Consider the following 114,915-nt stretch of genomic DNA (forward strand, 5'->3'; position numbering starts at 1 on the left):
ATCCGCCAATCCGCTTGAGTTTCTTAAGAACGAAAGACTTCGTCGCCAGCAGCGCCGCCGCCCTCGTTCAGTGAGTGGGCTTATAGAACTAACCCCTTTTCCAAGTCAACACACCAAACCAAAGTTTTTTGACAATTTTGTAACAGGTTGAAAATGAAGGGCTTTTAGCGCTCATCTCTCAAAACAAAGAAATCCACCGCCCAATCGAGCGGTTTTTGAGATTCGTTTTCGCCAAATCCCCAGAGAAAGGCTTCGGCGAGGGAGCAAGGCTTATATGGGAAGCCCGAAGCGGAATTCCAGGTGCTTGCCTATAGCGCGCCTCACTCGCTAGTCTCGGAGGAAAGACCGATCCGGCGGAGTGAGGGATGCTTGTTCTCGACGAAGAACAGCTGGCCGGCGCCATCCTTGCCTATAAGACGATGACAGGACGAAAGTGACAATCAGTGCATCATTGCCGGAGCTTCCGGTTTCACATGTCCTGCCGGCCGTCGGCGCCGCCCTGGCTGAGCAGAAACGCGCCGTTCTTTCGGCCCCACCCGGCGCCGGCAAGACGACGCTGGTGCCGCTTTACCTGCTCGACCAGGCCTGGCGCGGCGGCGGCAAGATCATTCTGCTCGAGCCGCGGCGGCTGGCAGCGCGGGCGGCGGCAAACCGAATGGCATCATTGCTCGGTGAACAGGTTGGCGGCACGGTCGGCTACCGCATGCGCCTCGACAACAGGATATCGGCGGCGACGCGGGTCGAGGTGGTGACCGAAGGGGTTTTTGCCCGGATGATTCTCGACGATCCGGAACTCGCCGGGGTCTCGGTCGTAATCTTCGACGAATTCCACGAGCGTTCGCTGGATGCCGATTTCGGGCTGGCGCTGGCGCTCGACGTCCAATCGGCGCTGCGCGAGGATTTGCGTATCCTCGTCATGTCGGCGACCCTCGACGTCGAGCGTGTGGCGGCCCTGCTCTCCCATCCGCCTGTCATCGAAAGCCTGGGGCGCAGCTTTCCGATCGATACGCGTTACCAGGATCGGCCGGGCGGCGAGCGTATCGAGGATGCGGTCACGCGGGCGATACTTGACGCCTATGCCGATGAAACCGGCTCGATCCTCGCTTTCCTGCCCGGACAGGCGGAAATTACCCGAACCGCGGAACGGCTGCAGGGACGATTCGGAAGCGAAACAGTGATTGCGCCGCTCTATGGCAATCTTGGCCAGAAGGAGCAGGACGCGGCGATCCGACCGGTGCCCAAAGGAATGCGTAAGATCGTGCTGGCGACGTCGATTGCCGAAACCTCGATCACCATCGACGGCGTCAGGATCGTGATCGACAGCGGGCTGCAGCGTCTGCCGGTATTCGAGGCATCGACCGGGATCACGAGGCTGGAAACGGTGCGCGTGTCGCGGGCGTCGGCCGATCAGCGGGCGGGCCGTGCCGGCCGAACGGAACCGGGCATCGCCGTCAGGCTGTGGCACCAGGGACAGACGGCGGCCCTGCCGGCCTTCACACCGCCGCAGATCCTTTCCAGCGATCTTTCCGGGCTGGTGCTCGATCTCGCCCATTGGGGCGTTCAGGATCCTGGATCGCTTGCCTTTGTCGACCAGCCGCCGGAGACGACGCTCAGGGAAGCGCGCGTGCTGCTCGGCCAGCTCGGTGCGCTCGACAAGGATGGAGCGCTGACGGCGCGCGGCAAGGTCATGCGCGATCTCGCTTTGCCGCCGCGGCTTGCCGCCATGGTCGTTTCAGCGGGCGAATCGGGGCATGCGCGGGAGGCGGCATTGATCGCCGTGCTTCTGACCGAACAGGGACTGGGCGGGACGAACATCGATATCGAGGAGCGGCTGCGACGCTTCAAAGCCGAGCGCGGCGAAAGAGCGGAGGCTTCGCGGCGGCTGGCAGGACGGCTGGCGAGCGGCCTCGACAGAGTGACCTCCACGGCGCCGGCGCTTGCGGGCCAGCTGCTGCTGCATGCGTTCCCGGATCGAATCGCCCTTCAGCGCGGCGGCCGCGGCCGGTTCGTCATGGCGAACGGGCGCGGCGCGGAACTGCCGGAAACCGAGAGGCTGGCCGGCAGCCAGATGCTTGTCATCGCCGATCTCACCGGGCGGGCGGCGCAGGCGCGGGTTCTGGCGGCGGCCGAGGTCACACGCGGCGACATCGAAGCCGAGCTGCCCGGTGAGATCAAAACCGGCGATCAGATCTTTTTCGACCGGCAAAGCCGGCAGATACGGGCGCGGCGGGCAACCCGGCTGGGCGCGATCGTCTTCGAAGAGACGCCCTTGCCGCGACCTTCCGGAGCCGCGGTCACCCAGGCGCTGGTGGAGGGGGTGCGCGAGCTCGGGCTCGATCACCTCGCCTTCTCGAAGGACGCCGTGCAACTTCGCGAGCGGATCGGATTTCTTCACCGGACGATCGGCGATCCCTGGCCCGATGTCAGCGACGATGCCCTGCTTTCCCGGCTGGACGACTGGTTCGGCCCGTTTCAGACGGAGGCCCGCGGCCTTTCCGAGATCTCCGCAGCCGGGCTTTCGAACGGGCTGATGTCCCTGGTGCCGCACGCGTTGCAGCGCGACCTTAGCCGACTTGCGCCGACCCATTTCGAAGCGCCGACCGGTCACAGGCATCCGATCCAATATGAGGGCGAGGAGCCGGTGCTGACGATCCGCGTGCAGGAGCTGTTCGGGCTGAAGCAGCACCCGGCGATAGCCGGAGGCCGCCTGCCGCTGCTGCTCGAACTGACCTCACCGGCGCATCGGCCGATCCAGACGACCCGCGACCTGCCGGGCTTCTGGGCCGGCTCATGGAAGGATGTGCGCGCCGATATGCGCGGCCGTTATCCCAGGCATCCCTGGCCGGAGCGGCCGGAAGAGGCGTTGCCGACGACACGGGCAAAACCGCGTGGTACATGAGGGCCATTTGAGGAGCCCTCGGCATGATTGACAAGACGGAAAGCCATACGCTGGAAGACCGGCACAGCAGCCGCAGGCTGCGGCTGCAGACGCTGGTGCGGCTGCGTTGGCTTGCGGTCTGCGGACAGGCGCTGACGGTGTTCATCGTGGCCTTCTGGCTGAAATTTCCCTTGCCGCTGATCGCCAGCTCTTCGCTGATCGCCGCGCTTGCCTGGGTGAATTTCTACCTGACGATCCGCTATCCGCCGACACATCGGCTGGGACCGCCGGCCGCCTTTGCACTGCTCGGCTTCGATCTTCTGCAGCTCTGCGCGCTACTCTTCATCACCGGCGGCCTAGCCAATCCTTTCGCAGCCCTCGTCTGCGTGCCGGTCATCATCTCCTTTGCCTCGCAGCCGATCCGTTACAGCACGGCGCTGATCGGCTTTGCGATGGTCTGCATCACGGTGCTTGCCTTTTCGCCCTTTCCGCTACCGTGGTTCGACGGCGTCGAGATCAATGTCCACAACGTCATGCAGTTCGGCGTCTGGTGTTCGATCGCCTCGACGATGGCGTTTGCCGCCTTCTATGCCTACCGGGTGTCGATGGAAGCGAGCCAGCTCGCCGATGCGCTGGCGGCGACCGAACTGGTGCTGCAGCGGGAAAAGCATCTTTCCCAGCTCGACGGACTGGCGGCCGCCGCTGCCCATGAACTCGGCACGCCGCTTGCGACAATCAGCGTCGTCGCCAAGGAAATGGAGCGGGAGCTCAAGGACGACGATCGTTTCCGCGAGGACGTGATGCTGCTGCGCAGCCAAAGCGAGCGCTGCCGTGACATCCTGCGGCGGCTGACGACGCTTTCCTCCGAAGGCGAAGCGCATATGCGACGGCTGCCGCTTTCCTCGATGATCGAAGAGATCGTCGCGCCCCACCGGGAATTCGGCATTGCGCTGGAGCTGATCGAAAAGAGCCCGCGCAAGGACGAGCCGGTGACCGACCGCAACGCCGGCATCATGTACGGGCTCGGCAATCTGATCGAAAACGCCGTCGATTATGCCCGGGAGAAAGTGAGGATCACTGTCGAGCATGATCACGATAAAGTGCTGATCATCATCGAGGACGACGGCAACGGTTACGCCCCCGATATTCTGACACGGATCGGCGAGCCTTACATGACCAAACGGCAGAAAGAGGATACGGCGGGCGGCCTTGGGCTCGGGCTTTTCATCGCCAAGACGCTGCTGGAGCGCTCGGGCGCATCGCTGATTTTCGAGAATCGCGACCCGGAAAGTGCGGGCGCGCGGATCCGGATCGAATGGCCGCGCATGCTGATCGACGCAAATTCGACAAAGTGACTTTGTCGGCATAAGTAGGATATAAGCGGTTGACGCAGATCGGGCGTTCGAGCGCCAGGGCCAAGACGATGACAGAACATAATCACGAAAATTTCGCCACTGGGGATGAAGACCATATCGGTCCCGACGCCAGTCTGCTGATCGTCGACGACGACGGGCCGTTCCTGCGCCGGCTGGCCCGGGCGATGGAGACACGCGGTTTCCAGGTGGAAACGGCCGAATCAGTGGCGGAAGGCGTTGCGAAATCGAAGGCCAGGCCGCCGAAATATGCGGTGGTCGACCTTCGGCTCGGCGACGGCAATGGGCTCGATGTCATCGAAGCGATCCGCCAGCGGCGCGACGACACCAGGATCATCGTGCTGACCGGCTACGGCAATATCGCAACCGCGGTGACCGCCGTAAAACTCGGCGCCGTCGATTACCTGGCAAAGCCCGCGGATGCCGACGACGTCTTTTCGGCGCTGACGCAGCGGCCGGGCGAAAAGGCCGAGCTTCCCGAGAACCCGATGTCGGCCGACCGGGTGCGCTGGGAACATATCCAGCGGGTCTATGAAATGTGCGAGCGCAACGTGTCGGAAACGGCGCGCCGGCTCAATATGCACCGGCGCACGCTGCAGCGCATCCTCGCCAAACGCGCGCCGAAATAGCCAAGACATCCGTCAAACGTCATCGACGGTGAAGGGCTTTCCGTTCGCCCATTCGGCCATCATCAGCCTTTGGGCGGCGGCGCGCGAGAAATTGAGCGTGACGGATTTTCGCGTGGCCGGGGCCAAACGGTGTTCCGGCGCTTCGCGAATCATGTGGGCGCCATAACCGTCCGAGAGGAAAAGCCCGCACTCCTCGGGAAAGATGTCGAGCGGCACACCTTCGTGAGTCGCAAAGAACAGCCGGTCGCAGTGCAGCCGGTATTCCGGCCATTTGCGATCTACTCTGAAATCCTCGATCGACGTCTTGATTTCGATGATCCAGACCTCGCCCTTTTCCGAAACGGTGATCAAATCAGCACGGCGGCCGCTGGCCAGCGGCAGTTCGGGCAGCACGGCATGGCGCATTTCATGCAGCAAAATCTGCGTTCCGCGCCGCACCATCATGGCTCTGTCCGATTGCCGGCCATCGATTAACGGATTGTTATTGTAAACGCTCAAAATCGTCATGGATAACCACAGTAGGGGCTGGCGTGTTGTTGCAAAAAAACCATGCGCTTCTAATTTGCGCCGCAGACGGATTTGTCGCGCTGCAGTAGCCTTGCAAAGCGCAAGTTAATCGAAAATAAACCATAATCAACGATGGTCGAAAGACTGTTCTCCCTTGCCCTAAAACTTCAAGAGTCATCTATGCGCATCCGCAATGCATTCCCGGTATTTGGCCTGCTGACAACGCTCGCACTGGCCGGTTGCTCCTCGACATCAGACAGCGCATCCGTCGACGACAAGGGCGCAGGCCCGACCGTACAGACAGCCCAGATCTTCAACGACGCCTATGGCGTGACGAAGGATGCCGGATACTCTCTGCCGGCGATCCCGATCGACCGGGTCAAGCCGCAGTTCCGCCGCCAGGTCGTCAGCTACCAGACCACCGAGCGCCCGGGTACGATCATCGTCAACACGCGCGAGCGCTTCCTCTATTACATCCTCGCCAACGGCAAGGCGATGCGTTACGGCATCGGCGTCGGCAAGCAGGGCTTCGCATGGGCCGGCACCGCCTACGTCGCCTGGAAGCAGGAATGGCCGACCTGGCACCCGCCGAAGGAAATGGCCGTTCGCCGCCCTGACGTCGCCAAATATGTCGAGGACGGCATGGGGCCGGGCCTCAGCAATCCGCTCGGTGCGCGCGCCATGTATCTCTTCAACGAAGATGGCAAGGACACGCTGTTCCGCCTGCACGGCACGCCGGAATGGGCCTCGATCGGCACCGCCGCTTCCTCGGGCTGCATTCGCCTGATGAACCAGGACGTGATCGATCTTTATAGCCGCGTCCGTCCCGGCAAGGGCACGTCCAAGGTCGTCGTCATCCAGTAAAGTAGATAGCGAATTCGGTATAAAAAAGGCCGCCGGACTGTCGTCTCGGCGGCCTTTTCATATTCAAAACGATGCTCTCAACCGGCCTGCTTCGCCTTTAACTCGAGGCGGCGGCGATGAAGCACCGGCTCGGTATAGCCGTTCGGCTGTTCCCTGCCCTTCAGCACGAGGTCGAGGGCGGCCTGGAAGGCGATCGAGCTGTCGAAATTACCGGCCATCGGCTGGTAGAGAGGATCCGCCTCGTTCTGCCGGTCGACGACGGCGGCCATGCGCTTCATGGTTTCGACGATCTGAGCCTCGGTGACGACCTGGTGATGCAGCCAGTTCGCCATGTGCTGGGCCGAGATGCGCAATGTGGCGCGATCCTCCATCAGGCCGACATTGTTGATATCGGGCACCTTCGAGCAGCCGACGCCCTGATCGACCCAGCGTACGACGTAGCCGAGGATGCCCTGGGCATTGTTATCAAGCTCGCGCTGGATTTCCTCCGGCGTCCAGTTCGGCCGTACCGCGACCGGCACGGAGAGAATGTCGGAGAGCTTGGCGCGGGCGCGGTCCTTCAGCCCCTGCTGAACCCTGGCGACATTGACCCGGTGATAATGGGTGGCGTGCAGGGTCGCGGCGGTCGGCGACGGGACCCAGGCGGTGTTGGCGCCGGCCTTCGGATGGGCGATCTTCTGCTCCAGCATCGCCGCCATCAGATCCGGCATTGCCCACATGCCCTTGCCGATCTGGGCGTGGCCGGCGAGGCCGCATTCCAGGCCGATGTCGACGTTCCAGTTCTCATAGGCCGATATCCAGGCTGCCTGGCGCATGTCGCCCTTGCGAATCATCGGGCCGGCCTCCATCGAGGTGTGGATCTCGTCGCCGGTGCGGTCGAGGAAGCCGGTATTGATGAAGACGACCCGCTCGCGGGCAGCACGGATGCATTCCTTGAGATTGACCGTCGTGCGGCGCTCCTCATCCATGATGCCCATCTTGATGGTGTTGCGCGCCATGCCAAGCGCATCTTCGACCCGCGAAAAGATCTCGACGGCGAAGGCCACCTCTTCCGGTCCATGCATCTTCGGCTTGACCACATACATGGAACCGGTGCGGGAATTCTTCCTCCGGCCGGCCGGGCCGATATCGTAAAGCGCGATCAGGCCGGTGATGACGGCATCCATGATGCCCTCCGGCACTTCGGCACCGTCGCGGTCGAGGATCGCCGGGTTGGTCATCAGGTGGCCGACATTGCGCACCAGCATCAGGGAACGGCGATGCAGTTCGAAGGCAGCGCCATCAGGACCGGTATAGTCCAGATCCGGGTTGAGCTTGCGGACGAAGCTCGTTCCGCCCTTTACAACCTCTTCCTGCAGGTCGCCCTTCATCAGGCCGAGCCAGTTGCTGTAGACGACAGTCTTGTCCTCGGCATCGACGGCGGCAATCGAATCCTCGCAGTCCATGATGGTGGTGATCGCCGATTCCAGCCAGACATCGGAAATATGGGCCGGATCGGTCTTGCCGATCGCCGTTGTCGCATCGATGACGATCTCGATATGGATGCCGTTGTTCTTCAGGAGAAGATGCGTCGGGGCGGCAGCATCGCCGCGATAGCCGGCAAAATGCCTGCCATCGACAAGCATGACCTGCTCGCCATCGACCGATCTGATGACAAGCATCCCATCCTTGACGGCGAAGTTGCCGACATTCTTCCAGCTGCTGTCTTGCAAAGGCACCGACATATCGAGGAAATCGCGTACCCAGGCGATGACCTTCTCGCCGCGCTTCGGATTGTACCCTTTGCCCCTTTCCGCGCCGTCGCTCTCCGGAATGGCGTCCGTGCCATAGAGCGCATCATAAAGCGAGCCCCAGCGGGCGTTGGCGGCGTTGAGTGCATAACGGGCATTCATGACGGGAACGACGAGCTGCGGGCCGGCGATCGAGGCGATCTCGGGGTCGACATTTTGGGTCGAAACCTGGAAGTCCGATCCTTCCGGCAGGAGATAACCGATCCCGCGCAGGAAGGATTGGTAGTCGTCCATATCCGCAGGCGCGCCGTGCTGGCGATACCAGTCGTCGATCTTGACCTGCAGCTCGTCGCGTCTTGCCAGCAGGGCGCGATTCCTCGGGGCGAGATCGTGGACGATCGCCGAAAAGTCGGCAAAGAACTTGTCCACATCGATCGCCAGACCCGGCAGAACCTCCTGGACGAGGAAATCATGAAGGACGGCTTCGATGGCAAGACCGTTCTTATCAATGCGGCTCATGCGACATACTCCCTGGCAACGACTTTGATTGCTGCCACTTTGCCCGGCTTTCATTCACAGTCAATTCCGCAATAATTCGAAAGATTTATGCTTATCGGGAAATTATGCGCGGTGTTACCCGCATCGGCAGGCCGTTCTGCGGCTGCGTCGTCAGCTTCTGCACCGGCCAGGGATTGGTCTCATCGGTGGAATCGAAGCGATAGCGATGCATCAGCACGGCAAGCGCGATCACCGCCTCCTGAAGCGCAAAGGTTGCGCCGATGCAGACGCGCGGGCCGGCGCCGAAAGGCAGGAACTGGAAGCGGCCGATAGAGCCGCGATTTTCCGGCAGGAAGCGCTCGGGCATGTAGGCGCGCGGCCTGTCCCAATAAAGTTCATGGCGATGCAGCGTCCAGGGCATGATGAGCACCGTGATCCCGGCCTCGAGCTCGACCCGCTCGCCCTTGGGGCTTGTCCAGGAATCATCCGAGATGGCGGCGCGATTGATCGATGGCGCCGGCGGATAGAGGCGTAAGGTCTCTTCGAAGGCGGCGCGCGTCTGCGGCATCATATCCAGCCATTCCACCGGTTCGGCCCCGGTGGCGAGCACCGCATCGATTTCTGTTTCCATCGCATCGCGGATATGCGGGCTGTTCGAGACGCAATAGAGCGTCCAAGCCAATGCCCGTGCCGTGGTCTCATGCCCCGCGCCGATAAAGGTCAGAATATTGTCTTCGATTTCTTCCTTCGTCAGCCCGTCGGGGCCGGCCTGTTCCAGCAGCAGGGTGAGGAAATCTTCGGGGGCCGTGGCGCGATCGGCCTTCATCTTTGCGGTTCGCATATCCATCGTGTCGCGCACGATGGCACGGAATTTCTCCAGCACTTTCTGACCGCCGATGCGTGTCACACGTGGAACCCAGGAGGGAGCGCGCATCAGATCCATCGGGTCGACGCGGCCCATACGATGCAGGAGAGCATTGACGTCATCGGCGAAATGGCCGCTCGAGGTGACGATTTCACCCGAAAATAACGTGTCGGCGAGAATCGCGAAGGTCAGCTCCGTCATGTCCGTGCTGATATCGAAAATTGCCCCCGTCTCGCCCGCGCTCTGATATTTGCCGGCATAGTCTTCCGACTGGCGCAGCATCTGCCCGGCGAATCCTTGGGCATGGCGGGGCGTGAAAACAGGCGCCACCGCCTTGCGTGATCTTTTCCAGACGGAGCCTTCTGCCGTCAGCAGGCCGTCCCGCAAGATCGGGCGCAGCACCAGCTGGCGTATATCGGACATGCGGTAATTGCCAGCATTGTCGACCAGCACATGCTTGATCAAGCCGGGATCGTTGACGATCAGCGTGTGCTGACCGAAGAAGCTCGTCTTGATCCAGGGCAGCGTATAGGACGGCTCACCCCAGAGTTCGAGCGGATTGCGCAGGATGGTGCGGATGATTTCCAGCCGGCTCGGCGGCACGGTGCGCGGCAATGGTGCCGGCGGAACGAAGGGTTCAGGACGCATGTCCATCGGAAAAGCCTTTTGGGGAAGATCAACGCTTCCCGTCAGGCTCTGAAGCTAGAGCAGGCCCTTCAGTTCGTCCAGCTTGTCGTTGATCAGCCAGCCGTAATAATTCTCCTCCGGCCAGACGGTCGCACCCGAAGAGCGGTTCTTCGCAGCGAGTGCGGCGGCGCGCTGACGCGAGTTGCCGACATTATAAAGCGTTGCCGTCAGGCCGGGATTGCCGGAGATATCCATGCCGGCAATCTCCTTGTAATCGTCGATCGACCGGCGGATCGAGGCGGCGACGAAGGCGAGCGAGACATCGGGATCCATGATTGACTTGTAGACGGCGCCGGCATTCTTCTCGTTCAATTTCGGATAACCGGAGACGCGGGCCACGAGATCGGAGAGCATCAGCGCCGTCAGCGGATTGACCTGGCCGAGGCCGAAGGTTTGTCCGGCGTAGAAGGGCTGAAAGAAGACCGCGCTGAAGCGGTTGTTGGGGAAGCTCTTGCCACCCACGGTCTTGCCTCGGAAATCACTTTCCCAGACATCCTCGCGGCAGGACCACAGCGTGTAGGAATCACTCTTGCCTTTGCATTCGGCAAATTGCGGCCGCGCCACGAATTCATCGACGTTTTCGCCGTCATAGGCGAAGCGGAAGCTTTCTCCGGCGTAGGAAGCAGCCTTGACATAGTAGGATTGCAGCCGGTCGTAAGCGTCGACATTATAGGTGTGTTCGCCGACGATTGCGCCGACGACATGGATGGGATTGATGCCGTAAGCGCTGGAGACCTTGCGGATCTTGCCCATCAGCTCGTGATCGGTCGCCAGCAGCTCGTGAACCTTTTCATATTTCAGATCGAAGCTGCTCTTGGTTCCCTTGGTACGCCTGACGGAAGCGCCCGGTATATCAGGCTGCTCGGCATGACGATTGCCGGCCGGCACCGTCTGCATGGCGAAGGCAGGCGCCGAATTCACCAGGGCAGCGGCAATCAAAAGGCTTGTCAAAAGGCGTCGCACGATCCGCTATCCCGTCCCGTTCCATCGTCCTGTTTGCGATGCGGCTGACTGGACCAGAATCTTGGCCGAATAAAGCCGGAGCGGAAAACAAAACGGGCCTTCACTAAAAAGTAAAAGGCCCGCTGTCGAGAGAGAGTTCGTGACAATCCGGCATTCACATCGGGAAAGACATGGACCGGTGCGTCGATATCACAGAATGAAGCGCGAGAGATCGGTATTCTGCGCGAGATCGCCGACATGTTCACGTACATAGGCGGCATCGATGGTCACGGCCGTCCCGCCGCGATCGGGGGCGTTATAGGAAATGTCGTCCAGGACCCGCTCCATTACCGTCTGCAGCCTGCGGGCGCCGATATTCTCGACGGAGGAGTTCAGATGGACGGCGACATCGGCGAGCGCATCGATCGCGTCGTCGGTGAATTCGAGGTTCAGGCTTTCGGTCTCCATCAGCGCGCGGTACTGGCGGATGAGGCTTGCTTCCGTCTCGGTCAGGATCCGGCGGAAATCCTCCTTGTTCAGCGGGCGCAATTCGACGCGGATCGGCAATCGGCCCTGCAGCTCCGGCAGAAGATCGGAGGGTTTGGAGACATGGAAGGCGCCTGAGGCGATGAAGAGGATATGATCCGTCTTCACCGGCCCGTATTTGGTCGAAACCGTCGTGCCTTCGACGAGCGGCAGAAGGTCGCGCTGCACGCCTTCGCGCGAAACGCCGGCGCCCATGCCGCCGTCGCGGGCGGCGATCTTGTCGATTTCGTCGAGGAAGACGATCCCGTCATTCTCGGTGGAGCGAACGGCCTCGCGCTGGATCACCTCATTGTCGATCAGCTTGTCGGATTCATCGCGGATCAGGTCGGTATAGGAGGCCTTGACCGTCGTGCGGACCTTCTTGGTGCGTCCGCCCATCGCCTTGCCGAACATTTCCGACAGATTGAGCACGCCGATATTGGCGCCCGGCATGCCGGGTATCTCGAAGCCGCCCATGCCGGAACCGGCATCGGCCACCTCAATATCGATTTCCTTGTCGTCGAGCTCACCGTCCCGCAGCTTCTTGCGGAAGTTTTCACGGGTGGCGGGTGATGCGGTGGTGCCGACCAGCGCATCGAGAACACGCTCCTCGGCGCTGACATGCGCCTTGGCCTGAACCTCGGTCCGCTTCTTCTCACGCACGAGACCGATGCCGACTTCGACCAGATCGCGGATGATCTGCTCGACATCGCGGCCGACATATCCGACTTCGGTGAATTTGGTGGCCTCAACCTTGATGAAGGGCGCGCCGGCGAGTTTTGCCAGACGGCGGGAGATCTCGGTCTTGCCGACACCGGTGGGGCCGATCATCAGGATGTTCTTCGGCATGACTTCGTCGCGCAGGCTGGGGTCGAGCTGCTGCCGGCGCCAGCGGTTGCGCAGCGCGATCGCGACGGCGCGTTTGGCATCATGCTGGCCGATAATGTAGCGATCGAGTTCGGAAACGATCTCGCGGGGGGAAAAGGTCGTCATTGCGTGTCATTCTCCTGGCGGTCCAGGGCCATCAGCGCCCGGCCGCAATTCGTCTTTGTTCGCCGCGGCAGCGGCCGGAAGGCACTGAGATTCAGCCTTCGACATCCAGCGTTTCCACCACGATATTGTGGTTGGTGTAGACGCAGATGTCGGCGGCGATTTCGAGGGCGCGGCGTGCGATCTCTTCGGCCGATTTATCGGTATCCATCAGCGCGCGGGCGGCGGCGAAGGCAAAATTGCCGCCCGAACCGATCGCCGTCGTGCCATGCTCGGGCTCCAGGACGTCGCCATTGCCGGTGATGGCCAGCGTGATCGACTTGTCGGCGACGAGCATCATGGCTTCGAGATTACGCAGGTATTTGTCGGTGCGCCAGTCCTTGGCGAGCTCGACGGCGGCGCGCATCAGCTGACCGGGATATTGCTCCAGCTTCTTCTCAAGCCTTTCGAGCAGGGTGAAGGCATCGGCGGTGGCGCCGGCGAAACCGGCGATCACTTCGCCCTTGCCGATGCGGCGCACCTTGCGGGCATTGCCCTTCATGACGGTCTGGCCGAGGCTCACCTGGCCGTCGCCAGCCATTACGACCTTGCCGCCTTTTCGAACTGTAATGATCGTTGTCATCAAACACCTGTCTGCCCACGACGCGGGCTACTATGCTGGGCCGCACACCGGCCCTGTTGAGCCCTATGTAAGCAGGCCGGCGCCGTTTGCAAATGGGCGGGCTTTTCTCTTGCCCGGCTTCTGGATATTTGCCGATCCGCCTGATAAGGAACGGCCTTATTCCGATGGAGGGCCATATGGCCGAGACCGCAGCAAGCCGCACGGGCAGCGTTTCCCGCAAGACCAACGAAACCTCGATTTCCGTCTCCGTCAATCTCGACGGCACCGGCAAATCGAAGATTTCGACCGGCGTCGGCTTCTTCGATCATATGCTCGACCAGCTTTCGCGGCATTCCCTGATCGACATGGAGATCGAATCCCAGGGCGACCTGCACATCGACGACCACCACACGGTCGAGGATACGGGCATCGCCATCGGCCAGGCGATCTCCAAGGCGCTCGGCGACCGGCGCGGCATCACGCGGTATGCCTCGATCGATCTTGCCATGGACGAGACGATGACCAAGGCCGCGGTCGATCTTTCCGGCCGGCCGTTCCTCGTCTGGAACGTCGCCTTCAGCGCGCCGAAGATCGGCACGTTCGATACCGAACTCGTTCGCGAATTCTTCCAGGCGCTCGCCCAGAATGCCGGCATCACCTTGCATATTCTCAACCATTATGGCGCCAACAACCACCATATTGCCGAGACATGCTTCAAGGCCGTTGCCCGCGCATTGCGCACGGCGACAGAGATCGATCCGAGACAGACCGGCCGTGTCCCTTCGACGAAGGGCACGCTCGTCTGAGCCCCTCAAGGGAGCGGCGACAATGACATCCAGCTATATTTTCCTGACGCCGCCCGGCGGCACGAGCGCCACGGTCGAAGAGACTCGGACCATCCGTGACGGCTTCACGCTGCTCGGCTTTCTGTTTCCATGCGTTTGGCTGCTCGCACATCGGCTGTGGCCGCATGCGGCCGCAGCCTTTCTGCTGCAGGCCATTGGCGGTGCGCTGATGGAGGAGCGGGGTCTCGGGCTGGCGGGAGCGGCCCTCATGCTGGGCGTGAATGTGCTGGTCGGCCTCGAGGGCCAGAATTTCCGCATCCGCAGCCTCGCCGCCAAGGGCTGGACCGAAGATGGGCTCGTTGCAGCCGATACGATCGGCATTGCCGAGGACGTCTATTTCTCGGACAAGGCGGCTGTTGCCGACAGCAACAAGGACACCACACCGGACTGGGAGAACAAGACCCGTCCGAACAATCCGCCTGGCCAGGCCACCTCGCTTGGTCTCTTTGGTTTTGATGGAGGACGCTGACGATGCGCGTCGCGATTATCGATTATGGTTCCGGCAATCTGCGCTCGGCGACCAAGGCTTTCGAACGGGCCGCCCGTGAAGCGGGCATCGATGCGCATATCGATCTCACCGACAAGGCCGAAAATGTTGCCGCCGCCGATCGCATCGTGCTTCCCGGCGTCGGCGCCTATGCCGATTGCCGGCGCGGTCTTGATGCCGTGCCCGATATGGCCGAGGTGCTGATCGAAGCTGTCGAGAAGAAGGCCCGGCCGTTCCTCGGAATCTGCGTCGGCATGCAGCTGATGTCCTCGCGCGGGCTCGAGAAGACCGTGACGCACGGTTTTAACTGGATCCCCGGCGATGTTGTCGAGATGACGCCGGACGATCCCGCGCTGAAGATCCCGCAGATCGGCTGGAACACGCTCGACCTGCAGCGCGAACATCCGTTGTTCGACGGCATTCCGACGGGGTCCGAGGGGCTGCATGCCTATTTCGTGCATTCCTATCATCTTGCCGCCGAGAACGCCGGCGATGTCATCGCGACCGTCGACTATGGCGGTGCGATGACGGCTCTGGTCGGGCGCGACAACATGGTCGGCGCCCAGTTTCACCCGGAGAAGAGCCAGAAGCTCGGCCTGGCGCTGATTGCCAATTTCCTGCGCTGGAACCCGTAATACCGCCGCCTTATTTCCCCTTTATGGAAACGGCGGAACAGGAGTGCGCTCGATGCCGGCTTCGCGGAAATCAGGCAAGGTGTTCTATATGCTGAGTCCCTCTAGAGAAGGTCTGCCGCCCTTCTCGGATATCCGGCTTCCCGACGGAACAATCATCCGCCGTGTCGATGAGGCCATTCACAAGAGAGCGCTTTCCAATGCAGCCAAGGCGTTGAAAGAAAGGCTGGACCGATGATCCACGAATTTCTTGCCGGCAACGAGAATTCGCAGCTGCGCGGCAACGGCATCAACGCTGACGATATCGCCGAGGCCGTGCTGGAATTTTATATCGAAGGCGAGGACGATCTGATCGGCCTGCTGGCCTATGCCCTTTACGAGCGGCAGAAGCGCGATTTCGTCCTCAGCTACCGCAAGCGCAATGTCGGCCGTTCTCCCAACGAGGCCGAGCTTGCCGCGGTCGCCGGCAACTACCTCTCCACCGATCTGCGCAATACGCTGCGCGACCGCGCCTCGCAGATCCTTTCGAGTTATGCCGAAACCTATGTGGAGGCGATGGAGCCGGAAATCCGCCTCGCCGCCGTCAACAGCCAGGCGCTGCGAGAGGTGCGCGACATCGAGAAATCGATGAAGCGGCGTCTCGGCTTCTGGCGCCAGGTTCGGGCCGGCTTCACCGTCACCCTGCTCCTTCTTCTGCTTTTCGGCGCGGCCACCATTGCCGCTGTCTTTTTTCACTCGGATATCGTAGATGCGTGGAATGCGCTGATGGTACCGACCACTCTACGGACGTAAGACGACATGATCCTTTTTCCCGCGATCGATCTGAAGGGCGGCCAATGCGTCCGCCTGAAGCTCGGCGACATGCAACAGGCGACGGTCTACAACACCGATCCGGCCGCCCAGGCGAAATCCTTCGAAGACCAGGGTTTCGAATGGCTGCATGTGGTCGATCTCGACGGTGCCTTTGCGGGACATTCGGCCAATGGCGATGCCGTGGAAGCGATCCTCAAGGCAACGAAAAATCCGGTGCAGCTCGGCGGCGGCATTCGTACGCTCGATCATATCGAAGCATGGCTGTCGCGCGGGCTGCGGCGCGTCATTCTCGGCACCGTCGCGGTCAGAAATCCTGATCTGGTCATCGAAGCCTGCCGGAAGTTTCCTGGTCACGTCGCCGTCGGCATCGATGCCAAGGGCGGCAAGGTGGCCGTCGAGGGCTGGGCTGAAGCTTCCGAGCTCGGTGTCATCGAGCTCGCCCGGAAATTCGAAGGCGCCGGCGTTGCCGCGATCATCTACACCGATATCGACCGCGACGGCATCCTTGCCGGCATCAACTGGGCCTCGACGCTGGAACTTGCCGAGGCCGTTTCCATTCCGGTCATCGCTTCCGGCGGCCTTGCCTCTCTCGATGACGTCAGGCGCATGCTGGAGCCGGATGCGCAGAAGCTCGAAGGGGCAATTTCAGGCCGCGCGCTTTACGACGGCCGCATCGACCCCGCGGAAGCACTGGCGCTGATCAAGGCCAGCAGGGCAAAGGAGACTGCGTAATGACCCTCAAGGCCCGTGTCATCCCCTGCCTCGACGTCAAGGACGGCCGCGTCGTCAAGGGCGTCAACTTTCTCAATCTCGTCGATGCCGGCGATCCCGTCGAGGCGGCGAAGGCCTATGATGCGGCCGGCGCCGACGAACTCTGCTTCCTCGACATCACCGCTTCCTCGGACAATCGCGAGACGATCTTCGATGTCGTGTCGCGCACGGCCGACCAATGCTTCATGCCGCTGACGGTCGGCGGCGGGGTGCGCACCATCGCCGATATCCGCAAGCTCCTGCTGTGCGGCGCCGACAAGGTCTCGATCAATTCGGCGGCGGTCAGCAATCCCGACTTCGTCACTGAGGCGGCCGACAAGTTCGGCGACCAGTGCATCGTCGTCTCGATCGACGCCAAGCGCAGACGCACGCAGGCGGTCGGCGGCGACAATCTCAGCGCCTGGGAAATCTATACGCATGGCGGCCGCAATGCGACCGGCATCGACGCCGTCGAATTCGCCCAGAAGATGGTGGAACGCGGCGCCGGCGAGCTGCTGGTGACCTCGATGGACCGCGACGGCACCAAGGTCGGCTACGACCTGGAGCTGACGCGGGCGATTGCCGATGCGGTGCGTGTGCCCGTCATCGCCTCAGGCGGCGTCGGCCACCTCGACGATCTCGTCGCCGGAGTGAAAGAGGGCCATGCCAATGCCGTTCTCGCTGCGTCGATCTTCCATTTCGGCACCTATTCCGTCGGAGAAGCGAAGCACTATATGTCGAAGTGCGGCATCGACATGCGTCTCGACTGAACCTTGAAAGCGGACATATGAGCGGATTTTCCCTTTCCGATCTCGAAAGCATCGTCGCAGAGCGCTCGACAGCTTCGCCGGAGAAATCCTGGACAGCCAAGCTCGTCGCCGCCGGCCAGCCGAAAGCGGCAAAGAAGCTCGGTGAAGAGGCGATCGAAGCGGTGATGGCGGCGGTGACCGGTGACCGCGACAATCTGACTTATGAAGCCGCCGATGTGCTCTATCACCTATTGGTCGTATTGAAGATTGCTGAAATACCGTTAGAGAATGTCATGGCCGAGCTCGAGCGCAGAACCGCGCAGTCCGGCCTCAAGGAAAAGGCCGGCCGGCAGAGTTCATGAGTATCGCGACTGAGATTATCGGGGTGCCGGAAACGTTGGATCACTTCCAGTCGGACTCCTATTCGCCCTACCACTTCTTCTCTTCCGAACAATGGGCGAAGTTCCGCGCCGACACGCCGCTGACGCTGACCAGCGACGAGGTCAAGCGGCTGCGTTCGATGGGCGACCCGATCGATCTCGACGAGGTCAGGCGCATCTATCTGTCGCTGTCGCGGCTGCTTTCGGCGCATGTCGAATCCTCGCAGATGCTGTTCGAACAGCGAAACCGCTTCCTCAGCCTCTCCGATGTGACCAAGACGCCTTTCGTCATCGGCATCGCCGGCTCGGTCGCCGTCGGAAAATCGACCACGGCCCGCGTTCTCAAGGAACTGCTGGGGCGCTGGCCTTCCAGCCCGAAGGTCGATCTCGTCACCACCGACGGCTTCCTTCATCCGAATGCCGTGCTGCAGCGGGAAAAGCTGATGCAGCGCAAGGGTTTTCCGGAGAGTTACGACACGGCCGCGATCCTGCGCTTTCTCTCGGCGATCAAGGCCGGGCAGCCGGATGTCAAGGCGCCCAGCTATTCGCACCTCGTCTATGACGTGCTGCCGGACGAATACAAGATCGTCGACCGGCCGGACATACTAATCTTCGAGGGCATCAACGTGCTGCAATCGCGCGACCTGCCGGCCGGCGGCAAGATCGTGCCGATGGTCTCCGACTTCTTCGACTTCTCGATCTATATCGATGCCGCCGAAGACCTGATTCACAACTGGTACGTCGCACGTTTTATGCGGCTGCGCGAAACCGCCTTCCGCGATCCGAATTCCTATTTCCATCGCTACGCTTCGATCAGCGACGCGGAAGCGCTCGAAATCGCCGGGGATCTCTGGGCGAACATCAACCTGAAAAACCTGCGACAGAACATCCTGCCGACGCGCCCGCGTGCCGATCTCATCCTCAAAAAGGGCAAGGACCATCTGATCGAGCAGGTCGCGCTGCGGAAACTATAGCAGGCGATCCTTGCTGGCCATCAGCCTGGAGGATTGACGCGGCGCAGCGTCAGATTGATGCGGCCACCATTCTTCAAGAGCGTCGACGTCGCCGGATGAATGCGGTCGACGCCGTGGAAACACAGTCTCCCCTCGCCGCCCAGCACGACCAGATCGCCGCTCGAAAGCTTGAAGGATAGCGTGCGATCATTGCGGCTGAGGCCACCGACGCGGAAGAGGCAGCTATTGCCGAGCGAGATCGAGACGACCGGCGCCTGCAAATCTTTCTCGTCCTTGTCCTGATGCAGGCCCATGCGGGCTTCATCGGAGTAGAAATTGATCAAGCAGGCTTCCGGCGGCTTGTCGTAGCCGGCAACGTCATTCCAGATTTCGAGCAATTCCTGCGGCAGATCGGGCCAGCGCCTGCCGGTTGCCGGATGCGTCGGCTGGTAGCGATAGCCGCGCTCCTTGTCGGTCACCCAGCCGAGTGGCCCGCAATTGGTCATCCGCACCGACATCGGCTTGCCGGTCCCGGGCATGACGGGCACATAAAGCGGCGCCTCGGCGACAATCGTGCGGATCACCTCGACCAGGGCCTCCTGACGCGCCCGGTCGAGATAGCCGGGGAGATGGCGAATGCCGCTCAAGAGCTCCGGCATGTCATTCACTGCCGCCACCAGGGCGGCCCCGCATCTTCTTGACTTCCGAGCGGCCGGATTTTTCCTTCAGGCGGCGCTCCACCGAACCTTTGGTCGGCTTGGTCTTCTTGCGCGGCGGCGGCGGCGGCTTGGCAGCCTCCAATATCAATTCCTTCAACCGCTCGCGCGCATCCTCGCGGTTGCGGTCCTGGCTGCGAAACCGGCTCGCCTCGATCATCAGCACGCCGTCCTTCGACATGCGCCGGCCGGCGAGCTTGACCGCATTGGTTTTGACACGGTCATTCAGCGACGGTGAATTCGGAATGTTGAAAAACAGCTGGACCGCGGTCGAGACCTTGTTGACATTCTGCCCGCCGGGGCCGCCCGCCAGAACGAACTGTTCCGTCAGCTCCCATCCGGCGATGGTGATCCTGTCGTTGATATAGAGTGCTTCGCTGGCCATGCGCCGTTCTATCTCACATCGGCAGCCCGTTGAAAATATCGGCCGTCAATCGAAAAACCCGGCAATCCTGCGATGCCGGGTTTCACGTGAGTCAAAGAATTTTTTAGGCGGGCTTAGCTTATTCGGCCGCAACCTTCACGCCCGGGGCTGCGTCGCGGACGCCGCCATCGACGTGACCTTCGAATTTCGCGAAGTTGGCGATGAACATTGAGACCAGCTTTTCGGCCTGTGCGTCATAGGCTGCCTTGTCGGCCCAGGTCGAGCGCGGGTCGAGAATGCTGCTGTCGACGCCGTTGACGGAGACCGGCACGGCGAAGCCGAAATTGGTATCCGCACGGAATTCGACCTGGCCGAGTTCGCCGGTCAGGGCGGCGGCGAGCAACGCGCGCGTCGCCTTGATCGGCATGCGCTTGCCGGTGCCGTAGGCGCCGCCGGTCCAGCCGGTATTCACCAGCCAGCATTCGACGCCGTGGCGGCTGATCAGTTCCTTGAGCAGATTGCCGTATTCAGCCGGATGCCGCGGCATGAAAGGCGCGCCGAAGCAGGTGGAGAAAGTTGCTTCCGGCTCGACCACACCCTTTTCGGTGCCGGCCACCTTGGCGGTGTAGCCGGAGAGGAAGTGATACATCGCCTGATCGGGCGTCAAACGGGCGATCGGCGGCATGACGCCGAAGGCATCGGCGGTCAGCATGATGATCGTCTTCGGATGCCCGGCCCGGCCGGTTTCCGAAGCGTTCGGGATGAAATCCATCGGATAGGCGCAGCGGGTGTTCTCGGTCAGCGAGCCGTCATCGAAATTCGGCTCGCGACGCTCGTTCAGCACGACGTTTTCGAGCACGGTGCCGAAGCGCTGGGTCGTCGCATAGATTTCCGGCTCGGCTTCGGCCGACAGGCGGATGGTCTTGGCGTAGCAGCCGCCTTCGAAGTTGAAGATGCCGTTTTCGCTCCAGCCGTGTTCGTCATCGCCGATCAGCGTGCGGGCCGGGTCGGCCGACAGCGTCGTCTTGCCGGTGCCGGAAAGGCCGAAGAATACTGCGGCATCACCATTCGGGCCGACATTGGCCGAGCAGTGCATCGGCATCACGCCCTTGGCGGGCAGCAGGTAATTGAGGACGGTGAAGACCGACTTTTTCATTTCACCGGCATAGGAGGTGCCGCCGATGAGGACGAGACCATTGGTCAGGTCGCAGGCGATCACCGTTTCCGAACGGCAGCCGTGGCGGGCCGGATCGGCCTTGAAGCTCGGCAGATCGATGATCGTCAGCTTCGGTGCAAAGCTCGGCAGCGCTGCGGCGTCCGGGCGAATCAGCAGATTGCGGATGAACAGCGAATGCCAGGCAAATTCGGTGACGACACGGGTCGGCAGAGCATGGCCTTCCTCGGCACCGCCAATGAGATCCTGAACGAACAGGTCCTTGCCCGCGGCATGCGCCAGCATATCCGCGCGCAGCAGCGCGAAATGTTCCGGCGAAAGCGGCTTATTGTTGTCCCACCAGATTTCGCCATCGGTATTGCTGTCGCGTACGACGAACTTGTCACGCGGCGAACGGCCGGTGTGCTGGCCGGTGATAGCCCGCAGCGCACCCTGAGCGGTCAGTTCGGCTTCGCCCCGGCGGATCGATTCTTCATAGAGCGCGGCGGCGGAAAAGTTGTAGCGAACGCTGGTTGCGCCGCCCAATCCAACCGTTGCCAGCTCTGTTGCCGGGTTATGAACTCCGAACATTTCCATGGCTAGTTCCCTTCGCTCAGGCTCGTTGCCGTTAAAACTAATCGCGAAAATACGGGGAGAAATTTTAAAACACAAGAGATAAAACTCGAAAAAATATAGTAATATCAATTATTTAATCGATTTAAATTTAACGCCATAATTTTAAATCGTTTTAGATGGGCGCGTTGAAACATTTTACCGCACCACTCAGGATTGCCTTCGAATTAGACGACAATCTTTCCCTTTATCTTTGCCACAATTTGTTCCACCTTTATCCTCCATAAGCGCATCCGGTCACTGAGACCGCCTGGGGAAAGCAAATCCGGGAGATTGCGCACTGATGACGGAGACGAACACCATGCCGACAATCGCGCTCGTTGATGACGACCGCAACATCCTCACCTCGGTGTCGATCGCACTGGAGGCCGAAGGATATAAGGTCGAGACCTATACGGACGGTGCTTCGGCCCTCGACGGCCTTCTGGCGCGCCCGCCGCAGCTGGCGATCTTCGACATCAAGATGCCGCGCATGGACGGCATGGAATTGCTGCGCCGCCTGCGGCAGAAGTCGGATATTCCCGTCATCTTCCTCACCTCCAAGGATGAGGAGATCGATGAGCTGTTCGGCCTGAAGATGGGCGCCGACGATTTCATCACCAAGCCTTTTTCGCAGCGCCTGCTGGTCGAGCGTGTCCGCGCCGTGCTGCGCCGCGCCTCGAGCCGTGAAGCCGCCGCCGCCGGCGCCAGCCCTGTCGGCGCGCCGAAGAACGGCGCTGTGCAGCAGGCCCGCTCGCTGGAACGCGGGCAGCTGGTCATGGATCAGGAACGCCATACCTGCACCTGGAAGGGTGAGGCCGTGACGCTGACGGTCACCGAATTCCTGATCCTGCATTCGCTGGCGCAGCGCCCCGGCGTCGTCAAAAGCCGCGACGCGCTGATGGACGCAGCCTATGACGAACAGGTCTATGTCGACGACCGGACCATCGACAGCCACATCAAGCGGCTGCGCAAGAAATTCAAGATGGTCGACACCGACTTTGATATGATTGAAACACTCTACGGAGTGGGATACCGCTTCCGCGAAGCAGCCTGAGCCCAAACGGCGCAGCGCGAGACATTGTTGAGGGCTGCGGGCCGGTTTATCCGGCCCCGCCCTTCGAAAGGGCCAGTCGTTGGCACAGTTGGTGCAGGAAAGGGATCTCGACGATGCGGAGGGCGTGAGCACCCGTCGCGTCCGAGGCCGCCGTTGGTCGCATCCCTTCACGCTGATCCGCCGCATCTTCGGCAATGCCGTCTTTTCGAGCCTGACGCGGCGCATCGTCTTCTTCAATCTCGTCGCACTGCTGGTGCTCGTCGGCGGTATCCTCTACCTCAACCAGTTTCGCGAGGGACTGATCGACGCCCGCGCCGAGAGCCTTTTGACGCAAGGCGAGATCATCGCCGGCGCCATTTCGGCGTCCGCGTCGGTCGATACCAACTCGATCACCATCGATCCGCAGAAGCTGCTCGAGCTGCAGGCCGGCCAGAGCATCACCCCGGTACCGAACGATGAAGACCTCGAATTCCCGATCGATCCCGAGAAGGTCGCGCCGGTGCTGCGCCGGCTGATCTCTCCGACGCGCACGCGCGCCCGCATCTTCGACGCCGATGCCAATCTGCTGCTGGATTCCCGCCACCTTTATTCGCGCGGCCAGGTGTTGCGCTTCGACCTGCCGCCGGTCGAGGAGGAGAAGCAGACCTGGAGCGAATGGTTCGCCACCCTGTTCAACAAGGCGCTGCAGCCCGGCAACCTGCCGCTCTACAAGGAAGCGCCGGGCGGCGACGGCTCGATCTATCCCGAGGTGATGAACGCGCTCACCGGCGTGCGCGGCGCCGTCGTGCGCACGACCGAAAAAGGCGAGCTCATCGTTTCGGTCGCCGTGCCGATCCAGCGTTTCCGCGCCGTACTCGGGGTGCTGTTGCTGTCGACGCAGGCAGGCGACATCGACAATATCGTGCATGCCGAGCGGCTTGCGATCATGCGCGTCTTCGGCGTCGCGACGCTCGTCAACGTATTGCTTTCGCTGGTGCTCTCGTCGACGATCGCCAATCCGCTGCGCCGCCTTTCGGCCGCCGCCATCCGGGTGCGCCGCGGGGCCAAGACACGTGAGCAGATTCCTGACTTTTCCGCCCGCCAGGATGAAATCGGCAATCTTTCCATTGCATTGCGCGAAATGACGACGGCGCTCTACGACCGCATCGATGCGATCGAGAGTTTCGCCGCCGACGTCAGCCACGAACTCAAGAATCCGCTGACGTCGCTGCGCAGCGCTGTCGAAACGCTGCCGCTTGCCCGATCCGACGATTCCAAGAAGCGGCTGATGGACGTCATCCAGCACGATGTCCGCCGCCTCGACCGGCTGATCAGCGATATCTCCGACGCCTCGCGCCTCGATGCCGAGCTTGCTCGTGTCGATGCCGGTTCCGTCGACATGGAGGTGCTGTTGCGCGACCTCATCGAGGTTTCGCGCCAGGTCAGGAGCACCAAGAAGCAGGTGGAGATCGAATATGCGATCGACCGCAAGCCGAACGTCAAGACCCGCTTCGTCGTTACCGGCCACGACCTGCGCATCGGCCAGATCATCGCCAACCTAATCGAGAACGCCCGCTCCTTCGTGCCGGAAAAGGGTGGCAAGATTACCGTGCGGCTGGTGCGGACAAGGTCGCGCTGCGTCACCACGATCGAAGACAACGGCCCCGGCATCCAGGCGGAAAATATCGACCGCATCTTCGAGCGCTTCTATACCGACCGGCCGGAATCGGAAGGCTTCGGCCAGAATTCCGGCCTCGGCCTGTCGATCAGCCGCCAGATCGCCGAGGCCCATGGCGGCTCGCTGAGAGCGGAGAACATCACCGACGCTGAAGGCGGACAGGTACTCGGTGCCCGCTTTATCCTCGCTTTACCAGTCGATGCCGCCGCATGACCGCGGTCCGGAACATCCATGCGACGGCGATCGTCGTTGGCAGAACGGGCCTCCTGTTCAGTGGCCCCTCCGGCTGGGGAAAATCGATGCTCGCCTTCACCTGCATGACCGAGGCGCGCCGGCTCGGGCTGTTTACGGCACTGGTCGCCGACGACCAGGTTCTTCTCTCCGAAGAGACCGGCACCGTGGTGGCCACATGCCCGCCGTCGATCGCCGGGCTGATCGAACTTCGCGGCACCGGCATCGTCCGGCAGGAGCATGTGCCCCAGGCGGCGATGCATTATGCCGTGCTTCCGGGCAGTGCGTCCGGGGAAAACCGCGTGCCGCCGGAAGGTGAAATCGTCAGCCTCGCGCCCGGTCTTTCGCTTCCCGCATTGCGGCTGCTCACAGGCGTCACTTCGCCGCTGGCAATGCTGATGGCGAAAGCGCCCGATATCGGACATTGAAGCCTTCCGGATTGATCAATCTGCCTTATATATTCGCATTTTTATCTTGCACTTCGGCTTTTCATGGCCAAGATGTGCCCCCACCGGTGGACGTAATTGCTGCATTGCGATATTGGGGCCACCGTTGGCGTATATGGGAGCAGTAATATCATGATCGGACTTGTGCTTGTCACTCATGGCAAGCTGGCTGAAGAGTTTCGTCATGCTGTCGAGCACGTCGTCGGTCCTCAGAAATTTATCGAGACGGTCTGCATTGGCCCCGAAGACGACATGGATCAAAGACGGCAGGACATTCTGGAAGCCGTATCCGGTGCCGATGACGGCCATGGCGTCGTCATTCTGACCGACATGTTCGGCGGAACGCCGTCCAACCTCGCCATTTCAGTCATGAGCAGCGGCCATACCGAAGTCATTGCCGGCGTCAACCTGCCGATGCTGATTAAGCTCGCCGGCGTGCGTGGCGAGAACAACATGGAGAAGGCGCTGGTGGAGGCTTCCGAAGCCGGGCGGAAATATATCAATGTCGCGAGCCGCGTGCTCAGCGGAAAATAACGGCCCTTCATGACATCGCTCTCCCGGGAACTCCTCATCATCAACAAGCGCGGCCTTCACGCACGCGCCTCCGCCAAATTCGTGCAGATGGTCGAGACTTTCGATGCCGCCATCACCGTTTCCAAGGACGGAATGACAGTCGGCGGCACCTCCATCATGGGCTTGATGATGCTGGCGGCAAGCCCCGGATCGAGCGTCGTCGTCTCGGCAAGCGGCAGCCAGGCCGCCGAAGCGCTCGAGGCCCTGGACCAGCTGATCCAGAACCGGTTCGGCGAAGAGATGTGAGCTGTCTGAGCTCATATAAACATATAAAGACTTCTTTATATCCTTATTGCCTTCCCACCCGAAGCCTGCTAAACGGCGGATATGCCGTGCGCTAAAGCATGTTGCATCGAACTTGCTTCATGCGACACGCTTCAGCTCTCTTTTTTGTGCATGTCGTCATCCCGGACCCGCTGCACACGTCCGGGCGGCCTGTATCAGGACACGGCCCATCCATCGCGCGGTCATTTTCGCGCCTGCGCCAATTTTGAGACGTTTTTCAGCCTGGAGGCCTCTATGAGCACTGAAAAAGATTATGTCGTCGCCGATATCGGGCTTGCGGATTTCGGCCGCAAGGAAATTACGATCGCCGAAACCGAAATGCCGGGGCTGATGTCCTGCCGCACCGAATTCGGCCAGGCAAAGCCGCTGAAGGGCGCGCGCATCACCGGCTCGCTGCATATGACCATCCAGACGGCCGTGCTCATCGAAACGCTGGTTGCTCTCGGCGCCGAAGTTCGCTGGGCCTCGTGCAACATCTTCTCGACGCAGGATCACGCCGCTGCCGCGATCGCTGCCGCCGGCGTTCCTGTTTTCGCCATCAAGGGCGAGTCGCTCGAAGATTACTGGGTCTATACCGACAAGATCTTCCAGTGGGCCGATGGCGGCCTTTCCAACATGATCCTCGATGACGGCGGCGACGCCACCATGTACATCCTGCTCGGCGCCCGCGCCGAAGCCGGCGAAGACGTGCTGTCGCATCCGCATTCCGAGGAAGAGGAAATCCTCTTCGCGCAGATCAAGAAGCGCCTCGCCGCTTCGCCTGGCTGGTTCACCAAGCAGCGCAACGCGATCAAGGGCGTCACCGAGGAAACGACGACCGGCGTCAACCGCCTCTACCAGCTCAGCCAGAAGGGTCTGCTGCCTTTCCCTGCGATCAACGTCAACGATTCCGTCACCAAGTCGAAGTTCGACAACAAGTACGGCTGCAAGGAATCGCTGGTCGACGGCATCCGCCGCGGCACCGATGTGATGATGGCCGGCAAGGTTGCCGTCGTCTGCGGCTACGGCGACGTCGGCAAGGGTTCTGCCGCTTCGCTCTCCGGCGCCGGCGCCCGCGTCAAGGTAACCGAAGCCGATCCGATCTGCGCCCTGCAGGCTGCTATGGACGGTTATGAAGTCGTGCTGCTCGAGGACGTCGTTTCCTCCGCCGATATCTTCATCACCACCACCGGCAACAAGGACGTCATCCGCATCGACCACATGCGTCAGATGAAGGATATGGCGATCGTCGGCAATATCGGCCACTTCGACAACGAAATCGAAGTTGCAGCACTTCGCAATCTCAAGTGGACCAACGTCAAGCCGCAGGTCGACCTGATCGAATTCCCCAAGGGCAACCGCATCATCCTTCTTTCCGAAGGCCGCCTGCTCAACCTCGGCAACGCCACCGGCCATCCGTCCTTCGTGATGTCGGCCTCTTTCACCAACCAGACGCTGGCGCAGATCGAGCTCTTCACCAAGCCCGATCAATATTCCAACCAGGTCTACATCCTGCCGAAGCATCTCGATGAAAAGGTCGCGCGCCTGCATCTCGACAAGCTGGGCGTGAAGCTGACGCAGCTTTCCGAAGAGCAGGCTGCCTATATCGGCGTCTCGCCGAAGGGCCCGTTCAAGTCAGACCACTACAGATATTGATCTGATCGTTAATATCCACAAGATGTAGAAGCCGCGGCATTGACAAATGCCGCGGCTTATTTTTTGGGCGCTCCCTTCCCGCCGATTCCCATCCGAAGTATTGTTTTAAGACTTGATTCGTGGCGTCGGACCCTGTCCGGCCGCTCCGGAAATGGGATGTCTTGTCGTAATGCGGCACATTGAAGGACGGAGACATACCGCGGATGTCGGAACTGAAACACAGCCTGCCCGGTCAGGCGGATGATGGCGCTCGCGCCGGTCGCCGCCCGCTGATGGCAGGCCAAGAACAGCAATCTGCAACGGCACACGAGGCCGCAAAGCAAGAGCATGGATCATTGGCGCGCTTTCTGAAAGCCTGCGCGGCCGGCACGGCGCTTGCCGCGCTGGCGCGGCCGGTTCTGGCACAGACGGAGCAGCAGGCAGCGGCAGCGGCTCACCTCTTCACATCCTCGCAGGTCGTCGGCGTTTCCGTCGTCATCGGCGTGATATCGGCAGCACTGCTTTCGACATTGTGGCTGGTGCGCCAGCGCGGCAATCTGGAAAGCGAGAGCCGGGAAATCCGCTCGGCGCTGTCCGATGCCCAGCAGCGCATTTCGCAATACCAGGCGCTGATCGCCGACAAGAACCGGCGCATCGTCATCTGGGACGGCAATGCCCGTCCCGAACTGCTCGGCCAGCTTCCGCCCGAGACCGGCGCGCCGCAGGACGGCGAATTCCTGGCCTTCGGCCTCTGGCTGAAGTCACGTTCGGCCGCCGATCTGGAAAAGGCCATCGATCGGCTGCGCGACGGCGCACAGAGCTTCGACATGGTGGTCGAAACCATCCGCGATGAAATCCTCGAGGCGCAGGGCCGAGTTTCCGGCGGCCGCGCCTTCGTCCGTTTCGTGGCGCTCAACAATCTGCGCGCCGAGCTTGCGGAACTGAGGATCGAGCGCGACCGGCTGATGACCTCGATCTCGGCCTTCCAGACCATGCTGGACGCGATCGACATGCCGGCCTGGCAGCGCGATCCCGCCGGCCGCCTCACCTGGGTCAACCAGGCTTATGGCGAGGCCGTCGAAGCGCGCTCGCCGCAGCAGGCGATCAATGAAGGCCGCGAGATGCTGACCACCGTGGCGCGCGAACGCATTCGCGCGACGGTGACGCCGGAATCGCCCTTCCACGACACGATCTCGACGGTCGTGCACGGCAACCGCACCTTCTTCGATGTCGTCGACGTCAGGCTTCCCGGCGGCTCGGCCGGCATCGCAATCGATGTGTCCGACATCGAGGCGGTGCGCGCCGAGCTGGAAAGGACGCTGAAGAGCCATGCCGAAACGCTCGACCATCTCGCCACGCCGGTCGCGATCTTCGACGGCGACCGCCGGCTGCAATTCTACAACCAGGCCTTCGTCGCCCTCTGGGAGCTGGATATCGCCTTTCTCGAAGGCCGGCCGGACAATAGCGAGTTGCTCGAGCGGCTGCGGGCAGCCAAGAAGCTGCCGGATCAGCTCAACTGGAAGAGCTGGAAGGAAGCGGCCCTTTCCGTCTATCGCGCGCTCGACACGCAATCCGACCTCTGGCACCTGCCGAACGGGCAGACATTGCGCGTCTTTGCGACCGCCCATCCGCAGGGCGGCGCCACCTGGGTGTTCGAAAACCTGACCGAGCAGGTCGATCTCGAAACGCGCTACAACACGCTGGTCAAGGTGCAGGGCGAAACGATCGACCATCTTTCCGAAGGTGTGGCGGTGTTCGGCCCGGATGGACGCATCCGTCTGTCGAACCCGGCCTTCCGCGCGCTGTGGGGGATTACCGAAACCGAAGCCAAGCCCGGCACCCATATCCGCGCGCTGGGCGAGGCTTGTGCGCCATCCTACGACCGGCCGGACGGCTGGAAGGCGTTCGCGGAACTGATCACCAGCTTCGACGATGAACGCCGCTCGGGCCAGGGAACGCTGGAACTCTTCTCCGGCCTCGTGCTCGACTACGCCATCATCCCGCTGCCGAATGCGCAAACCATGCTGACCTTCGTCAACATGACGGACAGCGTGCGTGCTGAGCGGGCGCTGACCGAGAAGAACGAAGCGCTGCGCAAGGCCGACGAGCTGAAGAACGACTTCGTCCAGCACGTCTCCTACGAGCTGCGCTCGCCGCTGACGAATATCATCGGCTTCACCGACCTGCTGCGCACCCAGGGCGTCGGACCGCTGAACGAACGGCAGGCCGAATATATCGACCATATCTCGACCTCGTCCTCGGTTCTCTTGACGCTCGTCAATGACATTCTCGACCTTGCGACCGTCGATGCCGGCATCATGCGGCTGAACTATGCAGATATCGATCTCAACGACCTGCTCGACGACGTCTCGATGCAGATCGCCGATCGCCTGCACGAGAGCGGCGTGGCGCTCGAAATCACCGCGCCGGCCTATCTCGGCTCGATCGTCGCCGATCCGCAGCGGCTGAAGCAGATCCTGCTGAAGCTGCTTTCCAATGCGGCGAATTTCTCGCCCGAGGGCACCTCGATCTCGCTGGAATGCCATCGCGAAGGCACGGATTTCGTCTTCTCCGTCAGCGATCGCGGCCCCGGCATCTCACCCGATATGATCGCCACCGTCTTCGATCGTTTTGCGACCGGAGCAAAAAGCGGTAAACGCGGCGGTGCCGGCCTCGGCCTCTCGATCGTCGACAGCTTCGTCAGCCTGCATCATGGCGACGTGACGATCGATAGCGAGCCGGGCAAGGGCACGACCGTCGTCTGCCGCATTCCCTCGGTCGATATCCCGCATTCCGCTGCCGCCGAATGACGACCGGCGACACGATCTCGCTTTTCCTGAAGGACGAAGCCGCGACCATCCGCTTCGGCGAAGACCTGGCGCTCGCCCTGAAAGCCGGCGATTGCCTTGCCCTTTCCGGCGATCTCGGTGCGGGTAAATCCTCGCTCGCCCGGGCGATCCTGCGCGCCATGGCCGATGACGAGGGGCTCGAGGTCCCAAGCCCGACCTTCACGCTGGTGCAATCCTACGATCTGCGCTTGCCCGTTTCGCACTTCGATCTCTATCGGCTCGGCGATCCGGCCGAACTGACGGAGCTTGGATTCGACGAAGCCCTGGAGAACGGCATCTGTCTCGTCGAATGGCCCGAGATGGCTGAGGGCGAACTGCCGGCCGATCGTATCGCACTGAGGCTGGACCATGACGGCAGCGGCCGCCGGGCAACGATCAAAGCCGCAGAGCCGCAGGCCTCACGCATCCGCAGGGTCCTGGCGATCCGCGCCTTCCTCGACGAAGCCGGCTATCCCGAGGTCAAACGCCGCTTCCTGACCGGCGATGCTTCGCTGCGCGCCTATGAAGCGATCTATCCGGACGGTGGGCCGCGAAAAATACTGATGGATTGGCGCCCGCATCCCGAGGGACCGCCGGTCTATGACGGCAAGCCCTATCCCAAGGTCGCGCATCTGGCACAAAACGCCTATCCTTTCGTTGCGATTGCCGATGCCTTGCGCGAGCGGGGTTTTGCGGCGCCGGAGATTTATAAGGTCGATTATGAGCAGGGGATCCTGCTGATCGAGGATCTCGGCAGCGAAGGCGTGCTCGATGAGGACGAAAGGCCCATCGCCGAACGTTACCGGCAAAGCGTCGCCTGCCTTGCCCATCTTCATTCCATGCAGATCCCGCAGCATATCCCGGTTTCCCAGACGCACACGCATCACATTCCGGACTTCGACCGCACGGCAATGAGGATGGAAGTGCAGCTTGTGCTCGATTGGCATATTGCCTGGAAGCGCGGCACACCTCCCACCGATATCGAACGGGCGGAGTATCTGGCGATCTGGGACGCGCTCATCGACGAGCTCGCGACAGCCGAGAAGAACTTGCTGCTGCGCGACTTCCATTCGCCTAATATCATCTGGCGCGACGAGAAAAGCGGTGTTGGCAAAATCGGCCTGATCGACTTCCAGGATGCGATGATCGGCCCGACTGCCTATGACCTCGCCTCCATCGTCCAGGATGCGCGGGTCACGATCGAACCGGCGCTCTTCCGGCAGCTGATGGATGATTATCTCACTCTTCGCCGCGCCCAGGGCGGCTTTGACGAAGCCGGATTCATGAAAGCCTGGGCGATCATGTCGGCGCAGCGCAATTGCAAGCTGGCCGGTCTCTGGGTGCGGCTGTTGCAGCGCGACGGGAAGCCCGGCTATCTCAAACATATGCCGCGAACGCTCGCCTATCTCCAGGTCGCGTTCGAGCACGAAGCGCTTGCCCCCTTGCGCGATTGGTGCGCAAGGGCTGGAATAGGCCAAAGCGAATCATAAATTCCGGATCAGCATGACCATCAGACAAGCCATGGTACTGGCCGCGGGTCTTGGGACCCGCATGCGCCCAATCACCGACACGATCCCGAAGCCGCTGGTGAAAATCGACGGCAAGCCGATGATCGACTATACGCTGGATATGCTGGTTGCGGCCGGCGTCGAACGGACCGTCGTCAATGTTCACCACTTTGCCGGCCAGATGCTCGACCATCTCGAGGCCTATCGCGGCCTCGAGATCATCATCTCGGACGAGCGGGAAGCGCTGATGAATTCCGGCGGCGGGCTGGCGAAGGGTCTGACCCTGCTCGATCGCGACAACGTTTTCGTCATGAATGCCGATCTCTTCTGGATCGGAGAACAGCCGGGACGGCCGACGAACCTGCAGCGCTTAGCCGGATTCTTCGATGCCGAGCGCATGGACATGGCGCTGCTCTGTGTAAGGATCGAGGATACGACGGGTCACAACGGCAAGAACGATTTCGGCATGGCGGCTGATGGCCGGCTGACTCGGTATCGCGACGATCCATCCAATCCCGTCGTCTATGCCGGCGCGATCGTCATGAACCCGTTGCTGCTCGACGACGCGCCGCAGGATGCGTTCAACCTCAATATTTATTTCGACAAGGCGATCGCGCGCGGGCGGCTTTTCGGTATGGTGCTCGAAGGCCACTGGCTGACGGTGGGAACGCCGGAGGCGATCGGCGAAGCGGAGGAAACGATCCGCAGGTTGCGGACGTTCGCGTGAGATATGGCGGAGCGGCACCAGCCACGCATTCTGACGATCCCCGCGGGCCTCTCCTTCCTGAAAACGCTGGCGACGACGCTTTGCGACGGCCGGCTGACGCCGCTCTTCCGGCATGAGGCCGATGATCCGCTGTCGCTTTCCAGGGTAACGATCTACCTGCCGACGCGGCGCGCCGTGCGCGTGCTGCGTTCGGAATTCGTCGACCTGCTCGGCGGCCGCTCGGCGATCCTGCCGGTTATTCGTCCCCTCGGCGAAACCGACGACGACAGCGGCTATTTCGACGAGGCGCTGCCGGCAACGATCGATCTCGCCCAGCCGCTGTCGAATACCGCCCGCCTGCTGGAGCTTGCGCGCCTCATTCTCGCCTGGCGAAACAAACTGCCGGAGATCGTCCGCCACATTCATTCGGATTCGCCGCTCGTTGCGCCGGCAAGCCCGGCGGATGCGATCTGGCTCGCCCGCAACCTCGCCGAACTGATCGATTCGATCGAGACCGAAGACCTCGACTGGTCGGAACTGTCGAAACTCGACACCGGCGATTACGCCGCCTGGTGGCAGCTGACGGCGGAATTCCTGCAGATCGCCAGCGCCTTCTGGCCGGAGCGGCTTTCCGAACTCGGCAAATCCTCGCCGGCGCGGCACCGAAACGCCATTCTGCGGTCCGAAGCAAAAAGGCTTTCGGCGACGAAGCCCACCGGGCCGATCATCATCGCCGGTTCGACGGGTTCCGTTCCTGCCACCGCCGACCTGATCGCCGCGGTCGCCAATTTGCCCGAGGGCGTGATCGTGCTTCCGGGCCTCGATCTTGCCATGCCTGAAAGGCACTGGCTGATGGTGGCGCCGGAGCTTTCCCCCGGCCAACATGCCAATCCCGCAAGCCGAAGCCACCCGCAATATGGCCTGTCATCGCTGCTCAAGCGGCTGAAGCTCACGCGTGCCGACGTCACCCTGCTCGACAGGCCGGAAGCCGATCTTGACCGGCGCGCCGAAATCCTGTCCCGCGCCCTCGTGCCGGCGGAGGCGACCAGCGATTGGGGCGCCTGGAAGAGCGAGCTGCCGGAGGGCGCGTTTTCTTCAGCTTTCGCCGATGTTTCGCTGATCGAAGCCGCCAACGAGCGCGAAGAAGCAACCGCGATTGCCATTGCGCTTCGGCTGGCACTGGAAAGACCGGGGCAGGACGGCGAAAGCCGGGCGGCGCTGATCACGCCGGACCGCAATCTCGCCCGCCGGGTGATGGCCGAGCTTTCCCGCTTCGGCATCCTCGCCGACGATTCGGCCGGTACACCGCTTGCGGCCACGCCGCAGGGCACGCTTCTGCAATTGCTGCTGGAGGCGGCGCTGCGCCCGGGCGATCCGGTGGCGATCGTCTCGCTGCTCAAACATCCGCTGGCCCGTTTCGGCCTCGACCGCGCGGCATTGATTTCCGCCACCGAGACGCTCGAGCTGCTGGCGCTGCGCGGCGGTGTGGCGGAGGTGGATATCAGCAGGCTCGAACCGCTGCTCACCCATCAGCTTGCCGAACAGGCTGGGGACAGGCACGCGCCGCAATGGCGAAAGGCACTTGCGCCCGACGCTGCCGAGGCCACTTACGACCTTGCCCGCCGGGTCACACAAGCGACCGAGCCGCTGGCTTCGGCCCTGATGCGGCACCGGCCGGAAGATCGCGGGAGGACGACAAGTTTTACCTTGTCCGAATGGGCGGAGCGCACCGGCCGCTCGCTTGAAGCGGTGGCGGCCGATCCGCATGGCAATCTCGCCGATCTCTGGTCGGGTGAAGCCGGCGATGCGCTCGCCGCGCTGCTCGGCGAAGTGATCGACACCAACGGCCAGATGGAGGCCGACGGGCCGCAATGGATCGACATCATGGCAGCCCTTGCCGCCGGGCATGCGGTGAAGCCGCGGGCGCTCAGCCATCCCCGCCTCTTCATCTTCGGCACGCTGGAAGCCCGCCTGCAGAGCGTCGATACGATGATCCTCGGCGGCCTGAACGAGGGCACCTGGCCGGGGCAGACCGCCAACAATCCCTTCATTCCGCGCATGATGAAGACGGAGATCGGCCTCGAGCCGCCGGAACGGCGCATCGGTCAGCTGGCGCATGACTTCGAGATGGCGAACGGCACGCGCCATCTGATCTATTCGCGCGCGCTGCGCCAGGGCTCGACGCCGACGGTCGCCTCGCGCTGGCTGCAGCGGCTGCTGGCGCTTGCCGGAGAGGCCTTCGAAGCGGAATTGAAGGGACGCGGCAACCGCTTCCTCCAATGGGTCGGCCTGATCGACCGGGGCGAGGCCCAGGCCCCGGCGCAGCGGCCCTCGCCGAAACCGCCGCTGACCCTGCAGCCGACATCCTATTCTTTCAGCGAAGTCGGACGGCTGCGCCGCGACCCTTACGCCATCTATGCCCGTCGCATTCTGCGGCTCGATCCCGTCGATGCGTTCAACCGCGATCCAGGAGCGGCCGAACGCGGCACGCTCTACCACACGATCATCGACCGGTTCATTCGCGAAGCCCATGTCGCCGGCACGCCGGATGCGGCAGCGGCGATGGAGCGCATTCTTTCCGAGCTCTTCGACATGGAGCAGCTGCCGCCGCATATCGATGCCGTATGGCGGCCGCGCTTTCGTGCTGTGGCCGGCGCCTTCCTCGACTGGGAGGCCGGACGGCGGCCCGGCATCCGCAAGACGCTGACGGAGGTGCGGGGCGGCGTCGAACTGGAAACGATCAATATCCGGCTCAACGGCGTTGCCGACCGGATCGACGTCACCGGACCGCATGCCGCCGATATCATCGACTACAAGACCGGCTACAATCCCTCGCCGGCGCAGGCACGGGTGCTTCTCGATCCGCAGCTTGCGCTCGAAGCGGCAGCCTTGCGCGACGGCGCCTTCCGCGATGTCGGCAGCCTCATTCCGCAGGACCTGCTCTATGTACGCCTACGTCCGGGGCGCCGCTTTCAGGTCGACACCGTCAACAATGAGAGTTCGGCGCGCAGCGACAAGGCGAAATCGGCGATGGATCTCGCCGAAGAATCGATCGATCAACTGGTCAAGTTCGTTAGCTTGCTGCAATCCGGCGAGAAGGGCTTCACCTCGCGGCTGATCCCGGCACAGCAATTCGATTTCGGCGGCGATTATGATCACCTCGCCCGCGTCTCCGAATGGTCGACGGCAGAAACCGAGGAAGGCGGCGGCGATGAGTGACGTGACCGCGCTTCCCAATGACGATGATCCGGGTGCGTGGATCGGCTGGACGACGATCCAGCAGGCGATCGCATCCGATCCCGAGCGGTCCGCATGGGTCTCGGCCAATGCCGGCTCCGGCAAGACGCATGTGCTGACCCAGCGCGTCATCCGTCTACTGCTTGCGGGTGCGCGGCCTTCCGCCATTTTATGCCTCACCTATACCAAGGCCGCCGCCTCCGAAATGTCGAACCGTGTCTTCGAACGGCTGGCGGACTGGGTGGTGCTCGACGATGAAGACCTTAGCCGGCGGATCACCCAGATCGAGGGGGCGGCACCCGACGGAATAAAGCTTGCCGAGGCCCGCCGGCTGTTTGCGAAGGCGCTGGAGACACCGGGCGGACTGAAGATCCAGACGATCCATGCCTTTTGCGAGGCCTTGCTGCATCAGTTCCCGCTGGAGGCCAATGTCGCCGGGCATTTCTCGGTTCTCGACGACCGCGCGGCGGAAGCACTGCTGTCCGATGCGCGCCGGGCACTGCTGACGGCGACCGCGCCGGCGGGAGACAGCGGCCTTGCCGAGGCATTCGCCTATGTGCTCGATCTCGGCGACGAATCCGGCCTGGAAAACCTGCTCGGCGACATCGTCGCCAACCGCAACGCCATCCGTCATTTCACGGCAACGGCCGCACGACAGGGCGGCATAGAGGCGGCTCTGCGCGAAAGACTGGGCCTTGCCCCGGATGACACGGAGAGCCGAATCGCGGCGCAATATTGGCCGTTGCCGGAGCTTTCCGGCGCGATGCTGGAGCTTTATCTGTCGCTTGCCGATCAGAAGGGCGGCGCGAAGGCGCAGGAAGTTGCCTACGGTCTCAGGCTTGCCGGGCGGGAACGCGATGACGCAAAGCGCGCCGAGTTTCTCGAGAAAATCTTTCTGACGGTGAAGGGCGAGCCGAAGGCGGATTCACAATTCACCGTCAAGGCCATGCTAGCCGAAGCGCCACAGCTGGCGGGCGCCATCGCCGCTGCCCGCGCCCATGTCGCTGCAAGCCGCGACCGGCTGAAACTGATGCGGATGTATGGCGCGACCTATGCCGCGCTGGTGCTGGCAGAGCGGCTCAATCACGACTATGAGGAGCTGAAGAAGCAGCGCAGCCAACTCGATTTCGAGGATCTGATCACCCGCACCGCCGACCTGCTGACGAAAAGCGGCGTCGGCCCCTGGATCCACTACAAGCTCGATCGCGGCATCGATCATATCCTCGTCGACGAAGCGCAGGATACCAGCCCGATCCAGTGGAGCGTCATCCAGTCGCTCGCCGAGGATTTCTTCTCCGGCGAAAGCGCCCGGCCGGTGGTGCGCACGCTCTTTGCCGTCGGCGACGAGAAACAATCGATCTATTCCTTTCAAGGCGCCCGGCCCGAGCGTTTTTCCGAGGAGAGCGACCGGACGCGGCGGCGCGTCTCAGACAGCGGGCAGAGTTTTTCCTCTGTGCGGCTGCCGCTTTCCTTCCGCTCGACCGCCGATGTGCTTGAGGCCGTCGACCATATTTTCAGGGAACCCGACAATTCGCGCGGCCTCAGCGCGCTCGGCGAACCGGTCGTGCATCGCTCCAGCCGCATCGGACATCCCGGCGCCGTCGATCTCTGGGAGATGGTCGCGCCTGAGGCGGCGGTCAAGGAAGAGGACTGGACGGCGCCCTTCGACGCAACGCCCGAAAGCGCGCCGGCCGCAATCCTGGCGCGGCGGATCGCCCATTCGATCGGCGCGCTTGTCGGCCGCGAGACGATCGTCGACAAAGGCCGGGAGCGTCTGATCGAAGCCGGCGACATCCTGGTGCTGGTGCGCAAGCGCGACGCCTTCGTCAATGCCTTGACGCGCGCCTTGAAACGCCGCGGCGACATTCCGGTCGCCGGTGCCGACAGGCTGGTGCTGACCAGCCATATCGCCGTGCAGGATCTGCTGGCGCTCGGGCGCTTCCTGCTGCTGCCGGAGGACGATCTCTCGCTCGCCGCCGTGCTCAAGAGCCCGCTTTTCGATCTTTCCGAGGACGACATCTTTGCGATCGCCGCGCTACGCGGTGACAATGAGAGCGTCTGGAACCATCTCAAACGCTTCGCCGCCGACGGCACCGAGCGTTTCCGAGTGGCCGTGGAGAGGCTGGAGCTGTTCCTTCGTCAATCCAGAAGCCTGTCGGTTCATGATTTCTATGCGCGGGTGCTGGGCAGCCATGGCGGGCGGCGGCAATTCCTTGCCAGGCTCGGCACCGAGGTCAGCGATATCCTCGACGAATTCCTGACCTTTACCCTCGACCACGAGAGCTCCGGCCTTCCCGGGCTGCAATCCTTCATCTCGACGCTGGAACTCGAAGCCCCGGTGGTCAAGCGCGAGCAGGACAAGGGGCGCAATGAAGTTCGGATCATGACGGTGCATGCCTCCAAGGGTCTCGAAGCACCGATCGTCTTCCTCGTCGACGGCGGTTCCAAGGCCTTTACCCATACCCATCTGCCGAAGCTTCGCCTGATCGAGACCGATGCCGACGAGCCGCCGATGCCCGTCTGGGTTCCCGTCTCCGATCTCGCCAATTCGCTGACCCAGAACGACGCCGTCCGCATCCAGATGCTGGCGGAGGAAGAATATCGCCGATTGCTCTACGTCGCCATGACGCGTGCCGCCGACCGGCTGGTGGTCTGCGGCTATCGCGGCGTGCGTCTCAACAACGACACCTGGCATATGATGATTTCGACGGCACTGCGCGACGACCATCCGCATGTGGAAGCGACGACATTCTCCAGTCCCGATGGGGAATGGCCGGGCATCAAATGGCGTGTGCCGCGGGTGGAGCGAAGCTTCGAGCGCATCGACCGCAGCCAGGAGCGCGACAGCGAGGAGAGGCTGCCGGACGGCCTGTTGCGGCCATTGCCGCCGCAGGCCGAGCTGCCCCGGCCGCTCAGCCCCTCCGGCGCCGGGACGATCATCGACGAAGACGAGGGCGGCTTGCTTGTCGTTTCGCCGCTGTTTGCCGAGAAGGAGCGGAGCGATCGGTCGCTGGAGAAGGGCCGGCTGATCCATCGCATGCTGCAGGCGCTTCCCGAAATTCCGCCTGCCGAACGGGCCGATGCCGCAAGTCGCTATGCCGAACGGGCGGCGCGGTTCTGGCCGGAAACCGAACGCCGCAAGCTGGTCGATTCGGTTCTGAAACTATTGGACGAGGAGGGTCTGCAGGCCGTCCTCAGTAACGAGGCCCAACCCGAAGTCTCGATCATGGGAACATTGACGCTTGAGGACAGGCGCTATGCCGTCTCCGGCCGCATCGACCGGCTTGCCGTCCTTGCCGATCGGGTCGTCATCCTCGATTACAAGACCAATCGGGTGCCGCCGGTGACAGAGGCAGCTATTCCCTTGGCGCACCGGGCGCAGCTGGCGATCTATCGCGAGATACTGGCGCCGCTCTATCCCGACAAGCCTATCGAGTGCATGCTTGTCTATACCGAGAACGCCTCGCTCTACACGCTGAGCGAAAAGGCGCTCGGTTTGGCGCTTGCAGCGGTCAAGACAAAGTGAAATACCGGACATTGAAAATTCGGCACCGCACCATCACATGTGGTTCAACACCCGAGGTAAAGGAGCAGCCCATGGCTACCGTGAAAGTCGATATCAACAATTTCCAGTCGGAAGTTCTGGAATCCGCAGAGCCTGTCGTCGTCGATTTCTGGGCTGAATGGTGCGGCCCGTGCAAGATGATTGCGCCGAGCCTTGAAGAAATCTCCGTCGAGATGGAAGGCAAGGTCAAGGTCGCTAAGCTGAATATCGATGAGAACCCGGAACTCGCCGCACAGTTCGGTGTGCGCTCCATTCCGACGCTCGCAATTTTCAAGGGCGGCGAAGTCGCCGATATTTCTGTCGGCGCTAAGGCGAAGACCGCGCTTTCGAACTGGATTTCCAGCGCCGCCTGATATCGCCCAATTCACATCGACGAAAAAGCCCGGCTTCGACCGGGCTTTTTTCATTTCGTATTGTTCATTTCACCGATCACTTCGGAGGCGTGCCGTTGTCGGAAAGCACATCGCCGACGAGATAGAGAGAACCGCCGACGAGGATGCGCGGGGGTACCCCCTCCGGATCGAGGACTGCTTTTATGGCTTCCAGCGCATCGCCGACCGTCGACATCGGTTCGGCAACCAGGCCGGCATCATAGGCGGCGTTCGACAAGATCACCGGGTCGATCATCGCATCGCTGTTGCGGATCGGCACGCAGAAAACCTTCTCGACCAAGCCGGCAAAGGCCTTGAAATAGCCGACCGGGTCCTTGGTGTTGATCATGCCGATGATCAGGAAAAGCGGCCGGGACTGGCGCTCTTCGAAATTGGCCATGGCTTCGGCAATCACTTCGCCGGCCCCGGGATTGTGCCCGCCATCGATCCAGATCTCGGCGCCGGCGGGTGCGTGTTGCAGCAGCCGGCCTTCGCCGAGGCGCTGCAGCCGGCCCGGCCATTCCACCGAATTCATCGCCTTTTCCATCATCGTCTCGGTAACGGTGAAGCCCGCCGCCTTGACGGCGCGGATGGCAGCGGCGGCATTGGCATATTGATGGCGGCCGGGAAGGCGCGGCAGCGGCAGGTCGGCCAGACCGAATTCGTCCTGATAGACGAGCCGGCCATATTCCTCATGCGCCATGAAATCCTGCCCGAAGACGGCGCTCGGGCAATGCAGCCGTTCGGCCGTCGACATCAGCACGTCGAGTGCGGCGTCATATTCCTGGTGGCCGATGACGACGGGAAGTCCCGGCTTCATGATGCCGGCTTTTTCGGCGGCGATCAGCTCGACCCTGTCGCCGAGATAGGGCTGGTGATCCAGCGAGATCGGCATGATCACCGAGACCGCCGGATCGGAAATGACATTGGTGGCATCGAACCGGCCGCCGAGGCCGACTTCGATGATCGCGGCATCGGCCGGCTGTTCGGAAAACAGGATGAAGGTGACCGCCGTCAGGATTTCGAAGACGGTGATGTGCTGTCCGGCATTGGCATCGGCCACACGGCGCAAGGCCTCGGCAAAGACGGCGTCATCGACAAGCTGCCCGCGGCCGCCCGCCACACCGATGCGATAACGCTCGTGCCAATTGACGAGATGCGGCGAGGTGTGAACATGGGCGCTGTAGCCGCCGGCTTCGAGCAGAGCGCGGCAGAAGGCGGTGACCGAGCCCTTGCCGTTGGTGCCGGCGACATGGATCACCGGCGGCAGTTTCCGGTGCGGATTGCCGAGTTGATCGAGAAGACGGGTGATGCGATCGAGAGACAGATCAAAACCCTTGGGATGCAATCCCATGAGCTTGTCGATCTCCTGTGCTGCCTCACTCACCGCGGTTTGGCCTCTGGGTATCAATTCGGCACCCCGCCTGCTTATCGGTTATCAGGCGCTCGCTGCCAGAGCGATCGCGCCGCTATTCATGTCGTTCGCCGCTGACACCGGCTTCTTCGTCAGGATCTTCAGCACACGCGCCAGCGTTTCCGGAATATCGTGACGTTTGACGACCATATCGACCATACCATGCTCCAGCAGATATTCGGAGGTCTGGAAGCCTTCGGGCAGTTTTTCGCGCAAGGTTTGCTCGATGACGCGCTTGCCGGCAAAGCCGATTTCGGCGCCCGGCTCAGCCAGATGAATATCGCCGAGCATGGCATAGGAGGCCGTGACGCCGCCTGTGGTCGGATTGGTCAGGACGACAATATAGGGCTGACCGGATTCCTTCAGCAGGTCGACGGCAACCGTCGTGCGCGGCAGCTGCATCAGCGACAGGATGCCTTCCTGCATGCGCGCGCCGCCGGAAGCGGGGAACATTACCAGCGGGCACTTTTCAGACGTCGCACGCTCGAACGCCTTGACGATGGCCTCGCCGGCAGCCATGCCGAGCGAACCGCCGATGAAGTTGAATTCGTGCACGACCGCCACGAGTTTCAGTCCCTGCACCTTCCCGAGGCCGGCGAGGATGGTATCCTCCTGTTCGGTCTTCAGGCGGCTGTCGCGCAGCCGATCGCTATATTTCTTCGAATCGCGGAATTTCAGCGGGTCCTGGGCGACCTTCGGCTGCGGCAGCGATTCATAGTCGCCGTTGTCGAACAGATCGGCCAGGCGGGCCTTGGCGGGCATCTTCATATGATAGCCGGAGGCCGGAATAACCCATTTGTTGCCTTCCAGATCCTTGTGGAAGACCATTTCGCCGGTTTCCGGGCACTTGATCCAGAGGTTCTCCGGCACTTCGCGACGGCCCAGCATGGAATTGATCCGCGGGCGAACGTAGTTGGTGATCCAGTTCAACTCGAATACTCCTGATTGACTAAAGCGCGTCACGATCTTTCAAGATCGCTTGCCAGCTTTGGGTCTTTGTGTTCCCGCTAAACCGCTGCACAGTTTTGCGCGACATGCTTTGACACCAATGTGGGCAAACTATTCGGCAGCAACAAGGCGCGCCGAACGTGTTCCCGTGGAAAGGCCGCGCACCAGCGTGGCAACGGCCTGAACCGTGTCCGCCGTCGCCTTGCCGTCACTCGTCAGGCTGGTCGCGACCTGATTGACAATGGCGGTGCCGACGACGACGCCATCGGCCGAAGCGCCGATGACCTTTGCATGTTCCGCCGTCTTGACGCCGAAGCCGACGCAGACGGGCAGTTGCGTGTGCTGCTTGATGCGTTCGACCGCGCCCGAAACCAACGACGGATCCGGCAGCGCCGAACCGGTGATGCCGTTCATCGAGACGTAATAGACGAAGCCGGACGTGTTTTTCAAAACCTTCGGCAGGCGCTTCTCATCCGTCGTCGGCGTCGCCAGGCGGATGAAATTGATGCCTTTGCGGATCGCCGGAATGCAGAGCTCGTCGTCCATCTCAGGCGGCAGATCGACGACGATCAGGCCGTCGATGCCGGCAGCAATCGCATCGTCGAGGAATTTCTCGACGCCGTAAATATAGATCGGATTGTAGTAGCCCATCATCACGATCGGCGTCGCGTCATCGGATTTGCGGAAATCGGCCGCCAGCTGCAACGTCTTCTTCAGCGTCTGGCCGCCTTTCAGCGCACGCTGGCCGGCGAGCTGAATCGCCGGGCCGTCAGCCATCGGATCGGAAAAGGGCATGCCGAGCTCGATGATGTCGGAGCCTGCTTCCGGCAGCGCCTTCATGATACCGAGCGAGGTATCGTAATCAGGATCGCCGCCCATGAAATAGGTCACAAGCGCCGGACGGCCCTCGGCCTTCAGCTCGGCAAAGCGTTTGTCCATGCGTGCGGTCATGTCTTACAGTCCCATTCCCAGAATCTTGCCGACGGTGAAGATATCCTTGTCGCCGCGGCCGGAGAGGTTCATCAGGATGATCTCGTCCTTGCCCATCTTCGGCGCGCGCTTGATCACCTCGGCAATCGCGTGCGAGGGCTCGAGCGCCGGGATGATGCCTTCGAGGCGGGTCAGGGTCTGGAAAGCTTCCAGCGCTTCGTGATCCATGATCGGCACATAGTCGACGCGGCCGATATCGCTGAGCCAGGAATGCTCCGGGCCGATGCCGGGATAATCGAGACCGGCCGAAATCGAATGGCCTTCCTTGATCTGGCCGTCGCCATCCTGCAGCAGATAGGTGCGGTTGCCGTGCAACACGCCCGGCGAACCGGCGGTGATCGACGCGCAATGTTCGTCGCCCTGCAGGCCCTTGCCGCCGGCTTCGACGCCGACGATCTTGACGGAGGAATCGTCAAGGAAGGGGTGGAAGATGCCGATCGCGTTCGAACCGCCGCCGACGGCAGCGATGACGAGATCCGGCAGGCGGCCTTCGGCTGCCAGCATCTGCTCTTTCGCTTCGGTGCCGATCACCGACTGGAAATCGCGGACCATCTCCGGATAGGGATGCGGACCGGCCGCCGTTCCGATCAGGTAGTAGGTATCCTCGACATTGGTGACCCAATCGCGAAGCGCCTCGTTCATCGCGTCCTTCAGCGTGCCGCTGCCGGCCGTCACCGGCTTGACCTCGGCGCCGAGCAGCTTCATGCGGAAAACATTCGGCGCCTGACGCTCGACGTCGGTGGCGCCCATATAGACGACGCAGGGCAGGCCGAAGCGGGCGGCAACGGTGGCGGAGGCAACACCATGCTGGCCGGCGCCGGTTTCGGCGATGATCCGGGTTTTCCCCATGCGCTTGGCAAGCAGGATCTGGCCGATGCAGTTGTTGATCTTGTGCGAGCCGGTATGGTTCAGCTCCTCGCGCTTGAAATAGATCTTCGCGCCACCGAGCTCGGCCGTCAGCCGCTCGGCGAAATAGAGCGGGCTCGGGCGGCCGATATAATGGGCGCCGAGATGCTTCAATTCGGCCTGGAATGCCGGATCGTTCTTCGCCTTGTTCCACTCGTCCTGCAGATCGAGAATCAAAGGCATCAATGTTTCGGCAACGAAACGACCGCCATAGATGCCGAAGCGGCCGTCTTCATCAGGCCCGGAACGGAAGGAATTCGGTTTAGGCGTTTCGTTCACTCTCAACTCCCTGAGGCCATGACAGGCGTATCCGCCTCTTCGACCGCATCGAAAAATTCATCGATCATTGCGACGCTCTTCACGCCAGGCGCAGTTTCGACGCCCGAGGAGACGTCGATACCACGTGCCTTGGTCTTCACAAGCGCATCCGCGACATTGTCCTTGTTCAACCCGCCTGAGAGCATGTAGTCGATGCTGCCGTCGAGCCAGCTCAAAAGGCTCCAGTCGAAGGAAATGCCGTTGCCGCCCGGCAGTTCCGAACCCTTCGGCGCTTTCGCGTCGAACAGGAAACGATCGGCGATGCCGATATAGGCTTCGACGCGCTTCAGATCGTCGGCCGTGCGCACGGAAAAGACTTTCATGACCGGCAGGCCATAGAGCGCCTTGATCGTCAGCACATGTTCGGGGCTCTCATTGCCGTGTAGCTGCAGAATATCCGGCTTCAACAGCGAGACGATCTCATCAAGCTCGTCGTTGGTGGGATCGACGACGACGGCGACGATCTTCGCCTTGCCACGCGCAGGCTCGGCCAGTTTACCCGCCAGGTCCGGCTCGATGTAACGAGGGCTCTTTTCGAAGAAGATAAAACCGATATGGGTCGCGCCGCGTTTCAGCGCACGATCGATCGCTTCTGGCGTCTTCAAGCCACAGATCTTGATATCGGGTTTCATGGCAGCGAAGTGACACGAAATGCAGCAAGAGTCGAGCCAATTTGCGTGCTAGGCTGCATTTAGCGCCAACGTCGATCAGTCGAAATCAATGGCGTGCAGCTGGCTTCCGTGCCGCTTCAGCCAGGATTTCGCTTCCTCCATGCCGGGGCAAAGCTTCTTGCAAAGCGCCCAGAAGTGAGGCCCGTGGTTCATCTCCTTGAGATGGGCAACTTCGTGGGCGGCGAGATAGTCGATCACCGAGGGCGGCGCCATGACGATGCGCCAGGAAAAGCTCAGATTTCCTTCCGACGAGCAGGAGCCCCAGCGGCTGCGCGTATCCTTCATCGAGATCGAGCGGATCGGCGCCCGGATCGTTGCGGCGTGCATGGTCGCCAGCTTCACCAGTTCGGCGCGCGCCTCCTTCTTGAGAAAGGCTGCGATGCGCCGTCCGACATGTTCCTCCATTCCGCTGACCCGCAGCACCGGTCTGCCGTCCACCAAAACCGCCTCCGTCAGGCCGCGCAAGCTGCCGGTATGCTGGATGCGATGGGACACGCCGCGAAAGAGAATTTCGCCGCCGTCGCGCAGACCGGCATCGGTCGAAAATTTGGCAAGTTTGGTGAGCAGCCAACCCTGATGCCGATCGAGAAAGGCATTGACCTCGCGCGCCGCAAGACCTTTCGGCACCGTCATCTTCAAGGCCCGGCCGCCCGGCTCAATGCGCAAGGTGATGCGCGTCGCCCGGTCATGCTGCTTGATGGTCAACGGCATCAGCCGGCCGGCCACCTCAAGCGTCCGGGTTTCGGGCGGCGCCGGTTTCCGCGCTTTCGGCCTTGTCTTCAGAAGCGAGAACATGGGTGTTTTCTATCCGATTCGCGGGGGGAGCGGACATAGAAAAACCGGCATCGGAAGATGCCGGTCATCAATTCAGCGTTCAGCCCTTCAAGGCGTCTGGTATTCGGCGACCGGGCCGTTGTCGTCACGCTTGGCGTTCTTGCGGTCACGCATGAAGCGATCGAACTCTTCCTGGTCCTTGGCGCGGCGAAGTTCGCGCATGTAGGCGTCGAATTCCTCGCGCATTTCATCGAGCTTGCGGCGCTCTTCCTCGATCCGGTCGATCTCGGCCTTGCGCCAGTCGTCGAAGGCGACGTTGCCGGTCGAGAAATGCGGGCGGTGACGGCCGTTCGAGCGGCGGCAGGAGGCAAAGAAGCCATCGGTCGCCTGGTTGACGTCACGCTTGAAGCCGCGCAGGCGGTCGCCGAAGATGATGTAGGCAAGCATGGCAAGACCCAGAGGCCAGAAAACCATGAAGCCGAGAATCATCAGGGCAATGGTAGCCGGAGTCCAATCCGGTCGAAGCAATGCTGACTGGTTCATCGTGCGGGTATCCCTCGCTTTCCACGCCCGGCAGGATACCGAACGCTGAAATCGATGTGGTTACCGCAATAACGACCTTCAAGACGATTGCCCATAAAATCGGACAAGGCCTTGAATACGTTTTGCTAATTCAGCTATGCCTGATTTAGGCTGTCCGCCCGCCCTTGATGACACGCGGGACCGGAGGCTTGACGGCAGAACGGGAATGCTGACGGACGAAATCGAGGATGCGCGGCGCGATCTCGCGGCGGAACCGCGAGCCGTTGAATACACCATAATGGCCGACATCCGGCTGCAGGTAATGCATGCGCATATCTTCGGGAATGTTGACGCAGATCGTCTGCGCCGCCTTGGTCTGGCCGACCCCCGAGATATCGTCATTCTCGCCTTCGACGGTCAGAAGCGCCACCTTGCGGATCGCTGCCGGATTGACGCGTTTGCCGCGATGCATCAATTCGCCCTTCGGCAGCGAATGCTTGATGAAGACCTGCTCGACCGTCTGCAGGTAGAATTCGGCGGTCAGATCCATGACGGCGAGATATTCGTCGTAGAAATCGCGATGTTTTTCCGGTTCGCCGTCGTTCTTCACGAGATGCATGAAGAATTCCTTGTGCGCGACGAGATGCCGGTCAAGATTCATCGACATGAATCCCGAAAGCTGCAGGAATCCCGGATAAACCGGGCGCATGAAGCCCGGCTGCGGCCAGGGCACGTTCATGATGACATTGTCGGAGAACCACTGCAGCGACCGCTCCTGGGCGAGCTTGTTGACCGCCGTCGGGTTGATGCGGGTGTCGATCGGGCCGCCCATCAGCGTCATCGACGCCGGCGACAGCGGATCATTGGCTTCCTCCATCACCGCAGCCGCAGCCAGCACCGGAACGGAAGGCTGACAGACGGCGATCACATGGGTGTCGTGACCGAGGAAATGCAGCATCTCGATGACATAATCGACATAATCGTCGAAATCGAAGGTGCCTTCCGTCATCGGCACCATGCGGGCGTCGATCCAGTCGGTGATGTAGACATCGGCGCTCGGTAGCAGCGCCTCCACCGTGCCGCGCAGCAGCGTCGCATAATGGCCGGACATCGGCGCAACAATCAGAATACGCGGATCGTTGCCGCGGGCGGCTGGAGCATTGCGGGCAAAATGCAGGAGATTGCAGAAGGGCCGCGACCAGACGATCTCTTCGCGGACGGAAACCATCCGATCGCCGATCGTCGTCTGCTTCAGTCCGAATTCCGGCTTGCCGTAACGGCGCGTCGTGCGTTCGAACATTTCGAGGCTTGCCGCCATCGTCCGGCCGAGCGGCGTATGGGAAAACGGGTTCAGCGGATTGGCATAGGCAAATCGCATGATATCAGCCGCGGCGCGAAACGGCGCCATGGCGGCATGGTTCAATTCATAAAGCTGATAAAACAAAGGCGCCACCTTTCTCTATCGAAAAGATGAGGCCGATTGAGCGGCATCGACTCTTTCCGTTACGCGGGCACGTAACGCAGACTAACAGTTTTTTGTTGCACAGCAACATGGACGAACCAGACCCACACAAGAAATGCCGGAGATTTGATCCCCGGCATCATAATCGCCCTGAAAACTTAAGTTTCTCAGCAGGAAGCGTCGTTAACGGTCCGCTACGAAGGTCTGCTTCTGTGTGCCCAGACCTTCGATGCCGAGTTCGACCACGTCGCCGGCCTTGAGATAACGCGGCGGCTTGAGGCCCATGCCGACGCCCGGAGGCGTGCCGGTCGAGATCACGTCGCCGGGATGCAGCGACATGAACTGGCTGAGGTAGGAGACCAGGAAAGCCACGCCGTAAACCATGGTCTTCGACGAGCCGTTCTGCATCTTCTGGCCGTTGACCGTCAGCCACATGCCGAGGTTCTGCGGTTCCGGAACCTCGTCCTTGGTCACGAGCCATGGGCCGATCGGGCCGAAGGTGTCGCAGGATTTGCCCTTCGTCCATTGCCCGGACCGCTCGGTCTGGAAAGCGCGCTCGGAGACATCGTTGGAGACGCAATAACCGGCGACGTAATCCAGCGCTTCGGCTTCCGTTACATATTTGGCAGTCTTGCCGATGACGACGCCAAGTTCGACTTCCCAATCGGTCTTTTCCGAACCACGGGGGATGATGACATCGTCGTTCGGGCCGACGATTGCCGATGTTGCTTTCATGAAGATGATCGGCTCGGGCGGAACGGTTGCGCCGGTTTCGGCAGCATGATCCGAATAATTCAAGCCGATGCAGATGAATTTGCCAGTGCCGGCGACGCAGGCGCCGATACGGCCGGGCATAAGTTCCGGAAGGCTCTTCGGATCGATCGCCGCTATTTTTGCCAGGCCTGCCGGCGTGATCGCCTCGCCGGCGATATCGGCAACATGGCCGGAGAGATCGCGGATCTTGCCATCGGCGTCGAGAAGCGCGGGTTTTTCATTGCCTGCTTGGCCAACACGCATCAGCTTCATGGAATTTCCTCCTCATCGAAAAAACGGATTTGCAGCCACCTATGAACGAATTATTCACCGGTGTCATTACGGCTTTGGCGCGAAGCGGTACGGCTTTCCTGAAATTCAGTCGGATTTCGGCGATGTTCTACGCCCATGGCATGGGCGGCATAAAACACCAGGACATCATGAAGAGCTTCGGCATCCCCGAGGGTTATCGGGTGGAAGCCGGCGTTGCCGTCGGCCGTCTGGCCGACAAGAGCGTTCTTTCCGAACGTAACCAGGCGCGCGAATTCCCCAGTCAGCGCAAACCGCTCGCCGAGGTGGCGTTCAACGGCCGTTTCGTCGCGGATTAAGCGCCCGACACAAGCAAAAGCCCCGCCGTCTGGGGACAGCGGGGCTTTTGCTTGTAAAAATAACAATCAGATATCGAGGTTTGCGACGCTCAGCGCGTTGTCCTGGATAAATTCGCGCCGCGGTTCGACTTCGTCACCCATCAACCGGGCGAAGAGACCGTCGGCATCGGTGGCGTCGGGGACCTTGACCTGCAGCAGCGAACGGACGTTCGGATCGAGCGTGGTTTCCCAGAGCTGCTCGGCATTCATCTCGCCAAGACCCTTATAGCGCTGCATCGTCAGGCCCTTGCGGCCGGTCGCGAAGATTGCATCGAGCAAGGCGCGCGGGCCCGAAATCTCGAGGTCGCCTTCGCGGCGATGCAGCGACGGCGGCGTCTGATAGATTTCCTTGAGCCGTGACGTCAGCTGGTCGATATGCCGAGCATCCGAGGAGCCGATCAGCGCCATGTCGAGCACGACGATTTCCTTGACGCCGCGGACCATGCGTTCGAGACGCAGACCGCCATCGCTGGTCAGATCGCCCTGCCAGCCACGTTCGGTTTCCTCGGCGATGATGTCGAGGCGGCTTGCTACCTCGCTCGTCAATGCCTGGGCTCTTGCCCGGTCGCTGACGCGTTCGGCATTGAGAGCGCCGGCGATCGCCGCCTGTTCGATGGCCGCACGATTGTAACGCGAATGGAGATTGTCGAGCAAAGCGCGCATGCGCAACGCATCGAGGATAACCTCACGCAGATCCTGGCCGGTGCGGACTTCGCCGCTGCCGAGCTTCAGCGCCGCATCTTCCAGGCCCTGGCTGATGAGGTATTCCTCCAGCGCCTTTTCGTCCTTCAGATACTGCACCGACTTGCCGCGCGAGACCTTATAGAGCGGCGGCTGGGCGATATAGAGATGGCCGCGCTCGATCAGTTCCGGCATCTGGCGGAAGAAAAAGGTCAGCAGCAAGGTGCGGATATGGGCGCCGTCGACGTCAGCATCCGTCATGATGATGATCTTGTGATAGCGCAGCTTTTCGACGTTGAACTCGTCCTTGCCGATGCCGGTGCCGAGTGCTGTGATCAGCGTGCCGATTTCCTGGCTCGACAGCATCTTGTCGAAACGGGCACGCTCGACATTGAGGATCTTGCCGCGCAACGGCAGGATCGCCTGGTTTTCGCGCGAGCGGCCCTGCTTGGCCGAGCCGCCGGCGGAATCGCCCTCGACGAGGAAGACTTCCGATTTTGTCGGATCACGCTCTGAGCAGTCGGCGAGCTTGCCGGGCAGCGAGGCGATATCGAGGGCGCCCTTGCGACGGGTCAATTCGCGGGCCTTGCGGGCCGCTTCGCGCGCGGCCGCTGCTTCGACGACTTTTCCGACGAGAATCTTGGCTTCGCTCGGATGCTCTTCGAACCAGGTGTTCAGCGCCTCGTTGACGAGACTTTCAACAACCGGACGGACTTCCGAGGAGACAAGCTTATCCTTGGTCTGCGAGGAAAATTTCGGATCGGGCACCTTGACCGAGAGCACCGCCGTCAGGCCTTCGCGGCAATCCTCGCCCTGCAGCGTCACCTTTTCCCTTTTGGTGATGCCGGAACTGTCGGCGTAGGATACGACCTGGCGTGTCAAGGCCGCGCGGAAGCCGGCCATATGCGTGCCGCCGTCGCGCTGCGGGATGTTGTTGGTGAAGCAGAGCACGTTCTCGTGGTAGCTGTCGTTCCACCACATCGCCACTTCGACGGTAATGCCGTCCTTTTCGCCGCGGATGGCGACCGGCTTGTCGACGAGCGACTTCTTGGCCCGGTCGAGATAGGCGACGAAAGCCTCGAGGCCGCCGTCATAACGCAGCTCTTCCTGCTTGATATCGGAATGGCGCTTGTCGGTCAGCAGGATGCGCACGCCCGAGTTCAGGAAGGCAAGTTCGCGCAGGCGATGCTCGAGCGTGCCGTAGTCGAACTCCGTCATGGTAAAGGTGTCGGTGCTCGGCATGAAGCTCACTTCCGTGCCGGTCTCGTTGGGCGCTTCGCCGGTGACCTTGAGCGGAGCATCGGCCACGCCATGGGTGAAGCTCATTTCATGGATCTTGTCGTGGCGGCGGATCTTCAGCTTCAGCCAGACAGACAATGCGTTGACGACGGAGACGCCGACGCCGTGCAGGCCGCCGGAGACCTTGTAGGAATTCTGGTCGAACTTGCCGCCGGCGTGCAGCTGCGTCATGATGACTTCGGCCGCCGACACACCTTCGCCGGTATGAATGTCCGTCGGGATGCCGCGGCCGTTGTCGGTGACGGTCACCGAGCCATCCGGATTGAGCGTGACGGTGACGATGTCGGCATGGCCGGCAAGCGCTTCGTCGATCGCGTTGTCGACGACTTCATAGACCATGTGATGAAGGCCGGAGCCATCGTCGGTATCGCCGATATACATGCCGGGACGCTTGCGCACGGCATCAAGGCCCTTCAGAACCTTGATGGAATCTGCGCCATATTCGGTGCTTACGCCGTTTTCCGTCGCGGATGTATCGCTCATTCTGTCGAGATTTTCCCTGTTGTCGTAAAGCTGCGGCGCGCCTTGCGAATCACCGGCTTTCTTCACTCTCGTATATAGGTTTTTTGGACACACTTCCCAATGGCAAGTCCCCTGAACAAGCCATAAAACAGGGGATTATGACGCTTTTCCGTCGCCTTTGACGCCATTTTCGAGAAGAGCGGATAGCCGGCCTATCTCTGCACTGTCAAGGCTGCGGATCCGCCGCGCCAATCGGTTGGCAAATTCGGTATATTCCGGCGGCAGGCCTGATGTGTCGATGACGACGCGCGGGTCGGAGGAGCGGGCGAGCAGAAACAGTTCCTCGGCCTCATCCCAGATGATGTTGAAATAACCGGCGATGCGCTGCAGCAGATCGAATGTCGGCAAACCACGCTTGCCATGTTCCAGCGCCGAGAGATAGGCGGGAGAGACATTCAGCGCTTCCGCCATCTCCTTCTGCGAGACACCCTTACGCGCTCTCAACTTGCGAATCGCCTCACCGAAAGGGGTCATGGCTTTTCCCCATGCCGCCGCGACAGGCGAATGTAGAGAGCGCCCTCCCCGCCGTGATGCTGTGCGGCCGGCTCATAAGACGAGATCAGGTAGCGGAATTCCGGCTTCGAGAACCAGAGCGGCACGGCCCGCTTCAGCGCGCCGTCGCTGCCCATCGAGCTGCCCTTGCCGGTGATGACCAGGACGTGGCGCATGCCGCGCTCGTGGGCGCGGATCAGGAAATCGAGCAGGATGACATGAGCCTCGCTCTGCACCAGCCCATGCAGGTCGATCCGCGCTTCGAGCGCCAGCCGGCCCTTGGCGATCTTGCGCTTGACCGGCTTTTCCAGCGGATGATGCACGCCTGCCGGCGGTTTCGGCGCCGAGGGTGCTGCCGGCTGCGGCGGCAGAGGCGCGGCGGAGGTCTGCTTTCCTGCCTTCTCCTGTTCGGCCGCCGCTTCGGTTTCGACAAGAAAAGCATCGAGTTCGGTCAACGCACCCCCCTTGCCGGGCATCGGCCGCGTGCTGCGGGCAACCTTGCCCCAGAGGATCCTCTCGTCCGCGCTGAGTTTTCGATCCCTGGCCATCAGGCGAACCGTCCGGCGGCGCCCCGGGGAATAAGGATGGCGAAATCGGCGTCGTTGCGGACGGTGCCGGCCCTTTCTCCCGCCATGTCTCCCGAGCCGGTGAAGATATCGCCGCGCGCCGGTCCGACGATCGCCGAGCCGGTATCGAGCGCCAGCATCAGCCGGCGGAAGGGCCGGCCGTCATCGAGATGGGTGAGGCTTTCGGAGCGGATGAAAAAGGGAAAGCCGAAGGTATGGATCATCCGGTCGACGGCAAGCGAACGGCCGGCGAGAAGCGGCACCTTGGCGGCGGCAATCGGACCGGCCTCGGGATCGGCCACCATCGCCTCCCGAAAGAAGATATAGGAGCGGTTATGCCACAGCACCTCGTCGACGTGCTCGGGATTGCGCGCCAGCCAGGCGCGGATCGTCTGCATCGAAATGTCGGCGCGAGCGATCTCGCCTCGGTCGATCAGCAGCTTGCCGACCGCCGAGAAAGGATGGCCGGCCTTCGCCGCATAGGTGATGCGGCCGATGCGGCCATCGCTGTAACGCAAACGGGCCGCACCCTGCACATGCACGAAGAACACATCGACCTTCGACTTCGCCCAGGCGATTTCGAGACCGCGGCCTTCGAGAAAACCCTGGTCGATGGCGCGGCGATCCGGATAGGCAGCGATATGGCCATCATGCAGGCGGCCGAAAGCATAGGAATTGTCGAGCTCGGCGGGGCGATTGGCATCGTCGAGATCGATCAGATCGTCCGGGCGCCGGTAGAAAGGAAAACGGAAAACTTTGTCCGGCCGCTCCGACACCTCGATATCAGGTTCGTAAAAGGCGGTGACGAAACCGGGATTGCCATCCTTGCGGCGAATCAGGAAGGGCCGACAATGCCTCTCGAAAAAGGCGCGCGCCGCTGATGGCGATGACGGCGTGAAATCTTCGGCGGCGTGCAGAAGCGGCAGCAGGTCTTCCGAACTCAGGCCAAGCGATCCGGTGCGGTAGGCTTTGACATCGCTGATCTGGCGGCGGCAGCGGCGCATGACTTCAAAAAGGCCGGAGGGATCGTCATCCTTCCAGCCTTCCAGGGTGTCGAAGCTTATGGCCTGCAGGACGAAGTCCGATGCGTGGTCACTCATGTTCCGATTCGGTCGCCACGAGTTTCCAGTTCGGATCGCGCGAGCGGGTGTCGCGGGCGAAGGTCCAGAGATCGTTGACCTCGGCGACGTTTTCGGCGTCGCCTTCGATCAGCACATCCGCTTTGTCGTAAGTGGCCGATATCAGCTGGCTGATGATGCGAACGGTGATCTGCGCTTCGCTGCCCTTCGTCTCCGCATGGGTGATTTCGGCCTTGTCGATGCCGACGAAGGTGGACTTCACTTTCTCGCCCCGGGTTTCGCGCTCGCCGATCGCAGCATCGAAGCCGTCGTAGACCTCGCGCGACAGCAGGTTCTTCAGGGTTTTCCGGTCACCATCGGCATAGGCCATGACGATCATCTCGTAAGCCATGCGGGCGCCGTTCAGAAACTCCTTCGGGCTGAAGGCCGGATCGGCCTTGTTCAGCGCGCGCAGTGATTCGTTGAGCGGCGTTCCGGGTGCGGCGAAGGCGTCGATGGCGGCGAAACGATCCTCATCCTCCGTCGTCGCGTCGCGGCGCGGCAGCGTCACGACCTTGCCGGCATCGGCGGCTTCGGCCGGAGCCGCATCGCGCGGCGTATAGAGATCGCGCGGCGGCTTCTCATTTCCGGTGCGGCGCCCGAGCACGGAGCGGAGCTGAAAGAAAATCAGCACAGCCGCCACCAGGAAGAATAATGTGATGAAGTCGTTCGAACTCATATCGTATCGCAGCCGCCGTTAACATCTCTGATTTGTACTCCCATATAGTCTGCCTATACAGATGATTCAAATGATGGCTGGCATCTTCGCCGGCGCCAAGAGGAGACCGGCAAGCCCGGGACATCACGACCATGCGTTTTTCCATCCTGCCGGCTTTCATTCTGCTGCTGCCGCTCGCCGAAATTGCCGGTTTCGTCGTCGTCGGCCGCGCAATCGGATTGTGGCTGACGCTGGCGCTCGTCATGCTGGGCTTCGTTCTCGGGATGGTTCTGCTGCGCCGGCAGGGCATCGGTATTTTGCGCCGCATGTCGAGCGAAGGACGAAACGGGGTAATGCCGGGCCGCGAGTTGCTGCGGCCGGCGATGAACGTCATCGCCTCGCTGCTGCTCATCATTCCCGGTTTCATCACGGATGTCATCGCCATCCTGATTCTCATTCCGCCGGTGCGTGATTTCGTCTGGCGGTGGGTCGCCAAACGCTTCGTCACCGTCAACGCCAGGAGCGGCTTTTCCGCTGGCCCGAAGCCGGATTTCCGCGACCGCAACCAGAATTCGAAGGTGGTCGATCTCGACGACGAGGACTATCATAGGGAGCCGGACCGCAACTCGCCATGGTCGGGCAAACATCTCGGGGATTGAGGCGCTTCGACCGATCAACGGCGGCAAGCGCTCAGGGTTGTAAGCCCTTCCCTGAAATGTTAGATGGCGGCACCATTCCCATGCCCCTCGAGGAAAAGCCAATGGCAGACGATAACAACACCAACGGTGCGGCCAGCCCCACCCTTTCGATCCTTGCGCAGTATACCAAGGACCTCTCCTTCGAAAATCCGGGTGCGCCGCGTTCGCTGCAGGCCCGCGACAAGGCGCCGACGATCAACATCAATGTGAACGTCAACGCCAACCCGCTTTCGGATACGGATTTCGATGTCGTGCTGTCGCTGAATGCGGAAGCCAAGGACGGCGACAAGACGGTGTTCCATACCGAACTGGCTTATGGCGGCGTCTTCCGCGTTGCCGGTTTCCCGCAGGAACATATGCTGCCGGTTCTCTTCATCGAGTGCCCGCGCATGCTCTTCCCCTTCGCCCGTCAGATCATCGCCGACGTCACCCGCAACGGCGGTTTCCCGCCGCTGATGATCGACCCGATCGACTTCACGCAGATGTTCGCCCAGCGCGTTGCCGAGGAACAGGCCCGCGCCAAGGTTGAGGCCGTTCCGAACTGATCGGATTTTTCGGTTTTGAGATGCGGATGCCCGGGCAAGTCCCGGGCATTTTCAATTGCGGCCGGTTTAGTTCAGGCTGGCGTATTTCGCCCAGATGCCTTTCTCGCCGAGCTTGGCGACGAGCGCCTCATGCGCCTGCGCCTCGGACTGGCTGAGGCGGGGGGCAAGCGGGCGGGGCCGCTCGAGCACGGATGCAATCATCACATCGTCTTGCTCAGTCGCATTGCCGCGACCGTTCTGACCTGATGTAGCGGTCATGCTCAGGCCGAAAGCTGCCTGCCTGCCGCCGATCATCTCGATATAGACTTCGGCGAGCAGTTCGGAGTCGAGCAGCGCGCCGTGTTTGGTGCGGTGCGAATTGTCGATGCCGTAACGCCGGCAGAGCGCGTCGAGCGAATTCGGGCCCATCGGATGTTTGCGCCGCGCCATCGACAGAGTATCGAGCACCCGCTCCGGCAGAATCGGCGGCAAACCGATCCGCGCCAATTCGGCGTTGATGAAGCCCATATCGAAGGTGGCGTTGTGGGCAATCCACTTGGCGTCGCCGAAGAAGGTCAGGATTTCCTCGGCGACCTCGGCGAAGGGTTTCTTGTCCTTCAGGAATTCGTCGGTGATGCCGTGCACGGCGAGTGCATCCGGATGAACCTTCTGATCGCCGGGATTGATGTAGATATGGATCACATTGCCGGTCGGGAAATGATTGAATAGCTCGATGCCGCCGATTTCGATGATGCGGTCGGCGCGGTTGTCGAGGCCGGTGGTTTCCGTATCGAAGATGATCTCACGCATTCCGGAAATCTCCCTTGGCAATCCGCGTTTTCAGGTCGGCGATAATCTCCAGCACCCGTTCCTTCGTCTCCGCGATACTGCGGCTGCTGTCGATCAGATAATCCGCCCGGCGCCGTTTTTCCGCGTCCGGCGTCTGGCGTGAGAGAATCATCTCGAATTTTTCCTCGGTCATGCCTTCGCGCGCAAGCACCCTGTCGCGTTGAATCTGTGGACCGGCGCTGACGACGACGACGACATCCACTCTTTCCGAGGCATTGGTTTCGAAGAGCAGGGGAATATCGAGCACGACCATCTCGGCGCCGGCACGGCGCTGCCGCTTTAAAAATTCCGTCTCGCGTTTGCGCACCAGCGGATGGACGATCGCTTCCAGGCGTTTGAAGCCGCCGGGATCAAGCGCCAGCTGACGGCCAAGTTCGTGCCGGTCGACGGCGCCATCCTTCATCGTGCCGGGAAAGGCGGCATCCACCAGGGGTGCGGCCTCGCCGGCATAAAGATCGTGGACCACGGCATCCGAATCGTTCAGTGGGATCCCCGCCTCGGCAAAGAGCTTACCCGCCGTCGATTTTCCCATACCGATGGAGCCGGTCAGTCCGATCTTCAGCATTCAGTGTGCTTCCATATCGGCGATGATCAGCGCGCGCAGCGCCGCGTCGACCGCAGGACGCTTGCCGAACCATTTTTCGAATCCCGGCACGGCCTGATGCAGCAGCATGCCGAGACCATCGACGATCGGAAATCCCTGCTCTTGCGCCTGCGCCAGGATCGGCGTCTTCAGGGGGACATAGACGATATCGGTGACGACGGCCTCAGCCGCAAGAGGGGTGAAATCGAGCTGGGGTGCGGCCTCGCCATCCATGCCGAGCGAGGTGGTATTGATGAACAGACCGGCGCCTTTCATCACTTCGGCCAGGGCGCCGATCGGGTGGGCCTGAACTTTCGGGCCAAAGCGATCGGCCAGTTCACGGGCGCGTTCGACGGTGCGGTTGACGACGTGGATCGTCTTGAAACCACGATCACGAACCGCCTGGATGATCGCCCGGCTGGCGCCGCCGGCGCCAAAGACGACCGCCGTGTCCTGGCGGTCCCAGCCCGGATGGCGTTCGTCGAGATTGGCGGTGAAGCCGCGGCCGTCGGTGTTCGTCGCATGCAGCAGGCCATCGTCCAGCCAAAGCGTGTTCGAGGCGCCGAGCTCGTGCGATAGTTCGTCCGGCTTGTCGGCGAGACGGAAAGCCAGTTCCTTGTGGGGAATGGTGACATTGCCGCCGGTAAAGCCGGAACTGCCATCCTTCAGCGAAGCGATGAAATCGGCAAAGGCCTCGGGCGCCACTTCATGGGCGCGATAGCTGCCTGGCAGGCCGAGCGTCTTCAGCCAATATCCGTGGATCAACGGTGAGCGCGAATGCTTGACCGGAAAGCCCGTGACAAACGCTTTCGGCCCGAATGTTTCACGTGAATCACCCATCGATCGCTCCGAGGTCTCGTAATTTTTCCAGAAGCGGCAGCATCGGCAGGCCGAGAATGGTGAAATAATCACCTTCGATTTTCTCGAACAGCTGGATGCCCTCCCCTTCCAATTGATAGGCGCCGACGCTGGAGAGCGCCTTGTTGCCGACCCGGGCCAGGTGCCGGCCAATGAAATCCGCCGTCAGCGGCCGCATTGTCAGATCGGCATGGGCGAGATGTTCCCACACCACAACACCGTTGCGGACGATTGCCACAGCGCTGTTCAACCGGTGGGTTGCTTCCGAAAGAGTCTGAAGGTGATTGGCCGCCTCTACCATATCCGTGGGCTTATGGAAGACGCGATCGCCGAGCGACATCGTCTGATCCGAACCGATGACCAGGCCATCGCGGAAACGGCTGCTGACCTCTTCGGCCTTGGCCCTGGCGAGAACGAGAGCAACGGCATCTGGTTGAGCGCCGGCTTTTTCCAACGGGGCTTCGACCGCCCGTTCATCGATCTGCGCGGCATGCGCCTCGAAGGATAGGCCGGCATTTTCCATCAGCATCCGTCGAAACGGGCTCGACGATGCAAGGATGAGTTTTGTTGTCATAGGCTCCTCGACGTACCGGCTGCCGGTCAGCGCTTAGCGCAGCTTTGGGCGCAGGGCAACGATTGCCGCGGCGGTTTCCTCGATGGAGCGGCGAGTGACGTCGATCAGCGGCCAGTTGTGGCGAGCGCAGAGCGAGCGGGCATATTTCAGCTCCTCGGATATTGCGGCGCGATCGGTGTAGTGTTCACGATCGAAGCCATGCGTCGCGCCGAGGATACGATTTTCCCGCACCTGGGAGATACGGTCGGTGGTGGCGATCAGGCAGACGATCAGCGGCTTGGTCGTCGTGAACAGGCTCTCCGGCAACGGCACGCCATAAACGATCGGAATGTTCGCCGTCTTGATGCCGCGGTTGGCAAGGTAGATGCTGGTCGGTGTTTTCGACGTGCGGCTGATGCCGATGATGACGACATCGGCGTCATTATAATCGTCCGGCATCTGGCCATCGTCATGATCCATGGTGAAATTCAACGCTTCGATGCGCGCGAAGTATCCGGCATTCATCACATGCTGGGCACCGACCCGACGGCGCGACGGCGCACCGAGATAGATCTGAAACGCATTCATGACCGGCTCCAGCACATTCACCGAGGCGACACCCATCTCGACGCAGCGTTCATCGATCAGGCTCGCAAGCTCCCGGTCGACGATCGTATAGAGCACGATGCCGGGGGCATCATCGATCGCCTGCAGAACCGGCAGCAGCTGCTTGCGGTTACGGATCAGCGGATAGACATGTTCGATCGGCTGCGCGGATCTGAACTGCGCCGATGCGGCGCGCCCGGCGGAGATCAGAGTCTCCCCGGTTGAGTCAGAAATCAGATGCAGATGAAAGAAGTTCGTTCTGTTCTCCACGCTATTTTCCACTGCCTGTTGAAAAGACTGGATGAAACAGAGCTAAGGCGGCGAGGCATCTCCCGGCAAGGGAAAACATGCCCCCTTATCCACATTTCGAATTTTGCAGATCGGTTTCGGCAGGCCCTGTGGACGATGTGGAAGAGGTTGAATTGTCGAGATGAGGTCCACAGCTTATCCACAGCCACGAGAAAAATCATTGATCCGGAAGGATTTGGAATCATTTTCAGATTCGGTTTCTCCCCGAACTTTCGATGAAATGGCGAAATCCTTCCGATATTTTTTGCGAGCACGCGACAAATGGCATCGGCAGTGGATGGATTTTAATCCTTGATAGACACCGACTCTAAGAAATAGAAACCTTTTAAAATATCTTTGATTTTTTATAGGGAAGAAGCGCTTGAGCGACACGCGCCGAAAGATCATGAGGGTTCTCGAAGGTGAAAGCCTCTCCCCTCCTCCTCTCTGGCTGATGAGACAGGCGGGACGTTATCTCCCGGAATATCGGCAGACACGGGCAAAGGCCGGAAGTTTCCTCGATCTCTGTTATACGCCCGATCATGCCGTCGAAGTGACATTGCAGCCGATCCGCCGTTATGGCTTTGACGCCGCCATTCTGTTTTCCGATATCCTGGTCATTCCCGATGCAATGAAGCGGAACGTCCGGTTCACCGAGGGTCATGGCCCTGAGATGGATCCAATCGATGAAGCCGGTATCGGGCGATTGAACGGGGAAGAGGTCGTCGATTATCTCAGACCGGTTCTGGAAACGGTGCGGCGGCTGCGCCAGGAGTTGCCTGATGAGACGACGCTGCTCGGCTTCTGCGGGGCGCCCTGGACGGTTGCGACCTATATGATCGCCGGTCACGGCACGCCGGATCAGGCCCCTGCCCGTCTCTTCGCCTACAAACATCCCCGCGCCTTCGAACAGCTGCTGATGCTGCTTGCGGATGTGTCGGCCGATTATCTCGTCGCCCAGATCGATGCCGGCGCCGATGCCGTGCAGATCTTCGATTCCTGGGCTGGCGTTCTCGGCGAGAGGGAGTTCGAGGCGTTCGCGATCCGGCCGGTTGCGCGAATGATCGCTTCGGTCAAATCGCAGCGGCCGCAGGCGCGCATCATCGCCTTTGCCAAGGGCGCCGGTTACCAGCTGAAGAACTATCGTCAGAAGACGGGCGCCGATGCGATCGGCCTCGACTGGTCGGTGCCTTTGGCCTTTGCCGCCGAACTTCAGAAGGACGGACCGGTGCAGGGCAATCTCGATCCGATGCGCGTCGTTGCCGGCGGGCGGGCGCTCGAAGAGGGTATTGACGATATTCTGCAGCATCTCGGCCATGGCCCGCTGATTTTCAATCTCGGCCACGGCATCACGCCGCAGGCCGACCCCGAGCATGTGCGCCTGCTGGTCGATCGCGTGCGGGGCGGCCAGATGCGAGGCGGGAAGTGACGATGGAAAGGCAGACCGATCGCAGACCCGGCGCCTATGCCCGCCGGCGCGCCCATTTTGCGCTGGTTTTCTTCGCGCTGATGGCGGTCGGGCTTTTCGCCTGGAACCCTGATAATCTCTATCTCTGGATCAAGGCGCTGCACATCATCGCGGTGATTTCCTGGATGGCCGGGTTGTTCTATATGCCGCGGCTGTTCATCTACCACACCGATGCCGAACCGGGCTCGGTGCAATCGGAAACCTTCAAGGTGATGGAGCGCCGGCTGCTTCGGATCATCATGACGCCGGCGATGATGCTGACGTGGATTTTCGGCCTCTATCTCGCCTGGTCCGTCTATGGATTCCAGGGCGGCTGGCTGCATGCCAAGATCGGCCTCGTCGTGCTGCTGACCGGTGTTCATATGTTTTTCAGCCGCGCGGTCCGCGCCTTCGAGCGAGATGAAAATCGCCGCTCCGCGCGCTATTGGCGCTTCATGAACGAAGCGCCGACCTTGCTGATGATCGTGATCGTGATCCTTGTCGTGGTGAAGCCCTTCTGAGGCGAAAATCGCCCTCAGGTTAAATTTGCTTCATTTTAAGCAGCCCTCTTGCGGCGGCGATTGCGAGTCGCTATTTTCCGCGCAACTCATCTACGTGGCATGTGTGTAGAGTTCAGTCGTCTGCGAGCCCTTTCGCGGTACCGAATACGACCCAACATCGCCTTTCCCCTTCAAAATTGAAAAGAGTATTGGTCACTTCATGGCTGAAATGAAGCTTCAGGAACTTAAAAGCAAATCCCCGACGGATCTTCTGGCTTTCGCCGAATCGCTCGAGGTCGAGAATGCCAGCACGATGCGCAAGCAGGAGCTGATGTTTGCGATCCTCAAAATGCTTGCCAGCCAGGATGTCGAAATTATCGGCGAAGGGGTCGTCGAGGTTCTGCAGGATGGTTTCGGTTTTCTGCGTTCGGCCAATGCAAACTACCTGCCGGGTCCGGACGATATCTATATCTCCCCCTCGCAGATTCGCCGGTTCTCGCTCAAAACAGGCGATACGGTCGAAGGGCCGATCCGGGGACCCAAAGAAGGCGAGCGCTATTTCGCGCTGCTGAAAGTCAACACCATCAATTTCGACGATCCGGAAAAGATCCGTCACAAGGTTCATTTCGACAATCTGACGCCGCTCTATCCGAACGAGCGTTTCAAGATGGAACTCGAGATCCCCACTTCCAAGGATCTGTCGCCGCGCGTCATCGACCTAGTGGCGCCGCTCGGCAAGGGCCAGCGCGGACTGATCGTCGCGCCGCCGCGCACCGGTAAGACCGTGCTGCTGCAGAATATCGCCCATTCGATCACGGCAAACCATCCGGAATGCTATCTCATCGTTCTTCTGATCGATGAACGCCCCGAGGAAGTGACCGACATGCAGCGTTCCGTCCGCGGCGAGGTCATCTCCTCGACCTTCGATGAACCGGCCGTGCGCCACGTCCAGGTGGCGGAGATGGTCATCGAAAAGGCGAAGCGCCTTGTCGAGCATGGCCGCGACGTCGTTATCCTGCTCGATTCGATCACCCGTCTCGGCCGTGCCTACAACACCGTCGTTCCCTCCTCAGGCAAGGTCCTGACCGGCGGTGTCGACGCCAACGCCCTGCAGCGGCCGAAGCGTTTCTTCGGTGCTGCCCGCAACATCGAGGAAGGCGGTTCGCTGACGATTATCGCCACCGCGCTGATCGATACCGGCAGCCGCATGGACGAAGTCATCTTCGAAGAGTTCAAGGGTACCGGCAACTCGGAAATCGTCCTCGATCGCAAGGTCGCCGACAAGCGTATCTTCCCGGCGATGGACATTCTGAAGTCCGGCACGCGTAAGGAAGACCTGCTCGTTCCGCGCCAGGATCTGCAGAAGATCTTCGTCCTCCGCCGCATTCTGGCCCCGATGGGCACGACCGATGCAATCGAATTCCTGATCGACAAGCTGAAGCAGACGAAGAACAATTCCGACTTCTTCGACTCGATGAATACATAATCCTTAGCCGGATTCATCCTATAGAAGCTGGAGGCATCCGAACGATGTCGCCAGCTTTTCTGTTTGGCAGGATCGATTCGGGCTCGAACCGAAACAGGCGATATGGCCATGCTGCATGATACGATCTATGCGCTGTCGAGCGGTGCCACACCCTCAGGTGTGTCGGTCGTTCGAATCAGCGGCCCGTTGACCAAAGACATATTGGCGAGGCTCGTCGGATCAGTGCCGACAGCCCGATATGCCGTACGGCGAACGATTCGGACTCGTAACAACCAGCCGATCGACAGCGGCCTCGTATTGTTTTTTCCTGGGCCACACTCGTTTACCGGCGAAGACGTCGCCGAACTTCAGCTGCACGGCAGCAAAGCCGTGCTGGCGGCGCTGTTTGAGGCCCTTGGTGAAATGCCAGGCGTTCGGATGGCGGTTGAGGGCGAGTTCTCCCGCCGCGCTTTTGAAAACGGTAAGCTCGATCTCGTCGAAGTCGAAGGCCTGGCCGATCTTATCGGCGCCGAGACCGAGATGCAGCGGCGTCTTGCGGTCGAACAGAGTGCCGGCGGGCTTTCCCTGATTTACGATTCGTGGGCGAAACGATTAACGCGCGCCCGCGCGTTAATCGAGGCGGAACTTGATTTTCCCGACGAGGATGATGTTCCAGGCTCAGTATCCGACATGGTCTGGGCTGAGATGGAAAGGCTACACCATGATATCGGGCAGCACCTGTCGGCAGCCTCGGCGGGAGAGATTATCCGGGACGGCTTCAAGGTGGTCATCGCCGGGGCGCCGAACGCGGGGAAATCCAGCCTGCTGAACGCTCTCGCGCGACGCGACGTGGCGATTGTCACGGATATCGCCGGAACCACCCGCGATGTCCTGCAGGTCGATTTCGATATTGATGGCTACCTGATCAAGCTTTATGACACGGCGGGTCTTCGCGAGGCGGATGATCGGGTCGAGATGGAGGGCGTGCGGCGCGCACGTGTCGCGCTCCGTGATGCCGATCTGGTGCTGCTGCTAGTCGACATGACGAACCCCCTGCTCCCTGACGACTTGGACCAGGCTTCGCCACATGTTACTGTCGGGACGAAGAAGGATCTCGTCGATGTCGTCTCGGGTCATTACGACCTGCAGATCTCGACGACAACGGGTGACGGCTTGTTGGAATTGCGGCAGGTGATCGGCAACAGCGTTGCGACGCGGCTTACCGGCCTGTCCATGGCAATTCCCAGCCGCCAACGGCATAAGGATTCGCTGGCGAAATGTTTGGCGGCGCTTGAGAACGCCATCTCGGCGACGGATGTCAATCTTGAGCTGCGCACCGAACAGCTTCGCGTTGCTGCGGACTATTTGGGCAGAATTACCGGCAGAGTGGATGTCGAGCAGCTGCTCGGCGTAATCTTCTCAGAGTTTTGTATCGGCAAGTGATTCACGTGAAACACCGGGGTCTATGCCTCGGTTTCACCTGAAACGACTGGTGGATTTGGAGTATCGGATGTCCGATAATGTCTATGATGTCATTGTGATCGGTGGCGGCCATGCGGGGTCGGAAGCCGCCAGTGCGGCCGCGCGCCTTGGCGCCAAAACCGCTTTGGTGACACATAGACGCGATACGATCGGGGTTATGTCCTGCAATCCGGCCATCGGCGGTCTCGGCAAGGGCCATTTGGTTCGCGAGATCGACGCGATGGACGGGCTCATGGGTCGCGTCGCCGACGTCGCCGGCATCCAGTTCAGGATGCTGAACAAGAAAAAAGGCGCGGCCGTGCGCGGACCGCGGACCCAGGCCGATCGAAAACTTTATCGTTTAGCGATGTTGACGGCGATCGAGGCGACTGCCGGTTTGGATATCGTCGAAGGCGACGCCTTTGATCTGAAAGTCGTCAATGGCCGCGTGGCCGGGGTGATCATGCAGGACGGCCGCGTGCTTGGAGCGGCGGCCGTTGTACTGACGACCGGGACCTTTCTTCGCGGCCTCATTCATATCGGTTCAGAGAAGACGCCGGCTGGTCGCGTTGGTGAAGCACCGTCGATTGGGCTGTCGGCCACCCTGGCCAGGCTTGGATTGCGGCTGGGACGGTTGAAGACCGGGACACCGGCGCGGTTGGACGGAAAAACCATCGACTGGCAGGCCGTTGGCCGGCAGGGGCCCGACGAGGAGCTTGTCCCCTTTTCGCTGATGACCGATGCAATTACCACTCCGCAGATCGAATGTGGGGTCACCCGGACGACCGAGGCGACACACCGCATCATCGTCGACAACATCATGCGGTCGGCCATGTATTCCGGCCAGATCGAAGGCGTGGGTCCGCGCTATTGTCCGTCGATCGAAGACAAGCTCGTTAAGTTCGGAGAGCGGGACGGACATCAGGTCTTTCTTGAGCCAGAAGGTCTCGACGATGATACCGTCTATCCAAACGGGATCTCGACATCTTTGCCGGCAGAGGTCCAGGCCGAATTCATCAAGACGATTCCCGGGCTTGAGAGGGCGAGAATCATTCAGCCGGGTTACGCGATCGAATATGATTATGTCGATCCGAGAGAGCTGACACCCTCGCTCGAGGTCAAACGGCTGAGCGGCCTTTTTCTCGCGGGTCAGATCAATGGCACGACCGGTTACGAGGAAGCGGCCGCCCAAGGCTTGGCCGCCGGGCTGAATGCTGCATTGCGAAGCAGCGATTCGGATCCGTTTCATTTCAGCCGTACAAATTCCTATATCGGCGTGATGATTGATGATCTGATTTCGCGCGGCGTTACGGAACCGTATCGAATGTTTACATCGCGCGCGGAATATCGGCTGACGCTAAGGGCAGACAATGCCGATACGCGGCTAACGCCGTTGGCGATGCAGCTCGGATGTGTGAGCGGCGAACGAAAACAGCGATTCACACGCTATCAGACAGAAATCGAAGCGGGTCGGATGCTTCTGCAGTCATTGACGTTGACGCCGAACGAGGCGCGGCGCGTCGGTTTGAACATCAATCTCGACGGCCAGCGCCGAACGGCTTATGACCTGCTCTCCTATCCGAACTATGATTTTGATATCCTGCGAAAGGTGTGGCCTGAAGAGCTGGGGGCGATTTCCGGGAAAGTCGCGGAGGCATTGGAAATCGAAGCGGGCTATTCGGTCTACCTCGACCGGCAGGCCGCGGCGATCGCCGATCAGCAGCGCGACGAGGACCGGCATATACCGGCTGATTTCGACTATGCGGCGCTGTCCGGCCTTTCGAACGAGCTTAAGGCCAAGCTCGGCGCTGCTCGCCCTTTCAATATTGCCCAGGCCGCAATCGTTGAAGGGATGACTCCGGCGGCCGTCGCGCTGTTGCTCGTGCATCTGCGTCGGCGCAACACCCCCGAGCGATATAGCGCCTAGATACAAGATATTGAGAGTAAGAATGGAATTAAACGGTTTACGTGTTTCACGTGAAACACAGGAACGGCTTCAACACTTCGCAGTGCTTTTTCAGAAATGGGCCAAAACTATCAACCTGGTGGCGCCGTCAACACTCGACGATCTCTGGAATCGGCACATCGCCGACAGCAGCCAAGTATTTCAAATCCATCCCAAGCCGGTGATCTGGGCCGACCTCGGAAGCGGCGGCGGTTTTCCCGGCGTCATCACGGCGATCTTCTTGGCCGAACTGCAGGACGGATGGGTGCATCTGGTCGAGAGCAATCACAAGAAGGCCGCTTTCCTCCGAACAGCGCTGCGGGAAACAAATGCCCGCGGCAGCGTGCACAGCAGCCGGATCGAAGATGCCCATGCGGAGATCGGGGAATGCGGGGCGATTTCGGCCCGGGCGCTCGCCGATCTTGACAGACTCCTCGAATATTCTGCTCCCTGGATGCTGGGCGAAAAAGATTGCCGCAGCTTTTTTCATAAAGGCCGGGATTACCTGAGGGAAATCGACAAAGCACGTGGTCGGTGGGAATTCGATCTGTTAGAACATAGTAGCGCCGTCGAGCAGGCATCTGTCATTCTGGAAATAACGAATCTCCGGCGCTTGGTTTAACAGATCGGATATTGCGGCAATGGCTGGCGAACGACATCGGATTATCACCATCGCAAATCAAAAGGGTGGCGTTGGCAAAACGACCACCGCTATCAATCTGGCAACAGCGCTCGCTGCTATCGGCGAGCGTGTCCTGATTGTCGATCTCGATCCGCAGGGCAACGCGAGCACTGGTCTTGGCATCGACCGTCGAGACCGCAAGCTCTCCTCGTACGACCTGATGATCGGCGAGCGTGGAATCACCGAAGTGACGCTCGAAACCGCCGTGCCCAATCTGTTCATCGTTCCTTCGACGATGGATCTGCTTGGTGTCGAGATGGAGATCTCGCAGCAGAGCGATCGGGTGTTCAAATTGCGCAAGGCGCTGTCGTCGCCCGAAGCTATGGCATTTTCGTATATTCTCCTGGATTGCCCGCCCTCGTTCAACCTGCTGACGATGAACGCGATGGCGGCAGCCCATTCGGTGCTGGTGCCGCTGCAGTGCGAATTCTTCGCGCTGGAGGGGCTGAGCCAATTGCTCGAGACCGTCAGCCAGGTTCGCCGGACGGTGAACCCGCGTCTGGATATCCAGGGAATCGTCTTGACGATGTTCGATGCGCGCAACAATCTTGCCCAGCAAGTGGTCAATGATGTGCGCACGCATCTCGGCGAAAAGGTTTACCACACGTTAATTCCGCGCAATGTACGGGTCTCCGAGGCGCCCTCCTATGGCAAGCCGGCCATTCTCTATGATCTGAAATGCGCGGGCAGCCAGGCCTATCTGCAGCTGGCCTCGGAGGTCATTCAACGCGAGCGCCAGAGGCTGGCCGCGTAACTATCATTGCAGGGGTGAGTTTGGATCATGAATGACGATGTATCGAAAAGGCGATTGGGCCGTGGCCTTGCGGCGCTGATTGGCGAAATGGATCAGCCTGTCCCGGTGGAAGCCGAGCGGACGATCAGTGCCGACAGAATGATCCCGATCGAATTCGTCAGCCGCAATCCGCGCAATCCTCGCCGTTTCTTCGATGACACCGAGCTGCACGATCTCGCCAGCTCCATCCGCCAGCACGGAATCGTGCAGCCGATCGTCGTGCGAACGATGGATCGCGATCGATACGAGATTATCGCCGGCGAGCGACGCTGGCGCGCCGCTCAACTGGCTGGGCTGATCGAGATCCCTGTTATTGTTCGGGACGTGGACGACAAGACGGCGCTGGAGATCGCCATTGTCGAAAACGTACAGCGCGCCGATCTCAATCCCCTCGAAGAGGCCCTGGGCTACGAGCAGCTGATTGCCGAATATGGTTATACGCAGAACGACCTCGGCGAAATCATCGGCAAGAGCCGCAGCCATGTTGCAAACTCGTTGCGGCTGCTGAAGCTGCCCGATCCGGTTCGCGATCTGCTGGCCGCCGGCAGCTTGTCAGCCGGGCATGCCCGTGCGCTGGTTTCGACGCCGGATCCGGCAGGTCTTGCTCGCACCATCGTTGCCAAAGGCATGTCGGTGCGCGATGCGGAAAAGCTGGCGCAAAACAATATCAAAGCTCAATCCGAGCCGCAGCTGGCCGCCTCGCGGCGAGATCAGAAGGATTCAGATACACTGGCCTTGGAGCGGACGCTGTCCGATGCACTTGGCCTCGATGTTGCGATCAATCACAAGACGAGCGGCGGCCAGATTAAAATTTCCTACAAGTCGCTGGAGCAGCTCGAAGAAATCTGCCGTTTGCTCGAAAGGCGATAGTGCATTCTGCCGGAAATGCGCAGCAGCTCCGAGATGACGACATGTATTGACAAAGTTTTGGTCAGGCGGATTTGCGGCCGGATTGAAGGGTCGTGGACAGAAGTGTTTGCATCGCAACGCTATCCTCCAGCACCTGTCGCCGTCGGCTCTGCAGAATGGCGGCCTGCAGACGATTGGATTCACGCGCGATGGCCTCCGCAGTCCATTGGCGCAGTGCCTGTTCGATGATCGGCTTGCGGCGAAAATGCAGATGGCGGCCCATTGTCTGCATGATCTGAGGCGCCTGCAGGCGTTTTTCTTCCATTTCGGCCCGCATTGTATCGAGAAGCTGAAACTGCTTCAGGCATGCCTGCAACACGAGAAAGATCGCGGTTTTGGAGCTGCTGATCTTCTGCATAGCGTGCAGAAAACCGTTGAGATCGCCGCTTAAAATCGCGTCGACGGCATCGTCGACGGAGATCGCACTGGCGTCGCCGATTATTTCGGTAACGTGATGTTCTTCGACCGTCGGAAAGCCGCGGCAATAGAGAGCAAGCTTGCGCACCTCGTTGCGTGAAGCGATGCGGTCGCCGCCGATCAAGGCGATCAGCGCCTGGCGGGCGGCCGGCGTGATGCCGAGCTTTTCCGCACTCAATTCGGCATCAATCAGAGTGTTTAGGGCGCGGCTGTCATCGGCATAAGACGGGATCGTCATGATCGATCGCGCGGCCTCGGCCGTCTTGCGCAGCAGCGAACCCTTCTTCAAGTCGCCGGCTTCGACGATCAGATGGGCGGCTTCGAGTGGCTTTTCCGCCAGCAGCGCCAAGGGGTCGACAAGGTATTTTTCATTGGCGGCGCCGCGGATCCAGATCAGCTTCTCACCACCGAACAGTCCGATAGACTGGGCCTCGTCGACCAACCGTCCGGGATCCTTCTGCAGGTCGCCAATATCGAGTTTGGTCAGCGAGAAGGGATCATCGAGAGCCACACCGGTCTTACCGGCCAACTGAGCGGCCCGCTCGGACACGAGACCGCGGTCGGGTCCGTAAATGACAAAGATCCGATAGTTCCGCGCCGATTTCTGCAGGAAGGTTTCGAATTCGTGGGATTTTATCTCCGCCACATTCCCGCCCTCAGCGGCTGAGCGCAGCGGCGATATCGGCTCCGACGAATTCCGCCACCTGATCGGCCGCACGGTTCTGGGCATCGCGGATTGCCCGCTGCTTGGCGAACTCCTGGTCAGGGAAATCCACCAGTGCCGTGGTCGAGCGGCTGCCGGCCTTGATGACGTGGTTATCGGTTGCCGCGCGCAGCGTGTAGGTAACGCTGACGGTGACACGACCAGCGCGCGACGTATCGGCCGAATCCGTCAGCAGCGTATCGGCCACGGATGAAGTGACGTGCAAGTCGACCTGATAGTCCGGTTTTTCAGGTTCGCCGGCACCACGCGACGCCATGAAGATCAAATGATTGCGGACCTGCTGCTCGATCCGGCTGCCTGCCGGGGAAAAGCCGACCGCGGCCAGCTTTTCCTTGAGACCGGAACTTTCCGAATAAAGCGGCCGGACCTGGCAGGCAGAGAGAATAGCCGCCGAGGCAAGGATCATGGCGATGCCGGCGTTGCGAGCCAGCTTGCAAGCGATATCAGACGACAATGTTCACAATCCTTTGGGGAACCACGATGATCTTCTTCGGTGCCTGTCCGTTCAGCGCGTTCTTCACCGCATCCAGATCCAGCACGGCGTTGGTAACGGCATTCTGATCTGCGTCGCGAGAAATTGTCAATTCAGCGCGTTTCTTGCCGTTGATCTGGACCGGCAGGACGACATCATTTTCGATGACCAGCGTTTCGTCGTATTGCGGCCAGCCAGTCCGGGCAAGCAGCCCTTCATTGCCGAGTGCCGTCCAGCATTCCTCAGCCAGATGCGGCGTCATCGGCGCGACGAGCTGGATCAGGATCTCGGCGGCATTGCGCACTGCCGCGCGATAGGTGGCATCGCCCTCGCCCGCCGCAACCCTGGTCATTGGCGCGGCCAGCGCGTTCACCAGCTCATAGATCCGGGCAACGGCCTTGTTGAACCAGAGCTTGTCATAATCGTTCTCGACAGCCTTCAGGGTCTTGTGGGCGGCCTGGGAGATCGACAGTGCTTCCCCCTCGGTTGCCGGCGCAGGCGCGACGGCGGACAGTGCGTCCGCGGCTTCGGAAATCAGCCGCCACAGACGCTGGGTGAAACGATGGGCGCCTTCGACGCCGGCTTCGGACCAGATGACATCACGCTCCGGCGGAGAGTCGGACAGAACGAAGAAACGGGCGGTATCGGCGCCATAAGAGGCGATGATATCGTCGGGATCGACAACGTTCTTCTTCGATTTCGACATCTTCTCGATCGAGCCGATGGCAATTTCCTCACCCGTTGTCAGCAGTAGGGCGCGGCGTTTGCCGTCGATCTCCTCGATGCGGATGTCGGCCGGTGCCACCCACTCACGGCTGCCGCCGGCACCGCGGCTATAGGTTTCATGCACCACCATGCCCTGGGTGAAGAGACCCTTGAAGGGCTCCGTGGCGGCGACATGGCCGGTCTCGCGCATGGCGCGGGTGAAGAAGCGGGAATAGAGCAGGTGCAGGATCGCATGTTCGATGCCGCCGATATACTGGTCGACCGGCAGCCAACGGTTAGCCGCCTCAGGATCGGTTGGTTTTCCCTCCCAAGGGGCGGTGAAACGGGTGAAGTACCAGCTCGAATCGACGAACGTATCCATCGTATCCGTCTCGCGGCGGGCGTCCTTGCCGCAGGTCGGGCAGGAGACATGACGCCAGGTCGGATGACGGTCGAGCGGATTGCCCGGCTGATCGAAGGTGACGTCGTCGGGCAGCTTGACCGGCAGGTCTTCCTTCGGCACCGGCACAACGCCGCAATCATCGCAATGGATGACCGGGATCGGGCAGCCCCAATAACGCTGCCGGGAAATGCCCCAGTCGCGCAGACGGAAATTGACCTTGCGCTCACCCTGCGGCGTATTGCCGAGCGAAGCGGCCGACAGCCGATCGGCAACGATATTGAAGGCTTCTTCCGTCGTCTTGCCGTCGAGGAAGCGCGAATTGATCATCACGCCATCGCCGTCATAGGCTGTGTCGCCGACTGCAAAGCGCGCCGCATCGCCATCTCTCGGCATGACGACGGCCACGACCGGAAGGCCATATTTCCGGGCAAAATCAAGGTCACGCTGGTCGCCCGAGGGGCAGCCGAAGATCGCGCCAGTGCCGTAATCCATCAGCACGAAATTGGCGACATAGACGGGCAGCTCCCAGGAGGGATCAAGCGGATGGCGGACGCGGATGCCGGTATCCATGCCCTTCTTCTCGGCGGTCTCGAGAGCGGCGAGCGAAGTGCCGGCGCGGCGGCACTCCTCGCAGAAGGCCTCGATCTCGGCATTTTTTGCGGCGGCATCCTTTGCCAGCGGATGATCGGCGGCAATCGCCAGGAAGGAGGCGCCGAACAGCGTGTCCGGCCGGGTCGTATAGACGGTGATCTCGGTTTCACCGGCGGGTGCCGTTTCCCCCACGATCTCCCAGCGGATCGTCAGGCCTTCCGAGCGGCCGATCCAGTTCTTCTGCATCAGGCGCACTTTTTCCGGCCACTGGTCGAGCGTATCCAGCGCGTCGAGCAGATCCTGGCTGAAATCGGTTATCTTGAAGAACCATTGTGTCAGTTCGCGCTGTTCGACCAGCGCGCCGGAGCGCCAGCCGCGGCCGTCGATCACCTGCTCGTTGGCGAGCACGGTATTGTCGACTGGATCCCAGTTGACCTTCGACTGCTTGCGGTAGACCAGGCCCTTCTCCAGGAAATCAAGGAAGAGATGCTGCTGGTGCTGGTAATATTCGACGTCGCAGGTGGCGAATTCGCGGCTCCAGTCCAGCGAAAGCCCCATGGCCTTCAGCTGCGCCTTCATCGAGCCGATATTCTGGTAGGTCCAGGAGGCCGGGTGCACGCCGCGCTCCATGGCGGCGTTCTCCGCCGGCATGCCGAAGGCGTCCCAACCCATCGGATGCAGAACGTTGTAACCGCGGGCGCGCTTGTAGCGGGCGACGACATCGCCCATGGCGTAGTTGCGGACATGGCCCATATGGATGCGCCCCGACGGATAGGGGAACATTTCGAGGACGTAATATTTTTCGCGCGGATCTGAATTGTCGGTCTCGAAGACCTTGTCTTCGTTCCATTTCTGCTGCCAGCGGGGCTCGGCATCGCGCGGATTATAACGTTCGGTGGCCATGGTATTCGAAATTCCGGAAAATCAGGGGAGGTTGGTCGAGACCTTCACCATGAAACCACGGTAGCGTCAAGTTTTGCAGGCGCTGCAAGCGTCCGATCTTCATCCTGGCTCGAGCGATTTCGCGAGAGCGGGTCTTGGCAAGCACAGATTGGCTGGTTAGTTCATTGCAATCCTTTCATGCTGGTATGTCGAGGCAGAACGATGGAACTTCAAGAGCGCTTGAACGACGTGCGGTCGCGGATTGCGGCTGGTGAACGCCAGGCAGCCCGCCCTGCGGGTTCCGTTGAGCTCGTCGCGGTGTCGAAGACCTTCCAGGCGGAGGCGATCCGACCGGCCATCGACGCCGGGCAGCGCGTCTTCGGCGAGAACCGGGTGCAGGAGAGCCAGGGTAAGTGGCCGGCGCTGAAGGCAGAGCGGCCGGATATCGTGCTGCACCTGATCGGACCGCTTCAATCGAACAAGGCGGCGGATGCGGTGGCGCTTTTCGACGTCATCGAGACGGTGGATCGGGAAAAGATCGCCCGCGCGCTTGCCGAGGAGATGAAGCGGCAGGACAAGAGGCCGCGGCTCTACGTCCAGGTTAATACCGGGCTCGAGCCGCAGAAGGCCGGCATCGCGCCTGACGATACGCCGGCCTTCGTCAGCCTTTGCCGCGACGAACTCGGTCTTTCCATCGAAGGTCTGATGTGTATTCCCCCGGCCGAGGAAAATCCCGGACCGCATTTCGCCCTGCTCGCAAAGCTCGCGCTCAAATGTGGCGTCGGAAAACTGTCGATGGGCATGTCGGGCGATTACGAGACGGCGATCGCCTTCGGCGCCACCAGCGTGCGCGTGGGATCGGCGATTTTCGGCGCCCGCTGATACTCTGCTTTGGTCGGGCTTCCCGTTCCCCTCACTGCTGCCTAGATTGATATCGAGGCTTGCATATCCTGGGGAGGAGCAGATGCAGAACGGCTATCATCAGGCTTATGCTGCCTGGAAACGGGATCCCGAAGCCTTCTGGCGCGAAGCCGCCGCCGAGATCGACTGGTTCAAACCGCCCGAGCGGGTGTTTTCGCCCGATGAAGGCGTCTATGGCCGCTGGTTCTCAGGGGCCGAAACCAATACCTGCCACAATTGCCTCGACCGGCATGTGACTGCCGGGCGTGGTGGCGAGACGGCGGTTATTTTCGACAGTGCGATGACCGGCGAGAAGCGCCGTTTCACCTACGACGAAGTCCTTGACGAAGTGAAGGCCATCGCCGCGACGCTTGTTGATCTCGGGATCGGTCGAGGCGATCGCGTCATCCTCTATATGCCGATGGTCCCACAGGCGGTGTTTTCGATGCTCGCCTGCGCCCGCATCGGTGCGGTTCACTCCGTCGTCTTCGGTGGTTTTGCCGCCAGCGAGCTTGCTGCCCGCATCGATGATTGCGGTGCGAAGCTGGTGATCACCGCGAGCTGCGGGCTCGAGCCCGGCCGAATCGTCGCCTATAAGCCTCTGGTCGACCAGGCGCTCACGTTGGCGCGTTCGAAGCCGGAGCGCTGTTTGGTGCTGCAGCGGCCGGAGCTTCGGGCAGATCTCGTCAGCGGCCGCGATCAGGATTTCGAGGCGGCGGTGGCGCAGCATCGCGGCGCCGAGATCGCCTGTGTTCCGGTCAAGGCGACCGACCCGCTCTATATCCTTTACACCTCGGGAACCACCGGCCAGCCGAAGGGCGTCGTGCGCGACAATGGCGGCCATATGGTGGCGCTCAACTGGTCGATGCGGAATATCTACGGCTTGAAGCCGGGTGAGGTCTTTTGGACGGCTTCGGATATCGGCTGGGTCGTCGGGCACTCCTATATCGTCTATGCCCCGCTGATTTCGGGCGTCACTACCCTGATCTTCGAGGGAAAACCGGTCGGGACGCCGGATGCCGGCGCGTTCTGGCGTGTTGTTTCGGAATATCATGTGCGGGTGTTCTTCACCGCGCCGACGGCGTTCCGCGCTATTCGGCGGGAGGACGGAGACGGCGAGCTGCTGCGGCAGTATCCGATGCCGGATCTGCGGGCGCTGTTTCTTGCCGGCGAGAGGGCGGACCCGGAGACGCTGAAATGGGCGGAGCGCATGCTCGCCATACCCGTCATCGATCACTGGTGGCAGACGGAAACCGGCTGGCCGATCGCCGCCAATCCGCTCGGCCTCGGCGCCCTTCCCGTCAAGCACGGTTCGCCGGCGCTGCCGATGCCCGGCTATGACATCGCCGTGCTCGATGATGCCGGCCATCCGATCGAGGCGGGAACGCTCGGCAATATCGTCATAAAGCTTCCGCTGCCGCCTGGCTGTCTGCCGACCCTCTGGAATGCGGACGAGCGTTTCCGGTCGGCCTATCTCGGCGAGTTTCCCGGCACCTACAAGACGGCCGATGCCGGCTATATCGACGAGGACGGCTATCTCTTCATCATGTCGCGCACCGACGACATCATCAATTGCGCCGGACATCGGCTCTCCACCGGGGCGATGGAGGAGGTTTGCGCGCGTCATCCCGATGTCGCCGAGTGCGCGGTCATCGGCGTGATCGACAGGTTGAAGGGTCAGGTGCCATGTGGATTCCTGGTGCTGAAACGGAATGTTTCCCGCGAGGTGACGGCGATCGAATCAGAGGTGGTGGCGATGATTCGCGATCAGATCGGGCCTGTTGCCGCCTTCAAGATGGCCATCACCGTTAACCGGTTGCCGAAGACACGCTCCGGCAAGATCCTGCGCGGCACGATGCAGAAAATCGCCGACGGCATACCCTGGAAAATGCCCGCAACCATTGATGATCCAACGATTTTGGAGGAAATCGCTGAGGCGCTGCGCGGGCGTGGTTTGGGCTCTCTGCCGATGTGAAATTAAACATTCCGTAAGCCCAATTGAGGAATTGTTAACCATGTGATGCAAGGGTTTGTTAACGGCAATAGCTTGCATAGCAGGCTTTGCATGACGCGATCGCCGTTACCGGCCTACTGCATAATTCCTTCAATCGGGGGCAAAATTATGCGGCAGTTGAAGTGCTACAGCGTCCTTTGCGCGTCTGAAAGATGCGCGGCGCTGTGGTCCGGAATGCCCTTTCTCCAAAGATTGTGGAACGGATCATGACAAGCATCCTTACCAACAACGCTGCCATGGCAGCGCTGCAGACTTTGCGCGGCGTAAACGACAGCCTCAAGGACACCCAGGGTCGCGTTTCCTCGGGTTATCGTGTCGAAAAGGCATCCGACAATGCTGCCTACTGGTCGATTGCTACGACCATGCGCTCGGACAACAAGGCGCTTTCGGCTGTCTCCGATGCGCTCGGGCTTGGCGCGGCCAAGGTCGACACCGCCTATTCAGCCATGGACAGCGCGCTCGACATCGTCAGTGAAATCAAGGCGAAGATCGTTGCCGCCACGGAAAAGGGCGTCGACAAGACGAAGATCCAGCAGGAACTCGACCAGCTGCAGGAACAGCTGCTCAGCATCGCCCAATCGGCTTCCTTCTCCGGTGAAAACTGGGTCGCCGGCGCCGACGGCACGAAGAGCGTGGTTTCCTCCTTCGTGCGTGATGGCAGCAATGCCGTTTCGGTCAAGACGACGGACTACGTGCTCGATTCGGGCTCGCTTGGAAATGTGCTCTTCGGCATGACGAGCACCGGCGCGATCGAGACGAGCAGCGGGATCATCGGCACGGCCTTCAACGGAACCTATGGCGGCACCTTCATCGTTATGGCGTCGATCTATGATCTCGATATCACCGGTTTCACCCAGGGCCAGCTCGATTCAGCCCTGACCGGCGTCGAACTGGTTTTGGGTGCCATGACCGCCGCCGGCTCGGCTCTCGGCTCGATCTCGACCCGTATCCAGCTGCAGGAAAATTTCGTCAGCGGTCTTCACGATTCGATCGACTCCGGCGTCGGTCGCCTGGTCGATGCCGATATGGAAGAGGAATCGAGCAAGCTGTCGGCGCTGCAGACGCAGCAGCAGCTCGCCGTCCAGTCGCTGTCGATCGCCAACAGCTCGGCGCAGAACATCCTCACCCTGTTCCGCAGCTAATCCGCAACAAAAAACCCCGCCGGTCAGCTCATACCGGCGGGGTTTTTTATGAGATCGTCGATCTCTCAGTACTGATCGTCGTCGTCCTCGTCCTTCGGCGCCGAGCGCAACGAGCTCAGCTTGCGGAAGACGGCGTCGGCGTCGATTTCCTTTTCCTTTTCCTCCTCGCGCTCGTAGCTCGGGGTCAGGCGCTCGGTTTCCTGGGCCGATTGCAGTGTCGCGCCAAGCTCGGCGGCGGTCGGCAGCGGACGGCCCTTGGAAGCCTTTTCCACTTCCATGTCGAGATCGATCTGGCTGCAGAGGCCAAGCGTGACCGGATCCATCGGCGCCAGGTTGGCGGAGTTCCAGTGGGTGCGCTCGCGGATCTGCTCGATGGTGGATTTCGTGGTGCCGACGAGGCGGGAAATCTGCGCGTCCTTCAGCTCCGGATGGTTGCGAACGAGCCAGAGAATGGCGTTCGGACGGTCCTGACGCTTGGAAACCGGCGTATAACGCGGGCCGCGGCGCTTGGATTCCGGCACCCGCACCTTCGGTTCGGAAAGCTTCAGCTTGTGGTTCGGATTGGCTTCGGCGCGGGCGATCTCGTCGCGGGACAGCTGTCCGGTCGAGATCGGGTCGAGGCCCTTGATGCCCTGCGCGGCTTCGCCATCGGCGATCGCCTTGACTTCGAGCGGATGCAGTTTGCAGAACTGCGCGATCTGATCGAAAGACAGTGCCGTGTTGTCGACAAGCCAGATGGCAGTCGCCTTCGGCATGAGCAGTGTTTGAGCCATGGATATAGTCCTTCTATCGTCCGCGCCGGTCGCGGTCCGTGGATTGTCACCACAATGTCCGGGAAATATGGCGCTATATAACCGCACTGTCGCAGAATTGCAATTCTTCCGAAATGAAATGACCTTTGTCTAATTGCCGCCACGATGCGAGCTGCTATGAATTGCCGTGTTTTGAAATCCGGGCCCTAAATTCAGGCGGCCCGTCGCATGTCCCATGAGGAGGAGTTGCATGTCGGAGAAGATCTATCCGGTCACGAAGCCGGTGAAGGCGCGCGCCCTGATCGATAAGGAAAAGTACCTGAAATGGTACGAGGAAAGCGTCGAGAACCCGGACAAGTTCTGGGGCAAACACGGCAAACGGATCGACTGGTTCAAGCCCTATAGCAAGGTCAAGAACACGTCCTTTACCGGCAAGGTTTCGATCAAGTGGTTCGAAGACGGGCAGACCAACGTCTCCTATAATTGCATCGATCGCCATCTCAAGACCAACGGCGACCAGGTGGCGATCATCTGGGAGGGCGACAATCCCTATATCGACAAGAAGGTCACCTATAACGAGCTCTACGAACATGTCTGCCGGATGGCGAACGTGTTGAAGAAGCACGGCGTCAAGAAGGGTGATCGCGTTACCATCTATATGCCGATGATCCCGGAAGCGGCTTACGCGATGCTCGCCTGCGCCCGCATCGGCGCGGTACATTCGGTGGTCTTTGGCGGCTTCTCGCCCGAGGCCCTGGCCGGGCGTATTGTCGACTGTGAATCCACTTTTGTCATCACCTGCGACGAAGGTCTGCGCGGCGGCAAGCCGGTACCGCTGAAGGACAATACCGATACGGCGATCCATATCGCCGCCCGCCAGCATGTGCATGTCAGCAAGGTGCTGGTGGTGCGCCGCACCGGCGGCAAGACCGGCTGGGCGCCAGGCCGCGATCTCTGGCATCACCAGGAGATCGCCACGGTGAAGCCGGAATGCCCGCCGGTGAAGATGAAGGCGGAAGACCCGCTCTTCATTCTTTATACCTCAGGCTCGACCGGCAAGCCGAAGGGCGTGCTGCACACGACCGGCGGTTATCTCGTCTATGCGGCGATGACGCATGAATATGTCTTCGACTACCATGACGGCGACGTCTATTGGTGCACGGCCGACGTCGGCTGGGTCACCGGTCACTCCTATATCGTCTACGGGCCGCTCGCCAATTGCGCGACGACGTTGATGTTCGAGGGCGTGCCGAATTTCCCCGATCAGGGCCGCTTCTGGGAAGTCATCGACAAGCACAAGGTCAATATCTTCTATACCGCGCCGACGGCGATCCGCTCGCTGATGGGGGCCGGCGACGATTTCGTCACGCGCTCGTCACGCTCGTCGCTGCGGCTGCTCGGCACTGTGGGCGAACCGATCAATCCGGAAGCCTGGGAATGGTATTACAATGTCGTCGGCGACAAGCGCTGCCCGGTCATCGACACTTGGTGGCAGACTGAAACCGGCGGCCACATGATCACACCGCTGCCCGGCGCCATCGATCTGAAACCCGGTTCTGCGACAGTGCCGTTCTTCGGCATCAAGCCTGAACTGGTCGACAATGAAGGCAAGGTGCTGGAAGGGGCCGCCGACGGCAATCTCTGCATCACCGACAGCTGGCCGGGCCAGATGCGCACGGTCTATGGCGATCACGACCGCTTCATCCAGACCTATTTCTCCACCTACAAGGGCAAGTATTTCACCGGCGACGGCTGCCGGCGCGATGCGGACGGCTATTACTGGATCACCGGCCGTGTCGACGACGTGCTTAACGTCTCCGGCCACCGGCTCGGCACCGCGGAGGTGGAATCCGCGCTTGTCTCGCACAATCTGGTTTCGGAAGCCGCAGTCGTCGGTTACCCCCATCCGATCAAGGGCCAGGGCATCTATTGCTATGTGACGCTGATGGCCGGCCATGAAGGAACGGACACGCTCCGCCAGGACCTGGTGAAACATGTGCGTGCCGAAATCGGCCCGATCGCCGCGCCCGACAAGATCCAGTTTGCGCCCGGCCTGCCGAAGACCCGTTCCGGCAAGATCATGCGCCGCATCCTGCGCAAGATCGCCGAGGACGATTTCGGTGCTCTCGGCGATACCTCGACGCTCGCCGATCCTGCCGTTGTCGACGATCTGATCGCCAACCGGCAAAACAAGGCGACGGCGTGATAGAGAGAGCCGCTCCGGCCCTACCGGGTTCTGGGGCGGCTCAATTTGCTTCCACATTTTGATGCGTGGGAGTGGCCGGCGGTTCCCTCATCTTCCTGTAAGAGAAGACTGCCCGCGCGGTGACGTTAGCCGGATTCCTTGGCAACGATCCACCATCCCGTCCAGCATCCTGACTGCCAGATTCCGACCGAGACGAGAAAATCTAAAAATCGATCGCCCGGCCATTGATCTCGTAATCGCCGAAGCGGGCCGGCTCGGCTCCGCCGCGACCGCCGGTTTCCGGCGGCAGCTCCAGCGGCTTCTGGTTTTTTCGCCGCTCCGCGGCTTCGGCAAGCGCCCGTTTGGCAGCCGGGGACAGCATCTTGCGCGGCGGCTCCGATCTCTTGGCCGTCGGCGTTTCGCTATTGTCGTTATCGGCGTCCTGCATGGCATCTCCTGCCCGAAAATATTGAAAATGGCTGGTGAATAACCAAATCATAATGTGCCGGTGTCGGGATGGAAAGCTTGCGCCGGCGAAATCGGATATGGAGATCCGCAATGAACCTCGTCCGCACTGCCATGTTGCTTGCCTTCATGACGGCGCTTTTCATGTTTGTCGGCTTTCTGATCGGCGGCCGCGCCGGCATGATGATCGCCTTCGTCATAGCCGCCGGCATGAATTTCTTCTCCTATTGGAATTCCGACCGCATGGTGCTTTCGGCCTATCGCGCCCAGCAAGTCGACGAGCGCAATGCGCCCGAGTTCTTTGCGATCATGCGCGATCTCGCCCGCAATGCCGGCTTGCCGATGCCGAAGGTCTATCTCTACGACAGCCCGCAGCCGAATGCTTTCGCCACCGGGCGCAATCCCGAAAATGCCGCCGTCGCCGCCTCGACCGGCCTGCTCCAGGCATTGTCTCCGGAGGAAGTCGCCGGCGTGATGGCGCATGAGCTCGCCCATATTCAGAACCGCGACACGCTGACGATGACGATCACGGCAACGCTTGCCGGTGCGATCTCGATGCTCGGCAATTTCGCCTTCTTCTTCGGTGGCAACCGGGAAAACAACAACAATCCCCTCGGTTTCGTCGGCGTTCTCGTCGCGATGATCGTGGCGCCGCTTGCGGCCATGCTGGTGCAGATGGCGATCAGCCGGACGCGCGAATATTCGGCTGACCGCCGCGGGGCCGAGATCTGCGGCAATCCGCTCTGGCTTGCTTCGGCGCTCGGCAAGATCGCGCGGGGTGCTGCCCACGTGCCGAACGAGGATGCGGAGCGCAACCCGGCGACCGCGCATATGTTCATCATCAATCCGCTCTCCGGCGAGCGCATGGACAATCTGTTTTCCACCCATCCGAACACGGAAAACCGCATCGCTGCGCTGCAGGACATGGCACAGGGCGGCATGAACGTCTCGACGCCGCCGGTTCGGGCTGCTAATCCGTCGCGCAAATCGCGCTCTGTTCCGGATACGGGTCTTGGTCGCGGTGGTTCGCAACCGCCAAAAGGTCCATGGTCTTGAATTCAGACGGCACGAAGAAACCATTCCGCAAGCACAAGCGCTCCACCGAGCGATCCGCGCCTGTAAAGCCCGGCCTGCAGGCGCGGGCTGCAGCGGCAAAAATTCTCGGCGCTGTCGTCGAGCGCAAACTGCCGCTCGACGGTGCCCTCGATCATGAACACGGCAATCCGGCCTACAAGGCGCTTGGCGAAAGCGACCGGGCGCTTGTCCGCGCCATTCTGAACACGACGCTGCGTCATCTGCCGCGTATCGATGCCGCCATAAGCTCGCTGCTGGAATCGCCGCTGCCGGAGGGGGCACGGGCGCTGCAGCACGTGCTTGCGATCGGCGTCGCGCAGATCCTCTATCTCGATGTGCCCGACCATTCGGCCGTCGATCTTGCCGTCGAGCAGGCCAATCAGGATCCGCGCAACCGGCGTTTCGCCAAGCTGGTCAATGCCGTTCTTCGCCGGCTCGGCCGCGAGAAGGATGAGGTGCTCGGCGAGATCGACAAGGTCGCACCGATGCCGGCCTGGTTCATCGCCAGGCTTGAGAAAGCCTATGGCCGGGACGCGGCGCTGGCGATTTCGGAATCTCAGCTCCAACCGGCCGCAATCGATCTGACCGTCAAGTCGGATGCCGAAGGCTGGGCAAAGCGGCTGAACGGCGTTGTGCTGCCGACCGGCGGCGTGCGGCTCGCCGCCTTCGATGGCGGCATCCCGTCGCTCGAAGGCTTCGACGATGGCGCCTGGTGGGTGCAGGATGCGGCCGCAAGCATTCCGGCCAAGCTGTTCGGCGACCTCTCCGGTAAGCGCGCCGCCGATCTCTGCGCCGCACCAGGCGGCAAGACGGCGCAGCTCATTCTTGCCGGCGGCGCGGTCACCGCACTCGACCAGTCGGAAAGTCGGCTGAGACGGCTGCGGTCGAATCTCGACCGGCTCAGCCTGAAAGCAGAGACGATCGCGGCGGATCTGACGACATTCGAACCGGCCGAGCGTTTCGATGCAATCCTGCTCGATGCGCCCTGCTCTTCCACCGGCACGACACGCCGGCACCCCGACGTGTTGTGGACCAAGGGAGCCGAGGATATCGGCAGGCTGGCGGCGCTGCAGGAGCGGCTGCTGCGTCATGCGCTGACATTGCTGAAGCCGGATGGAACGCTGGTTTTTTCGAATTGTTCGCTGGATCCTACCGAAGGCGAAGAGGTCGTTGCCCGCGTTCTTGCCGATACGGATGGGATCGAGCGCGTTCGGATCGATGCCGGCGACTGGCCCGGCCTTGAAGCGGCGATCACGCCGCTCGGCGAATTCCGCACGCTTCCGACCATGCTGAAAATGCCCGATGGCATCGCCTCCGGTCTCGACGGCTTTTATGCCGCCATGCTGCGGCGCGTGGCCTGATTGCGGGCTTACGCGCGTCGTGCCACGTCTGCCCACGCAGGACGCTTTACAGCCGTGCTCGAACGCGGGTGAAACACGTTAATTTGCGTATATTCGAACATTGTTACGAATTAATTCATTGCGGGCGATGAAATCGGCCGCTTTTCACCTATTCTTAACCACGAGGGTCAATAGACAATAGAATATGCAGTCCGGTCGGCGTTTTGCGAGCATGTATGTTCGGGAGGCTTGGCGGCGCGCCTCGCGCCGCGTCGCGTTGCTGCGCCTAAAGCTCTTCCGCCATTCAATCAACGTGCCCGAGCGTCTGATCGTCGCGCCGACCGATCTCCGCAGCATCGATTCGCATGTGGCCGACGAGATTCTCAACGGACGTTTTCTGCTGGCCGGGCGGATGCTGGAAACGAGTGGAAAGTCACCCTTCACCTTTACCTTGCCCTCGCGCCCCTTCGCGATCCGCCTTCATAGCTTCGGCTGGCTGCGGCATATCCGGGCGAACAAGACGGAGCGCAGTTCGGCGGCGGCCCGCGCGATCGTTGACAGCTGGCTTTCCATCCATGCCGGGCGCATGGAAGGGATTGCATGGGAGATCGACGTCACCGCGCAGCGCGTCATTGCCTGGCTCTCGCATTCGCCGGTGGTGCTGCAGAATGCCGACCGCGGCTTTTATCGCCGCTTCATGAAGTCGCTGGCCTTCCAAGTGAGGTTCCTGCACCGCATGGCGCCGTATACGCTTGGCGGCCTGGAGCTGTTTCGGCTGCGTATCGCGCTCGCCATGGCCTCCGTCGCCATGCCTGCCCGCGCATCGACGCTCAGACGGGCGGCGCAGGCGCTCGACCGCGAATTCGATAGCCAGATTCTACCGGATGGCGGCCATATCTCGCGCAATCCGCGCGTCGGTCTGGAATTGCTGCTCGATCTGCTGCCGCTGAGACAGACCTATGTCAATCTCGGCCATGACCTGCCGCAGAAGCTGATCTCCGGCATCGACCGCATCTATCCGGCCCTGCGGTTCTTTCGTCATCAGGACGGGGATCTGGCGCTGTTCAACGGGGCGACATCGACGCTGGCAAACGAGCTGATCTCCGTGCTGCGCTATGACGAGACCGCCGGCCAACCGTTCAAGGCTTTGCCGCAGTCGCGCTATCAGCGGCTTTCCGGCGGAAAAACAGTCATCATTGCCGATGCCGGCACGCCGCCTTCGGGAGGCGCGCTGCGGACCGTTCATGCCGGCAGCCTCTCCTTCGAAATGTCGTCGGGCCGCCACCGCTTCATCGTCAATTCCGGCTCGCCGAAATTTGCTGGGCACCGCTATGTCCAGATGGCGCGCACGACGGCGGCGCATTCGACGGTTATTTTGAACGACACTTCGTCCAGCCGCTTTTCGCCCTCGCCCTTCCTCAATCACGCGATTACCGAACCGGTGAGAACAGTGACCGTCGAGCGTGCCGAAACGGAGGATGGACGTGACGGCATCAAGCTCAGCCATGACGGTTATCTCAGAGCGTTCGGGGTGCTGCACGAACGTGAGCTGACACTCAATGCCGCAGGCTCGATCGTGACCGGGCGCGACCGGCTCGTCGTCCGGGAAGGGTATGAACATGACGAGCCCTTGAAGGCTGTCGCCCGTTTCCATATTCATCCCTCCATCGTCCTGCAGCAGAGCGATGGGGAGTCCGTGCTGCTGACCGCGCCGGACGGCGAAAGCTGGCTGTTTTCGGCGCCCGGCAACGAAGTGCTGATCACCGAGGACATCTTCTTTGCCGACAGCTCCGGCATTTGCGGCTCGGACCAGATCGAAATCGACTTCGATCTCGCAGAGAAGACGGAAATCCGTTGGTTTTTGTCCCGCAAGGGATAGCACCTGTTTGCGCGGCGGCGAAGCTGTGCTAACGCGGCCTCACAATGCGAGCGTCCTGGAGCAGGATGATCTTAGGCCCGAGCCGGCCTGAAATCCGAATCCTGCTCTAAACCAAGCGGATGTCTCCCGAAGCCCGAACGGAGAAGGTTTCATGGCCGTCATTTCCAAGAAGATCCCCGCCCCTGACAAGGTCGAAATCAAGACCGCCCTCCTCTCCGTCTTCGACAAGACCGGGATCGTCGAGCTCGCCCAGGCATTGTCTGCCAGAGGCGTGCGGCTGCTGTCGACCGGCGGTACTTATAAAGCCATCGCTGCTGCCGGCCTTGCCGTTACCGATGTTTCCGAGATTACCGGCTTTCCCGAGATCATGGACGGGCGGGTCAAGACGCTGCATCCGACGGTGCATGGTGGCCTGCTGGCGATCCGGGACGATAGCGAACACCAGGAAGCGATGAAAACCCACGGCATCGAGGCCATCGACCTCGCAGTCATCAATCTCTATCCCTTCGAAGACGTGCGCGCCGCCGGCGGCGATTATCCGACGACCATCGAAAATATCGATATCGGCGGCCCGGCGATGATCCGCGCTTCGGCCAAGAACCATGCCTATGTGACGATCCTGACCGATCCGAACGACTATGCCGAATTCACCGAGCAGCTTTCCGCGGATGGTGGCAAGACCGCCTATGCCTTCCGCCAGCGCATGGCCGCCAAGGCCTATGCCCGCACCGCGGCCTATGACGCGGTGATTTCCAACTGGTTCGCAGAAGCGCTGTCGATCGATACGCCGCGCCACCGCGTCATCGGCGGGGCGCTGAAGGAAGAGATGCGTTACGGCGAAAACCCGCACCAGAAGGCCGCCTTCTATGTGACCGGCGAGAAGCGCCCGGGCGTTTCGACGGCTGCCCTCCTCCAGGGCAAGCAGCTCTCCTACAACAACATCAACGATACGGATGCCGCTTACGAGCTGGTCGCCGAGTTCCTGCCCGAGAAGGCGCCGGCCTGCGCCATCATCAAACATGCCAATCCCTGCGGCGTCGCCACCGGGTCGAGCCTGGTCGAGGCCTATCGGCGGGCGCTTGCCTGCGACAGCGTTTCCGCCTTCGGCGGCATCATCGCGCTCAATCGGACGCTGGATGCCGAAACGGCCGAGGAGATCGTCAAGCTGTTCACCGAAGTGATCATCGCGCCCGATGTGACCGAGGAAGCGAAGGCGATCATCGCCCGCAAGCCGAACCTGCGGCTGCTGTCGGCCGGCGGCCTGCCCGATCCGCGTGCCGCGGGCCTGACGGCGAAGACCGTTTCCGGCGGCCTGCTGGTCCAGAGCCGCGACAACGGCATGGTCGAGGATCTGGAGCTCAAGGTCGTCACCAAGCGTGCGCCGACGGCGCAGGAGCTTGATGATATGAAGTTCGCCTTCAAGATCGGCAAACACGTGAAATCGAACGCCGTGGTCTATGCCAAGGACGGCCAGACCGCCGGCATCGGCGCCGGCCAGATGAGCCGGGTCGATTCCGCCCGCATCGCCGCGCTGAAGGCGGAAGAAGCCGCCAAGGCGCTCGGCCGTGCAGTGCCGATGACACATGGCTCGGCGGTCGCCTCCGAAGCCTTCCTGCCGTTTGCCGACGGTCTCTTGTCGATGATCGCAGCGGGGGCGACGGCGGTAATCCAGCCTGGCGGTTCGATGCGCGACCAGGAAGTCATCGATGCCGCCGACGAACACGGCATTGCGATGGTCTTTACCGGCATGCGCCATTTCCGGCACTGAATGAGGACTGCGCCATGCTTCTGTCAGGTCCGACGCGCGTGACCCTACGCGCGATCGGCCGGATAGGGCGTGCGGACGAGCAGCACCAGGCCGCCGGCGAGAAACAGGATCAGTGTGGCCATTCCAAGCCGCGGTGACCCGCTCATATAGGTCATGAGCGAGAAAAGGAGCGTCGCCATGAAACTCGTGGCGCGCCCCGAAAGCGCGTAGATGCCGAAGTAGCGGCCGGCTTCCTCAGGGCTGACGCTGCGGGCGAGATAGGAGCGCGACGAGGCCTGCACCGGCCCGAAGGCGAACCCGATCAGCAGGCCGTAGAGGATATAGGCTTTTTCCGCCGCGGTGCCGAAGAGGCCGCCGGAATCCGCCGTCGGCAGCGGCAGCAGGCCGAACAGGGTGTAACCCGGCCCTGTCGAGATAATGCCGATGGTGGCGAGAAGCAGCATGGTGAGGCTGATGACGACGGTCACCTTCGACCCGACACCCTTGTCGATGCGGCCGGCGATCAGGCAGCCGAAGATCGCGACGACATTCAGGATGATGCCGTAGATGCCGATCTCGATCGTTGCCCAGCCGAACATGCCGGCGGCGAAGATACCGCCGAGGATCAGCAGGCCGTTGACGCCGTCCTGATAGATCATCCGGGCGATGAGAAATCTCAGGATGCCGCGGCGCTCCTTGAGTTCACCAAGCGTGTTTTTCACTTCCCGCAGCCCGGCACGGACGGCGGTGCCGAACGGAAGACCTCTGCCGACATCCGGCGTGAAGAAGAACATCGGCAGGATGAAGATCAGATACCAGACGGCCGAAATCGGCCCGGTGATGCGTGCATCCTGGCCGGTCCGAGGATCCAGACCGAAGAGCGGATCGAGGCCGAGGATAGTCTTGCCGCTCTCCGGGCTCGCCGCCAAAAGCGTCACGACGGCAATGAGCACGATGATGCCACCAAGATAACCGAGCCCCCAGGCGGTGTTGGAGAGCTTGCCGACCTCGTGTTTGGCGACCAGCCGCGGCATCATCGAATCGTTGAAGACGATCGAAAACTCGGCCGAGATCGAGGCAAGGATCATGAAAATGACCGGATAAAGAACAGGCGAGCCGGGGGCCGCGAACCACAGGCAGAAAAGGCTTGTGATTTTGATGATCGCGAAAAAGCCGATCCAGGGTTTGCGCGCGCCCGACTGGTCGGCGATCGAGCCGAGGATGGGCGAAAGCAGGGCGATGATCACCGAGGAGATCGTCGCCATGTTGCTCCACGTCGTCTGCGCGGAAACCGGGTCATCGGTCAGACGGGAAACGAAATAGGGACCGAAGATGAAGGTCGTGACCACGGTAAAGAAGGGCTGGGCTGCCCAATCGAAGAACATCCACCCCCAGATGCCCTTCTCCGTGGCTTTCGGCGGCTGTGTTCCTGTCCAGTCAATGCGATTCAACATCCGCTCCTTTTTCCGCGGACTGTCTCACCTCGCCCGGTCGCGCGCAAGATCGGTCAGGATACCTGCAGCAACGGTAATACGCGCAAGATTGGGATCGCCGCCATCGCTGAGGCTCGATAGCTCTTCGACGATCCGGTTGATGCGGATGCGATCCTGGGCATGCCAGGCCTGAACGGGGAGCTTTTCCTTGCCGTGATCGGACAGCGCCGAGATGACGATGTCGCGTCTTGCGCTGGCGATCTGGTCGATGCTGCGGGCAAGCGCCAGGTTCTCGTAATGGTCGGAGGTGAGGATCCGTCCGCCCGCCGCCAGCAGCCGGGCGATCCGGAAGGTTTGCGACACTGCGAAGTAGTTTTCGGCGGCGCGCACCAGGGGCTCGCCGGTGCGCTCGGCAATCTGCATGATCTCGGGCACCAGCGCGAAGCTCTGCAGGTTGGCGATCTCGGCTGCGAGCTTTTCGGGGACGCCCGCCTGGATATATTCCGCCTGGCGCGCCGCGGCATCGCCGGCCGATTGTTCGGCAAAGGCAGGCTTCAGTTTCTTCAGAGCAGCCTGCAGCCGGCTAATCACTTCGGCCATATCCGACTTGGTCATGGCGGTCTTCAACAGCAGGCGCGTCAAGACGGTAAAGCTATGGCTGATTTCCTCGTAGATGCGGTTCTGCATCTCGCCCGATATCCGGCCGTCGAGCGCATCCGTTTCGGCCCAGAGCCGGGTCAGGTCGAAACCGTCGCGGGCAACGATCGCCGCGCGCACCACTTCCGGCGCCGAAGCCGCCGTCGCATCCATCATGGCAACGGTGAAGCTCGGCCCGCCGCGGTTGATCGCTTCGTTGGCAAGCACCGTCGCGACGATTTCGCGCTTCAGGCGGTGACCGGCGATATCGCCAGCGTTCGACTTCTGCATCTTGACGGGGAAATAATTCAAAAGCGTCGTGGTAAAATAGGGATCATCCGGCAGATCGCTGGCGGCAAGCGCATCGAAGAGCACGATCTTGGCATAGGATACCAACACGCCGATTTCCGGCCGCGTCAGCGGCTTGCCGGCTGTATAACGTTCGGCCAGCGTCTGTTCGTCCGGCAGCGTCTCGACCTTGCGGTTCAGCTGGCCGGTGGCCTCGAGCACGCTCATGAAACGGCCAAGTTCCAGGCCGTTTGCCGTGCCCTTACGTTCCGTCAGTGAAATTGCCAGCGATTGCAGGTAGTTGTTGCGCAGCACCAGGCTTGCCACTTCGCTGGTCATCGAAGCCAGAAGCTGGTCGCGTTTTGCGCGGGTCAGGCGCCCGTCATGCATGGCGGCCGCCAGTGCGATCTTGATGTTGACCTCGACGTCCGAAGTGTTGACGCCGGCCGAATTGTCGATGGCGTCGGAGTTGCAGCGTCCGCCCTTGAGACCATAAGCGATGCGGCCCTTCTGAGTGACGCCGAGGTTTGCGCCCTCGCCGATCACCTTGGCGCGCACCTCAACCGCCGTGACGCGGATCGGGTCGTTGGCGCGGTCGCCGACTTCGGCGTCGGTTTCGGACGGCGCTTTCACATAGGTGCCGATGCCGCCGAACCAGAGCAGGTCGACCGGGCTCTTCAAGATCGCCGTGATGATTTCGAAGGGCGTAGCCACGGCCTTGTCGATGCCGATCGCGGCCACCGCTTCCGGTGTCAGCGTGACTGACTTCGTCGCGCGGGAGATGATCATTGCACCCTTGGAGAGCACGCTTTTGTCGAAATCCTGCCAGCTTGACCGCGGCAGGTCGAAGAGCCGCTGGCGTTCGGCGAGCGTCTTTTCCATATCGGGATCAGGATCGATGACGATATCGCGGTGGTCGAAGGCGGCTATCAGCCGGATCTTCGGAGAGAGCAGCATGCCGTTGCCGAAAACGTCGCCGGACATGTCGCCGACGCCGGCAACCGTGAAGGGCGTCGTCTGGATGTCGATGTCCATTTCACGGAAATGGCGTTTGACGGTTTCCCAGGCGCCGCGGGCGGTGATGCCCATCTTCTTGTGGTCGTAACCGGCCGAGCCGCCGGAGGCGAAGGCGTCGTCCAGCCAGAAGCCGGCTTCCTGCGCCAGCGCATTGGCGGTGTCGGAGAAGGTCGCGGTGCCCTTGTCGGCGGCGACCACGAAATAGGGGTCGTCGCCATCGAGCCTGACCGTATCCTTCGGCGGCACGATCTCGGCGCCCGATATATTGTCGGTGATCGACAGCAGCGTGCGGATGTAGGTCTTGTAAGCCTCGCGGCCGGCATTGAAGATCTCGTCACGGCTGCCGCCGACGGGTAGCTTCTTCGGATAGAAGCCGCCCTTGGCGCCGACCGGCACGATGACCGCGTTCTTCACCTGCTGGGCCTTGACGAGGCCGAGCACTTCGGTGCGGTAGTCCTCGGCGCGGTCCGACCAGCGCAGCCCGCCGCGCGCCACCTTGCCGAAGCGCAGGTGCACGCCTTCGACTTCGACGCCGTAGACGAACATCTCGCGGAAGGGTTTGGGCTGCGGCAGCCCGTCGACCAGGTGTGGATCGAGTTTGAAGGCCAGCATCGGCTTCGCCGATCCATCGGCATTCTTCTGGAAATAATTGGTGCGCAGCGTGGCATCGACGATATTGACGTAGCGGCGCAGGATACGGTCGTCGTCAAGGCTCGGCACGTCGGCAAGCTCGACCTCGATCGCCTGATGCAGGTCGGCAAGCTTCTTGACGCGGGCCTTTTCGGAAGGCCGGGTGTCGAGCGTGTCGTGGAACAGCCGGAAGATGGCGGCGGCGACGCCGGGATATTTGTCGAGCGTCGTCGCGATATAATCCTGCGAATAGGCGATGCCGGCCTGGCGGAGATAGCGGGCATAGGCGCGCAGCACGTTGGTCTCGCGTGCCGAGAGCCCGGCCGAGAGGATCAGCCGGTTGAAACTGTCATTGTCGATCGTGCCGGCGAAGGCAGCCACGAAAGCTTCCTCGAGGGCGGCGCCGTAACGCTGCAGATCGATGTCGCCGCCGTTGCGGGCCTCGAGTTCCATATCGTGCAGCACGACGAGTTTCGTTTCTCCGTCTGTCGCCGGTACGTCGATGTCGAAGGTGCGTTCGCTGACGACATTGAAGCCGAGATTCTCAAGCAGCGGCACGCGACGCGACAGCGCCAGCTGGCCGCCGGCGTGGAAGATCTTCAGCGAGAGGGTACGGCTCTGCTCCTCCTGACGATGGTAGAACTCGATGCGAAGCGGCTCGCCGGCGGCGCAGGCGACGATATCGGCGAGATCGGCCACGGTTTCTTCAGGCGTGAAGGAATCCTGAAAGGCCTGGTCGACCGAGATCTTTGGCGCCTTGGGTCCGGCCAGCGCCTCGTAACGGTCATCCCAGCGGGCGGTGATCTCGCGGATCACCTGCTCGAGCTTTGACTGCGGAATGCGCGGCGTCTTGCCGCCGGAGCGGCCGATGATGAAATGCACGCGCGCCACGCCGCCTTCCGGGAAAGCCGGGTAATAGGCGGAGACACGGCCGTCATAGACGGTCTTCAGATAGGTGCCGATCCTTTCGCGGACGATCGAGTCATACTCCTCGCGCGGCACATAGACGATCACCGAGACGAAGCGGTCGAAATGATCGATGCGCGGCAGGACGCGCACGCGCGGCCGGTCGGCCAGGTCGTTGATCTGTTCCGCAAAACTGGCAAGCAGCGTGGTGTCGATCTGGAAAAGGTCGTCGCGCGGATAGGATTCCAGCGTGTTGTCGAGCATGCGGCCGGAATGGCTCATCGGGTCGAAGCCGAAATGTTCCTTCACCTTCTCGATCTTGGAACGCAGGAGCGGGATTTCCGAGGCGAGCGATGTATAGGCCGTCGAGGTGAAAAGGCCGACGATGCGCAGCTCGCCGGTGACGTTGCCGGCGGCGTCGAAGCGTTTGACGCCGACATAATCCATGTAGGCCCGACGATGGACGATGGATTTCACATTCGCCTTGGTGACGATCAGGAAGTCGGGACCGTCGAGGAAGGCAAGGATTTCAGGCGTCGTCGTTACGGCATCCTTGCCGGTGCGCAACACGAGCACATCGGGATTGGAGAGGATGCCGAGGCCGGTACCCTTGTCGCGTTCGACCTTGGCATCGGCACCCTTGCCTGAATAGACATATTCGCGCATGCCGAGGAACGTGAAATTCTCGTCGCGCAGCCATGTCAGGAAGGCGACGGCTTCATCGCGATCAGCCTTCTTCCTGCTGGCGCCATTGGCTGAAAGTTCGACGATCACCCCGTCGATCTTGGACAGCATCGGCTTCCAGTCGGACACCGACAGGCGGACCTGCTCAAGCACGGTTTCGATGCGCTTGACGAGATCTGCCGCCTGGGCGGAGTTGAGCGGCGCAATATGGAGCTGGATGTGGCTGACGCGGTTGGCCGGGTCGCTCGGGTGATCGGCGGAATAGAGCGCAGGCGCCTTGCCCTTCTCCATGACCAGGATGGGATGCACGGCCATGAACAGATCGCGATAGGTGCTCGTCACTTCACCCATGACCGATTCAAACAGGAAAGGCATGTTCCGGTCGGTGACCGAAAGCACCGAAACGGCAATGCCATCGGGCGTCACATCGGCGATGGTGTCGATGCCGACGCGGGGCGCCTTGCCGTTCCAGGCGGCGAGTTCCTTTGCCGAATGCACGGCGGAGAGCGCCAGCATCTCAGGCGTATAGCGTTCGAGATCGTCATTGCTGGCCCGTCCGAAGAGAATTTCCGGATCGAGATGCGCTTCGCCCGTCGCCTTGGCGACCTTGCGCGCGCTTTCGATCTGTTTTTCCCGTTTCGGATTGTTTCTGGCAGCCATGAATCGCCTCCCGCAATGGACTGGTTTTCTGCAAGCTAGCAGAAGATTTCGCGAAAAAATCTCTAAAATGCGGCCTTGAGGGATCGTTTTGATGCTTTTTTGACGCTGGAAATGGGAAATTGTCAGAGATTTTTCCGATTTCGTGGCCAAAACGAACGGGAGGATCCTCTTTTTCTTTTTCGTTCCGCCGCACATTTCCATGCTCACGTGAAGAATGGTTGACAGCGCGGCGTCAAAAAGATCATCAAACGCGGTCATCATTCGGATCTTGTCTCATGTCGGAAAATGCAGCGGGCGCAGTCATCGTCATCTCCAGTCATGTGGTGCGCGGCTCGGTCGGAAACCGGGCGGCCGTCTTTGCGCTGGAAACGCTTGGTCATCCGGTCTGGGCGCTGCCGACCATCGTGCTGCCCTGGCATCCCGGCCACGGCCGCTCGACGCGGCTGACATTTGCCGAAGCGGATTTCGACGCGGCGATCGACGATCTGATCCGCGCGCCCTGGATCGGCGAAGTCAGGGCAGTGCTTTCGGGCTATTTCGGCAATGCCGCCCAGGCGCGCTCCGTGGCCCGGCTGATCGCCGCGCTCAGGCAAGATAATCCCGAACTGGTCTACGTCTGCGACCCCGTCATGGGCGATCTCGGCGGTCTCTACGTGCCGGAGGCGACCGCCGAAGCCATTCGCGACCATCTCATCCCGCTCGCCTCTCTGGCGACGCCGAACCGCTACGAACTCGCATGGCTGTCCGGGGCGGCGCTTGACGACAACAGCGCGATCATGGAGGCGGCGCTGGCGCTCGGGCCGTCGCGCATGCTCGTCACCTCGGCCGTGCCGATGATGGCGGGCGGTACCGGCAATCTCTATCTTTCCGGCCGTCACGCGCTTCTTGCCGAGCACCGCGCCGTCGAAAACGCGCCGAATGGTCTCGGCGACCTGCTGGCCGCCGTCTTCCTGTCGCGCCTTCTATCCGGCCTCGAGGACGAAAAGGCGCTGCAGCTTGCCACGGCCAGCGTCTTCGAGGTGCTGGCGCGCGCCGTCAAGCGCGGCAGTAACGAGCTGATGCTGGCGAGCGATGCTTCCAGTCTTTCGACGCCGATGGCCATGGTGCAGATGCGCCGGCTCCTGCACCCGGCGCAGCGGCGGAAAAAATGACGCATCCATCAATGTGCTCATTTTGCAGTGCAGCAGTTGATCTTGTCTTCCGCGCGCGCTAATCCAGAAGCATGCAGCGTTTTCCAAATTCCCTTCTGGACGGTTACCGCAACTTCATGAACGGGCGTTATGCCGACGCCCGCGACAGGTATCGGCTGCTTGCCGAAAACGGTCAGAGTCCGAGCACGCTGGTCATTGCCTGTTCGGATTCCCGTGCGGCACCGGAGCTGATCTTCGATGCCGGCCCGGGTGAGCTCTTCGTTATCCGCAACGTCGCCAACATGGTGCCGCCCTACGAGCCGGACGGCCATTTCCATTCGACGTCGGCCGCGCTCGAATTTGCGGTGCAGGCGCTGAAGGTCTCGGATATAGTCGTGATGGGCCATGGCCGCTGCGGCGGCATCCGCGCCGCGCTCGATCCCAATGCCGAGCCGCTGTCGCCGGGCGATTTCATCGGTCGCTGGATGTCGCTGGTCAAGCCTGCCGCCGAGCAGATCCAGAGCAATGACGTGATGACGGCCGCCGAGCGGCAGACGGCGCTGGAGCGCGTCTCGATCCGCAATTCGATCGAAAATCTCAGAAGCTTTCCCGATATCAAAGCACTCGAGGAAGCGGGAAAAATGCATCTCCATGGCGCATGGTTCGATATTTCCACAGGCGAACTCTGGGTGATGGATGCTGAGACACGTGACTTCATTCGTCCCGAAATCTAGGGATCTGCCGCTTTATCAGTTTATTAAGAATTGCTGCTAAGATTGGCGTCAATTGGTCGCGCACGACCGACGTTTTGAGCACCGTGGCGATTGGCGATGAAGTTCGAGACCATCAAAAGGGTTATCCTGGCCGCCATCATGCTGCCCTTCGTCTTCATGCTCATTGAAGGCGTCGTCGTCATACGGGCTTCAGTCAACCAATACAGGGATCTCGAGAAAGACCGGCAGTTCGCCGACGTGCTCGCCCGCGGCGGGTCGATCGCCGCCACGGAGATCCTGAGTGAAATCGGCGCCACTCGCCTTTATCTCGCGCATCCGAGCAGCAAGACCGCTGCTGATATGCAGAAAAGCCGGGTAACGCTCGATGACGAGCGCCTTGCCTTCTATGCCAGCCTGCCTTCCCGCGATACGCTCGACGAAGGGCTTGCGGAGGAATTGTCGATTCTCAGCCTTGCCTACAGCCGTATCGTCGCCGCGCGCAGCGCCGTCGACCAGGGCCGTTATGTCGGCAGCGATCCCGGGTCGATCTACTGGTATGCGGCTCTCAAGCAGCTTGCCGTCGTCGATGCGCTTTCACCCTTGATCAGCGATCCGGTGCTGCTGGAGAAATCCAACCAGCTGATGGGCATCATGCTGACCTATTATGGGGAGAGGCTGATCACCGGCATTGGCAGCCGTTACCTCGACCAGGGCGTGTCCGCCAGATTTCCGGTGGAGCTGTTCGTGCAGGGCAAGGTGATGATCGGCGAGGGCATGGATCACATGGTCTTCCATTCGGCGGCGCCGATCGTGCGCGACATTGTCGCCTATCTCGGTCGCCGCGACCAGGTGAAGGCTAATGCGATCACCGATGCCATTCTCGCCGGATCGCGGCCGACGCCCGCGGTGCGCGACGTCTGGGCGGCTGCGCAGAGCGAGCGCATGACTTTCCTGCAGCAGAAGATGATCGAGGCGGCGAGAGATATTCACGAAACCGGCGAAAACTTTTCGACGCGCTCGCATTTACACCTGACGCGGATCCTGGCGCTGTGCGCCGGCCTGCTCATTCTCGCGACACTGGTGATGGTGCTGGCGGCAAGGGGTCTGCGGCTGATCGACCGGCTGTCGCGGGATCGGGAGACGCTGGTCGGCGAGTTGCGCAACGCCGCGCAGACCGATCTCCTGACCGGTCTTTACAACAGGCGCGGCTTCGAGTTCGCCGCATCGGCCCTTCTCACGCAGGCCGAGCACGGATCGCGCTGGATTTCCGTCGTGCTCTTCGACCTCGATCATTTCAAGAAGATCAACGATATCAATGGCCATGACGCTGGCGATGCCGTGCTCCGGCATGTCGCAGGCGTCGCGCGCCAGAATTTCCGTTCCTTCGATCTGCTGGTCCGTCATGGCGGCGAGGAGTTCCTGGCGCTCCTGCCGGATTCGACCCCCGACGATGCGGCAATCGTTGCCGAGCGCGTAAGGCTGGCGATCGAGGCGGCGGAAATCCCCTTGGAGAGTGGCGAGGTTCTCAAGGTGACGGCAAGTTTCGGATGTGCCGGCCGGGCAAATGAAGCCGCCAACCGGAACTTCGAAGATCTGGTCAAACGCGCCGATCTCTCGCTCTACGCTGCCAAGGCCTCCGGCCGCAATTGCGTCGTTTCGGGGCCGATCGTGCCGGCGCAGGAGGAGCGCCGCAAGACGGCGTCCGGCGGTGGCTTTGATTCCCGCATATGAAAAACGCCGCATGTCGCAGCGGCGTTTTCGGGTATGGTTGTCGAAGAAGACTTAAAGCCTTTTGTTTTGTGCATGTCGTTGTCCCGGAACCGCTTCACACTTCCGGGCGACATGCACTATTTGCCGTCGATCTGCTGGCCGATATAGGCGATTGACTGCTGATAGACGCTGGCCGCATTCCAGCCCTGGATGGCGACGAAATTCGGCTCTCCGGGCTGATAGCCGGCGCCGGCGCGCCAGCCATGGCCCTTGAGGAAATTCGCCGTCGAGGCCAGTGCATCGGCGCGCGAACCGACCATGTCGACGCGGCCGTCGCCATCACCGTCGGCGCCGAAGCGCACGACATTGCGCGGCAGAAACTGCGTCTGGCCGATTTCACCATGGGCAGCACCCTTGGCTTGCGGGCTCAGATAACCCTCGGAGACGAGCTGGAGCGCGGCATAGAGCTGGTCAGTGAAATAGTCGGAACGGCGGCAGTCATAGGCGAGCGTCGAAACGGCTGACAGCGTATGCTGGTTGCCCATATAGCTGCCAAACCCGGTCTCCATGCCCCAGATGGCGATCAGCGGGCCGGCCGGAACGCCGAAACGACGCTCGATCGAGGCAAAAAGCGCCTGGTTGGCGGCTTTCATGCTGCGGCCGCGCGAGATGACGGCGGCACCGCCGCGCTTCTTCATGAAGGCGTCGAAGGAGAGTTTGAAGCTCTTCTGGCCGCGGTCGGCGGCGATCGTCGGCTTGTTGTAATTGACGTTGGCAAAGGCGCGGCTGAGCACCGCCTGGCTGACGCCATTGGCTGCCGCCGTCTGCTTGAAATCGGCAACCCAGGCCTCGAAGCCGGCGCTGGTATTGCCGCATTGCGGTCCTTGCGCGAACGCCGGTACCGCATGGAGGACGCCCATTGCCGCAGCGGCCGCCAGAAACAACTTTGTCATGCGCATTGAGAAACCCCGCTCTCGATCTGCATAGTTTTTAGGCGGGCAAGAGAATGCCAGCCACTCAAGATTTTGTCACGATCATCTTTTAGCGAGCGCTTATACAGTTGATTTGCCCCGGAAAAGCCCCGCTCACCGAGCAGGGCTTTAACATCTTATGGTTTACAAATCGTATCATGCGGCCTGCTTGCGCGGCTTGACGAGGCCGCGATTGACGAGCAGCTCGGCGATCTGAATGGCGTTCAATGCCGCGCCCTTGCGCAGATTGTCGGAGACCACCCAGATGTTGAGGCCGTTTTCGACCGTCGCGTCCTCGCGGATGCGCGAGATGTAGGTCGCGTCCTCGCCGGCGGATTCATACGGCGTGATGTAGCCGCCGTCCTCACGCTTGTCGATGACGAGGCAGCCCGGTGCATCGCGCAGGATGTCACGGGCCTGGTCGGCGGTGATCTCGTTTTCGAACTCGATGTTGACCGATTCCGAATGGCCGATGAAGACAGGCACGCGCACTGCCGTGCAGGTCACCTTGATCTTCGGGTCGAGCATCTTCTTCGTCTCGGCCAGCACCTTCCACTCTTCCTTGGTGTAGCCGTCTTCCATGAAGACGTCGATGTGCGGGATGACGTTGAAGGCGATACGCTTGGTGAATTTCTTGTTCTCGATCGGATCGGCAACGAAGACGGCGCGCGTCTGATTGAAGAGCTCGTCCATGCCGTCCTTGCCGGCGCCGGAGACCGACTGGTAGGTCGAGATGACGACGCGCTTGATCTTGGCGAAGTCATGCAGCGGCTTCAGCGCCACCACCAACTGGGCGGTCGAGCAATTTGGATTGGCGATGATGTTGCGCTTGGTGAACTGGCTGATGGCGTCCGGGTTCACTTCCGGCACGATCAGCGGCACGTCGGCGTCGTAACGCCAGGCCGAGGAATTGTCGATGACGATGCAGCCCTGCTGGCCGATCTTCGGCGAAAACTTCTTGGAGATTTCGCCGCCGGCCGACATCAGGCAGATATCGGTGTCGGAGAAATCGTAATTCTCCAGATTGGAGACCTTCAGCGTCCGGTCACCATAGGAAACCTCGGTGCCCTGCGAACGCGCGGAGGCGAGCGCCACGACCTCATCGGCGGGGAAGCCGCGTTCGGAGAGAATGTTGAGCATCTCCCGGCCGACATTTCCGGTTGCTCCCGCAATTGCTACTTTGAAACCCATTTCTCAAGCTCTCTTTCTCTTCTCTCCTCTTGTCCGGTGAGGGGAAAGGCGCGACGGATCGCGTCTTCCTGTCCCCAGCCGAGCCGGGGAGAGAGCGGCAGGCCAGAGACGTCAGACGGTTTTCGTCGTCGTTTTGGCCTTGGTTTTGGCAGAAACCGGAACGGCAATATCCACCCCGGCAACCCGTGCCCGGTCATTGCGGTCAGCAATGGCGTGTTCGTCGCGAACCATGGAGATTCCTTTTCCGCTGTTGCTCTTAGAAGGTTTTCCACAGGAGTCAAGGTTTTTGCGCTCTACGCAGGAGGCGAAAGCGGCGCCCGCGATGCTGCGACGTTTTGTCATGCCGCTGTCATCCTCGGCAGGTATCCCGGCCGGGTTCTCAAAGTCTGCAACGAAAACGGGGGTTTTCCATGCGTACGCTTCTTGCCGCTTTTGCGGCCACCACCATGCTTGCGGGCGCCGCTCAGGCGACGACGGTCTATCCGCTCGATCGCGCGACGATTCTTGCCGGTTCGCCGTTCGATTTCAAGGTCGAACTCAACAAGCAGGTCAAGCCCGAAGACGTGAAGATCACGGTCAACGGCCAGGACTACAAGACCGTCCTCGGCGGCGAAGCGCAGTTCATCGAACTGGAAAAGGGCAAAGAGGATAAGGCCCTCGGCTCCGCGCTTCTGCTGCGCGGCCTGAAGATCTCCGCTCCGGGCGCCTATAAGGTCGAGGTCGCCGCCGGCGACGAAACGAAGTCCGTCACCTGGAACGTTTACGAAACCGCTGGCCAGCCGAAAGCCAAGAACATCATCTTCCTGCTCGGCGACGGTCTTTCCGTTGCGCACCGCACCGCGGCGCGCATCATGTCGAAGGGCATGACCGAAGGTAAGGCGAATGGCCGCCTGAACATGGACGATCTCGAGCGTATGGCCTTTATCGGCACCTCGGCGACGAATGCGGTCGATACCGACTCGGCCAACACCATGTCGGCCTTCATGACGGGCCACAAGACGGCCGTCAACGCGATCGGCGTTTACGCCGACCGTACGCCGGCCTCGCTCGATGACCCGCGTGTCGAAACCTTCGGGGAAGCCGTCCGCCGCACGACCAAGAAGTCGATCGGCATCGTCGCGACGGCTGAAGTCGAGGACGCCACGCCGGCTGCCGTCGTTTCCCATACCCGCAACCGCAACGACAAGGCCGATGTCGTCGGCATGCTGCTCGACGTCAAGCCGGAAGTCCTGCTCGGCGGCGGCTCGGCCTATTTCCTCGGCAAAGAGGTTCCCGGTTCCAAGCGCAAGGACAACCAGGACTACATTAAGCTGTTCCAGGATGCCGGCTATAAGCTTGCGACCGACAAGAACGAGCTCGCCGCCAATGCATCGGCCGAAGGCAATCTCCTCGGTCTCTTTCATACCGGCAATATGGACGTCACGCTCGATCGCGAGTTCCTGAAGAAGGGCACCGTCGACAAGTTCCCGAACCAGCCGGGTCTCGTCGCTATGACCAAGGTTGCGCTCGACCGCCTCTCCAAGAATCCGGACGGGTTCTTCCTGATGGTCGAAGGTTCCTCGATCGACAAGATGTCCCATCCGCTCGATTGGGATCGCGCCGTCATCGAAACCATCGAATTCGACCAGGCCATCGGCGTTGCCCGCGAATTCCAGAAGGCTCATCCGGACACGCTGATCGTCGTCACCGGCGACCACACCCACGGTGTATCGATCATCGGCACCGTCGATGACGACAAGCCCGGCACGGAAATGCGCGAAAAGGTCGGCACCTATGCGGAAGCCGGCTTCCCGAACTACAAGGACGAAAACGGCGACGGTTACCCTGACAAGATCGACGTCAGCCGCCGCCTGTTCCTGAGCGCCAACAATGGCCCTGACCACTACGAAACCTTCCGTCCGAAGCTCGACGGCCCATTCGTTCCGGCTGTCCAGAACGAAAAGAAGGAATATGTCGCCAACGAGCAGTACAAGGATGTTCCCGGCGCGGTCTTCGTTCAGGGCAATATTCCGAAGACCGGCGACAGCGGCGTCCATGCGGTCGACGACGTCGTCCTGCAGTCGGCTGGTCCCGGTTCGGAAGAATTCCATGGTTACATGGAACAGAGCGACGTCTATCGCGTGCTCGCCGACACCTTCGCTCTCGGCGCCAAGCAGACGAACTGATCCTAAGCCGATCCCCGCAAGGCCGCTTGCCGGCCTTGCCACTTTCGTCGATCATGGTCCCGGCCGTTCCAGCGGCCGGGATTTGTTTCCTGGAGGTCGCCATGGACATATTTTCTTCGCTGCATCTCAGCCGCCGCCGGCTGATCAGCGCCGCCGTTGCGCTTCCCTTTACCGCTTCCGCCGTTCGCGCCGGCGATGCTTCGCTCTCCTTTGACGACCTCTACGGCAAGTTCGGCGTGCTCGGCCTCGAATTCTCCGACAAGGTGAAGCGGCTCGCGGGCCAAGAAATCAGCATGAAGGGCTTCATGGCGCCGCCTTTGAAAGCTGAGGCGCAGTTCTTCGTGCTCACCGAGGTGCCGATGTCGCTCTGCCCCTTCTGCTCCTCGGATGCCGACTGGCCTGATAATATCGTCGTCGTCTATCTCTCGGAGAAACAGACCTTCGTGCAGCCGCGCCAGACGATCGAAGTGCATGGTACGCTGGAATATGGTTCCTGGACGGACCCGGACACCGGCTTCGTCAGCCTGCTGCGTATCCGCCAGGCCGAATATTCCGCCGTCTGAACCGATATGCTCGCTCTCGATATCGAAAACCTAGATGTCACCTTCCCGGGTCTGTCCTCGCCGGCGCTGGCAATCACTAGCCTGTCGATCGATGCCGGCAGCAGGGTCGCCATTACAGGCGCGTCCGGCTCCGGTAAAAGCACCTTCGTCAATATTATTGCCGGGCTGGAGCGGGCGCGCCAGGGTCGCATCCGGTGGAACGGCGAGGATATTGCCGGTTTTTCCGAAAGCCGGCGTGACCGGTTCCGTGCCGCCAATATCGGCCTGGTGATGCAGGAATTTCATCTCTTCCCCGGCCTGTCGGCGCTCGAGAATGTGCTTTTGCCGGCGCGGCTTGCGGGTGCCGCCACGGCTGATGTCATCGAGCGGGCGCATGCGCTTTTGAGCACGGTCGGCCTTTCGCGCCCCGGCCAGAAGATCGAAACCATGTCGCGCGGCGAGATGCAGCGCGTGGCGATCGGCCGGGCGCTGCTGCGCAAGCCCGGCGTCATCATTGCCGACGAACCGACGGCGAGCCTCGATGCCGAGAGCGGCGAGGCTGTCGGCGATCTCATCCTCGATCTCGCCATTGCCGAAGGCAGCACGCTGATCGTCGTTTCACACGACCAGCGCCTGGCCGGCCGCCTCGACCGGCGCATCACCTTCGGTTCCGGCCGGATCAGCGACGATTCCGCGGCAACGGCGGGAGAGGCTGCATGATCCGCTTCATCCTTTCCGATCTGCGTCGCCTCTGGGCGGGGTCGCTGGTGGTCGTGCTGCTGGTGGCGCTTGCGACCGCGCTCGGCGTTTGCGTCGTGCTGCAGGAGCGGGCGCTTCGTCTCGGCAGTGCGCGCGCCGCCGACAAGTTCGATCTCGTCATCGGCGCCGGCGGCAGCGAGACGCAGCTCGTGCTGTCCTCCGTCTTCCTGCAGCCCTCGCCTTTGCCACTGATGCCGGGCGACGTGCTGGCCAGGCTTGCCGCCGATCCCCGCGTCGGCTGGGCCGCGCCGATCGGCTTCGGCGATTCCTTCTCCGGCTATCCGATCGTCGGCACGACGGTGACGTTGGCGGAGAACCTGTCCGGCGGCTTTGCCGAGGGCAAGGTTTTCGCCCGTGAGGGAGAAGCGGTGATCGGCTCCGCCGTCAAGCTGCCGCTCGGCGGCGAAGTGAAGCCGATGCATGGGTCGGCGGAAGAAGGCGGCGAGACGCATACCGAACTCGTCTATCACGTCGCCGGCCGCCTCCGGCCGACCGGCACTGCCTGGGACCGGGCCATTCTCGTTCCGATCCAGGCCGTCTGGCATATCCATGGTCTGGGGGCGAAGGCGCATGAAGCCGAGGTCGGACACGATCATGAGCATGAAGGCGCCGGCCACGATGCGCATGAGCATCACGGCGAAATCGACCCGGATGCCGTAATCGACGAGAAATGGGCTGCGGATGCTCCCGGCCTTCCCGCCATCCTTGTCAAACCGAAGACGATCGCCGACGCCTACAAGCTGCGGCAGGAGTATCGCAGCGGCAATACCGTCGCCGTTTTCCCCGGCGAAGTGCTGACCAATCTCTACGGCACGCTCGGCGACGCCAAACAGATTCTTGTTGCGGTCGCCGCCGGCGCGCAAGCGCTCGTCGCTGCCTCGCTGCCTCGCTGCCTCGCTGCCTCGCTGGTGCTGGTGACGGTCATCCATATCGGCCAACGCCGCCGCCAGATCGGCGCGCTGCGGGCCTTCGGCGCCCCGCGCGGCGCGATTTTCGGCATCGTCTGGCTGGAATTCTTCTTCCTGGTGGCCGTCGGCATCGGGCTCGGATTCACCTTCGGTTATGCTGCGGCGCTGATCTTGTCCGGCATGTTCTCTCAGACGAGCGGGATCGCCATGCCGGTCGGTTTCGCCCGTGAAGACGCCGGGCTTGCGGCGCTGCTGCTTGCCTTCGCCACAATTCTGGCCGCACTGCCGGCGGTGCTCGCCTACCGGCAATCGCCGGCGCAGGCGCTGAGAGCGTAACCAGGCCGGCTGACGACTCGGCTGCCTGCCACGGCGCGTTGCCATTAGACTAAAGTCATAATCCCAAAGCATCTCTCTTTTTGACCTGCCGTTTCTGGCACACTCTCGTCAGGCGTGTCGCGGCCAGGGGTCTGCTTTGAGGAGAGTAGGTCGCGCGCGTGCTCATCACTCTGTGGAGGACAGACAATGGCAAATGTCGCAAGCATCGACGGCGCGAAGGCCGGTCCGATGACCAGCGAAGAGAAGAAGGTGATCTTCGCCTCTTCGCTCGGAACCGTTTTCGAATGGTATGATTTCTATCTCTATGGTTCGCTCGCCACCTATATCGGCGCGACCTATTTCACCCAATATCCCGAGGCGACACGCAACATCTTCACGCTGCTCGCCTTTGCCGCCGGCTTCCTGGTGCGCCCGTTCGGCGCGCTGGTATTCGGCCGTCTCGGCGACCTGGTTGGCCGGAAGTACACCTTCCTGGTGACGATCATGATCATGGGTCTGTCGACCTTCCTCGTCGGCATCCTGCCGGGTGCCGCCACCATCGGCATCGCAGCCCCGATCATCCTGATCGCACTGCGCCTGCTCCAAGGTCTGGCGCTGGGCGGTGAATATGGCGGTGCGGCAACCTATGTCGCCGAACATGCGCCGAACGGGCGCCGCGGCTACTTCACCTCATGGATCCAGACGACGGCGACGCTCGGTCTGTTCCTGTCGCTGATCGTCATCGTCCTGGTTCAATATCTGATGGGCGCGGCTCAGTTCGCCGCCTGGGGCTGGCGCATTCCGTTCCTGGTCTCGGTCGTCCTGCTCGGCATTTCCGTCTGGATCCGCCTGAAGATGAACGAATCACCGGCGTTCCAGCGCATGAAGGCGGAAGGTAAGGGCTCCAAGGCGCCGCTGACCGAAGCCTTCGGCACATGGAGAAACGCCAAGATTGCGATCATCGCGCTTCTCGGCGCCACCATGGGCCAGGCGGTCGTCTGGTACGGCGGCCAGTTCTATGCCCTGTTCTTCCTGCAGAACGTGCTGAAGGTGGACCTGCAGTCGGCCAATATCATGGTCGCCATCGCACTCTTCCTCGCTACGCCGTTCTTCGTCATCTTCGGCGGTCTCTCCGACAAGATCGGTCGCAAGCCGATCATCATGGCAGGCCTTCTTATTGCGGCGGTGACCTATAATCCGCTGTTCAAGGCGATGACCTGGACGGCAAACCCGGCGCTTGCCGAAGCACAGGCCTCGATCCGGGCAACGGTTACGGCCGATCCGGCGGATTGCAAATTCCAGTTCAATCCGACCGGCACGTCGAAGTTCACCAGCTCCTGCGACGTGGCGACGGCGTTCCTGACAAAGAACTCGGTGCCTTATGACGTTGTGCCCGGTCCGGCCGGTCAGCCGGCAACGGTAAAGGTCGGCAACGAGACGATCCCGAGCTTCGACGTCGTTGCCGCCGGCGACAAGGCCAAGGGCATGACCGCCGCCTTCGAAAAGGGCGTCAACATCGCGCTCCACGATGCCGGCTATCCCCTGAAGCGCGCCGCCGCCAAGGTGCCGGATGCCAAGCTCGATGCTTTCATCGCAGCCAATCCGGAACTGTCGCTTAATGCCGATACCGTGCGTGCCGGCGAGAAGGAAACCATGCCGGCGGCCAAGCTGGTCGAGACCAAGCTGCTGACGGCGGATGAGGCCAACGGCGTCACCGACATGGCGGTCTACAACGTCGCCAATGGCGGCACCTTCGCCATGACCGCCGATCCCGCCCGCGTCAACTGGATCGGCACGATCGCAATCCTGTTCGTGCTCGTCCTCTATGTGACGATGGTCTACGGCCCGATCGCCGCTCTGCTGGTCGAGCTCTTCCCGACCCGCATCCGCTATACCGGCATGTCGCTGCCCTATCACATCGGCAACGGCTGGTTCGGTGGCCTGCTGCCGGCAACGGCCTTCGCGATGAGCGCTGCCGCGGGCGATATCTATTACGGTCTCTGGTACCCGATCGTCTTTGCGTCGATCACCCTGGTGATCGGCCTGATCTTCCTGCCGGAAACGAAGAACAGAGATATCCACGCCATGGACTGAGCGGCGCTTCAGCGCTTTAGATAATGGCCCGGCGCTTACAAGGCGCCGGGCTTTTTGATGTCGGGAAAGAAGTGCTTCGCAATCGGCCAGCCATCCGGCGCCAGTTTGAAGAGTAGGCCGCAGCGGGCAAAGACGATCGCCGTCAGCAGCGAAAACCAGCCGCCGAAGGCAAGGCCGGCAATGACGTCGCTCGGATAGTGGGCTCCGACCATGACACGCGTCATGCCGAGCCAGATGGCGCCGGCGATGAAGAGAACGCGGTAGCGCGGAAACAGCAGGGCAAAAGCGGCGAAGAAGGCCCCGACCGTGGTGGAGTGGCCGGAGGGGAAACTTTCGAAAGCGGCGTGGCCTGAAAAAGGCGTGAAGGAAAACATGCCGTAGTCGTGAAAATGATCGGGACGCGCCCTGCCGATCGCCCGTTTCAGCAGATTGGCGAGAAGCCCGGAGAAGACGACCGTGGCAAAGAGATAGGCGCCGATCCAGCTGACATAGAGCGCCTGCGCCTTGGAGCGGGCCGTCTTCACGAGCTTGTAGCCGGCCCGGCCCTGAAAGAACAGCAGGATGCTGGTAAAGATCAGCCAGGCGGAATCGCCGAAACCGGTCATCATCTCGCCGAGATGCTTCACCGGCGCGGGAACTTCGCTGGCGCCGATCGGCGCATCGAAGAGCAGCATGGAGAGGATCACGGCATTGAGCGTGATGAACAGGCAGGCCTGCCAACGCAAAGGCGGCATGCCGACGCCACTCCGGCGCCAGCGCCTGTCCAGGGAAGCCCAAAATGCCCGCATTGCCATCGTCCGTTCGAATTCGCCCTGAGCGCCGCGCGCCCGAAAGACGCGTCAGGGGCGCGCTTATCACCGGGATATGCGCTCGCTGAAATCCGGCGCAAAAATACACGAGATTGTGGCCGAGAATAGTCCGTTTCCGAGAATTCGGCCGAGTGGGCTGCGGCTTCTCGACGCTCGATGAAAAAGCCCTCCGCATCTGTAATGCGAAGGGCCGGATACTGTTTCACGTGAAATATATCAGGCGGAAAGCGTCTTGAACTCGGCAAGGATCGCATCGCCCATCTCGACGGTGCCGACCTGCCTTGCGCCATCGGCCATGATGTCGCCGGTGCGGATGCCCTTGTCGAGCACGTTGGCGATCGCCTTTTCCAGGTCGTCGGCTTCCTTCACCAAATTGAAGGAGTAACGCAGGCACATGGCGAACGAGGCGATCATGGCGATCGGATTGGCGATGCCCTTGCCGGCGATGTCGGGGGCCGAGCCGTGCACCGGCTCGTAGAGCGCCTTGCGCTTGCCGGTCTTGCCGTCAGGCGCGCCGAGCGAGGCCGACGGCAGCATGCCGAGCGAGCCGGTCAGCATGGCGGCGACGTCGGAGAGCATGTCGCCGAAGAGATTGTCGGTGACGATGACGTCGAACTGCTTGGGCTGGCGCACCAGCTGCATGCCGCCCGCATCGGCCAGCATATGTTCGAGCTGGACGTCGGAATACTTCGCCTTGTGCGTTTCGGTCACCACCTGATTCCAGAGCACGCCCGATTTCATGACGTTGCGCTTTTCCATGGAGCAGACGCGGTTCTGCCGGGTGCGGGCCATTTCGAAGGCGACGCCGGCGATGCGTTCGATCTCGTAGGTGTCGTAGACCTGGGTGTCGATACCGCGCTTCTGGCCGTTGCCGAGATCGATGATCTCCTTCGGCTCGCCGAAATAGACGCCGCCGGTCAGCTCGCGGATGATCAGGATATCAAGGCCTTCGACCAGTTCCGGCTTCAGCGACGAGGCCGAGGCCAGGGCCGGATAGCAGATGGCGGGACGCAGGTTGGCAAACAGCTGCAGGTCCTTGCGCAGGCGCAAGAGGCCAGCTTCCGGGCGGACTTCGTAGGGAACGCTATCCCATTTCGGACCGCCGACGGCGCCGAAGAGAACGGCATCGGCGGCAAGCGCTTTCTGCATGTCGCCTTCCGAGATCGCCGCGCCATGCGCATCATAGGCGGAGCCGCCGACAAGGCCTTCGTCGGTGACGAAACCGGCACCCATCGCCTCGTTCATATAGGCGATGATCTTGCGGACCTCGCCCATGGCCTCGGGACCGATGCCGTCACCCGGCAGCAGGAAAAGATTGCGCACAGTCATGAAACCCTCCTGGGAAAAACATTGCGGTTTCTTAGACCCCGGAAATGGGCATTTCAAGCGAGAGAAGAGGTGAATCGGTACGCTTCGCTCTCGGTCGTGATGATTGCTCCTGTGCCTGCAAACAGGCTAGAACAGCGTCTTACCTTTTATGTCTCCGGATGTTTGCCATGCTTTTCGCACCCCTCCACCTCGACACGCCCCTGGTTCAGACAGCGCCTGGCTACAGCGCCAGCGGCAAACCGCTCTGGCTGAAGCTCGATGCGCTGCAGCCTTCCGGCAGCTTCAAGCTGCGCGGCGTCGGACGGCTTTGCCAGCACGAGGTGGAGAGGGGCGCGCGCGAGATCTTCTGTGCTTCCGGCGGCAATGCCGGTATTGCCGCGGCCTATGCCGGCCAGGCGCTCGGCGTGCCGGTCACCATCGTCGTGCCGGAAACGACGGCCGCCAATGTCCGGCAGACGATCGCCGCAACCGGCGCGAATGTCCTCGTTCATGGGTCGGTTTTCGATGAAGCCAATGCCCATGCGGTCGAACTCGCAGAGAGCCGCAAGGCGAGTTATGTGCATCCCTTCGACCATCCGCTTCTGTGGGATGGTCATGCGACGCTGATCGACGAGGTGGTGGCGAAGGGTGCAAAATTCGATTGCGTTATCACCAGCGTCGGCGGCGGCGGGCTGCTTGCCGGCATTGTCGAGGGGTTGAAGCGCAATGGGCTTGCCGATGTGCCGGTGATCGCCGTCGAAACCGAGGGTGCGGCTTCGCTCCATGAAAGCCTCAAGGCAAACGAGCGCATCACCCTGCCTGCCATCACCTCGATTGCCACTTCGCTCGGGGCGCGGCAGGTGGCGCAGCATGTCTTCGATCTGCCGAAACAGCATCCGATCGAAAGCGTTCTCGTCAGCGACGCCGATGCGGTTGCCGCCTGCCTGAAATTTGCCGATGCGCAGCGCATTCTGGTCGAGCCGGCCTGCGGTGCAGCACTTGCCGTTGCCGATGTGCATGCCGGGCTGCTTGCCCGCTTTGACAATCCGCTGATCGAAGTCTGCGGCGGCATCGGCGTGTCGCTCGAAAAGCTGAGGCTCTGGAAAGAGAAGTTTCTCTGATCAAAGAAAAAGCCGGGCGAAGGCCCGGCTTGATCGAGAATTTATTGGAGAGCGCTTAAGCGGCCCAGGGGTGCGAAGCGGCGTTCTTCTTTTCGAAGCTGTCGATCGCCTTGCCCTTCTCAAGTGTCAGGCCGATGTCGTCGAGGCCGTTCAGCAGGCAGTGGCGCTTGAACTCGTCGAGATCGAATTTGATCGAGCCGCCATCGGGACCGGTGATCTCGAGGTTCTCAAGATCGACGGTGAGGATGGCGTTGGAGCCGCGCGAGGCGTCGTCCATCAGCTTGTCGAGATTTTCCTGGCTGACCTTGATCGGCAGGATGCCGTTCTTGAAACAGTTGTTGTAGAAAATGTCGGCGAAGCTGGTGGAGATCACGCAGCGGATGCCGAAATCGAGCAGCGCCCACGGAGCATGTTCACGCGAGGAGCCGCAGCCGAAATTGTCGCCGGCAACCAGGATCTTGGCATCGCGATAGGCCGGCTTGTTCAGCACGAAATCGGGGTTTTCGGAGCCGTCTTCGTGATAACGGGCTTCGGCGAAAAGGCCGGTGCCGAGGCCGGTGCGCTTGATGGTCTTCAGATAATCCTTCGGAATGATCATGTCGGTGTCGACGTTGACGACCGGCAGCGGCGCAGCAACGCCGGTGAGCTTCACGAATTTATCCATGACCCATGCTCCATTTCAGCAAATCTACTTTCCTGAATTTGCATCTAGTCCAGTTTTCTGCCGAAATGAAGGAGAATCTTTGAAAAATGGCAGCCACGCGACGTTTCGCGCGGCCTGCCCTCTGCGTATGTGCCGTTACTTGGTCGGTGCGTTCAGGCCCCAGAGGACACCGAACGGGTCGCGAAGCTGGCCGTAGCGGTCGCCCCAGAACATCAGTTCGACCGGCATGACGACTTCGGCGCCGGCAGCGACGGCGCGATCCCACCAGAAATCGATATCGTCGATAACCAGCTGGATGGCGAAGCCTTCATGGCCTTTGAAGGGATGGCCGTATTCGGGATAGGCATCCGACAACATGAGGGAGCTGCCGTTGATGTAGAGATGCACATGCATCGTCCGGCCGCTCTCGTCGACCGGCACGATATAGGCTTCTTCGGCGCCGAAAGCTTTTTTGTAGAATTCCGCGGCTTTCACAGCGCCGCCGACCGTCAGATAGGGCAGCAGGCCATTCTTGACCGGCGGCATCTTGACCGGATTGTTTTCCGTCGCATCCATGCTCGTCCTCCATTCGTTTTGAAGCGCCGGCAGAATGCCCGGCTGCTTCTAAGACGTATGATGGAAGCATGATGCGACAGTGTCAGTCAGGTTTTTTAAGCGTGAGCCGTTCAGAGATCGATGATCGTGCCGCGGCCGTCGTTCCAGATGCGCATTTCGCGTTGGCCATTGTTTGCCTTGGCGCGCACCGGAGCGGGCTTCATCTTCATCGATAGCGCACGTCCGACCATCAGCACGGTCAGGATGCCGCCGACGGCAAGCGTCACCGAGAAGGTGAAAAGCAACATGGCCACGAAAACGGTGGCGCCGGCAAGCATGAAGAAGATGGAGCGAATGTTCTGCATGGGTTTTAGACCTTTCTTCGGAAAGGAATGTGGTCCTTCTTTTTCCTCTCTGCAAGGCAAGCATGGCTTTTTGTTGTCTTGCCGGGCTTTGCGAAGCTTGGCACTAATGATCGATGAGCCAAACCATCCCTCGCCGTTCGTTAAATCTGCGCCGCTCGGTGCTGAGCGTGCCCGCCATCAATCTCCGGGCGCTCGAAAAAAGCCATTCGCTTGATTGCGATGCGGTTATTTTCGATCTGGAGGATTCCGTTTCGCCCGAGAAGAAGGAACAAGCGCGGGAAAATCTGCGCGCCTTTTTTGCCGGCTCGCCGCTTAAGGGCAAGGAAAGGATCATCCGCATCAATTCTTTGTCATCCGAATTCGGGCCGGCGGACCTGGACCTGGTCAAGGCGCTTGTGCCCGACGCCGTTCTTCTTCCCAAGATCGACGGACCTCGGGATATCACCGATATGGGCGATCTGCTCGCCGATGCGGATGCGCCGGAGGAACTGCGCATCTGGGCGATGATCGAGACGCCGCGTGGCGTGCTGAATGCCGGAGCGATCGCCGAATCCGGCCGCACGCCGGGCTCGCGGCTCGATTGCCTCGTCGTCGGGCTCAACGATCTGCGCAAGGAAACAGGCGTCCTGCCGCAGCCGGGACGAACCTATCTCGTGCCGTGGCTGATGCAAGTCGTCCTGGCGGTCAGCGCCTACGGGCTCGATGCGATCGACAGCGTCTTCAACGATTTCAGGGACGAGCAGGGTTTCGATGCCGAATGCCTGCAAGGCCGGGCCATGGGCTTTGCCGGCAAGATGCTGATCCATCCGACGCAGATCGAGGCCGCCAATCGGCATTTCGGCCCGGATCCGGCAGCGATTGCGGAAGCGGAGGCGATCATCGCTGCCTTTGCCGATCCGGCTTCCGACGGGCTGAATGTCATCAATTCAGGCGGGCGGATGATCGAGCGGCTGCATCTTGTCCAAGCCGAAGCTCTGGTTCATAAAGCTCGCCTGATTTCTGCAAGAAAGCCCGCCTGATGAAACTCTACCGCTTCCTGACCGGTCCCGACGATGCTTCCTTCTGCCACAAGGTCACCGCCGCCCTCAACAAGGGCTGGTCGCTGGAGGGCTCGCCGACCTATGCCTTCAATGCCGCAACCGGCGCGATGCAGTGCGGCCAGGCCGTCGTCAAGACGGTCGAAGGCAAGGATTACCATCCGGAGATAAAGCTCTCCGAGCAATAACGCGTGCTGCCGGAAGCACGGCTTCAGCTCTTTGTTTTATGCATGTCGTTATCCCGGAACCGCTGCACACTTCCGGGCGACATGCATTACAGCGCCGCGCGTCTTATCAGACGCGCAAAGGACGCTGTAACAGTTTGAATCTACGCATCGTGCTATCCGAAAATCGATTCCGATTTTCGGGCCGATTACGCTAGCGCTCGGCGGCTTCCTCGGCGCTTGCCTCGATCCGCTCCATATCGTCGTCGCTCAGCCCGAAATGGTGGCCGATCTCGTGGATCAGGACATGGGTGATGATATCGCCGAGCGTCTCGTCGTTCTCTGCCCAGTAATCGAGAATGGGGCGCCGGTAGAGACGGATGCGGTTCGGCATCTCGCCGGTTTCCAGCGTGAAACGCTCGGAAATACCCCTGCCTTCGAAAAGACCGAGAAGATCGAAAGGGGTTTCCAGCGCCATGTCCTCGAAAACATCGTCATCGGGGAAATCTTCGATCTCGATCGTGAGGTTGGTCGTCAGCTGGCGAAACTCATCCGGCAGATGGCTATAGGCCTCCATGGCCAGCGACTCGAAGGTGCTGATCGTCGGCGCATGGCGGTCCCGCCAATCATCGCTCTGGTCTATGCGGGCCATGAATATTCCTTCCTTTGCGGGCCATATAGAACCTTTCTCGCCGATTTTCGAGTGCGGAATCAAAGGCAGGAATAAATTCATAGAAAATGGCCGTTGACTCTTCATTAGCTCTCTGGAATCTATAAGAACATAACAGGAACAAGACAGATTGGAGAACGCCATGGCGCAGCACGCCCTGGCGCGCGAGCGGCTTTTTGCGCTCCGCGAAACCATCGCCAGACTGGAGGGAAAGCCCGCGCCGGCGCTTGCGGCAGCGGAGCGGGAAGCCTTGGCAGAGGGTGGAAAGACACCCTCGAGACGTAGTCTGCCGCCGCTGGCGTTTGGGGTGGAATGTCTTGATGATGCGCTGGAAGGCGGCCTGCCGCTCGATGCGATCACCGAATTCCGCTCCGATCTGTCGCGTGATGCCGGTGCGGCAAGCGGGCTGGCGATGGCTGTCGCCGCCCGGTTGCAGAAGCAGGAAGCAGATACCGGCAGGCTTTTGCCGTTGCTCTGGATCGGCGATGCCGTCGGCACGCTGGAGGCCGGTCGTCCCTATGCTCCCGGGCTGCGAGATTTCGGGCTGAGCCCGGAGCGGTTTCTCCATGCGGCGCCGCGCAAGCTGGACGAGGCGCTCTGGCTGGTGGAGACCGCGGTGGAAAGCGCTGCCTTCTCGGCCGTCATCTTCGAAGTGCGCGGCAATCCCGCCCATTTCGGCCTGACCGAAAGCCGCAGGCTCAGTCTCAGGGCGCGGGCTGCCCGCCGTCCGCTCTTTCTTGTCCGCCAGGCCGGGGCGGAGGAGGCAAGCAGCGCGGCCTTCCGTCTGCATGTCGAACCGGCTCCATCCGCTCTGCGGCCGTTGCCGGGGGAATCGAAGCTTTCCGGCAGTATCGGCAATCCGATTTTCCGTCTCACGCTGGAGAAGGGCCGCAATCCGGCCCCGCTCTGCTTTTTTCTGGAGTGGAACCCCCATGAACGCGAATTTCTCCCTGTCGCCGAGCCAAACCTCGTTCGTCCTCCAGGCGAGCCGTCAGCGTATTCTGGCGCTCAGCTTTCCGCATCTGCCAACGGACCGCATCGCCCGCAGGCGATGGGGGCTCTCCTGGCGTTCGACAGGGCGTCCTGAGGCACCGCCTATCGTCTGTTCCGGCAAGCTCAACAATGCCATGCGGCTGACGGCGCTGGACGAGTTGGCCGAGCGGCTGGGGCTGAAAAAGGATCAGGGCGTTGCCGAAGCGCGCGCCATGTACCCGACGCTCGAGGTCGCGGAAGAGGATCCGGCAGCCGACCAGCGGTTGCTGGAGGCCATTGCCGACTGGTGCGACCGTTATACGCCGCTGGTGGCGTTCGACGGCAAGGACGGCCTGTTTCTCGACATTAGCGGCTGCGCCCATCTTTTCGGCGGGGAAAAGGCGCTTCTCAAGGATGTGCTGTCGCGGCTTTTTCATATGGGGATCGATGCGCGGGGCGCCATCTCATCCTCACCGGGTCTTTCCTGGGCCGCGTCGCGCTTCGGGCAAGGCGGGGTGATCGAAGACGAGGAGACGGAGCAGGTGCTGATGTCCTTGCCGGTTGCAGCCTTGCGGCTGGAAGGACAAACCGTCGATGCGCTGAGGAAGCTCGGCCTGAAATATGTCGGCGACGTCATCGATGCACCGCGCGCGCCGCTGACCCGCCGGTTCGGCCCGGGACTGCTTCTGCGTCTCGACCAGGCGCTGGGACGCGAGGAGGAGCCGGTCTCACCGCGGCGTCCGGTCGCCAGCCTCTCGGCCGAAAGCCGCCTGATCGAGCCGATCGGCACGGAAGAACAGATCCTTGCCGTCACCCGGCAGGTCGCCATGTCGCTGCAGCCGTCGCTGGAGACGCGGGGGGTCGGCGGGCGGGCGTTTGAACTGGTGCTGTTCCGCGTCGATGGCAGGGTCTTTCGTATCGCCGTCGCCGCTTCGCAGCCGCTTCGCGAACCAAAATTCATTGCCGGGCTTTTTTCCGAGCGATTGCAGGCGGTTTATGACGATCTCGATGCCGGCTATGGTTTCGAAATCCTGCGGTTGAATGTGTTGCGGCATGATCCTTTCAACGAGGCACAGGCGGATTTCGAGGGCGACCGTCAGGGCGAGATTTCGCTTTCGGCCTTCGTCGATCGGGTCTCGGCCCGGCTGGGTGCGGATTGCCTGCAAAGCTTCCAGCTGCGTGAGAGCCATGTGCCGGAACGCGCGGTCATCACCGTTCCTGTGATGGATCGTCTTCCCAGGCGGAAGGCGGCGCAGGACATCCAGCTTCCTTTCCGCCAAGAGCGCCCGCTCCGGCTTTTTGCCACGCCGGAGCCGGTTGAGATCATGCTTGCCGAAGTGCCCGATGGTCCGCCGCAGATTTTCCGCTGGCGGCGCTTGCAGCATCAGGTGGCAAGAAGCGAAGGGCCGGAACGGATCGCCATGGAATGGTGGATCGATGGGGATGACGCCGAGGCGCGCGACTATTTCCGCATCGAGGACGAGACCGGACATCGGTTCTGGATCTATCGCCGCGGTTTTTATGGCCGCGAACTCGATCCTCGCTGGTTCATGCACGGTGTGTTTGCATGAAGAGCGGGTCCGCATTTTTCGAGATCGGCGTGAGGACGAATTTTTCGTTTCTCGAAGGCGCCTCCGGTCCGGAAGAGATGGTCGTGCAAGCCGCTCATCTCAGACTCGGCGGTCTCGGCATTGCGGACCGGAATTCGGTTGCCGGCGTGGTCAGGGCGCATGCGCAGGCGCTGCAGCTCGAGGAGAGATACAGGAACAGAGATGCGATCTTGGCCCAGGCGGAGAAGGAAGGGAAACGGGAAGAGATCCTCGAGCCCATCCGGGTTCAGCCGGGCGCCCGCCTGGTCTTTTCAGATGACACGCCGGATATCCTCGCCTACCCACGCAATCGGCGGGGCTGGGCAAATCTCTGCCGTCTTCTCAGCGCCGGCAATCTGAAGGAAGAAGCGGTCAAGGGGAACTGCATCCTGACGGAAGCGGAATTGATGGAATGGGGGGACGAGATGATGCTCGCACTCGTTCCTGATCGCACCCTTGTCGATCATCAGGAGGGCCAGTCGGCGCTGGAAGATTATCTGGAACGGTTTCGCAGACGGTTCCGCAAGGATTTCTTCATGGCGCTGGCGCCAGCCTATGACGGCCGCGACAGGCAGGTCTTTGCGGTGCTTGCCATGCTTGCGGCGCGCAATCGCGTGCCGCTGATTGCGACCAACCAGCCGCTTTACCACCATCCCGAACGCCGGCCGCTTTCGGATGTGGTGATTGCGATCCGGGAGCATGTGCAGATCGCGCA

Annotated in this window: 101 protein-coding genes and 1 pseudogene (1 of these 102 only partly in view); 58 read left to right on the top strand and 44 right to left on the bottom strand. The window is 61.3% G+C overall.

Annotation, left to right across the window (positions count from 1 at the left end; translation table 11 throughout):
- The first annotated feature begins 433 nt into the window (after window positions 1–433).
- From hrpB to FHX14_RS03455, 3 genes are all read left to right on the top strand, one after another.
- Window positions 434–2,899, top strand: a complete 2,466-nt coding sequence (gene hrpB, locus FHX14_RS03445; protein ID WP_184376284.1) for an ATP-dependent helicase HrpB — start codon at window positions 434–436, stop codon at window positions 2,897–2,899.
- A gap of 23 nt (window positions 2,900–2,922) precedes the next feature.
- Complete coding sequence (locus tag FHX14_RS03450) at window positions 2,923–4,233, top strand: ActS/PrrB/RegB family redox-sensitive histidine kinase (RefSeq protein WP_184376286.1); 1,311 nt, start codon at window positions 2,923–2,925, stop codon at window positions 4,231–4,233.
- A gap of 68 nt (window positions 4,234–4,301) precedes the next feature.
- Window positions 4,302–4,880, top strand: a complete 579-nt coding sequence (locus tag FHX14_RS03455) for an ActR/PrrA/RegA family redox response regulator transcription factor (RefSeq protein ID WP_184376288.1) — start codon at window positions 4,302–4,304, stop codon at window positions 4,878–4,880.
- Window positions 4,881–4,892: 12 nt separating this feature from the next.
- Here FHX14_RS03455 and FHX14_RS03460 read toward each other — a convergent pair whose 3' ends face one another.
- Window positions 4,893–5,387 (bottom strand): MmcB family DNA repair protein, encoded by a 495-nt coding sequence (locus tag FHX14_RS03460; protein ID WP_003589465.1) that lies wholly within the window; start codon window positions 5,385–5,387, stop codon window positions 4,893–4,895.
- Window positions 5,388–5,567: 180 nt separating this feature from the next.
- Between FHX14_RS03460 and FHX14_RS03465 the strand changes: the two genes are divergently transcribed.
- Window positions 5,568–6,251: a L,D-transpeptidase gene (locus FHX14_RS03465; RefSeq protein WP_097625135.1), complete on the top strand. Its 684-nt coding sequence runs from the start codon at window positions 5,568–5,570 to the stop codon at window positions 6,249–6,251.
- Window positions 6,252–6,328: 77 nt separating this feature from the next.
- Here the strand turns inward: FHX14_RS03465 and FHX14_RS03470 are convergent, their stop codons facing one another.
- The 5 genes from FHX14_RS03470 to hslV form a co-directional block, all read right to left on the bottom strand.
- Window positions 6,329–8,500, bottom strand: a complete 2,172-nt coding sequence (locus FHX14_RS03470) for a malate synthase G (protein WP_184376290.1) — start codon at window positions 8,498–8,500, stop codon at window positions 6,329–6,331.
- Between the two features lie 91 nt (window positions 8,501–8,591).
- Window positions 8,592–9,998, bottom strand: a complete 1,407-nt coding sequence (locus tag FHX14_RS03475) for a cytochrome P450 (protein WP_184376292.1) — start codon at window positions 9,996–9,998, stop codon at window positions 8,592–8,594.
- A gap of 48 nt (window positions 9,999–10,046) precedes the next feature.
- Window positions 10,047–10,994 carry a DUF1402 family protein gene (locus FHX14_RS03480; protein ID WP_183692348.1) on the bottom strand — a complete coding sequence of 316 codons (948 nt, stop codon included), beginning with the start codon at window positions 10,992–10,994 and terminating at the stop codon, window positions 10,047–10,049.
- Between the two features lie 189 nt (window positions 10,995–11,183).
- A complete protein-coding gene (gene hslU, locus FHX14_RS03485; protein ID WP_097625131.1) occupies window positions 11,184–12,491 on the bottom strand; it encodes an ATP-dependent protease ATPase subunit HslU in 1,308 nt (435 codons plus the stop codon).
- A gap of 91 nt (window positions 12,492–12,582) precedes the next feature.
- Complete coding sequence (hslV, locus tag FHX14_RS03490; RefSeq protein ID WP_049732693.1) at window positions 12,583–13,110, bottom strand: ATP-dependent protease subunit HslV; 528 nt, start codon at window positions 13,108–13,110, stop codon at window positions 12,583–12,585.
- A 176-nt stretch (window positions 13,111–13,286) separates the two neighbouring features.
- Here hslV and hisB point away from each other — a divergent pair, with 176 nt between their 5' ends.
- Genes hisB through coaA form a run of 9 tightly spaced genes read left to right on the top strand, consistent with a single transcriptional unit; the run spans window position 13,287 to window position 18,719 of the window.
- Window positions 13,287–13,895, top strand: coding sequence for an imidazoleglycerol-phosphate dehydratase HisB (gene hisB, locus FHX14_RS03495; protein ID WP_003589473.1), 609 nt, complete (start codon window positions 13,287–13,289; stop codon window positions 13,893–13,895).
- A 22-nt stretch (window positions 13,896–13,917) separates the two neighbouring features.
- Window positions 13,918–14,403, top strand: coding sequence for a DUF2628 domain-containing protein (locus FHX14_RS03500; RefSeq protein ID WP_184376294.1), 486 nt, complete (start codon window positions 13,918–13,920; stop codon window positions 14,401–14,403).
- A 2-nt stretch (window positions 14,404–14,405) separates the two neighbouring features.
- A complete protein-coding gene (gene hisH, locus FHX14_RS03505; RefSeq protein WP_184376296.1) occupies window positions 14,406–15,056 on the top strand; it encodes an imidazole glycerol phosphate synthase subunit HisH in 651 nt (216 codons plus the stop codon).
- A 52-nt stretch (window positions 15,057–15,108) separates the two neighbouring features.
- Window positions 15,109–15,291, top strand: a complete 183-nt coding sequence (locus FHX14_RS03510) for a hypothetical protein (protein WP_012559419.1) — start codon at window positions 15,109–15,111, stop codon at window positions 15,289–15,291.
- Window positions 15,288–15,845: a hypothetical protein gene (locus tag FHX14_RS03515; protein WP_184376297.1), complete on the top strand. Its 558-nt coding sequence runs from the start codon at window positions 15,288–15,290 to the stop codon at window positions 15,843–15,845. The genes FHX14_RS03510 and FHX14_RS03515 overlap by 4 nt, the downstream gene beginning before the upstream one ends.
- Window positions 15,846–15,851: 6 nt before the next feature.
- Window positions 15,852–16,598, top strand: a complete 747-nt coding sequence (gene hisA / locus FHX14_RS03520; RefSeq protein ID WP_003589479.1) for a 1-(5-phosphoribosyl)-5-[(5-phosphoribosylamino)methylideneamino]imidazole-4-carboxamide isomerase — start codon at window positions 15,852–15,854, stop codon at window positions 16,596–16,598.
- Window positions 16,598–17,386 (top strand): imidazole glycerol phosphate synthase subunit HisF, encoded by a 789-nt coding sequence (gene hisF / locus FHX14_RS03525; RefSeq protein ID WP_054185463.1) that lies wholly within the window; start codon window positions 16,598–16,600, stop codon window positions 17,384–17,386. Before hisA ends, hisF begins: the two co-directional genes overlap by 1 nt.
- A 17-nt stretch (window positions 17,387–17,403) precedes the next feature.
- The gene (locus FHX14_RS03530) at window positions 17,404–17,727 is read left to right on the top strand and encodes a phosphoribosyl-ATP diphosphatase (RefSeq protein ID WP_184376299.1); all 324 of its coding nucleotides are present in this window, start codon (window positions 17,404–17,406) and stop codon (window positions 17,725–17,727) included.
- Window positions 17,724–18,719, top strand: a complete 996-nt coding sequence (gene coaA, locus FHX14_RS03535) for a type I pantothenate kinase (protein WP_003589484.1) — start codon at window positions 17,724–17,726, stop codon at window positions 18,717–18,719. Before FHX14_RS03530 ends, coaA begins: the two co-directional genes overlap by 4 nt.
- A gap of 20 nt (window positions 18,720–18,739) precedes the next feature.
- Here coaA and FHX14_RS03540 read toward each other — a convergent pair whose 3' ends face one another.
- From FHX14_RS03540 to FHX14_RS03550, 3 genes are all read right to left on the bottom strand, one after another.
- Window positions 18,740–19,357, bottom strand: a complete 618-nt coding sequence (locus tag FHX14_RS03540) for an alpha-ketoglutarate-dependent dioxygenase AlkB (RefSeq protein WP_184376537.1) — start codon at window positions 19,355–19,357, stop codon at window positions 18,740–18,742.
- A 1-nt stretch (window position 19,358) separates the two neighbouring features.
- Complete coding sequence (arfB, locus tag FHX14_RS03545) at window positions 19,359–19,799, bottom strand: alternative ribosome rescue aminoacyl-tRNA hydrolase ArfB (RefSeq protein WP_184376301.1); 441 nt, start codon at window positions 19,797–19,799, stop codon at window positions 19,359–19,361.
- A gap of 118 nt (window positions 19,800–19,917) precedes the next feature.
- Window positions 19,918–21,528: a phosphoenolpyruvate carboxykinase gene (locus FHX14_RS03550; RefSeq protein WP_184376303.1), complete on the bottom strand. Its 1,611-nt coding sequence runs from the start codon at window positions 21,526–21,528 to the stop codon at window positions 19,918–19,920.
- A 337-nt stretch (window positions 21,529–21,865) separates the two neighbouring features.
- Between FHX14_RS03550 and FHX14_RS03555 the strand changes: the two genes are divergently transcribed.
- The 12 genes from FHX14_RS03555 to trxA all read left to right on the top strand — a co-directional run bounded on the left by FHX14_RS03555 (window position 21,866) and on the right by trxA (window position 39,603).
- Window positions 21,866–22,600 carry a response regulator transcription factor gene (locus FHX14_RS03555; RefSeq protein ID WP_003589490.1) on the top strand — a complete coding sequence of 245 codons (735 nt, stop codon included), beginning with the start codon at window positions 21,866–21,868 and terminating at the stop codon, window positions 22,598–22,600.
- A 79-nt stretch (window positions 22,601–22,679) separates the two neighbouring features.
- Window positions 22,680–24,470 (top strand): sensor histidine kinase, encoded by a 1,791-nt coding sequence (locus FHX14_RS03560; RefSeq protein WP_003589491.1) that lies wholly within the window; start codon window positions 22,680–22,682, stop codon window positions 24,468–24,470.
- A complete protein-coding gene (locus tag FHX14_RS03565) occupies window positions 24,467–24,916 on the top strand; it encodes a serine/threonine protein kinase (protein WP_184376305.1) in 450 nt (149 codons plus the stop codon). Before FHX14_RS03560 ends, FHX14_RS03565 begins: the two co-directional genes overlap by 4 nt.
- A 150-nt stretch (window positions 24,917–25,066) precedes the next feature.
- Entirely contained in the window at window positions 25,067–25,468 is a 402-nt protein-coding gene (locus FHX14_RS03570) for a PTS sugar transporter subunit IIA (protein ID WP_003544139.1), read from the top strand.
- Between the two features lie 9 nt (window positions 25,469–25,477).
- A complete protein-coding gene (locus tag FHX14_RS03575) occupies window positions 25,478–25,753 on the top strand; it encodes an HPr family phosphocarrier protein (protein ID WP_012559412.1) in 276 nt (91 codons plus the stop codon).
- 273 nt (window positions 25,754–26,026) lie between these two features.
- Entirely contained in the window at window positions 26,027–27,427 is a 1,401-nt protein-coding gene (gene ahcY, locus FHX14_RS03580; protein WP_184376306.1) for an adenosylhomocysteinase, read from the top strand.
- A 203-nt stretch (window positions 27,428–27,630) separates the two neighbouring features.
- Window positions 27,631–30,216 (top strand): PAS domain-containing sensor histidine kinase, encoded by a 2,586-nt coding sequence (locus FHX14_RS03585; RefSeq protein ID WP_184376308.1) that lies wholly within the window; start codon window positions 27,631–27,633, stop codon window positions 30,214–30,216.
- A complete protein-coding gene (tsaE, locus tag FHX14_RS03590) occupies window positions 30,213–31,724 on the top strand; it encodes a tRNA (adenosine(37)-N6)-threonylcarbamoyltransferase complex ATPase subunit type 1 TsaE (RefSeq protein WP_184376310.1) in 1,512 nt (503 codons plus the stop codon). The genes FHX14_RS03585 and tsaE overlap by 4 nt, the downstream gene beginning before the upstream one ends.
- A gap of 13 nt (window positions 31,725–31,737) precedes the next feature.
- Window positions 31,738–32,469, top strand: coding sequence for a nucleotidyltransferase family protein (locus tag FHX14_RS03595; protein WP_184376312.1), 732 nt, complete (start codon window positions 31,738–31,740; stop codon window positions 32,467–32,469).
- Between the two features lie 3 nt (window positions 32,470–32,472).
- The gene (addB, locus tag FHX14_RS03600) at window positions 32,473–35,667 is read left to right on the top strand and encodes a double-strand break repair protein AddB (RefSeq protein WP_184376314.1); all 3,195 of its coding nucleotides are present in this window, start codon (window positions 32,473–32,475) and stop codon (window positions 35,665–35,667) included.
- Window positions 35,660–39,211, top strand: coding sequence for a double-strand break repair helicase AddA (gene addA / locus FHX14_RS03605; RefSeq protein ID WP_184376316.1), 3,552 nt, complete (start codon window positions 35,660–35,662; stop codon window positions 39,209–39,211). Before addB ends, addA begins: the two co-directional genes overlap by 8 nt.
- Window positions 39,212–39,282: 71 nt before the next feature.
- Window positions 39,283–39,603 carry a thioredoxin gene (trxA, locus tag FHX14_RS03610; RefSeq protein ID WP_003589503.1) on the top strand — a complete coding sequence of 107 codons (321 nt, stop codon included), beginning with the start codon at window positions 39,283–39,285 and terminating at the stop codon, window positions 39,601–39,603.
- A 76-nt stretch (window positions 39,604–39,679) separates the two neighbouring features.
- Here the strand turns inward: trxA and FHX14_RS03615 are convergent, their stop codons facing one another.
- The 9 genes from FHX14_RS03615 to FHX14_RS03655 form a co-directional block, all read right to left on the bottom strand.
- Entirely contained in the window at window positions 39,680–41,032 is a 1,353-nt protein-coding gene (locus FHX14_RS03615) for a folylpolyglutamate synthase/dihydrofolate synthase family protein (protein WP_184376318.1), read from the bottom strand.
- 27 nt (window positions 41,033–41,059) lie between these two features.
- Window positions 41,060–41,965 carry an acetyl-CoA carboxylase, carboxyltransferase subunit beta gene (accD, locus tag FHX14_RS03620; protein ID WP_184376320.1) on the bottom strand — a complete coding sequence of 302 codons (906 nt, stop codon included), beginning with the start codon at window positions 41,963–41,965 and terminating at the stop codon, window positions 41,060–41,062.
- 129 nt (window positions 41,966–42,094) lie between these two features.
- A complete protein-coding gene (trpA, locus tag FHX14_RS03625; protein WP_184376322.1) occupies window positions 42,095–42,934 on the bottom strand; it encodes a tryptophan synthase subunit alpha in 840 nt (279 codons plus the stop codon).
- A gap of 3 nt (window positions 42,935–42,937) precedes the next feature.
- Window positions 42,938–44,158, bottom strand: coding sequence for a tryptophan synthase subunit beta (trpB, locus tag FHX14_RS03630; RefSeq protein WP_184376324.1), 1,221 nt, complete (start codon window positions 44,156–44,158; stop codon window positions 42,938–42,940).
- A 2-nt stretch (window positions 44,159–44,160) separates the two neighbouring features.
- Entirely contained in the window at window positions 44,161–44,829 is a 669-nt protein-coding gene (locus FHX14_RS03635; protein ID WP_184376326.1) for a phosphoribosylanthranilate isomerase, read from the bottom strand.
- 75 nt (window positions 44,830–44,904) lie between these two features.
- Window positions 44,905–45,663 (bottom strand): SprT family zinc-dependent metalloprotease, encoded by a 759-nt coding sequence (locus FHX14_RS03640; RefSeq protein ID WP_184376328.1) that lies wholly within the window; start codon window positions 45,661–45,663, stop codon window positions 44,905–44,907.
- An 87-nt stretch (window positions 45,664–45,750) separates the two neighbouring features.
- The gene (locus FHX14_RS03645; RefSeq protein WP_003571403.1) at window positions 45,751–46,185 is read right to left on the bottom strand and encodes a DUF2852 domain-containing protein; all 435 of its coding nucleotides are present in this window, start codon (window positions 46,183–46,185) and stop codon (window positions 45,751–45,753) included.
- 145 nt (window positions 46,186–46,330) lie between these two features.
- Complete coding sequence (gene phaZ, locus FHX14_RS03650) at window positions 46,331–47,608, bottom strand: polyhydroxyalkanoate depolymerase (RefSeq protein WP_184376330.1); 1,278 nt, start codon at window positions 47,606–47,608, stop codon at window positions 46,331–46,333.
- 201 nt (window positions 47,609–47,809) lie between these two features.
- Window positions 47,810–48,652: a fumarylacetoacetate hydrolase family protein gene (locus FHX14_RS03655; RefSeq protein ID WP_184376332.1), complete on the bottom strand. Its 843-nt coding sequence runs from the start codon at window positions 48,650–48,652 to the stop codon at window positions 47,810–47,812.
- Between the two features lie 98 nt (window positions 48,653–48,750).
- Between FHX14_RS03655 and FHX14_RS03660 the strand changes: the two are divergent.
- Window positions 48,751–48,987 (top strand): annotated as a pseudogene (locus tag FHX14_RS03660) (nitroreductase); the annotation flags it as partial.
- Window positions 48,988–49,053: 66 nt separating this feature from the next.
- Here FHX14_RS03660 and gyrB read toward each other — a convergent pair.
- From gyrB to FHX14_RS03685, 5 genes are all read right to left on the bottom strand, one after another.
- Window positions 49,054–51,489 carry a DNA topoisomerase (ATP-hydrolyzing) subunit B gene (gene gyrB / locus FHX14_RS03665; protein WP_054185496.1) on the bottom strand — a complete coding sequence of 812 codons (2,436 nt, stop codon included), beginning with the start codon at window positions 51,487–51,489 and terminating at the stop codon, window positions 49,054–49,056.
- A gap of 135 nt (window positions 51,490–51,624) precedes the next feature.
- Window positions 51,625–52,002 carry a helix-turn-helix transcriptional regulator gene (locus FHX14_RS03670; RefSeq protein ID WP_012559396.1) on the bottom strand — a complete coding sequence of 126 codons (378 nt, stop codon included), beginning with the start codon at window positions 52,000–52,002 and terminating at the stop codon, window positions 51,625–51,627.
- The gene (locus FHX14_RS03675) at window positions 51,999–52,568 is read right to left on the bottom strand and encodes a Smr/MutS family protein (RefSeq protein ID WP_184376333.1); all 570 of its coding nucleotides are present in this window, start codon (window positions 52,566–52,568) and stop codon (window positions 51,999–52,001) included. The genes FHX14_RS03670 and FHX14_RS03675 overlap by 4 nt, the downstream gene beginning before the upstream one ends.
- Window positions 52,568–53,686 (bottom strand): murein transglycosylase A, encoded by a 1,119-nt coding sequence (locus FHX14_RS03680; RefSeq protein WP_184376335.1) that lies wholly within the window; start codon window positions 53,684–53,686, stop codon window positions 52,568–52,570. Before FHX14_RS03680 ends, FHX14_RS03675 begins: the two co-directional genes overlap by 1 nt.
- Window positions 53,679–54,383: a Tim44/TimA family putative adaptor protein gene (locus FHX14_RS03685; protein WP_003589525.1), complete on the bottom strand. Its 705-nt coding sequence runs from the start codon at window positions 54,381–54,383 to the stop codon at window positions 53,679–53,681. Before FHX14_RS03685 ends, FHX14_RS03680 begins: the two co-directional genes overlap by 8 nt.
- 131 nt (window positions 54,384–54,514) lie before the next feature.
- Here FHX14_RS03685 and FHX14_RS03690 point away from each other — a divergent pair, with 131 nt between their 5' ends.
- Both FHX14_RS03690 and secB read left to right on the top strand, forming a co-directional pair.
- Window positions 54,515–55,021, top strand: a complete 507-nt coding sequence (locus FHX14_RS03690; protein WP_184376337.1) for an FxsA family protein — start codon at window positions 54,515–54,517, stop codon at window positions 55,019–55,021.
- Window positions 55,022–55,122: 101 nt separating this feature from the next.
- Window positions 55,123–55,605, top strand: a complete 483-nt coding sequence (gene secB / locus FHX14_RS03695; protein ID WP_003589527.1) for a protein-export chaperone SecB — start codon at window positions 55,123–55,125, stop codon at window positions 55,603–55,605.
- A 66-nt stretch (window positions 55,606–55,671) separates the two neighbouring features.
- Here secB and dnaQ read toward each other — a convergent pair whose 3' ends face one another.
- From dnaQ to FHX14_RS03720, 5 genes are read right to left on the bottom strand one after another with little or no spacing between them, the layout of a single operon-like run.
- Entirely contained in the window at window positions 55,672–56,394 is a 723-nt protein-coding gene (dnaQ, locus tag FHX14_RS03700; RefSeq protein ID WP_184376339.1) for a DNA polymerase III subunit epsilon, read from the bottom strand.
- Window positions 56,387–56,998: a dephospho-CoA kinase gene (gene coaE / locus FHX14_RS03705; protein ID WP_184376340.1), complete on the bottom strand. Its 612-nt coding sequence runs from the start codon at window positions 56,996–56,998 to the stop codon at window positions 56,387–56,389. The genes dnaQ and coaE overlap by 8 nt, the downstream gene beginning before the upstream one ends.
- Window positions 56,999–57,856, bottom strand: coding sequence for a shikimate dehydrogenase (locus FHX14_RS03710; protein WP_012559391.1), 858 nt, complete (start codon window positions 57,854–57,856; stop codon window positions 56,999–57,001). It lies immediately after the preceding gene.
- Window positions 57,849–58,448 carry a Maf-like protein gene (locus FHX14_RS03715; protein WP_184376341.1) on the bottom strand — a complete coding sequence of 200 codons (600 nt, stop codon included), beginning with the start codon at window positions 58,446–58,448 and terminating at the stop codon, window positions 57,849–57,851. The genes FHX14_RS03710 and FHX14_RS03715 overlap by 8 nt, the downstream gene beginning before the upstream one ends.
- A gap of 33 nt (window positions 58,449–58,481) precedes the next feature.
- Entirely contained in the window at window positions 58,482–59,303 is an 822-nt protein-coding gene (locus FHX14_RS03720; RefSeq protein ID WP_003589532.1) for a pyruvate, water dikinase regulatory protein, read from the bottom strand.
- 400 nt (window positions 59,304–59,703) lie between these two features.
- Here FHX14_RS03720 and hemE point away from each other — a divergent pair, with 400 nt between their 5' ends.
- The 8 genes from hemE to FHX14_RS03760 all read left to right on the top strand — a co-directional run bounded on the left by hemE (window position 59,704) and on the right by FHX14_RS03760 (window position 68,484).
- On the top strand, window positions 59,704–60,750 hold the full coding sequence (gene hemE, locus FHX14_RS03725; protein ID WP_054185482.1) for a uroporphyrinogen decarboxylase: 1,047 nt from the start codon (window positions 59,704–59,706) through the stop codon (window positions 60,748–60,750).
- 2 nt (window positions 60,751–60,752) lie between these two features.
- Window positions 60,753–61,289: a protoporphyrinogen oxidase HemJ gene (gene hemJ / locus FHX14_RS03730; protein WP_184376342.1), complete on the top strand. Its 537-nt coding sequence runs from the start codon at window positions 60,753–60,755 to the stop codon at window positions 61,287–61,289.
- A gap of 199 nt (window positions 61,290–61,488) precedes the next feature.
- Window positions 61,489–62,754 carry a transcription termination factor Rho gene (gene rho / locus FHX14_RS03735; RefSeq protein WP_003589536.1) on the top strand — a complete coding sequence of 422 codons (1,266 nt, stop codon included), beginning with the start codon at window positions 61,489–61,491 and terminating at the stop codon, window positions 62,752–62,754.
- 102 nt (window positions 62,755–62,856) lie between these two features.
- Complete coding sequence (gene mnmE / locus FHX14_RS03740) at window positions 62,857–64,176, top strand: tRNA uridine-5-carboxymethylaminomethyl(34) synthesis GTPase MnmE (protein WP_184376343.1); 1,320 nt, start codon at window positions 62,857–62,859, stop codon at window positions 64,174–64,176.
- Between the two features lie 67 nt (window positions 64,177–64,243).
- Window positions 64,244–66,121, top strand: coding sequence for a tRNA uridine-5-carboxymethylaminomethyl(34) synthesis enzyme MnmG (gene mnmG, locus FHX14_RS03745; protein WP_184376344.1), 1,878 nt, complete (start codon window positions 64,244–64,246; stop codon window positions 66,119–66,121).
- A gap of 22 nt (window positions 66,122–66,143) precedes the next feature.
- Complete coding sequence (gene rsmG / locus FHX14_RS03750) at window positions 66,144–66,761, top strand: 16S rRNA (guanine(527)-N(7))-methyltransferase RsmG (RefSeq protein ID WP_184376345.1); 618 nt, start codon at window positions 66,144–66,146, stop codon at window positions 66,759–66,761.
- Window positions 66,762–66,780: 19 nt separating this feature from the next.
- A complete protein-coding gene (locus FHX14_RS03755; protein WP_003589541.1) occupies window positions 66,781–67,575 on the top strand; it encodes a ParA family protein in 795 nt (264 codons plus the stop codon).
- Window positions 67,576–67,602: 27 nt separating this feature from the next.
- Entirely contained in the window at window positions 67,603–68,484 is an 882-nt protein-coding gene (locus tag FHX14_RS03760; RefSeq protein WP_003589542.1) for a ParB/RepB/Spo0J family partition protein, read from the top strand.
- 61 nt (window positions 68,485–68,545) lie between these two features.
- Here FHX14_RS03760 and holA read toward each other — a convergent pair whose 3' ends face one another.
- The 3 genes from holA to leuS are packed head-to-tail and all read right to left on the bottom strand — an operon-like array spanning window position 68,546 to window position 72,738.
- Window positions 68,546–69,586 (bottom strand): DNA polymerase III subunit delta, encoded by a 1,041-nt coding sequence (gene holA / locus FHX14_RS03765; RefSeq protein ID WP_003589543.1) that lies wholly within the window; start codon window positions 69,584–69,586, stop codon window positions 68,546–68,548.
- A 10-nt stretch (window positions 69,587–69,596) separates the two neighbouring features.
- A complete protein-coding gene (gene lptE, locus FHX14_RS03770) occupies window positions 69,597–70,118 on the bottom strand; it encodes an LPS assembly lipoprotein LptE (RefSeq protein ID WP_003589544.1) in 522 nt (173 codons plus the stop codon).
- Window positions 70,108–72,738, bottom strand: coding sequence for a leucine--tRNA ligase (gene leuS / locus FHX14_RS03775; protein WP_184376346.1), 2,631 nt, complete (start codon window positions 72,736–72,738; stop codon window positions 70,108–70,110). Before leuS ends, lptE begins: the two co-directional genes overlap by 11 nt.
- A gap of 201 nt (window positions 72,739–72,939) precedes the next feature.
- Here leuS and FHX14_RS03780 point away from each other — a divergent pair, with 201 nt between their 5' ends.
- The 3 genes from FHX14_RS03780 to FHX14_RS03790 all read left to right on the top strand — a co-directional run bounded on the left by FHX14_RS03780 (window position 72,940) and on the right by FHX14_RS03790 (window position 76,773).
- Window positions 72,940–73,599, top strand: coding sequence for a YggS family pyridoxal phosphate-dependent enzyme (locus FHX14_RS03780; protein WP_184376347.1), 660 nt, complete (start codon window positions 72,940–72,942; stop codon window positions 73,597–73,599).
- A gap of 82 nt (window positions 73,600–73,681) precedes the next feature.
- Window positions 73,682–75,592, top strand: coding sequence for a propionyl-CoA synthetase (locus tag FHX14_RS03785; protein ID WP_184376348.1), 1,911 nt, complete (start codon window positions 73,682–73,684; stop codon window positions 75,590–75,592).
- Between the two features lie 245 nt (window positions 75,593–75,837).
- A complete protein-coding gene (locus tag FHX14_RS03790; protein ID WP_003589548.1) occupies window positions 75,838–76,773 on the top strand; it encodes a flagellin in 936 nt (311 codons plus the stop codon).
- Between the two features lie 65 nt (window positions 76,774–76,838).
- Here FHX14_RS03790 and FHX14_RS03795 read toward each other — a convergent pair whose 3' ends face one another.
- Window positions 76,839–77,546, bottom strand: a complete 708-nt coding sequence (locus FHX14_RS03795; protein WP_003589549.1) for a DUF1013 domain-containing protein — start codon at window positions 77,544–77,546, stop codon at window positions 76,839–76,841.
- A gap of 229 nt (window positions 77,547–77,775) precedes the next feature.
- Here FHX14_RS03795 and acs point away from each other — a divergent pair, with 229 nt between their 5' ends.
- Window positions 77,776–79,731: an acetate--CoA ligase gene (acs, locus tag FHX14_RS03800; protein WP_184376349.1), complete on the top strand. Its 1,956-nt coding sequence runs from the start codon at window positions 77,776–77,778 to the stop codon at window positions 79,729–79,731.
- Window positions 79,732–79,933: 202 nt separating this feature from the next.
- On the opposite strand, the gene FHX14_RS03805 is transcribed toward acs, so the two are convergent.
- Window positions 79,934–80,158 carry a DUF1674 domain-containing protein gene (locus FHX14_RS03805; protein ID WP_184376350.1) on the bottom strand — a complete coding sequence of 75 codons (225 nt, stop codon included), beginning with the start codon at window positions 80,156–80,158 and terminating at the stop codon, window positions 79,934–79,936.
- A 110-nt stretch (window positions 80,159–80,268) separates the two neighbouring features.
- Here FHX14_RS03805 and htpX point away from each other — a divergent pair, with 110 nt between their 5' ends.
- The 4 genes from htpX to purH all read left to right on the top strand — a co-directional run bounded on the left by htpX (window position 80,269) and on the right by purH (window position 86,236).
- Complete coding sequence (htpX, locus tag FHX14_RS03810) at window positions 80,269–81,231, top strand: zinc metalloprotease HtpX (RefSeq protein ID WP_184376351.1); 963 nt, start codon at window positions 80,269–80,271, stop codon at window positions 81,229–81,231.
- A complete protein-coding gene (locus tag FHX14_RS03815) occupies window positions 81,222–82,610 on the top strand; it encodes a transcription antitermination factor NusB (protein ID WP_184376352.1) in 1,389 nt (462 codons plus the stop codon). Before htpX ends, FHX14_RS03815 begins: the two co-directional genes overlap by 10 nt.
- 184 nt (window positions 82,611–82,794) lie before the next feature.
- A complete protein-coding gene (locus FHX14_RS03820) occupies window positions 82,795–84,468 on the top strand; it encodes a heparinase II/III family protein (RefSeq protein ID WP_184376353.1) in 1,674 nt (557 codons plus the stop codon).
- A gap of 151 nt (window positions 84,469–84,619) precedes the next feature.
- The gene (gene purH, locus FHX14_RS03825; RefSeq protein WP_184376354.1) at window positions 84,620–86,236 is read left to right on the top strand and encodes a bifunctional phosphoribosylaminoimidazolecarboxamide formyltransferase/IMP cyclohydrolase; all 1,617 of its coding nucleotides are present in this window, start codon (window positions 84,620–84,622) and stop codon (window positions 86,234–86,236) included.
- A 44-nt stretch (window positions 86,237–86,280) separates the two neighbouring features.
- Here purH and FHX14_RS03830 read toward each other — a convergent pair whose 3' ends face one another.
- Together FHX14_RS03830 and FHX14_RS03835 are read right to left on the bottom strand one after the other, a co-directional pair.
- A complete protein-coding gene (locus FHX14_RS03830; RefSeq protein WP_184376355.1) occupies window positions 86,281–87,669 on the bottom strand; it encodes an MFS transporter in 1,389 nt (462 codons plus the stop codon).
- 24 nt (window positions 87,670–87,693) lie between these two features.
- Complete coding sequence (locus FHX14_RS03835; protein ID WP_184376356.1) at window positions 87,694–92,469, bottom strand: NAD-glutamate dehydrogenase; 4,776 nt, start codon at window positions 92,467–92,469, stop codon at window positions 87,694–87,696.
- Between the two features lie 275 nt (window positions 92,470–92,744).
- Between FHX14_RS03835 and pdxY the strand changes: the two genes are divergently transcribed.
- The 3 genes from pdxY to FHX14_RS03850 all read left to right on the top strand — a co-directional run bounded on the left by pdxY (window position 92,745) and on the right by FHX14_RS03850 (window position 96,043).
- Window positions 92,745–93,620, top strand: coding sequence for a pyridoxal kinase PdxY (gene pdxY, locus FHX14_RS03840; RefSeq protein WP_179611927.1), 876 nt, complete (start codon window positions 92,745–92,747; stop codon window positions 93,618–93,620).
- A gap of 71 nt (window positions 93,621–93,691) precedes the next feature.
- A complete protein-coding gene (locus tag FHX14_RS03845; RefSeq protein ID WP_003589561.1) occupies window positions 93,692–94,333 on the top strand; it encodes a carbonic anhydrase in 642 nt (213 codons plus the stop codon).
- Window positions 94,334–94,429: 96 nt separating this feature from the next.
- Window positions 94,430–96,043: a GGDEF domain-containing protein gene (locus tag FHX14_RS03850; RefSeq protein WP_184376357.1), complete on the top strand. Its 1,614-nt coding sequence runs from the start codon at window positions 94,430–94,432 to the stop codon at window positions 96,041–96,043.
- A gap of 116 nt (window positions 96,044–96,159) precedes the next feature.
- On the opposite strand, the gene FHX14_RS03855 is transcribed toward FHX14_RS03850, so the two are convergent.
- The 3 genes from FHX14_RS03855 to FHX14_RS03865 form a co-directional block, all read right to left on the bottom strand.
- On the bottom strand, window positions 96,160–96,981 hold the full coding sequence (locus FHX14_RS03855; protein WP_184376358.1) for a lytic murein transglycosylase: 822 nt from the start codon (window positions 96,979–96,981) through the stop codon (window positions 96,160–96,162).
- A gap of 168 nt (window positions 96,982–97,149) precedes the next feature.
- Complete coding sequence (locus FHX14_RS03860; protein WP_003589565.1) at window positions 97,150–98,184, bottom strand: aspartate-semialdehyde dehydrogenase; 1,035 nt, start codon at window positions 98,182–98,184, stop codon at window positions 97,150–97,152.
- A 111-nt stretch (window positions 98,185–98,295) separates the two neighbouring features.
- Window positions 98,296–98,526: a hypothetical protein gene (locus FHX14_RS03865; RefSeq protein WP_184376359.1), complete on the bottom strand. Its 231-nt coding sequence runs from the start codon at window positions 98,524–98,526 to the stop codon at window positions 98,296–98,298.
- Between the two features lie 68 nt (window positions 98,527–98,594).
- Between FHX14_RS03865 and FHX14_RS03870 the strand changes: the two genes are divergently transcribed.
- The 5 genes from FHX14_RS03870 to FHX14_RS03890 all read left to right on the top strand — a co-directional run bounded on the left by FHX14_RS03870 (window position 98,595) and on the right by FHX14_RS03890 (window position 104,967).
- On the top strand, window positions 98,595–100,349 hold the full coding sequence (locus FHX14_RS03870; RefSeq protein ID WP_184376360.1) for an alkaline phosphatase: 1,755 nt from the start codon (window positions 98,595–98,597) through the stop codon (window positions 100,347–100,349).
- 101 nt (window positions 100,350–100,450) lie between these two features.
- Window positions 100,451–100,912 (top strand): hypothetical protein, encoded by a 462-nt coding sequence (locus FHX14_RS03875; RefSeq protein WP_184376361.1) that lies wholly within the window; start codon window positions 100,451–100,453, stop codon window positions 100,910–100,912.
- 6 nt (window positions 100,913–100,918) lie between these two features.
- Window positions 100,919–101,611: an ABC transporter ATP-binding protein gene (locus FHX14_RS03880; protein WP_184376362.1), complete on the top strand. Its 693-nt coding sequence runs from the start codon at window positions 100,919–100,921 to the stop codon at window positions 101,609–101,611.
- A complete protein-coding gene (locus FHX14_RS03885) occupies window positions 101,608–102,894 on the top strand; it encodes an ABC transporter permease (protein WP_184376363.1) in 1,287 nt (428 codons plus the stop codon). Before FHX14_RS03880 ends, FHX14_RS03885 begins: the two co-directional genes overlap by 4 nt.
- 186 nt (window positions 102,895–103,080) lie before the next feature.
- A complete protein-coding gene (locus tag FHX14_RS03890) occupies window positions 103,081–104,967 on the top strand; it encodes an MFS transporter (RefSeq protein WP_054182288.1) in 1,887 nt (628 codons plus the stop codon).
- Window positions 104,968–105,002: 35 nt separating this feature from the next.
- Here the strand turns inward: FHX14_RS03890 and lpxE are convergent, their stop codons facing one another.
- Window positions 105,003–105,755, bottom strand: coding sequence for a lipid A 1-phosphatase LpxE (lpxE, locus tag FHX14_RS03895; protein ID WP_184376364.1), 753 nt, complete (start codon window positions 105,753–105,755; stop codon window positions 105,003–105,005).
- Between the two features lie 237 nt (window positions 105,756–105,992).
- On the bottom strand, window positions 105,993–107,105 hold the full coding sequence (gene leuB / locus FHX14_RS03900; protein ID WP_183692439.1) for a 3-isopropylmalate dehydrogenase: 1,113 nt from the start codon (window positions 107,103–107,105) through the stop codon (window positions 105,993–105,995).
- A 167-nt stretch (window positions 107,106–107,272) separates the two neighbouring features.
- On the opposite strand from leuB, the gene FHX14_RS03905 reads away from it, so the two are divergent.
- On the top strand, window positions 107,273–108,205 hold the full coding sequence (locus FHX14_RS03905; protein ID WP_184376365.1) for a pyridoxal-phosphate dependent enzyme: 933 nt from the start codon (window positions 107,273–107,275) through the stop codon (window positions 108,203–108,205).
- A 55-nt stretch (window positions 108,206–108,260) separates the two neighbouring features.
- On the opposite strand, the gene leuD is transcribed toward FHX14_RS03905, so the two are convergent.
- The 3 genes from leuD to FHX14_RS03920 all read right to left on the bottom strand — a co-directional run bounded on the left by leuD (window position 108,261) and on the right by FHX14_RS03920 (window position 109,768).
- Window positions 108,261–108,869, bottom strand: coding sequence for a 3-isopropylmalate dehydratase small subunit (gene leuD, locus FHX14_RS03910; protein ID WP_003589577.1), 609 nt, complete (start codon window positions 108,867–108,869; stop codon window positions 108,261–108,263).
- 135 nt (window positions 108,870–109,004) lie between these two features.
- Entirely contained in the window at window positions 109,005–109,424 is a 420-nt protein-coding gene (locus FHX14_RS03915; RefSeq protein ID WP_003589578.1) for a glyoxalase/bleomycin resistance/extradiol dioxygenase family protein, read from the bottom strand.
- Between the two features lie 110 nt (window positions 109,425–109,534).
- The gene (locus FHX14_RS03920; protein WP_003589579.1) at window positions 109,535–109,768 is read right to left on the bottom strand and encodes a hypothetical protein; all 234 of its coding nucleotides are present in this window, start codon (window positions 109,766–109,768) and stop codon (window positions 109,535–109,537) included.
- Window positions 109,769–109,881: 113 nt separating this feature from the next.
- On the opposite strand from FHX14_RS03920, the gene FHX14_RS03925 reads away from it, so the two are divergent.
- The gene (locus FHX14_RS03925) at window positions 109,882–110,787 is read left to right on the top strand and encodes a CoA ester lyase (protein ID WP_184376366.1); all 906 of its coding nucleotides are present in this window, start codon (window positions 109,882–109,884) and stop codon (window positions 110,785–110,787) included.
- On the top strand, window positions 110,787–110,993 hold the full coding sequence (locus FHX14_RS03930; RefSeq protein ID WP_003589581.1) for a DUF1737 domain-containing protein: 207 nt from the start codon (window positions 110,787–110,789) through the stop codon (window positions 110,991–110,993). Before FHX14_RS03925 ends, FHX14_RS03930 begins: the two co-directional genes overlap by 1 nt.
- Before the next feature lie 190 nt (window positions 110,994–111,183).
- Here the strand turns inward: FHX14_RS03930 and FHX14_RS03935 are convergent, their stop codons facing one another.
- A complete protein-coding gene (locus FHX14_RS03935) occupies window positions 111,184–111,621 on the bottom strand; it encodes a metallopeptidase family protein (RefSeq protein WP_003589582.1) in 438 nt (145 codons plus the stop codon).
- Window positions 111,622–111,781: 160 nt separating this feature from the next.
- On the opposite strand from FHX14_RS03935, the gene FHX14_RS32970 reads away from it, so the two are divergent.
- The 3 genes in view from FHX14_RS32970 to FHX14_RS03945 are tightly spaced (at most 10 nt apart) and all read left to right on the top strand, a layout consistent with a single transcriptional unit that may run on beyond the window.
- On the top strand, window positions 111,782–112,726 hold the full coding sequence (locus FHX14_RS32970) for a hypothetical protein (RefSeq protein WP_246713351.1): 945 nt from the start codon (window positions 111,782–111,784) through the stop codon (window positions 112,724–112,726).
- Window positions 112,727–112,736: 10 nt separating this feature from the next.
- Window positions 112,737–114,182, top strand: coding sequence for a DNA polymerase Y family protein (locus tag FHX14_RS03940; protein ID WP_348649231.1), 1,446 nt, complete (start codon window positions 112,737–112,739; stop codon window positions 114,180–114,182).
- Window positions 114,179–114,915, top strand: the beginning of a protein-coding gene (locus FHX14_RS03945) for an error-prone DNA polymerase (RefSeq protein WP_184376368.1). The gene runs 2,728 nt beyond the window's last position; only the first 737 of its 3,465 coding nucleotides appear in the window; it begins with the start codon at window positions 114,179–114,181; the stop codon falls past the right edge of the window. The genes FHX14_RS03940 and FHX14_RS03945 overlap by 4 nt, the downstream gene beginning before the upstream one ends.

The sequence above is a fragment of the Rhizobium sp. BK619 genome, assembly GCF_014195245.1.
Classification (GTDB): Bacteria; Pseudomonadota; Alphaproteobacteria; order Rhizobiales; family Rhizobiaceae; genus Rhizobium; species Rhizobium acidisoli.

What these genes read in the sequence shown, in the direction of transcription:
- FHX14_RS03675 (WP_184376333.1), bottom strand. Translation starts at nt 52,568, where the DNA reads ATGGCCAGGGATCGAAAACTCAGCGCGGACGAGAGGATCCTCTGGGGC.
- FHX14_RS03905 (WP_184376365.1), top strand. Translation starts at nt 107,273, where the DNA reads ATGCTTTTCGCACCCCTCCACCTCGACACGCCCCTGGTTCAGACAGCG.
- FHX14_RS03935 (WP_003589582.1), bottom strand. Translation starts at nt 111,621, where the DNA reads ATGGCCCGCATAGACCAGAGCGATGATTGGCGGGACCGCCATGCGCCG.
- mnmG (WP_184376344.1), top strand. Translation starts at nt 64,244, where the DNA reads ATGTCCGATAATGTCTATGATGTCATTGTGATCGGTGGCGGCCATGCG.
- FHX14_RS03835 (WP_184376356.1), bottom strand. Translation starts at nt 92,469, where the DNA reads ATGGCTGCCAGAAACAATCCGAAACGGGAAAAACAGATCGAAAGCGCG.
- FHX14_RS03460 (WP_003589465.1), bottom strand. Translation starts at nt 5,387, where the DNA reads ATGACGATTTTGAGCGTTTACAATAACAATCCGTTAATCGATGGCCGG.
- FHX14_RS03890 (WP_054182288.1), top strand. Translation starts at nt 103,081, where the DNA reads ATGGCAAATGTCGCAAGCATCGACGGCGCGAAGGCCGGTCCGATGACC.
- FHX14_RS03585 (WP_184376308.1), top strand. Translation starts at nt 27,631, where the DNA reads ATGTCGGAACTGAAACACAGCCTGCCCGGTCAGGCGGATGATGGCGCT.
- FHX14_RS03455 (WP_184376288.1), top strand. Translation starts at nt 4,302, where the DNA reads ATGACAGAACATAATCACGAAAATTTCGCCACTGGGGATGAAGACCAT.
- FHX14_RS03570 (WP_003544139.1), top strand. Translation starts at nt 25,067, where the DNA reads ATGATCGGACTTGTGCTTGTCACTCATGGCAAGCTGGCTGAAGAGTTT.
- hslV (WP_049732693.1), bottom strand. Translation starts at nt 13,110, where the DNA reads ATGACAACGATCATTACAGTTCGAAAAGGCGGCAAGGTCGTAATGGCT.
- FHX14_RS03815 (WP_184376352.1), top strand. Translation starts at nt 81,222, where the DNA reads ATGGTCTTGAATTCAGACGGCACGAAGAAACCATTCCGCAAGCACAAG.
- FHX14_RS03500 (WP_184376294.1), top strand. Translation starts at nt 13,918, where the DNA reads ATGACATCCAGCTATATTTTCCTGACGCCGCCCGGCGGCACGAGCGCC.
- secB (WP_003589527.1), top strand. Translation starts at nt 55,123, where the DNA reads ATGGCAGACGATAACAACACCAACGGTGCGGCCAGCCCCACCCTTTCG.
- tsaE (WP_184376310.1), top strand. Translation starts at nt 30,213, where the DNA reads ATGACGACCGGCGACACGATCTCGCTTTTCCTGAAGGACGAAGCCGCG.
- FHX14_RS03865 (WP_184376359.1), bottom strand. Translation starts at nt 98,526, where the DNA reads ATGACAAAACGTCGCAGCATCGCGGGCGCCGCTTTCGCCTCCTGCGTA.
- FHX14_RS03575 (WP_012559412.1), top strand. Translation starts at nt 25,478, where the DNA reads ATGACATCGCTCTCCCGGGAACTCCTCATCATCAACAAGCGCGGCCTT.
- FHX14_RS03915 (WP_003589578.1), bottom strand. Translation starts at nt 109,424, where the DNA reads ATGGATGCGACGGAAAACAATCCGGTCAAGATGCCGCCGGTCAAGAAT.
- FHX14_RS03450 (WP_184376286.1), top strand. Translation starts at nt 2,923, where the DNA reads ATGATTGACAAGACGGAAAGCCATACGCTGGAAGACCGGCACAGCAGC.
- hslU (WP_097625131.1), bottom strand. Translation starts at nt 12,491, where the DNA reads ATGACGACCTTTTCCCCCCGCGAGATCGTTTCCGAACTCGATCGCTAC.
- FHX14_RS03780 (WP_184376347.1), top strand. Translation starts at nt 72,940, where the DNA reads ATGGAACTTCAAGAGCGCTTGAACGACGTGCGGTCGCGGATTGCGGCT.
- FHX14_RS03635 (WP_184376326.1), bottom strand. Translation starts at nt 44,829, where the DNA reads ATGAAACCCGATATCAAGATCTGTGGCTTGAAGACGCCAGAAGCGATC.
- FHX14_RS03515 (WP_184376297.1), top strand. Translation starts at nt 15,288, where the DNA reads ATGATCCACGAATTTCTTGCCGGCAACGAGAATTCGCAGCTGCGCGGC.
- FHX14_RS03760 (WP_003589542.1), top strand. Translation starts at nt 67,603, where the DNA reads ATGAATGACGATGTATCGAAAAGGCGATTGGGCCGTGGCCTTGCGGCG.
- FHX14_RS03855 (WP_184376358.1), bottom strand. Translation starts at nt 96,981, where the DNA reads ATGCGCATGACAAAGTTGTTTCTGGCGGCCGCTGCGGCAATGGGCGTC.
- gyrB (WP_054185496.1), bottom strand. Translation starts at nt 51,489, where the DNA reads ATGAGCGATACATCCGCGACGGAAAACGGCGTAAGCACCGAATATGGC.
- FHX14_RS03510 (WP_012559419.1), top strand. Translation starts at nt 15,109, where the DNA reads ATGCCGGCTTCGCGGAAATCAGGCAAGGTGTTCTATATGCTGAGTCCC.
- FHX14_RS03870 (WP_184376360.1), top strand. Translation starts at nt 98,595, where the DNA reads ATGCGTACGCTTCTTGCCGCTTTTGCGGCCACCACCATGCTTGCGGGC.
- trpA (WP_184376322.1), bottom strand. Translation starts at nt 42,934, where the DNA reads ATGACCGCACGCATGGACAAACGCTTTGCCGAGCTGAAGGCCGAGGGC.
- ahcY (WP_184376306.1), top strand. Translation starts at nt 26,027, where the DNA reads ATGAGCACTGAAAAAGATTATGTCGTCGCCGATATCGGGCTTGCGGAT.
- FHX14_RS03920 (WP_003589579.1), bottom strand. Translation starts at nt 109,768, where the DNA reads ATGCAGAACATTCGCTCCATCTTCTTCATGCTTGCCGGCGCCACCGTT.
- FHX14_RS03680 (WP_184376335.1), bottom strand. Translation starts at nt 53,686, where the DNA reads ATGAGTGACCACGCATCGGACTTCGTCCTGCAGGCCATAAGCTTCGAC.
- FHX14_RS03820 (WP_184376353.1), top strand. Translation starts at nt 82,795, where the DNA reads ATGCAGTCCGGTCGGCGTTTTGCGAGCATGTATGTTCGGGAGGCTTGG.
- FHX14_RS03830 (WP_184376355.1), bottom strand. Translation starts at nt 87,669, where the DNA reads ATGTTGAATCGCATTGACTGGACAGGAACACAGCCGCCGAAAGCCACG.
- rho (WP_003589536.1), top strand. Translation starts at nt 61,489, where the DNA reads ATGGCTGAAATGAAGCTTCAGGAACTTAAAAGCAAATCCCCGACGGAT.
- mnmE (WP_184376343.1), top strand. Translation starts at nt 62,857, where the DNA reads ATGGCCATGCTGCATGATACGATCTATGCGCTGTCGAGCGGTGCCACA.
- FHX14_RS03540 (WP_184376537.1), bottom strand. Translation starts at nt 19,357, where the DNA reads ATGCCGGAGCTCTTGAGCGGCATTCGCCATCTCCCCGGCTATCTCGAC.
- FHX14_RS03930 (WP_003589581.1), top strand. Translation starts at nt 110,787, where the DNA reads ATGAAACTCTACCGCTTCCTGACCGGTCCCGACGATGCTTCCTTCTGC.
- FHX14_RS03880 (WP_184376362.1), top strand. Translation starts at nt 100,919, where the DNA reads ATGCTCGCTCTCGATATCGAAAACCTAGATGTCACCTTCCCGGGTCTG.
- acs (WP_184376349.1), top strand. Translation starts at nt 77,776, where the DNA reads ATGTCGGAGAAGATCTATCCGGTCACGAAGCCGGTGAAGGCGCGCGCC.
- FHX14_RS03475 (WP_184376292.1), bottom strand. Translation starts at nt 9,998, where the DNA reads ATGGACATGCGTCCTGAACCCTTCGTTCCGCCGGCACCATTGCCGCGC.
- FHX14_RS03555 (WP_003589490.1), top strand. Translation starts at nt 21,866, where the DNA reads ATGCCGACAATCGCGCTCGTTGATGACGACCGCAACATCCTCACCTCG.
- leuB (WP_183692439.1), bottom strand. Translation starts at nt 107,105, where the DNA reads ATGACTGTGCGCAATCTTTTCCTGCTGCCGGGTGACGGCATCGGTCCC.
- leuS (WP_184376346.1), bottom strand. Translation starts at nt 72,738, where the DNA reads ATGGCCACCGAACGTTATAATCCGCGCGATGCCGAGCCCCGCTGGCAG.
- arfB (WP_184376301.1), bottom strand. Translation starts at nt 19,799, where the DNA reads ATGGCCAGCGAAGCACTCTATATCAACGACAGGATCACCATCGCCGGA.
- FHX14_RS03715 (WP_184376341.1), bottom strand. Translation starts at nt 58,448, where the DNA reads ATGACAACAAAACTCATCCTTGCATCGTCGAGCCCGTTTCGACGGATG.
- FHX14_RS03640 (WP_184376328.1), bottom strand. Translation starts at nt 45,663, where the DNA reads ATGTTCTCGCTTCTGAAGACAAGGCCGAAAGCGCGGAAACCGGCGCCG.
- coaE (WP_184376340.1), bottom strand. Translation starts at nt 56,998, where the DNA reads ATGCTGAAGATCGGACTGACCGGCTCCATCGGTATGGGAAAATCGACG.
- FHX14_RS03645 (WP_003571403.1), bottom strand. Translation starts at nt 46,185, where the DNA reads ATGAACCAGTCAGCATTGCTTCGACCGGATTGGACTCCGGCTACCATT.
- FHX14_RS03845 (WP_003589561.1), top strand. Translation starts at nt 93,692, where the DNA reads ATGCAGCGTTTTCCAAATTCCCTTCTGGACGGTTACCGCAACTTCATG.
- FHX14_RS03565 (WP_184376305.1), top strand. Translation starts at nt 24,467, where the DNA reads ATGACCGCGGTCCGGAACATCCATGCGACGGCGATCGTCGTTGGCAGA.
- leuD (WP_003589577.1), bottom strand. Translation starts at nt 108,869, where the DNA reads ATGGATAAATTCGTGAAGCTCACCGGCGTTGCTGCGCCGCTGCCGGTC.
- FHX14_RS03710 (WP_012559391.1), bottom strand. Translation starts at nt 57,856, where the DNA reads ATGGGTGATTCACGTGAAACATTCGGGCCGAAAGCGTTTGTCACGGGC.
- FHX14_RS03805 (WP_184376350.1), bottom strand. Translation starts at nt 80,158, where the DNA reads ATGCAGGACGCCGATAACGACAATAGCGAAACGCCGACGGCCAAGAGA.
- FHX14_RS03790 (WP_003589548.1), top strand. Translation starts at nt 75,838, where the DNA reads ATGACAAGCATCCTTACCAACAACGCTGCCATGGCAGCGCTGCAGACT.
- rsmG (WP_184376345.1), top strand. Translation starts at nt 66,144, where the DNA reads ATGGAATTAAACGGTTTACGTGTTTCACGTGAAACACAGGAACGGCTT.
- FHX14_RS32970 (WP_246713351.1), top strand. Translation starts at nt 111,782, where the DNA reads ATGGCGCAGCACGCCCTGGCGCGCGAGCGGCTTTTTGCGCTCCGCGAA.
- hisA (WP_003589479.1), top strand. Translation starts at nt 15,852, where the DNA reads ATGATCCTTTTTCCCGCGATCGATCTGAAGGGCGGCCAATGCGTCCGC.
- FHX14_RS03530 (WP_184376299.1), top strand. Translation starts at nt 17,404, where the DNA reads ATGAGCGGATTTTCCCTTTCCGATCTCGAAAGCATCGTCGCAGAGCGC.
- FHX14_RS03595 (WP_184376312.1), top strand. Translation starts at nt 31,738, where the DNA reads ATGACCATCAGACAAGCCATGGTACTGGCCGCGGGTCTTGGGACCCGC.
- FHX14_RS03685 (WP_003589525.1), bottom strand. Translation starts at nt 54,383, where the DNA reads ATGAGTTCGAACGACTTCATCACATTATTCTTCCTGGTGGCGGCTGTG.
- addA (WP_184376316.1), top strand. Translation starts at nt 35,660, where the DNA reads ATGAGTGACGTGACCGCGCTTCCCAATGACGATGATCCGGGTGCGTGG.
- hisF (WP_054185463.1), top strand. Translation starts at nt 16,598, where the DNA reads ATGACCCTCAAGGCCCGTGTCATCCCCTGCCTCGACGTCAAGGACGGC.
- pdxY (WP_179611927.1), top strand. Translation starts at nt 92,745, where the DNA reads ATGTCGGAAAATGCAGCGGGCGCAGTCATCGTCATCTCCAGTCATGTG.
- FHX14_RS03885 (WP_184376363.1), top strand. Translation starts at nt 101,608, where the DNA reads ATGATCCGCTTCATCCTTTCCGATCTGCGTCGCCTCTGGGCGGGGTCG.
- FHX14_RS03655 (WP_184376332.1), bottom strand. Translation starts at nt 48,652, where the DNA reads ATGAAGCTGATGCGTGTTGGCCAAGCAGGCAATGAAAAACCCGCGCTT.
- hisB (WP_003589473.1), top strand. Translation starts at nt 13,287, where the DNA reads ATGGCCGAGACCGCAGCAAGCCGCACGGGCAGCGTTTCCCGCAAGACC.
- hemJ (WP_184376342.1), top strand. Translation starts at nt 60,753, where the DNA reads ATGGAAAGGCAGACCGATCGCAGACCCGGCGCCTATGCCCGCCGGCGC.
- FHX14_RS03860 (WP_003589565.1), bottom strand. Translation starts at nt 98,184, where the DNA reads ATGGGTTTCAAAGTAGCAATTGCGGGAGCAACCGGAAATGTCGGCCGG.
- FHX14_RS03850 (WP_184376357.1), top strand. Translation starts at nt 94,430, where the DNA reads ATGAAGTTCGAGACCATCAAAAGGGTTATCCTGGCCGCCATCATGCTG.
- hisH (WP_184376296.1), top strand. Translation starts at nt 14,406, where the DNA reads ATGCGCGTCGCGATTATCGATTATGGTTCCGGCAATCTGCGCTCGGCG.
- FHX14_RS03875 (WP_184376361.1), top strand. Translation starts at nt 100,451, where the DNA reads ATGGACATATTTTCTTCGCTGCATCTCAGCCGCCGCCGGCTGATCAGC.
- addB (WP_184376314.1), top strand. Translation starts at nt 32,473, where the DNA reads ATGGCGGAGCGGCACCAGCCACGCATTCTGACGATCCCCGCGGGCCTC.
- coaA (WP_003589484.1), top strand. Translation starts at nt 17,724, where the DNA reads ATGAGTATCGCGACTGAGATTATCGGGGTGCCGGAAACGTTGGATCAC.
- trxA (WP_003589503.1), top strand. Translation starts at nt 39,283, where the DNA reads ATGGCTACCGTGAAAGTCGATATCAACAATTTCCAGTCGGAAGTTCTG.
- FHX14_RS03795 (WP_003589549.1), bottom strand. Translation starts at nt 77,546, where the DNA reads ATGGCTCAAACACTGCTCATGCCGAAGGCGACTGCCATCTGGCTTGTC.
- FHX14_RS03755 (WP_003589541.1), top strand. Translation starts at nt 66,781, where the DNA reads ATGGCTGGCGAACGACATCGGATTATCACCATCGCAAATCAAAAGGGT.
- FHX14_RS03785 (WP_184376348.1), top strand. Translation starts at nt 73,682, where the DNA reads ATGCAGAACGGCTATCATCAGGCTTATGCTGCCTGGAAACGGGATCCC.
- lpxE (WP_184376364.1), bottom strand. Translation starts at nt 105,755, where the DNA reads ATGCGGGCATTTTGGGCTTCCCTGGACAGGCGCTGGCGCCGGAGTGGC.
- FHX14_RS03670 (WP_012559396.1), bottom strand. Translation starts at nt 52,002, where the DNA reads ATGACCCCTTTCGGTGAGGCGATTCGCAAGTTGAGAGCGCGTAAGGGT.
- FHX14_RS03550 (WP_184376303.1), bottom strand. Translation starts at nt 21,528, where the DNA reads ATGGAAATGTTCGGAGTTCATAACCCGGCAACAGAGCTGGCAACGGTT.
- FHX14_RS03465 (WP_097625135.1), top strand. Translation starts at nt 5,568, where the DNA reads ATGCGCATCCGCAATGCATTCCCGGTATTTGGCCTGCTGACAACGCTC.
- FHX14_RS03690 (WP_184376337.1), top strand. Translation starts at nt 54,515, where the DNA reads ATGCGTTTTTCCATCCTGCCGGCTTTCATTCTGCTGCTGCCGCTCGCC.
- FHX14_RS03470 (WP_184376290.1), bottom strand. Translation starts at nt 8,500, where the DNA reads ATGAGCCGCATTGATAAGAACGGTCTTGCCATCGAAGCCGTCCTTCAT.
- purH (WP_184376354.1), top strand. Translation starts at nt 84,620, where the DNA reads ATGGCCGTCATTTCCAAGAAGATCCCCGCCCCTGACAAGGTCGAAATC.
- dnaQ (WP_184376339.1), bottom strand. Translation starts at nt 56,394, where the DNA reads ATGCGTGAGATCATCTTCGATACGGAAACCACCGGCCTCGACAACCGC.
- htpX (WP_184376351.1), top strand. Translation starts at nt 80,269, where the DNA reads ATGAACCTCGTCCGCACTGCCATGTTGCTTGCCTTCATGACGGCGCTT.
- FHX14_RS03925 (WP_184376366.1), top strand. Translation starts at nt 109,882, where the DNA reads ATGAGCCAAACCATCCCTCGCCGTTCGTTAAATCTGCGCCGCTCGGTG.